This window comes from Rhodopirellula sp. SH410, assembly GCF_055811895.1.
Window position 1 is genome coordinate 6817570 of the sequence record NZ_CM147949.1, and the last position, 115343, is coordinate 6932912.

Below are 115343 nucleotides of genomic sequence, written 5' to 3' on the forward strand. Positions count from 1 at the left end.
TGCAGCTGGGGCTGAGCGACACCTGGACGAGTCTCCTGGTGGCGTTGATCAGCGTGGGGATCGCTGCCGGCGGCATGATCGCAGGTGCGTTGACACGCAAGATTTCCGATAACTTCGTGATCCAAATCGGGATGTGGGGCACGGTGGTGTTTTGCGCCCTGTTGGCGATCACGCTGCCCGGGGCCGATGACAAGCCCGGCCACGGACACTTGCTCGGTTTCGCTGGCAGTGTGCCCGTGTTGATGTTACTCGGAGCTTCGGCAGCGTTTTTCGCCATTCCCATCCAAGTATTCCTGCAGGATCGCCCGCCGCATGAGCTCAAAGGGCGGATGATTGCAGTGATGAACCAAGCGAACTTTTTTGCCATCGTGATTTCGGGCGCCGTGTACATGGTGCTCGACCGCATCATTTCCTCTGCGGATTGGCCGCGTAGCTTTTTGTTCGCGGCGATGGCACTTTTGTTTTTGCCCGTGGCGATTCTATACAAATTGGATTCGCCTGATCGCCCGAGCGAAGTCGTGAAAGCCTAAGTGTCAACACTTTGATGCACGCCGCTCAGCGATCGGTCGACTCCCGCATGGCCGCACCGAAAGCCGACCGCGAGGATGCTCTTTCGTTGAGCCACATCGGCCTACCTCTGCAGGGCCGCACGGATCCGATGGGGATCGGTGGACGGCAGTAAAACGCCGCACACAATCGCCCGTTGCGGGGCACGATTGCCCCATTCGCCCGTGGTATGGCGGCCCATCGTTGCAGATCGAATATCACTACTGAAATCCTTCACTCATCCGATTTGGTAAGCTAGAATGATTAAGTAAGCAATCACGATCGTGGTTGCAGTCGTGTGTCACGACGACTCGCACGAGCCCCGACTTACAAGTAGGAACAATGAAGTTAGTCATTTGCGTCGCTGCGGCGGCAATGCTGGTCACCTTGGTGAACGCGGATTCAACATCAGCCAACGAACCCGGATGGTCGCCCGTGGTGGTCGCGCGAGGTGAATATCGCGATCAGATCAAGTCCATGCCGATGGAGCAGCGTCCTTACCGGCCGTTGCATTTCTACGGAAACACGGTTCGACGGATGCACTACCACGGTACGCCCGCACCCTCGCTGCGCGACATCGTGGCCCCCGTCTTTGTCCAGCAATCACGTTTTGGCAGTCGGTAGGGATTCTCGGATGCGACCCCTGTCCCATCCGAGATGATTTTCCCACGTTGAGTTAGGAACGAGCGGAAAATTGCTGTCTGAAATTGTGGTCGAACGCTCCGCGGTCGACCATTCCGACCGCGGAGCGGCCGAACATTCCGACCGCGGAGCGTTCGGCCACTTGTTTCCGCTCGCTCCTTAGCGAGCGGAATTTCGGCTGAGGATCCAATCGGCCAGCCGAGGTGAGATGGCACCGATGCCCATCAGCAATCGGGTTTTGCCTGGCATCACGATCTCGATCTCGCGTTTCTCGATACATCGCAGCACGGCTGCTGCGACGGCATCGGGGCTGAGCAGTTTCAATTGGGCACCGCCACCTGGTGCGGCGGCCCCGGCGGGCAACTTCGAATTCTCATCGACTCCATATCGGTTGGCCGGGCGATTACTCGCGATGGGGCCGGGGCATACCAAGCCAACATGCACGCCATCGTCTTGGCATTCCAACCGTAGCTGGCGAGTCATCCCCGCCAAGGCGTGCTTGGCAGTCACGTAGCCGCCCAGGAACCGCGGCGCCACACGACTGGCGAGCGAGCCGATGTTGACGATCACCCCTTTCGCCTGACGCAAACTCGGCAGACATGCTTGGCTGCACAGCAGAGCCGTGATCACGTTGGCTTCGAAGAGTTCGCGTAGCACGTCGGGGTCGAGTGCATCGATCCGACCCCGATCGCTGCGTCCGACCACGTTGACGAGCACGTCGACCTGCGCAAATCGATTCAGGTGCGCCTCGACGGCGAGTGCCAGGTCCACCGGTGACGTTGCATCGGCCATCAATGTATGCAGCGACGTCGGATCGATCGCATCGCCGGCGAGCTCCTCTTGGGCGGCCGCGAGCCGGCCGGCATCGCGGCCAAGAATGGTAATGGCATAACCTCGCTGAAGCAGCATTCGCGAGATCGCCAACCCCAGACCTGACGAGCCACCGCTGACGATCGCGGATTTTAGGGTCGGTGAAGTGTCAGGTTGCATGCGTGTCGTCCTTTTGCCATCTGTTGCAATGGGGCATTCGAGCGGGGTGCGACGAAGCAGTTGGCTCTTCAGCAGAATCGGTGGGTAAAAACTAGCCGAGCCATCCGATCTGGCAAGGCGAACCGCTGGGTTTCAGCTAGCAACACTCGCTCGCGAAAGTCGCGTCATGCTTCAAAGTCGCAGCTTGTGCGTCGACAATGGCGTGGGGGGGGCCAGGGCGGACGCAGCAAGCGTTTCCCGTGTGGCGAATCGAAAAAAATGGGTATGAATGTGCATAACGTAAAAATGGTCACCCGACGCGGGGTCGAGGGAAGACATCGTATCCCTCGCATCGGCCGGGTGCGTCAATCAGCAGCCCACCGGCGGTCATCGATTACATTGTTTTTATCGGCCTACGACTTGTCGAGTTGCCAATACTAACCTGAGATGCTGGCGAGGGATCAGATAGACTGCCTCGCTGGCGCGTGGGGTTCGTAAATCAACAGGCCGCGTGCCCCCCATTCCGATACTCTCATCGAAAACTGGTCCCATGTCACGCCCACGCTTGAACGAAGCCCGTACGAAAATTGTTGCCACCGTCGGCCCCGCCTGTGACAGCGTCGCGCAGCTCGCCGCGTTGATCGAAGCGGGCGTGGACGTGTTCCGCATCAACAGTGCACACGGCAGTATCGAGCAGCACGCAGAAAAACTCGCCAATATCCGGGTGGCCTCGGAGCAAACGGGGTTTCCCGCGGGCGTCCTGCTCGATTTGGCGGGACCGAAAATTCGTCTGGGACAACTGCCCAGCGAGCCGCTGGCGTGCCCACTGGGCGCTCGATTTACTTTTGTGCGTGGCAGCGACTCGGAACGAGAGGGCGAATTGACGAGCACCTACCCGCGATTAATCGACGAGCTCGAGCCCGGCGATCGCGTGATGCTGGCCGACGGCATGGTGGCACTGCAGGTCGAGTCGGTCACGAAGTCACGAGCGGAGTGTGTGGTCGTCGCAGCGGGCGAAATCCGTAGTCGCCAGGGAGTCAATTTACCGGGCGTCAAATTGTCCGTCGCGGCGATGCTGCCGTCTGACATCGAAAACGCGATCTGGGCGGCCCACCACGACATCGATTTCATCAGCCTCTCGTTCGTTCGCACGGCCGAGGACGTCCGCAGCCTCAAGGATCTGCTCAACAGCTACGAGTGCCAGGCACTCGTGATCGCCAAGATCGAGAAGCCCGAGGCGCTCGACAATCTCGAGCGCATCGTCCAGGCAGCCGATGGCATCATGGTCGCCCGTGGGGACCTGGGCGTTGAGATCGACGTCGCGGAAACACCCGTCGCTCAGAAGCGAATCATCGCGACCTGCAAACGGTTGATGAAACCTGTCATCGTGGCCACGCAGATGCTGGAGTCAATGCATCACAGTCCACGACCAACACGCGCCGAAGCCTCTGATGTCGCCAATGCGGTGCTCGATGGCGCGGACGCCTGCATGCTCAGTGGCGAGACGGCGATCGGCAGCTTCCCGCGGGAAAGCGTCGCGACGATGGACCGGATCATGTACAAAACCGAGCAGTCCATCGTGATGCCCCCGCACGCGGAAGCCGGTGACGTGGATAAAATGCACCGCACCACGCACGCCATCACCCGGGCGGGAATCGAGGTCGCCGAGGCGATTGGCAGTAAACTGATCACCATCGCCACGCACAGCGGTGGCACGGCATGGGTCAAGAGCAACACACGTTCCCTCATCCCGACCGTGGCCGTCAGTGATCACCTCGCCTCGGTCCGCCGCATGAACCTATTTTGGGGGATCGAGCCGATCTTCTGTGAAAATATCGCTGACACGGCGCATCTGATCGAGCAAGTCACTCGGTGGGCATGCGAACAAACGCAAGACGGCCGAAGCGTGATCCGTCCCGGCGACACAATGGTCGTCGTCAGCGGCAACGACGTTGTCGCAGGCGCCGACAACGTGATCTCGGTACACACGCTTTCTTAGTCGCCCCGCGGCCGGTTGAACGGGTCAGCCGAAACGCCGAATCAGCCGGGTGGGCGATACCCCCCGGAGCGGGTCCGCACTCGGCGCAGCTCGGGCATTCCAATCGCGGGACGATTGACCGATACTCTTCCAGCCCGCCCTTTTTGTTTTTCGCTTTGGTTTTGAAAGATATGTTGGATTCGACGTCGACGATTCTTGAATTGTTGCGATCCGGTGACGCCACCGCTCGCGAAGTCACCGAACAGACACTCCGGGCGATCGGTGCGGTCCAGCCCACGATCAACGCCTACACACACGTGGCTTATGACGCGGCACTGAACGCCGCCGACGCCGTTGACCAGGATCGCAAAGCCGGCCGACCGCTGCCACCGTTGGCCGGATTGCCCGTCGCGATCAAGGATGTCTTGTGCACGTCGGACATGCCGACGACGTGCTCGTCGAACATGCTGCGAAATTTCACGCCGCCCTACGACGCCACCGTTGTCGCCAAGCTAAAACAAGCCGGCGCGATCGTGATCGGCAAAACCAACATGGACGAGTTTGCCATGGGTGCGTCGACTGAAACCAGTGCGATGGGGCTGACGCGGAACCCGTGGGACGAACTGCGGACGCCGGGCGGTAGCAGCGGTGGCGCCGCCGCTGCGGTCGCATCGGGAACGGTGCCCCTATCGATCGGTACCGACACGGGGGGTTCGATTCGGCAACCCGCCGCCTTTTGCGGGATCACGGGCTTGAAACCCACCTATGGTCGCTGCAGTCGACTCGGACTGGTGGCGTTCGCCAGCAGTCTCGATCAAGCCGGACCGATGGGCTGGTCCGTGGAGGACGTCGCGATCGGCCTGCAGGCGATGGCCGGCTATGACCCCGCCGACAGCACTTCGGTCGACCAGGAGGTGCCGGACTTCCAAGCCGCCATCGCCGGGCGCGACATGAAAGGTGTCCGCATCGGCGTCTTGCGAGACTCGATCGATCAAGAAGGCGTCGCGCCCGCAATCCGCAAGGCCGTGGCGGATGCGGAAAAAGTCTTCACGGATTTGGGCGCCGAAATCGTCGAAGTCTCACTGCAGCACAGTCCATATTGGGTGCCAACCTACTACGTGATCGCACCCTGCGAAGCGAGCAGCAACCTATCTCGATTCGATGGTGCCCACTATGGCTATCGCCATGAGGCGACCGGTGCCGACGAATGTGTTGACGAATCGCTGGTGAAAACGCAACCGCTCGAGGCAATGTATCGGGCCAGCCGCGCGGGCGGTTTCGGCAGTGAGGTTAAACGGCGGATCATGGTCGGCACGTACGCACTGAGCGAGGGTTACTATGACGCGTACTACAATCAAGCACTGAAGGTGCGGCGGTTGATTAGCGGCGATTACAACACAGCATTCGAAAGCGTCGACCTGCTCCTCGGGCCCGTGACGCCATCGCCCGCCTTCGGTTTGGGCGAAAACATCGACGATCCCATCGCGATGTACCTGTGTGACCTCTTCACCGTCGGCGCCAACCTCGCCGGCGTGCCAGCGATCTCATTGCCGGCGGGACTCGACGACGACGGCTTGCCAGTCGCCATCCAACTGCAAGCTCCCCTCATGCAGGAGGCGAAATTGCTCGCCGCTGGCGCCGGGTTCCAATCTGCGACGGAGTACCACCGGATGCGGCCCAACGGCTTTGTGGCGTTATGAAGGGATGGCTAAGCACCCGCGAACAAGTTCTTAGATAGACCCCGGAAATTAGCCGATTCCTGCCCGCAACCCTGAGCCAAATGCCGCAAGGCATCAGGCAACACGCGGCCGCCCCGCCCGCCGAGAGCGTGCGGCCACCATCAGCAGCTCGGCTCGTGAAAACAACCAGCCGTTAACGCCCAAACGGTGGGTCCTAGCGGCCCTCTCCAGCGAACAGTGCTGAGAACACTTCTACGCCAACCCTTCAAAGGCGGCCTGGATCAGTTCCGCTTGCTCGAGCTTGTGAGCGGCCATGCTGCCGGTACTGGGACTGGCCGATTCGGCACGTGTGGCTTTGGACAGTTTGAAGCGTGCCGCCAAGTCATCACCGAATTTAAATTTCATGTACGGCCACGCGCCCATATTCTCCGGCTCGTCCTGGATCCACTTGACCTCCGTGCCCGGGGGCAGGCCGTTGAGCGAATCAAGGAATTCCGATACCGAGAGCGGGTAGAGCTGCTCGACCCGCATGATAGCCACGTTCTCGATTTCTCGATCGGTGCGCGCCTGCAATAGGTCGTAGTAGATCTTGCCCGTACACAGCAGCAGACGCCGGGCGTCTTCCAGTGGGACCTTGCGATCGGGGAGGACTTTTTGGAAGCTCCCCGTTGCGACGATCTCCAATGGACTGGTCACCTCGGGGTGCCGCAGCAAGCTCTTAGGGGTCATCACGATCAGCGGCTTGCGCCACTTACGGATCACTTGCCGTCGCAGCAGATGGAAAAACTGCGCCGGCGTGGTCGGCTGGCAGACCTGGATATTGTCTTCGGCGGACATCGCCAGCCAGCGTTCGATGCGGGCGCTGCAGTGCTCGGGGCCTTGGCCTTCGAAACCGTGCGGCAGCAGCATGACCAATCCTGACAAGCGATCCCATTTGTCTTCGGCGCTGGCGATGAACTGGTCGACGATGACCTGAGCCACGTTCCAGAAGTCACCGAATTGAGCTTCCCAAATGCATAGCCCATTGGGGCAATCGAGCGAGTAGCCGTATTCGAAACCGAGCACCCCCGCTTCGCTGAGCGGGCTGTTGTAGAGTTCCAGCCGGGCCTGATCTTTGCCGACGTGTTCCAACGGCACGTAGAGTTCACCGTTACGAACGTCGTGCAGCACGGCGTGCCGATGGCTGAACGTTCCCCGTTGACAATCCTGGCCCGTCATGCGGATAGGATGCCCCTGGTCGAGCAGGGAGGCGAACGCCGCAATTTCAGCGGCGGCCCAATCCAAAGGCAGGTTGCCCGCGGCCATTTCACGCCGCTGCGAAAATGGTCGCTTCAGTTTCTTGTGCGAGGAAAACCCGTCGGGCAGCCGCGTCAATGAATCGAGCAACTCGCTCAGCTTCTCGACGTCGATTGTGGTATCGACGGGATCGTCGGGTTCGGGACCACCAAAAAACTCGGCCCAGTTCGCGGCCAGAGTCTGAGTATCGGGGGTGAAGGACTCGTTCTTACTGGCTTCGAATTCACGCTCGAGTTTCTCGGTTCGCTCTTGGCTGATCTCCTCGGCTTCGGCTTCGGTGATCTTACCGAGTTTCAACAATCTGTTGAGGTACTGTTGCCGGACACCTGGTCGACTATCGATCTCCGCGTACATGCGTGGCTGGGTGAAACGCGGTTCATCGCCTTCGTTATGTCCCCAACGGCGGTAGGCATAGAGATCGATCACGACATCGCGATGAAACTCTTTGCGGAAATCCATCGCCAGGGCAACGACTTGAGCGACCGCCTCGGGATCCTCCCCGTTGACGTGAAAAATCGGAATTTGCAGCATACGGGCGATGTCGGTCGCGTACGTGGTGCTGCGTCCGTCTTGAGGATCTGTCGTGAAACCAACTTGGTTATTGATGACCACGTGCAACGTCCCGCCGGTGCGGTAGCCCGGCAGTTCGCTGAGGTTGAGGGTTTCCTGCACGATGCCTTCCCCCGCGAACGCGGCATCGCCGTGGACCAAGATCGTCATCACTTCTTTGCGTGCCGCGTCGCCTCGATTGTCTTGCTTGCAACGGCTACGCCCTTGCGCGACGGTGTTAACGAACTCCAGGTGGCTGGGGTTAAAACACAGCGAAATGTGCAGCATATCGCCGGAAGCGGTCTTCCAATCGCTGCTGTAGCCGAGGTGGTAGCGCACGTCCCCACCCCCGCGACTGAGCTCGGGATTGGGATCGTCAAACGACCAGAAAATATTCATCGCTCGTTTTTTAAGGATGTTCGCCATCACATTGAGCCGTCCGCGGTGGGCCATGCCCAACACGACTTCCTGCACTTTGTGCTGGCCCGCCTTCTCCAACGCCAAATCGAGCAGCGGGATCAGACTCTCGGCGCCTTCGAGCGAAAAGGTTTTAGCACCGACGAATTTGCGGCGCACGAATTCTTCAAAAATACTCGCGTCTGCTAGCCGAGCATAAATTCGCCGCTGCCGTTCGTAGGACAGCTCGAGTCGATTCTCGGTCGTTTCCATTCGTCGCTGCAACCAATCGCGGATATTGCGATTGTCGATGTGCATGAACTGGGCGCCGATGGAGCGACAGTAGGTTTGCTGCAGCTTTTTCAGGATCACGTCGAGCGTGCTGCCGGTGACGTTCTCGAGGATGCTGCTATCGAAGGGACGCGCGAGGTCCTGATCACTCAATCCGTAGCTTTGCGGCGAGAGTTCAGGGCAGCGATTTTCGTACAAACCGAGCGGGTCGAGTTTGGCGACGAGGTGCCCGCGGACGCGATATTCCCGCACGAGCTGGTCGACGCGGTCTTGGATGCGGGCCAGCCAGAGGGCTTGGTCGACATTTTGGTTGCCGGTTGAACCGTGTGGCAACGCACCATTGACGTCGATTGCTTTCGAACCGGCAGCACTCTCGATGGCTGCGCCGCGACCTTGGGAGGCAGTGGTCTCCCCCATCGGACCGGAAGCCCGGGTCCGAGACGTTCCAGCAGCCTGGGGCGGTGCTGTTTCCTGCACCGGAGCACCTGCGCCCACGAGGAACTGTTCGAAATAATGACGCCAAGTTTCAGAGACGCTCGACGGATCACGTACGTACTGCACGTACAGATCGTCGATGTAGTCCAACGAATAACTATTCATGAGCGAGGGCGGCGACCCAGCCGAGCAGGCGCTGGTCGCAGAATTGGCTTCAAAAGGAGTGGGTTAGCAGTGCCAGGAACGCGGTTCATAAAGCGAATTGCAGCCGCTTTAGTTTATCTCGAACGGGCGGATGGATACTCTACGCAAGCAACGCCCATAAGGGTAGGCAAGACATGGTGAACTTTTTCGTGTTTCTCGCTACGTTGGGGTGCCCGCATTGTTCCTCTTAACTTCCCCACACAATAAATCTTGGATTCATGGCCGTTCTGATTCAGCTCCGCGACGCTTTCAAACGCTTCGGTGATCAAATTTTGCTCGATGGAGCGAATGCCAGCCTGGTTGATGACGTCAAAATTGGCTTCGTCGGCCGCAATGGTGCCGGCAAATCCACCCTGCTGCGGATTTTGCTCGGTGAGGAGGAAGTCGAGAAAGGCGAGGTGATTCATCACCCAAGTCTGCGGATCGGCTATCTACGACAGCATGATCCGTTTGAAGAAGGCGAATCGGCACTGGATTTCTTGATGCGTGACAGCGGGGCCCCTGATTGGCAGTGTGGCCAGGTGGCGGGCCAGTTCGAACTCAAGGGCGAGTACCTCGAAGGTCCTGTTAAGGCGCTCTCGGGGGGCTGGCAGACGCGGGTGAAGCTGGCCGCGTTGCTGCTGCACGATCCCAATTTGTTGATGCTTGACGAACCGACGAACTTTCTCGACTTGCGGACGCAGATTCTGCTCGAGCACTTCCTGCGTGATTTTGGCAAAGCGGCGTTGATCGTCAGCCACGACCGCGCGTTCCTAAAAGCGACCTGCAGCCAAACGCTGGAATTGGCGAAGGGACAATTGACGATGTTCCCTGGGAAAGTCCATGATTTCCTGGAATTCCGGGAAGAGCGCCGCGAGCACGATCGCCGTGTCAACGCGACCGTCATCGCGAAACAGAAACAGCTCAAGCAGTTTATCGATAAAAACCGCGCCAATGCGTCCACGGCCAGCCAAGCGCGCAGCAAGGCGAAGCAACTCGAGAAACTGCAGACCGTCGAACTGCAGGTCGACGAGCCGACCGTCAATATCCGGGCCCCACGCGTCCAACCCCGGCAAGGCACCGCCGTCCGATGCGACCATCTCGCGATCGGCTATCCCGGCCACCGTGTCGCTGACGATATCACGCTGGAAATCGAGCACGGCCAGCGAGCGGCGATTGTCGGTGACAACGGGCAAGGCAAAACGACGATGCTGCGGACGCTCGTGCGATCGCTCGAACCGCTCGATGGCACGATGAAATGGGGGCATGGGATCGAGATCGGCACCTATGCCCAGCACGTCTACACGACGCTCGACGAGCGACAAACGATCCTCGAACACCTCGAATACGCGTCCGACCCCGACACGACTCGGCAAGACGTGCTCGCGATGGCCGGAGCGTTATTGTTTCGCGACGAGGCGATTCAAAAGAAAATCAAGGTGCTCAGCGGGGGCGAGCGAGCCCGCGTGTGCATGGCCAGCCTCCTGCTCGGGACCGCCAATGTGCTCGTGCTCGACGAACCGGGTAACCACCTCGACGTCGAAACGGTCGAAGCCCTCGCCGAAGCCCTGCGACTGTATAAGGGCACGGTTATCTTCACGAGCCACGACCGCCACTTCATGGCCCGCGTGGCCACCAACGTGATCGAAGTCCGTGACGGCCGTGTGCGAAACTACTTCGGCAGCTACGACACGTACTGCGAGGCGGTCGAAAAAGAAGTCTCCGAAGGCGAGCGACAACGCAATGCGGTTGCCGGGAAGTCGAGCGCGCCCGCAGGCGGTGGGGCCAAGAGCGATGCCAAGGATGATCGCCAGCAACAGAAGAATCAGCGAAAAACGGGCAAGGAGCTGAAGAATCTCGAACGCAAAATCGCCAAACTTGACGGTGAGAAAAAAGAGCTCAGTGAACTGTTGCTCAAGGAGACCAAGCCGAATGAGGCGGTCCGACTGCACGACCAGATCAAAGCCGTTGAGGTCGAACTGAGCGAAGCGGAAGAAAAGTGGATGGAACTCAGCGATTTCTAATTTTTTTGCCTGCCCCGCGATCGAGTGCACCCTCGCTTGCGCATTAGGCATGTCTTTGTGTAGGATAGGGCGATGCTCCCCATGCTCCATCAAATTTCGATTACTTGTTTCACAACGAGCTACGCCATCGCGCTGCTAATTGAGCTGCTGCGGTTGGTGGGTCGGCGCCTGCCCGGGCGTGGCCTGGCGGGACTGGTGATGATGGCGATCGGAATTTTCACGAATATCCTCTATCTAACATTGCGCGCAACCGTAGAGAACCCAGGGGGTGCCGGCGCCCCCGGTGGCGCCTCGGCAATCGAGGCGGGGCGGTTGGCGACGTGGACGGATTTCTCGCTGATGGTCGCCCTGGGACTGGCGATCTGTTATTTCATCCTATACTTGCGGCGACCGGACACCGTCATCGGATTTTTCTTCCTGCCCGCCATTCTGGCGTTGATCGCATTAGCGATTTCGGTGCGGCATCTGCCTGCCTTTGATCGCGGGGAAGCGACCGCGTTCTGGCGAAATGTGCATGCGATCTCGATGATGCTCGGGACCGCTGCGGTGCTGTTTGGTTTCCTAGCCGGAGCAATGTACCTGGTCCAGTCCTGGCGACTCAAACGCAAGCGAGCCGGATCGGCATTGCGGCTACCAACCTTGGAAACCCTGCAGAATCTCAACCGCCGCTGCCTCGTGATCAGCACGATTGCCGTCGGTGTCGGTCTGGTTTCCGGGGTCGTCATGAATCTCAACCGGTGGGGCGAAATCCCGTGGACCAATCGTGGCATCATGCTGTCAGGGGTCCTTTTCGCATGGCTGGCCTCCGCCACGATGGTCGAATTTTTCTATGCCCCGGCGAGCCGGGGCCGCAAGGTCGCCTACCTGACGCTGGCGAGCTTCGGTTTCCTCGTATTGGCAATGTCGGGCTTGCTGACGACCTCCCACGGTGGCACCACGGCGAATGCGGAAAACGCGCCAGCCCACCCCGCAAACGCGCCGGACACCCCCGCAGGCGAACCGGACACCCCCGCAGGCGTGCCCGCCCACACCGACGGCGTGCCTGCCAAAGCGATCGCCCCCCTGGCCCCGCAGCGAGGTGACTCATGACGCTGCAGATGATCGGGTGCTCGCACCATGACGCCGCCGTGGAGATCCGCGAGCAACTATCGTTCTCCTCCGAGCACTCCGCGCAAGCTCTCGCGACATTTGGCGAGCGGTTCGATGGCGCCGAATTGGTTGTGCTGTCGACCTGCAATCGGGTCGAACTCTACGCCGCCGGTGGCGCATTTGGATCGGGGATGACCGCGCGAGAATCGGCTGGGGGATCCTTGTCGGACGAACAGGTGCAAAAAGCGCTGATCGAGTTCGTGGCAGAATGCTTGGAAAAGCCCCCCGAGTTCGTGGGCGAGCACATGATCGTTCGCCAAGGCAACGCGGCACTCGACCACCTGTTCTTGGTCGCCGCGAGCCTCGATAGCATGGTCGTGGGCGAAGCTCAGATCCTCTCGCAGGTCAAACAGGCCTACGATCTGTCGAACCTCGCTGGGGCGACCGGACCGCTGACGCACGCGGCCTTCCAAGCGGCCAACCGCGCCGCCAAACGGGTGCAAACCGAGACCACCATCCACCGCCGCCGCCTGAGCGTGCCGAGCGTTGCAGTCGGTGAGGTGGTCCCCGAAGTCTTCGAAACCTTGCGTGGCAAACGCGTCGTCGTATGCGGCGCCGGCGAGATGGCCGAGGAAACATTGCGATATCTCAAGAGCGGTGGCAGCGACAATCTGTGCATCGTCAACCGTGGACTGGAGCGTGCGTCCGCGCTGGCAGAGGTTTTCGGTGCCGAGGCTCGCCCCTTGAGTGAGCTGCCCGAACAAATTGTCGCCGCGGATCTGCTGATCGGAACCACCTCTGCGGAAGAGCCGCTCGTCGACGCAGCGACCTTTTCCCGGCTCAATGCCCAGCGGGGCGGGCGAGTCATGCTGGTACTCGATCTCGCCGTCCCACGCGACTTTGAGCCCGTCATTGGCGACGAACCCGGCGTCTATCTGTACCAGATCGATGATTTACAAGCCGCCTGCAATCGCAACCGCCGCGAACGTGAAAAACAGTGGCCCCACGCCAAGGCGATCCTGGACGAAGAAGCCAACCGCTTCTTCGAGTCGCTCCAACAACGGGCGACTGGGCCGGTGATCCAGCGTCTGCGGCAGCGGGCCGACCAAGTCAAATCGGCAGAACTGCAGCGGTTGTTCGATAAACTCAACGGCTGCACGGACCCATCGATGACGAAAGAGATCGAGAAATCGTTCGACCGCCTGACGAATAAACTGCTGCACCCGCCGATGGCATCGCTGCGTGATGACGCCGCCGCTGGCCACTCGCGGGGACTACTCGAAGCCCTGCGACACCTGTTCAATCTGGGCGACGATTTGTAGGGTTTTTGTAGGTCGCGGGGAGTTTTGAGGTATATTGTCTGCTGCATCGCGATGCTAGCGGGCGATTGACGCCCACAACCCGACGCGTTCGTTTCATTTGCGTGTTCAAAAGCAATCAACCTGGGGCGGCGCTCCAAACGATTCGCTGTCGTGCCTCCGGCACCCGCAGAACTCTTTCCCCTCACTCCCTCACTCCCACTCCCCAAAATGCTCCACCGCCATCTCCTGATCACTGCACTCGCACTCACCGCGACCATCTCGCTTTCGACTCGGCCCCGCGCCCAAGAAGCGGCGACCCCCGAAACGGCCCCCGCCGCCCCCCGGTCCCTGCAAGGTGGCGAAGTGACCGTATTGTTCGATGGCGAGTCACTCGATGGCTGGCGCGGCCGAAACGATCTTTGGGCTGCCGAAGATGGCATGATCGTCGGCAAAACGAGTGACGAAAAGCCGATCAAGCAGAACACGTTCTTGATCCTGGACGAGGAGGTCAAGGGCGATTTCGAACTCACACTGCAGTTCAAAATCGATGGCGGCAACTCAGGAATCCAATATCACAGCCGCGTGGTCGATGAAGACGAATTCGTGGTTTCAGGTTACCAAGCCGATATCGATGCAGCGAATCGCTTTGCCGGTATCCTGTACGAGGAAAAAGGCCGTGGAATCCTCGCTCTACGCGGCCAAAACGTGGTGATTGGGGAGGATGGCAAAAAGAAAGTCGAAACGTTCGCCGATGCAGTCGAATTGGGCAAAGGAATCCATCCGGGCCAGTGGAACGACTACCGCGTCGTGGTCCGGGGGCATCAGCTCGAGCACTTCATCAACGGGACCCAAACGATCCAGCTAACCGACAACCAGAGCGACAACTCACGCGATTCCGGCGTGATCGCCCTGCAACTGCATCAGGGCCCAGCGATGACGGTTCAATTCAAAAACATCACGCTGCGGCAGTGGAAGTAGCACACCGATGAGCAAATCCATTTGGCCGCAGGGGGACAAGACCGACGTGCTGATCCAATCAGCACGCGCGGGTGATCCCGATGCGGTCAATCAGTTGCTCGACCGGCACCGTGCAGCCATCCATCGGCTGGTCGAAATGCGACTGGACCGCAAAGTCCAGCAGCGAGTGGACGTCAGTGATGTCGTCCAGGATGTCTTGGTCGACGCCAGCGGGCGGCTCCCGCAGTACCTGAGCGATCCCGGCATGGCATTCCACCTGTGGCTGCGGCAGATTGCGTGGGACCGAATCATCGATACCTATCGCCGCCACCGCGTCAGCGCCAAACGCAGCATGGATCGCGAGCAGCCGATGCACCGCGGCGGCGTCAACGAATCGACCATCAATCTCGCGATCCAGCTCAGCGATCCAGGCCTCGGACCGGCCGCGGTCGCGACCCAACACGAGATTGCTCGCCGGGTCGAAGCGGCAATCGAGAAACTCGATGACGCCGACCGTGAAGTGATCTTAATGCGTCACTACGAACATCTATCGAACCTGGAGATTTCCGAAGTACTCGGCCTCCAGCCCCCCGCTGCTAGCATGCGCTACCTCCGCGCCCTTCGCCGTCTCCGCAGCGTGCTCGAACAAGACGACGATATGGAAATCGAATGATCTACGACTTGCAACAAACCGACGACCCGCGTGACATCGTCCACCGCAGCGTGCAAGCGCTGGCCGAAGGTGACGTCATTGGATTGCCGAGCGAGACCGTCTATGGCGTTGTCGCCAGCGCGCTGTGCCCTGCGGCAGTGGAGCATCTTGCCGAATTGGTGGTGGGGGCTTCTGCGGCAAGTTCGGAGCGGGCAACTCCAGCAATCCCGCCAGGACATATCGCTCTTTGTGCCCGCAGCAGCGACGCAGTCGGCGATTTCCTCGTCCCCCGTACCAAACTCGCCCGCCGCTTGAGTGAGCGCTGCTTCCCGGGGCCACTGACTCTGATTGCAAACTGTGACCGGCAGCAATCGGCTGTCGGGATGCTGCCCACCAGCGTGCAGGCGGTACTGCACCGCTTTGCTCGCCCCCAAGGCGAGCACGAGGGCGAGCCCACGGAAAAAACCTGCCCAGTGGCCTTCCGGGTCTCCAATCATCGCTTGCTCAGCCATATCCACCGGTACCTGACCGCACCCTTGGTGTGGGGAGAATTCTCGCTTACCGGTGGGTCAGCGATCACCACGGCGGCGCAGTTGGATGCCCATTTATCGCGGCACACGGGCTCTAATCCGGTACCTGTCCTGCTAGATGATGGTGTCAGTCGCTATGGTGGAGCGGGTACGATCGTTCAATTGTCAGGAAACTCCTGGCAAATCCTACGAGAAGGAGTGATTCAGCGAGCCGCCATGAACCAGTTTGTCAAACCTGTGATTGTCATTGTTTGTACGGGCAATACGTGCCGCAGTCCCATGGCAGAAGCCTTGCTGCGAGATATTTTGGACCGCCGATTCGGCCGGGAAGATGTCGCTCGCGTGCTTTCGGCGGGCGTTGCGGCCCAGCGCGGCCACGGCGCCAGCCCGCAATCGGTGGAAGTGATGGGGCGCCGCGGATTGGATTTGACCGGACACGCCAGCCAACCGCTTGATGATCCCGTGATGTCGATGGCTGATCTCGTACTGACCCTGACCCGGCAACACCGCGACGCAATCCTGGCGGCGTGGCCGAATCGGAAGGGACGGGTGTTCACGCTCCGCCGAGACGGTGGTGACGTCAGCGATCCCGTTGGCATGCATGTTGACGTTTACGAACAATGTGCTGATCAGATCCGCGAGGAACTGGAGAAATGGGTTGACGCATTGGATGACGATTTTTTTCCAATAGCGACTGACAACGAGCCTCATAAGGGCCATAATGGAAGCGATGCCACGGACGCCCGAGCAATCCCTGAGGAGTAATCTATTGAAAGTTGGTTTAGCAAGCGATCACCGCGGGGTGCATATCAAAGCGCGACTGGTGCAATGCCTGACGCATGAAGGGTATGACGTTTTCGATGCTGGCACCGATTCGTCGGATCCAGTGGACTACCCTGATTACGCGATTGAGATCGCTGGACGAATCGCCAAGGGCGAACTCGATCGCGGTATTTTGATCTGCGGGACAGGCATTGGCATGTCAATTGTCGCCAATAAGTTCCCCGGCGTGCGCGCCGCGCCCTGCTATGACGAGGTCATGGTGGAAATGTCGCGGCGTCACAACGACGTCAATGTGCTGTGCTTGCCCGGCGACTTGATTGGCGAACGTTCGGTGGACGACCTGGTACTGATGTGGCTGAGCACCGAATTTGAGTGCGGTCGCCACGGGACCCGCGTCGACAAAATTTGCGACTTAGAGGCAACCGTCCATTCGGACCGGAACCAAGACAGTCGTGCGGTCCCGGCAGCGACCGTCGCGACGCCCTCGTCGTCTACCTCCCGCGCCAGCTGAGCGTCTCGATTGGCAACCCCTCGCGTCGAATCGCATGCGTTCCCCCGTTCTTGGGACGATCTAATCGGTCAAGAACGAATCCGCTCCACGCTCGCTAATGCGATTGCCAAGCGTCGGCTCGGCGGCAGCCTGCTGTTCGTCGGTCCACCTGGCGTCGGCAAAACTGCCGCGGCGCTATTGCTCGCCCAGACCGTATTATGTCGCCGCAATTCATCGGCGGACATGCATCCCTGTGGTGAATGTGCCGACTGCGCGCAAATTCGTGCGGCGACGCACCCTGACTTAATTCAAGTGTCCAAGCCGCGGGACAAATCGCTGATCCCGCTCGAGCTGCTCATCGGCCCCGTCGATGCCCGCTTGCAGGAAGGGTTTTGCCATGACGTGCATTTGCGCCCCATGCAAGGCGAACGCAAAGTCGCCATTCTGCACGACGCTGATTTCCTCAACGAAGAAGGCGCTAACTGCCTGCTCAAAACACTCGAGGAACCCCCCGCCAACGCAGTCATCATCCTGATCGGCACCAGCGAACAACGACAGCTGCCGACGATCCGCTCTCGCTGCCAAACGATGCGGTTCACCAGCCCCACGGGAGCAGAGGGACGCGAGTTGCTGCGGCAACATCTCCAACGCCTTACCGAGGAAGGCCAATCGCCACCCTCACTGACAGACCCGGAACTCGACGAGGCAATCGAGTTGGCAGCGGGCGACCTGCAGGTTGCTGCGCGTCTGGCGAGCGGTCAGAGCAGTGAGATACGCGGGAAACTTCTTGCTCAACTCAGTGCTCCCGTTCCCGATCCGATGATCATCGCTCGGTGCATTAATACGCATCTCGATGAGATCAGCAAGAAAGAGGCTCCGCTACGCCGCGCCGGCCTCCGCGATCTATGCTCGATCGCGGTTCAGCACTACCGCAGCGAATTGCGCGAGGCGGCTCGACAAGGCCGATTCAACGACGCCGGTGCGCGGCGACTGGATCGAACCCTCCGCGTGTTTCGCGAGATCGACCGCAGTGCCAACCTCAACGCACTCGTTGACTGCTATGCCGCTGACCTCTCCCTTGCCATCACCGGCGACCGCGGCAGTATCGGCTGATCGGTCCTGTTAAACTGTCCCGACTACCCAGCTTGCGACAGATACAAAGGATGCACCGACAGCGGTGAGCATGATGCCGCTACAATCTTAATAAACGTTAAAATCGCGATTCTTCACGAGATCGGATCGATAGCAAGGTCGATCGTACCTATGCCCCCACGCGGAAGTCTTTCCATTCAACCGCGTGGCGGCTGCCCCGTGCGTCCACCGCTGATCATGCGGCCCGATGGACAGGCGATTCAACGACATTTGGCTCGATCACTTGCACGCCGGTGCTTGGTGCGAAGCGAACCTCAATCACGCCTTTTCGTGCGAGAGAAGGGAGGTTCGAGTCGCCGTATCAAAGGATTGATACGACGCGGCGACTATTCAACCGTTCACGGAGGACTTTTAAATCGTGATGACCTTATCCAAACTGCGTCAGCAACGCACGAAATTGGCGTTTATTCTGCTGGCATGTTGGGGAAGCACCAGTGCCCTGGGCGGGGATAACGGCGATCTGGATATCGCTCCGAGTCTATTCCAGCCGAGCTTCCATTCAGCGTTACTCGACGCCCCGTCATTCACTCCTGCGGACTTAAGCGAAACGGAGAAGTCGAGCAGCGCTGTCGCTGGGCTACTCGAATCCGATTCCGTTGCTCCCGCGAGCAAAACGGTTCCTGCCGAGGACTACGAGAAGCTGCTCGAACGAGTCGGAGACCTTGAATCTTCGTGGAAGAAGTACCAGGACGAGCAGAGCGATGAGTCGGCTGCCAAAAAGCAAAAACCATGGCTCAAAATCAACGGCCGCGTCCACCTAGACAGTTGGAACTTTCCCAGTAGCGATCCGGGGATCAACTATTTGGAGACAGGGGACCCAGCGATGGATCCTCAGGACCGCATCCTTTTCCGCCGGCTCCGCTTAACGTTCAGCGGCGAGATACCGCAGAACATGCTGTATCGGATTCAGATTGACTTTAACAATCCGAATGCCCCCGAACTGAAGGACGGGTACCTCGGCTGGAACCACCTGCCCCATAACCAGACTTTGCTCTTGGGGAACCAGAAGCGACCGATCGGTTTAGATCACCTCAACAGCAGTCGTCACAACTTGTTCATTGAACGACCGTTGGCGGTGGAAGCGTTTAATGAAGATGCTCGCCGCTTGGGTTTATGCATGTACGGCTTTACCGATGACGAAATGATCAACTGGCGATACGGCGCGTTTTTGCTGGAGAACATCAGCAATGACGGTCGGTACATCGGTGATTCCAAGCAAGCCGGAATGTATGGTCGCTTGGCCGCCAGCCCCTGGTACGACGAAATCAGTGGAGGTCGCGGTTACTGGCACTGCGCTGTTGCCGGTTCGGTCAATCATACCGATGGCAATGGCACACTCGATGACGACGATAACAGCAATGATGCGAGATTCCGAACGCGTCCGGAGGCCCGCAGCAGCTCGCGATGGTGGGACACGGGCCGAATCCTTGGTGCCAATGGCTATCAGCAATTGGCGTTCGAGTCGATGCTGAATATCGGAGCGTTTCAATTGACGGGGGAATACCTCAATACCTGGGTACAGCGTGAGCCCCTGGGTGGATTCAACGGCAGCGGGCTGCATTTCCAAGGCGGCTATCTATTCGCGAACTACTTCCTGACCGGTGAGTACGTTCCTTTAGATCGCGAGTCAGGCACGATCGATCGCGTCAAACCAATGGAGAACTTTTTCTTGGTCGACCGACTCACTGGGGGACGAGGGGCCGGATGGGGCGCTCTGTCGATGGGGCTTCGCGGCGATTACCTCGACCTGTCGGACTCGGACATTCGCGGTGGCCAAGGCTATACCGTGACGGCGGGGATGAACTGGTACTGGACCGCCTATTCCAAGGTGCAGATGAACTATATCGCCGGGTCGATTGATGATGCCGGCCAGGGCCGCGCCACCGGTCCGATGCCCGCTGGCGTCTCCGGAGATTTCGGGATCCTTGGATTCCGCTACATGGCCGATTTCTAATTCGCTCGATGGTTCATGCATGCTGAGGGCGACCAGCCACCGCTCGGAATCGATTGCGACCCAAACTCTTTTGCAACGGAAGGAAAACCATGATCATAAAAAGTGCTTTCCAAGTCGGCCTGATGGTCGCGGCAGCGATGTGTGCACTGACCACCCACTCCGCAGTCGCGGGGCATGGCAAACTGCTCGATCAAACGGGCTGCATTTGCTGTCCCGCCTGTGACCATGTTTGCAAGCTCGATGCCAAAAAAGTGGAGGAAGAGCGAGAGGGCTTTCAAGTAGAATCCAAAGCCATCTGCATTCCTCGCGTCGTTTTCCCGTGGCAGAAGGAACGCAAAGCGGCTTGTGCGTCGTGCGATGCCTGCGGTGGCCAAGGTTGTATCGCCTGCGTTCACAATGGTGCACGAATACGAAAGGTTTGCGTCCTGAAATCGGAAAAATACAAATGCCCGGCGTGCAAGTACTCTTGGTCGGCAGAAAAGAAGGAACACGGTGGCACGTGTGCGGGCGGACCGTCCTGCGATTGCCCCCGTCGTGGTGGTGACGGATCGGCCAGCGTCAATACTCAAGCGGTGCCGCAGCCGTCGCCACAGCCGTCGCCGCAGGCCACCACCGCGCGTGCCGCAGACGAGACGCTAGGGTTGATCGACTACTATCTACCGTCGGCGGGGCACTCACAGCGATAAAGATTTCCTGAAGGAACGGAGGCACGATGGAAAATGCGAAATCTGCGGTCCCAACTGACCGCGTCCCAGCGACAGGCCGGCACCGCTGGCTGCGGTGGGGCTTGTCGTCGCAGATTCTAGTGGGGCTGTTCAGTGGACTGCTGGCTGGTTTGTTCTTCGGTGAGATGTGCGCGCCGCTTTCGCTTTTGGGCGATGCATTTGTCGGCCTGCTGCAGATGACGGTGCTGCCCTATATCGCCGTGTCGCTGGTCGCCAGCCTGGGGCGACTATCGCTCGGCAACAGCAAACGTTTGGTCAAAATTGGTGGTATGGTGCTGCTGGTGTTGTGGGCCATTGCGTTGGGCACCGTCGCGATTCTGCCGAGCGTGTTTCCCGACTGGAGATCCGGCTCGTTTTTCAGCACGGCGATGGTTGAGGCACCCACCAACGTCGATCTGGTGTCGTACTTCATTCCCGCGAATATCTTCTCTGCCCTGGCAGCTAACCACGTCCCCGCAATCGTGCTCTTTAGCCTCTGCATGGGGCTGGCGTTGTCCAAGATCCCGCAACGAGAACAACTGCTTGATCAGTTAGACATCTGCTCGGCAGCATTGATCCGAATCAGCGGCCTCGTCACTCGCTTGGCACCCATTGGGATTTTTGCCATCGCTGCCAGCACGGCAGGCACCGTGTCACTCGCCGAGGTCAGCCGCTTGCAAGTCTACCTGGTGGCCTACTCGGCCGGGGCGGTTTTCTTGGCGTTCATCGTGCTGCCGCTGCTGGTCACTACCTTAACGACATTGTCCTACCGCGACGTCATGTCAGTGGTGAAGGAACCGATGCTGACGGCCTTTGCGACCGGCAAGCTAATCATTGTGTTGCCGACTCTCATCCACAACACCGAGCAGATGCTTCGCCGCCATCAGATCAACGATGGCGATGATCGCTCACCACCGACTAGCGCATTGTACGGCGTCGCCTATGCGTTCCCGCACGTCGGAAAACTGTTGAGCTTGCTGTTCGTTTTCTTCGCCGCGTGGTTTGTTGGAACGCCGGTCCAAACCAGCGCATACCCCAGTCTCCTGGGCAGTGGATTGTTCGCATACTTCGGGGGCCCCATCATCGCGATCCCCTACCTGTTGGATCAGATGCACCTACCGCATGACATGTTTCAACTCTTTCTCGTTTCGGGTGTCTACGGCGAGCGATTGGGCGACGCCGTTGGCGCGATGCATCTATGCGTGCTTACCCTGATTTCAATCTTTGGGTTGAATCGATCGCTCCGATTCAATCCCGTGCGACTGGCCAAGTTCGCGCTGACGACCGGGATCGTGGGGATTGTCATTTTGTTTCTCATCCGCGCGTCACTCGATCACTTTGTCGCTGCCGCCGCGGATCGCACGGAAATCATTGACAAAATTCATTTGCTCGAATTGCCGGTCGAGAACGTGGTGATCGAACATCCAGGCCCCAACCCCACGCCGCTGCTGGCCGGCGAAACGATACTGCATCGCATTCAGCGACGCGGCATTTTACGCGTCGGCTACAACGAGGACAAAGTGCCGTTTGCGTTCTTCAATGGGCGACAGCAACTCGTTGGCTACGACATCAACATGGCCCACGTGCTGGCTCGAGATCTTGGCGTCACGCTGGAGTTCGTTCACTTTGACCGCGCCACCCTGATCGACCAACTCAATGCCGATCACTTCGATGTCGTGATGTCTGGCCTGGCCGGAACCCTGAATCGTGTCCAGGCGATGCAGCATTCCTCCAGCTACATGGATGTGAACCTAGCATTCGCATCCCCCGATTTTCGCGTCCAGGAATTCCAATCGTTGAAATCCATTCGGATGCAACGCCGTTTGAGAATTGGAGTGGTTGATCCGAGCCGTGGATTTGCCGAACGACTGCGGACCTCGCTCCCCAATGCCACATTTGTCGAAGTCCAGCGATATCGTGATTTCTTCACATCAAAGCAGGACAATATCGATACGCTGCTCATCAGCGCCGAAAGCGGCTCCGCATTCACGTTGATGTATCCGCACTATGAAGTCGTGATCCCCGAAGGATTGAAGGTGCAGCTTCCCTTGGTCTATGGCATCGGCCATCGGGATGCCGAGTTTCGCGACCTATTGGATCACTGGATCTCGCTGCGCCAGCGGGATGGAACCGCAGAAGAATTCTATGATCACTGGATCCTGGGCAAAACAAACGCTCACCAACAGCCCCGCTGGTGCATCATCCGCGACGTGTTGCACTGGGTAGAATAAGCGACATCGAACGCCGCCAAATTTAAAAACAAGCATTTGACAATGTGTCGCAGCCTGCTATCATGCGCAGCAAGTGGTATAATGCAGCGGTTGTAGCGGCTGTGACAATGAGCCACTCCCACCCATTTCAACGGTTTATTCATAGCGTCTTGCTGTTTTAATCCGCCCTACCCTTAATTTGTGCATCGCGTACGTCAAGAGCTGCTTGCCAGCGGTGAACGGGCGTTCCAACAAATTCCTACCTCGCGTTTCGATCGAACCTTCACGGCAGCGGAAAGTTTCTCCGCGAGTCGGGCGAGGATCGTATAGGAACCTTACTCCCTGCTCTTTTTGAGGAGCCGACAACGATGTTGTGTCACGGAAATCCATTGACCCGGTCGGGTCTGTTCGGACGTCGCGGTTTTTTGATGGCCGGTGCGGCCGGTGGTTTGGGGCTGTCGCTGCCCGAGCTGTTGATGCGTCAGGCAGCCGCCGAGATGAAACAGTACGAGTTTATCAAAGCCCGTGCCAAGAGCGTCATTCACGTTTTCCTGCCGGGTGGTTTGGCTCAACAAGAGTCGTTCGATCCGAAGCCTTACAGTCCCCTCGAATATCGAGGTGAGCTCGGCACCATCAAGACGAACACGGGCGAGGTCGTCTGCAACTCGATGCCGAAACTGGCTCAACAAGCCGACAAATACTGCGTGATCCGCAGCATGACACACGGCGAAGCGGCTCACGAACGCGGCACGCACAACATGTTCACCGGCTACAAGCCCAGCCCGGCACTGAAGTATCCGAGCTTCGGAGCGGTCGTTAGCCACGAATATGGGCCGCGTGACAACATGCCGGCCTATATTTGTATCCCCAACGTCCCCAACGAATATGCGGGCACGGGCTATCTGCCGAGCAGCTACGGCGGATTCGCACTCGGTGCCGATCCGGCGCGGGATGATTTCCAGGTGCGTGACCTCAATCTGGCAGGCGGTGTCGATGCGGAACGTTTTGTTCGCCGCAAAGCCGCCTTGGAACAAATCAACCGGCGTTTTGTCTCGACGACCACTGCCGACAATGTCGGTGCCATGAATACGTTTTACGAGCGTGCCTATGATCTGCTCGATACGCCGGCAGCGAAGGAAGCCTTCGATCTGTCGAAGGAAGACGGCAAGATGCGTGATCGATACGGGCGCAATCAAGCCGGTGCGCGGATGTTGATGGCGCGGCGTTTGGTAGAGGCTGGCTCACGTTTGGTGACCTTGACCTACGGCAGCTGGGATTTGCACACCGATCTCACCGGCGGTACGAAGCGTCAGATGCCGGCGCTTGATCAGGGCCTCTCGGCGTTGCTCGAGGACCTCAGCGAACGGGGCATGCTCGACGAGACCCTAGTGATGGTCACCAGCGAGTTCGGCCGCACTCCGAAACTCAACAAAGACGCCGGTCGTGACCACTGGCCGAAGGTGTTCAGCGTGATGCTGGCCGGCGGTGGGATCAAGGGCGGGATGATCCACGGCGCCTCAGACGCCACAGCGACTGAGCCCGAAATCGATCCCGTTTCACCCGCTGATCTCGCTTCGACGATGTATCACCTGCTGGGTATCGTCTCGGACAAGGAATTGATGGCCCCCGGTGGCCGTCCTATTGAGATCGTCGATGGCGGCAAGCTGATCCAAAATATCATTAGCTAGCAGCCGTTTGGCCCGATTACCCGCCATCCCCTCCGAAAAGATTGTTAATGATGCAACGATATCCCCGCAGATTGACGCGACGGATCGTCGCGGTCGCTTTCACCGCGTTGCTGGCTGCTTCGGTTCCAGCCAGCGCTGCCTTTCCGGTCGTCCGGTATCACCAACCGCTCGGGGTGATGCGTGGTAGCGAGGCCACGGTGGTGCTCAAAGGTGAACGCCTGACCGATGCCCGCCAAGTCATCTTTGACCAACCCGGCATCGAAGTCATTGAGGTCAAACCGATTGACGATAAATCGGTTGAGCTGAAAGTCAAAACAAACGCGGATCTGGCGCCAGGGCAATACTCATATCGTTTGGTCACCGCCAGCGGTGCTTCCAATCTCCGGTTCCTCAGCGTCGGGGCCATGCCAACGGTTGAGGAGGTGGAACCCAATAATGACTTTACGGCGCCCCAAGACATCGAGATGAACCGGACGGTCGAAGGCAATGTCGACCGCGAAGATGTCGATTGCTTTCGTGTCTCACTGAAGGCCGGCGAGAAACTAACCGTTGAAATCGAAGGCATCCGGCAGCGATGGGATCTGCAGAACCGCGATATTCTCGATCCTTATATCGCGATTCTTGACGACAAGCGATTTGAGGTTGCCGTCAGCGACGATTCGATGCTGTTCCAACAAGATGGTGTGTGCTCATTCACGCCCGAAGAAGACGGGCAATACACGGTTCTCGTCCGAGATAGCTCGTTCCTCGGTCAGCGCAACGTATGTCGCTATCGCGTGCACATCGGTTCCTACCCGCGCCCCACGACGGTCATTCCCGCCGGTGGCGTTCAAGGGGATGTGCTGCATGCCAAACTGATTGATATCGATGGCAATATCACAGAGGCATCGCTGCAGTTGCCTACCGACCTGATCGATCCAGCGAATAGTTCGGCACCGCCGACCCAGCCCTATCCGGTGATCACCGAGGATGCAGCGGGCATCACGCCAACACCCAACTGGATTCGCGTTGGCGATCTGCCCATCGTGACCGAGGCCGAACCCAATAACGACCATCGCAAGGCACCACTATGTACCGTGCCTGCACTCCTGTGCGGTGTCATTGACCAGCCCGGTGACTTCGATTGTTTCGCGTTCGAATGCAAGAAGGGTGAGAAGTTTCGGGTTCGGCTCTTCGCCCGGGAAACCCTGCGATCACCGCTCGATGGCGTGATGAATGTGTTCGACGCAACCGGCAAGGCCGTCAAAAGCAGTGACGACAGCGGCGGCAAACCGGATGGATTCTTTGACTTCACTGCCGCGAGCGACTCACAACACACGATCCGCATCTATGATCACTTGCGTGGCGGTAGCCCGCTGCACAACTATCTAATCGAAGTCAGCCACCTCAAACCGAGTTTCCAACTCGACCTGAAAGAACTGCGTCGAGATGAAGCGATGGTGGTCCCGGTTCCGATCGGCGGCCATGGTGCGATGGTCATTCAAGCCAAACGCGATCAATATAATGACACGTTCGACGTGATGCTCGACGGTCTGCCTGCCGGTGTGACGGCGCAAACTTACCCCATGCCGGCCGGCCGTGTCGAAATTCCGGTCGTGCTCAGTGCGGCCCCCGACGCGGCGCTCGCCGGGGCCTTCTTCGACATCCGTGGCAAGGGAAAACTCGGCGAGGGGGAACTCACTTCCGATCTCGAACAGTACCACAAGATCGTGCTCGGGCAGAATCGCCGCGCCATGCTCGACTACCGGACTCCCAAAGCGGTGATGGCCGTTTGCGAGGCCATGCCATTTTCAGTTGAACTCGTCCAGCCCAAAACGCCTTTGCTGCGGCGTGGATCGAAGGATCTGATCGTGCGGATTAAACGCGATGAGGGATTTGACGGTACGGTCTCCTTGAAAACCCTCTACAACCCGCCCGGCGTTGGCGTCAACAACAGCCGGAAAATTGACAAAGGTCAAACCGAAACGAGCATTCCGATCACAGCCAATGGCAGCGCTGCGATGGGGGCGTGGCCGATGATCATGCAGGTCAGCTACGGCACGAGTCTCGGTACACAAACCGTCGCCACCGCACCCATCATGGTCGATGTCGAGGACGCCGTGTTCAACTACACCTTCCCACGCGCGGCCGCCGAGACCGGCCAAGAAACGAATTTGTCCATCACGATGGCCAAGATTCGCGATCTGGCGGGCGATATCGAAGTCCAATTGGTTGGGCTGCCCAATGGCGTGACGTGCAGTGCTCCCGTTCAGAAAGTGAACCTCGAGAGCACGACGGTAACGTTCCCGTTGACGATTGCCGCCGACGCCAAGACAGGGATGCACAAGACGCTCAATGTGCAAACACTGATCCACCGCGATGGCGAAACGATGATCCAGACCGACGGGACTGGGGAACTTCGTATTGATGCCCCCATTGTCAAGAAAGAACCCGTCGCTGCACCGGAAAAGAAGCCCGAGCCTGCTCCGCCGAAAACCGCTGCACCCGCCAAACCTCTCAGCCGGCTCGAACAGCTTCGCCTTGAAAAGGAATCCTCATGATCCAATTTCGTTCTGTCACCGCCGAGACTGCGCAGCCCCTTGCGTCGCCACCACGTGCGATCGCCACAGTGGAAGGAACACGTTCCTCCGCGGGATGGCTCGTGATGTACGTCGCGGCCATGGTGGCCTGCGTTTTGCTCTCACACACTGCTCAGGGTGCATCACCCGATGCGCCCGTTTCGCCGCCCGATCCGCTTAAAACAATCGATTTGAATGTTTATCCGGAAACCATTTCGCTTAACTCCGGCGAGGATTTCCAATCCGTCGTCGCTGTCCTGCGACGCGACGACGGGGTGACGCTCGATGTCACCGATCGCGTTCGATGGTCATTGGAGGATGAATCGCTCGCAAAAATTGATGGACATATCCTTCGTCCCCTCGCTGATGGGAAGACGATTCTGGCAGGGCACTATGAGGGGGCATTGGTTCAAGTCGAGGTCAACGTTTCCAATGCCGCCACCAATCCACCGGTTAGCTTTGCCAAAGACGTGATGCCCGTCCTGACTCGATCGGGATGCAATACGGGCTCCTGTCACGGGGCCGCTCGCGGTAAAGATGGCTTTCGGATGAGCTTGTTCGGATTCGATCCCCAGGGCGATTATCAACGTGTGACACGTGAGATCGGTGTCCGTCGGATCAACCTGGCCGTGCCTAGCGAGAGCCTGTTTCTCAAGAAAGCCACTGGCGCGGTGCCGCACACCGGCGGAAAACTGTTTGACGTCGACAGCGACTACTACGCCACACTGCTGCGATGGCTGCAGGCCGGCGCCCTCAACGACGCCGCTGACTCGCCGCCGCCCGCGGTCAGCTCCGTGGCAATCTACCCTCCCCAAGCGGTGCTCGAAGGCGATGCAGCCACGCAGCGGATGGTTGCTGTGGCGACCTATGCAGATGGCACCACTCGCGATCTCAGCCGATTGGCAGCGTTCTCGACCAACAATTCTCCGGTCGCCTCGATCGAGCAGGACGGTGTGGTCACCGCGGGAGCTCGCGGCGAAGCATTCGTGATGGCGCGGTTTGATACGCACACCGTGGGTAGCCAGGTCCTGACCTTGCCTGCCGATTTGAAATACACCCCGCCCGCACCCGAACCGGGGAACTATGTTGACGAACTCGTCGATCTGAAGTTGCAACAATTGCGACTCGTACCGAGCGGCCCGTGCAGTGACGCGGAGTTCATCCGCCGCCTGACGATTGACGTCACAGGGTTATTGCCCACCGAAGAGGAAGTGCTTCGCTTTACCGCCGACCCGGCGCCCGATAAACGCGAGGCACTCGTCGATCAATTGCTCGAACGAAAAGAGTTCAGCGAAATCTGGGCGCTCAAGTTTGCGCAGCTCTTGATGATCAAGAGCAGCAACGTCGTCAGCAAGAAGTCAGCTCTGCTATACGCGAGCTGGCTGACGGACCAGTTCGCTCGCAACGTGCCGATCAATGACATGGTGCACGATCTGCTCACCAGTACCGGGGGAACATTCGGCGAGCCGGCAACGAATTTCTATGAAATCGAACGCGACACGCTCAAAACATCCGAAAATGTCGCCCAGGTGTTCATGGGAATTCGCACCCAGTGCACCCAGTGCCATAACCATCCGTTCGATCGCTGGACGATGAATGACTACTACGGGCTCGCAGCCTTCTTCGCCCAGGTCGGCCGGAAACAGGCTGAGGACTATCGCGAGAAGATTGTCTTCAACCAATTCAGCGGCGAGACCAAGCACCCAGTGACCGGCAAAACGGTTGCGCCGAAGTTCCTCGGTGGGGCCGAGCCGGATACGAATGGCAAGGACCGTCGTGAGGTGCTCGCGGATTGGCTGGTATCACCCGAAAACGAGTTCTTCGCCCCCAGTATCGCGAATCGCGTATGGGCCCACTACATGGGCGTCGGCATCATCGATCAAGTCGATGACATTCGCGTCAGTAATCCCGCTACCAACCCCGAGTTGCTCGCCAAACTCGGTGAAAAACTGATCGAGTACGATTACGATTTCCGCAAATTGGTCCGTGACATCTGCGTCAGTCGGGCGTACAGTCGCAGCACCCTAGCGAACGAATCCAACGCTCACGATACGCGAAATTACGCCCACGCAGTGATTCGCCGGATCCCAGCAGAAAGTCTGCTCGATTGCCTGTGTCAGGTCACCGATTCACCGGAGAAATTCAGTGGATTGCCGCTGGGGAGTCGAGCTGTGCAGATCGCCGATGGGGCGGTCTCGAACTACTTCCTGTCGACCTTCGGCCGATCACCCCGTTTGACGGTGTGCGATTGTGAAGCCACAACGTCGCCATCGCTCTCACAAGCGCTTCATTTGCTCAATGGCCAGTCCGTGCACGACAAAATCGTGCGTAGCAAGGTCATCTCCAAATGGCTCGGCGAAGAAAAGCTTAGCCCTGATCAAGTCCTGGATCGCATTTACCTTCGTTCGCTCGCCCGGCTGCCGGACGATGCCGAGCGTGCCGCCACTGCCGAGATGCTCGCCGCCGAGGGTGCGAATACACCCCAGGTTTTGGAAGACGTTTTCTGGGCGGTACTGAATGGTCGCGAGTTTGTTTTCAATCACTAAATAGACATCATGAATTTATCTCGTTTACTAGCGGTCGGTTCGTTCGGCCTGACGTTGATGTCCGCGCCCCTTGCGCTGGCAGCTCCCGCCGACGACGTCGCCAAGAAGGTGACATATGACGACGATGTGAAGCCGATCTTTCGGCAGCACTGTTTGACGTGTCACAACCAAAGCGACAAACGTGGCGGTCTGGCGATTGATTCCTATACCTCGCTCCTCGAAGGCGGCGGCAGTGGGGAAGTGGTCTACGACGATGGCGATCCCGACGCGAGCCGTTTGTGGCAACTCGTCAATCACGACGACACGCCCGTCATGCCGCCCGAGCAACCGAAGATTTCAGCGGAGCAGCTCGCCACATTGAAAGCGTGGATCGAAGGCGGCATCCTCGAGAATTCCGGCAGTACCGCCAAGGCGAAAAAGAAGAATTCGCTCGCCTTTGTGGCTCCTTCGAGCGGGAAACCGGAAGGTCCACCGCCCATGCCAACAACCCTGCCGCAGAAGGTTCCTGTCGTGACCGAGCGGGCTGCGGCAGTGACAGCCATTGGCGCCAGCCCCTGGGCCCCACTGATCGCTGTTGCCGGCCAAAAACAAATCGCGTTGTATCATGCCGAAACGGCAGAACTGCTCGGGATCCTCCCGTTTGAGGAAGGCATGGCGCAGTCGTTGCGTTTTAGCCGCGATGGTAGGTTTCTAATCGCCGGTGGTGGTGAGCACAGCGTGCTCGGTATCGCTGCGGTTTACGAAATTGAAAGTGGCAACCGCGTCGCCGTCGTCGGCGATGAACTCGATGTCGTGTTTGATGCTGATTGCAATGACGACATGTCGCGAATCGCATTGGGCGGTCCCCAGAAAATGCTGCGGATCTTTGACGCGACCGATGGCACACTGCTGTTCGACTTAAAGAAACATACGGACTGGATTTATGCCGTCGCCTTCAGCCCTGATGGCGTGCTCGTCGCCTCGGCTGACCGGGCCGGCGGCTTAGTTGTCTGGGAGGCCGCGACCGGTCGACAGTTCCTCGATCTGGCCGACCATAAGGGCTCCGTGAACTCCATCTCATGGCGTGATGACTCCAACGTGCTCGCCAGCGCCAGCGACGATGGCACGGTGAAGCTTTGGGACATGATCCAAGGCAAAGCGATCAAGTCGATTAATGTGGGCGGCGGTCCTGTCACCGCTGTGCGTTTTGACCATAAGGGCCAACTCGTGACCGCGTCGAATGACCACAAGGTTCGTCTGTTCGATGCCGCAGGAACCAAAATCAAAGAGTTCCCCGCTATGTCCGAAGCGGTGCTAGAAGCCGCGATCACGCATGACTCCAGTCATGTCGTGTACGGAGACTGGACAGGCGCAGTGCAGCTGACCACAGTCGCCGACCCACCCGTCGCCACCCCGCTGGCGGCGAACCCGCCGCCCGCCGCCGAGCGACTCGCAGCGGTTGAGGCCACGCTGGCGTCAATTCAAACCAAGCTCGAACCGTTGGCCAAGGCGCAGCAAGTCGCCAAAACGCAATTTGAGGCTGCCCAACAGCAACTCAAGGACGCTCAGGCGGCACAAGCGGCCGCCGTTGCGGCGGTGCAGCAAAACCTAGAGAAAGAAGCTGCCCTGCGACTGCAGTCTCAGCAGTCCCGCGAAAAACTTCCCGCCATGATTTTGCAGTCTCGCGATCAGCATGACACGGTCATCGCGGCCCGCATCGGACTCGGTGACGCATTGGACGCAGCCAAAACGGAAGCCGTCGCGGCGGCAGAAACGAACCTGGCGACACTGATGACGGATATTGCCAACACCCGCCGTGTCGCGATTGACGCTGCGAACAAAGCGGATGCTGAGAAGGCGGCCGCACCCGGGTTGGTCGCCAAGGTCAAACCTGCCGAAGACATGGTCAAGCAGAAGCAAGACGCAGTCAACGCGGCCAAGACAGCCTGGGACCAAGCCCAGCAGGCACACGATGTCGTCGCCGCCGAGATGACCGAACAAGACCGCAAGAAACAGGCTCTCGCCGCAGCCGTGCAATAGTCGTGGATCGCTCCGCCGATCCAGCGTCCGATGACGGTGCGCTGATCGAGGAGTTTCGCGGCAAAGGCCGAGTCGCTCGGAGAACCGAGCGATGGAGGGAATGTGGCTGAAGTGGATCGGCGGAGCGATCCACGACATTAACGCAATGCGTCTCGCAGGACCTCGGCTGGGTGCAGCGCTCGGCGGTTGGTGGCGTCACGGATCTGATGGCGGCATGATGTGCCGGCCGCCGCGATGATCGTGGCTTCGCTGGCCTTCCGAACTGCGGGCAATAGGACGAGCTCACCGATCTTCATCGAGACGTCGTAATGCTCATGCTCGTAACCGAACGAGCCCGCCATGCCGCAGCATCCACTGGGAATGAGTGAGACCTGGAAGTTGGCGGGCAGTGCCAGCATCTGGAGCGTCGAACGCATCGAACTGAGAGCCTTCTGGTGACAATGACCGTGGACGAGCACGCTGCGGTCCTCGTCGCAAAAGGCATCGGAACGGATATGCCCGGCATCCACCTCGCGTGCAAACCATTCGTCCAGGAGCAGGCAGTTTCCGGCCAGCTTCAATGCGTCCGCCTTCTTGTCTTCGCCGACCAGTTCTGGGTATTCGTCACGGAACGAGAGGATTGCGGAGGGCTCGATGCCGATCAGTGGCACCTCCTCGCTCACCACACTACCGAGCAGCTCAACGTTCTTCCTAGCGATCTCGCGGGCTTGACGTAGCATCCCCTTGGACATGGAGCTGCGCCCGCTTTCGGTATGAGAGGGAATCTCGACCTGATACCCCAGACGCTCGAGCAGCTCAACGACCGCGATCCCAACCTCAGGCTCGGAGTAGTCCGTGAACTCGTCGGCGAACAGCAGCACCTTGCGACCGTTGGCTGGCAATCCAGCGAACCGCTCCGTTCGCTTGCGAAACCAGCGTGTAAAAGTTTGTCTCGCCGTTGTGGGAATCGATCGTTGAGGGTGGAAGCCAATCGCACGATTGAGCAGACCGCGGATCACCGGTGTTCGCACGCAAGCGTTAAATAGAAACGGGGCGATACTGACAATTCTCTGCGCGCGAGCGTAGCCGGCGATCATGCGGCTGCGCAGTGGTACGCCATTGGCATCGTAGTAATGCTGCAGAAACTCGGCTTTTAACTTGCCCACGTCCACTGTCGAGGGGCATTCAGACTTGCATCCCTTGCAGGACAGGCACAAATCCATCACGTCGTGAATCTCCTCGCTATCAAACGGATTGGATTTCGTCGACGAGGTGAGGATCTGGCGCAAGGTATTCGCGCGTGCTCGCGTGGTGTCCTGTTCATTGCGAGTCGCCATGTAGCTCGGGCACATCACGCCTCCGGCAAGTTGCGTTTTACGGCAGTCTCCGGATCCGTTGCACATTTCGGCAGCCCGCAGGATGCCTTGATTGGCAGAGAAATCAAAGATTGTGGCAATGTTCTCGCCCGACGTCTGGCCGGGCCGATACCGTAGCGACTCGTTCATCTGCGGCGTGTCGACAATCTTATTGGGATTGAAGACTCCGTCGGGGTCCCACACCTGTTTGAACTCACGCACGAGCTCATAGTTCGAGCGACCGATCATCTGCTGCAAAAATTCGCCGCGGAGTCGCCCGTCGCCATGCTCTCCCGACAGCGAACCGCGGTACTTCTTAACGATTGTCGCCACCGTCGAAGCCACTTCGCGGAATAGCCGTTTGCCATCTTCCGTCTTCAGATTGATGATTGGGCGTAGATGAATTTCACCCGAGCCCGCATGGGCGTAGTGCACGCACTTCAGACCGAATTTCGCATCCAGAACGTCACCGATTTCAGCGATATAGGCTGGCAGGTCTTGGACATCAACGGCGGTGTCTTCGATCACAGGCACGGTTTTTTCGTCGCCAGGAATATTGCCGAGCAAACCCAATCCAGCTTTCCGCAGGTCCCAAACCCGATCGCAATCGCTGCCGAGCAGGACCGGGAAATGATAGCCAAGTCCCGCCGCAGACATCTCCGCTGCAATTCGCTCGGCTGCCTGTCGCACTTCATCATCGCTGCCTCCGCGCACCTCCGTGACCAGTATCGCGGCGGGATCGCCCTCGATAAAAAACCGGTTCTGGCGATGCTCGGGACTTCGCTGCGTACAGCCGAGGATGACATCGTCGATCAGTTCGCAGGCGTTGATGTCAAACTTGACCGCGACCAGGGTGGCAGCGAGGGCCTCTTTCACGGTCGCGAAATGGGCACACAGCAAACCACTCCGCGGCGCTGGTAAGGGCAGAATCCGCAGCTTGATCTCAGTCGCGAAGAACAGCGTGCCCTCACTCCCGGCAATCAATTTACAAAAGTTGAATGGCTCGTTCGTGTCCATCAACACGTCCAGTGCGTAACCGGTATTGCGCCGATGGATGCTCGGTTTGGGGAACTCGCGAGTGATCTCCTCCCGGACCGCTGGTTCGCTGAGTCGATCGCGTGTGTGCTGATAGATTCGCGTTTCGAGTGAGTCCGCAGCCTCACACTTTTGCGAGACCTGATCGGTCGTCAACTCAGTAAACGTCGCCTCGCTACCGTCCGATAGAAAACCCCGGATCTCGAGCAAATGATCCCGGGTGCTGCCGAACTTGATGCTGTTACTGCCACACGAGTTATTGCCCACCATGCCACCGATCATCGCTCGATTCTGCGTCGAGGTTTCCGGCGCGAACCAATACCCCAGTGGTGCGAGATGCTGATTGAGTTCGTTACGAATCACGCCGGGCTGAACCCGCACCCAACCCTCGGTGGCATTGACCTCGATGATGCGAGTGAAGTGCCGCGAAACGTCGACAACGATACCGCTGCCAACCACCTGTCCGGCCAGCGACGTGCCCGCGGTGCGCGGAATCACCCCGATGTGATGCTCGCGAGCAAACCGGATTAAGGCACGGAGATCGTCTTCCGATTCTGGAATGGCCACTGCCACTGGCATTTCCTGATAGGCCGACGCGTCGGTGGCGTAGATCCGCCGCATCAGATCGCCCGTATGCAACTCACCGTCCATCGAGCGAGCGAGCTTTTCCCACACGGCGTCATTGATTTCTGCGGGAGAGTTGGTTTTCATGAACAGTGATGGCTTGGCGGGAAACGGATGGATCGTCGACGGCCCGCCATTGTAGCGCAGTCACGCAGTCACAACAGCACGCCTGCCATTTTCCTAGACCGTCCCCCCCCCATCGCTCACTCAAACACCCTCTTTCCCCCCCAACCCGCCCCGACGAGGGTGCACAACAGCACCCCGCGTCCAGCACGGCAGGCGGCCCCCGCCGCCGGACGACTATGCTTAAGGTGTCTGCCTGGTAGGAACGAGTGGGAAAGTACTGTCTGAAATTGTGCTCGAACGCTCTTAATTAAGGTGTCCGAATTAAGGTGTCCGGTACCGACTCGTCGATACACCAAGCATTGCCCCGGAGTGAAACGCCTTTCGGGTCGGCATGTACAGCAGTGAGCCGTTGGTCAGCCCAAAAAAGAACGTCTATTCGAAGGGAGATTGATCGCGAATTTTGATCGCAATCTCACAGAACAATTACAGCGGTGTTGCCCAGATGACCGTGTTGTCGTTGAGAGACAAGGAATAGACGGGAACGCGGATCATCGCGACGCCGTTGTCATTGACGCGGGAAAATTCAGACAGTTCCTCCCGCCATCCGAGGCCGGGTTTGCGTGGCGTTTCCACCATCATCTGTTCCTGTTCGATGCGAACGTCGCCAGTGGACTGCTCGATCGATTCACCTAGCTGAATAATCTCGTCCCTCAGCGGCGGAATGAAGAGCGGGCAGGGTGACCGCCCAAGAGAGTATCAGCAGTTGAGCGACATTCATAATGCGATCAGGCAAGCAGGAGTTCGAAAGCGATGATCAGACTTGGGTGACAGACAGTCGCAACCAGTTTAGCCGTGTGGGCTCCCCCGTGGCGGATCGGTTAGGATATCGACATCAAACTCAAAAGCGGCGAAACCGATGAACCACACTCCCATCATTTTTCTCGCGCTCGTCTGCGCATCATTACAAACGGCCGTCGATGCAGCGGACGACGCGGTTCACCCCCTCCGACGTGTTCGCATTGTGGAAGCACATCAGGCTGTGGCGGTGGACGAGTCGTCGTTTTATGCGATCTCGAACCACACGATCGCTCGGTATGACAAGCAATCTGCCGAGCGTCTTGTTCGCTGGGAAGCACCCGCCCAATCGGGGATCCAGCATCTCAACAGTGGCGTCGTGATTGATGGACGGCTGTATTGCGCCAACTCCAACTGGCCAACGAAACCGCTTAAAAACACCATCGAGATCTTTGATGCCGAAACGTTAAACCATCTGGAATCGAAACCGTTTTCCGAATCGGAGGGAGCCATCAATTGGATCGATCGACATCTGGGGTCGTGGTGGATCGGGTTCGCGTTCTACGGCGAGGCCGAGGTTCGCCGCACGAAACTGGTTCGATATGACGACCACTGGAAGGAGACTGGAGAGTGGACGTTCCCCGAGTCGGTGGTGCAGCGTTTTTTACCCAACAGCAACTCCGGAGGCGTGTTCGGGCCCGGCGGACAATTGCTCGTGACCGGACATGACCATGCGGAACTCTATGTCCTTGACGTCCCCACCGGCAGCGGCGAACTGACACATGTCGCCACCGTGCCAGCACCGATTTCTGGCCAGGGAATCGCGTGGGATCACGCCGATCCGGGAATACTGATGGGAATCGTCCGTGGCCGCCGCGAAGTCGTCTTCTTCCGGATGCCAACGACTCGGCTACCCTAACGGAATTGATTCCGTTTGGAGGCGGCATTCGGGCCAAGCCTCTTTGACGAATGTTCCACGTTCTGCACGGGTGGAAAACAAAAAATTAACGAGCCACCGCAAGGTGGCCTGTCTGGTTGACGGGCACGGAGTCCGCCATCTTCGCGGCGAGAAGCCACCGGAGCCGTCCGGCTACTACGCAGCCCGGTAGAGATGCTCGCGTGTGGGAGGCATTCCCGAGAGTCCCTTTTTGGCTCGCTTGGTCGCCACGACTTGGTAGAGTTTGATCGACCCGGCAGTGAAACCGGCAGAGGCTCCAGCGAGGTAGGCGACCCATAGGTTGTATTTCTCGCGGCCGACCAGCTCAATCGCGCGTTCGCGATTTGCCGATAGGTTTTGACACCAGAACCGTGTCGTGTGGGCATAGTGCTCACGCCACGATTCAATGTCATGGACTTCAAAGCCGTTCAGTTCGAGGCTCTCAGTCGTTTCCCCGACCGGTGTCAATTCCGAACCCGGGAAGATGTATTTCAGGATGAACTGACGTTCTGGGCGAATCCGCTGGGCAGCCTTTTTGCTCGTCTTGGCCCGACGTGCGATGGCGTGGTTGAGCATCACGCCGCGGTCGCGGAGCATCGAGTTGATTTTCCCAAAATAGCGTGGGTAGTTCGCCGCACCGATGTGCTCGGACATCCCGATGCTGCTGATCTTGTCATAGGTGCCTTGGTGATCGGCGTAGTCACAAATCTCGACCGTGACCTTGTCCTGCAACCCGAGCCGCTCGATCTTGGCCTTGGCAAAGTCGTGCTGTTCCTGGGAAAGCGTCACACCGTGGGCCGACACACCGAAGTGCTGGGCAGCGTGACAGATCAATCCGCCCCAACCGCAACCGATATCGAGCATCCGCTCGCCCGGCTCGAGGCGTAGTTTGCGGCAGATCATATTGAGTTTGTCATTCTGGGCTTGGTCGAGTGAGTTCGACCAATCGGTAAAGTAGCCGCAGGTGTACTGCATCTCTTCACCCAGGAACAATTTGTAAAAATCGTTGCCGACATCATAGTGAAACTGGATGTAGTCCGTATTGTTGCGAGCGGACTCTTTGCGACCGACCATGTCATCACGATATCCATGGTCGAGGTCATCCGTCTTGGTTTTGGCGAATAGGAATGGAATCGATTTCCGCGCCACCATCGCTTTGCTGATTTTCTTCAGTTCGGCGCGGTTGGAGCGTTCGGTACGGAGAGCTTTGGTGAACTCGATCAGGTCGCCGCCCTCGAATTCGATATGACCAGTCGCGTACAATCGCACCAAGGTTTCCAGGGTCGGACGGCGCATCATCGAGCCGATCACGCCCGGACCGGAGAGGGAGAGGATCAGTCGCCCGTCCGCGTTCGGACCCAAGGGCACCACGCTGCCATCCCACAGACGGACCGAGACATTCAGGTCCAGCGGTCCAGCGATCGTGCGTAGGACTTCTGTGATCGAGGCGAGCTGTGTTTTTGCGGAGAACGGTGTACCCATCAGTGTGACTCTTTGAGCGTGTGGACGGCGAAACAGCGGTAGAGCGATGCCGCTAAGATCGATTCATTAGCAAAAACTCACGAGGGAGTGTCAGGTCAAAATAGAGGTGAATCCCTCTCGGTTTGCCGATTCGAGTCTGCTATTTCTGCAACAATGCAGGTGGAACACACCGAGTCGGCTCTGAGATCGGTGCCGTTGAAGACCGTCGGGCACGGGGGCTAGGATTTGTGACCTATCTATCAAATCGTTTAAAAATCCGCTGAGGGGTCGAAAGAAATGATTGATTTCGCCACTGTTTTCGCGTGGTTCGTCATCGCGTTGCTGTTCTGTGTCTTCGTGTCCATCATCGTGGCGTTGGGATCGCTTCCCAAAAAGATTGCGTTGAAGCGAAACCATCCGCAGGTCGATGCCATTAACGCGGCAAGCTGGATCGGGTTGGCGTGCGGTGGCATAGGATGGCCGATTGCGTTTGTCTGGGCATTTTTGCGATCGGGCATGCGGGAAACCAAACGATCGGAGAATGATTCATGATTGCTGTCTTTACGATTTTCTACGTCCTCGGCATTTGGCTGTTTTACGTGAAGATGCGGATCAAGCCGACGCCGACGAACGTGGCCATTGCCAGTTCGACGGGTGTCTTGGCCGTCGGCTTGATCACCGTGCTATGGCAGTTTTCATCACCGGTCTCAAGCAGCTTGGTGGTGAACCGATACACCGTGCAGATTGTGCCGCAAGTCAAAGGTCCGATCGAAAAGATCTACGCAAAGCCGAACGTGCCACTGAAAAAGGGCAAAGACAAACTCTTTGAGATTCAAAAGACGCCCTATCAATTCGCCGTCAACCAGCTCAGCGCATCACTCGATGCGGCCAAGCAAACGGTCGAGCAGTTGACCGCTGGCGTCGCAGTCGCGGACGCTGCCGTCCATGTTGCCATCGCAAAAGGCGCCGCTGCCGAGGCGCAGTATCAATCCGCCAAAGAATCCGAGGGGGCTCTTGCGGGCACAGTTGGCGCGGTGCAACTGGAAAAGTACAAGCAGGAACTGATCGCCGCGGACGCGAGCATCGACCAGTCCCAGGCGTCGAAACTATCAGCCGTCGCCTCGCTCGCCGCCGCGAAAAGCACCGTGGAATCGATGAAGGCGAGTTTGGAGAATGCCGAGTTCAACCTGCAGCAGTGCACCGTTTACGCGCCGGCCGATGGTTTCGTTACCAATTGGCAGGTTCGCGAAGGATCCATGGCCGTTGCGTTGCCGTTTGCACCGATGGGAACCTTCATTGACACGTCCGATGCGGCCATCGTGGCCGCATTCGGGCAAAATATTGTCAAGAATGTGAAGCCAGGGGACCGCGCCGAAATCGTTCTCAAGTCGCATCCCGGTGAGGTGTTTGCCGCCACAGTGGTCGCCGTGATCCAGGCCAGCGGTGATGGGCAACTCACTACCTCAGGGCAATTGGTCACCACGTCTGCCATCCAATCGAGCGGTCAGTTCGCGGTGAAATTGAAGCTCGATGACGAGTCAGCGACAGCCTCGCTGGCCATGGGCACAACGGGGGTGGCAGCCATCTACACCGATTCCGGCCGCGCGTTCCACGTCATCAGCAACGTTACCGTCCGCATCAAGGCGTGGATGTATTACTTGCTGCCGTTCTAGGCCTCATACTGCCGTGATGTGCCGGGGATGGATATCAGTACTCGATGTATTCGTCCCGACGGGTACACAGTGGGTCAATGACTTGGCCGCACCAACGCACGAGCCGTTGCGTGGTGGGCCACTTCGATACGATTGCAATCACCGATAGCAAACACAGTATTTCGCCCACGAAATAATCACTTCGAACCAGTGCCGCGAAGCTGCCCGCAGCCGCAAAGCAGCCGATCGTGGCAAAAAACTGCAGGTCATGAACTTTGGCCAACCGGGCGCTGAGCCGACACGACCGATAGATCGCTTGGGCCGGGTTATCCCATTTCGAAATGAAACTCCGCAGCGACACGCCACGGTGGTGATAACGCAGACTGTTGCGCAGACGGCGGCGATGGGAGGCCCGATAGATCGGTACCGTCAACAGCCCAATGCACGCTCCCACTGCACCGCAAAAAAGGGATGCCGCGAGCAGGGGAAGGAACCAACCCGCCAGCAAACCATCGCGATCGGTTAACGCCAAACCGATCCTCAAAATCAACACCGTGATTGGCAGAGCCGCCAACGCAATGAGCCAAATTCGCAGGCGTCGGAGCTGGTCGGCGATGCACACATAGCGATTGCGCCAGCCAAGACGTCTCGGCAATCGACGCCGAACTTGGACGCTCAGTAGACGTCCTGTGCGTGGCATGAGCGAAACCGCGCATGGCATTCGAGCGGAGCGGTCAAGTTCCATGGGTGCATCCTGCAACGGCACGGATACACCGGCCGGCGGAATGGGATCAGACGATCGCGTCGAGTTGACGTTCCAGTGCACGGGACACCCGGGAAAACAGACTGAAGTGAACTATTTTAGCTTAGCTGGGTGATTTGGGGACGGATGCTGAACGACCTTGAATATCAGCAAATAGACGTCAACCGCCCCTCGAATCCGGCATCACCGGGATGATTGGTAACGAGATTTTGGCGAGTGGCGGCCCCCGATCCGTTCACGGGGTGACCAAACGTGTCACCGGCCTAGCGAAGAATGTCTGTCGTTGAAGGGCATCAGCCCATTCCCCGACTGCAAAGGACTTTCCGATGACTCAATTGACCCTGTTTTCCGACCTCACCGATTCCCATGCCGGCGATGCGAACAGAACTGAGTTGGACGCTTTGTCGAGACTCGCCACCCTGGTTCGCGATGGACGGGCTCAGATGAAGGCTCAATCACAACGTCGCAGTCGCCCGATTCAGTCCATCGGCGATCTGGCTCAAGCGGTGCTGCTGCGTCACGACCTCGTCGCCCGCCGCCGCGCCGCCGCGGCAAATTCGACAGTCGTCGCGGCCCAGTCCACCACCATCGCCCAGTCCGCTCTCACGCGCCTGCCCGTGATCGCAGGGGAGCTCGCCCCCGCACACGTCCAGGTCGCGGGTTAGGCGAAGCATGAGTAGCCGGGTCTCCTCGAGTCTCCTCGAGGCCCTCCGAGGCTCGGACGCGTCTTGTCCGGACGGCCCGGGTGCGTGTCTCAGTAAGCACGCCTACTCAATCGAAACGCCTTCGCGAAAGGTTCAGCGGAAAATGGTCGATGAGAGACTGGGAGCCGAGGAGATTACTTCGTTAATTCATCCACCGCATCGTTTTGGGGGGCGGACCCGAACGACTTCCGAGTTGGTGAATCTTGGGGGGAGGCCTTCTTGGAATGCGTTTTTACTCGCGTTTTCTCCTTCCCACGCCGATGCCCTCGCCACATCGTGCAGACCGCCCCCAAGACGAAACTGAGGCCTGATGTCGCCAACAGCAACAGCGTCAGCGGGTACCGGCCCTGGAAAAACAGAATGTTGAAGTCGACTCGATCCTGGTTCTGGAATGCCACCACGATCATGGCGAGCACCGCGAGCAGAAACAGAAAATAGCGAATTTTTTGTAGCATGACAGAATAGAATTGGATTCAAAAAAGATTTGCTAGCAAATGACTTTGCCAGCATAATGACAGGGACTCATCCGGCATACCGGACCCTTCACCCAAGGTAGCTGGGACGCACACGCCATGGCAGTATCAAAAACGCTTTCACGCCCCTCACGAGAATCGCTTGCCCAGCAAACGTTCGCGTTTTGGCAGGCCGCTGAGAATGCGCCCGCTGTCAGAGCAACCACCAAACCTGTTGCCAGAGTACCAAGCCGACGGCCTCGGGCCACACCCCCCCAGGAAGTCGCACGGCATTGCGATAGCGAGACCCCCAGCGTTTCCATGCTTTTCCCGACATCGAGAAGGGGTGAGCGAAACGGAAAGAGAGCAGGGGATTCCACCAGCGGCCTGCCTCCACGGCCCGGGGCGAGCCGCCCCTCCCAGGGAGAGGTCGAAGAAAACGGCACGACCTGTGAGGCCGTTCCATCGGCCTCCGCTGGCCCATTGCGGGCGGACTCGCTGCCGGTGGATCGCGGAGCCCTGATGGCTGCGTTGCGGGGCCGTGCCGCGGCGATTGCGACCAATCCCGCGATGGATTCCGCCGCCCGGTTCTCCACCGGTTCGCAGGCTTTGGATGCTGGCGTGCCCGGCGGCGGTTTGAAACGGGGCTGGCTCTGCGAATGGGTCGCCGGTCATGACGCCAGCGGTGCGTCGACGCTCGCGATGTTAGCGGCTGCCTCGGCGATGACGGACCGAAACAGCGAATCGGTCGCTGGCCGAGCCGGCGATACCGCACCGCACCGAGCGACGGCGCCGCACCAAGCGACGGCGCCGGACCGAGCGACGGCGCCGCACCGCGGTCCGATCATTGTCGTCGATCCGAGCGATACCTTTCATGCCGCCGCCGCGATAGCCTGTGGGATCTCGCCACAGCGGATTGTGGTGTGCCGTCCCAACAACCAGCGTGATAGCGTGTGGGCGATGGATCAAGCCCTGCGATGTTCGTCCGTCGCAGCAGTATGGTGCACACTGCCATGGAATCTTGCCGACCACGACGCACGGCGATTGCAATTGGCCGCCGAGGAGGGACGCACCCCGGGCCTGTTTGTATTGCCGGCATCGGCCCGCACTCGACCCTCCTTCGCAGCCGTCCGCTGGCACGTTGCCGCGGTCCCGATCGACACGTCACGGTTGTCCGCCGATCAGCGTGCGGCCGCTGGTTTGCCGTTGCGCCCGCCGGTGGACCTGCGGATCCTCTGTGTCAGCCTCGATCGAGCCCGAAATTTAGACCGTGCCAGCAGCCCGCAAAACACATCTGCGGCCAGCCTAGGTCAAACCAAGGCCCAGGGAAAAACGTTCCTGGCGGTCACCCCCGACGCCCGCCTGTACCCACTCACCCCGGCGGTCGTTGCGACACTGCAGCGGCGACCCGCCCCCCCAACCAACCACACTCCCGCGGAGAATCGACATGAAGCGGTTGCTGTGCCTTTGGCTGCCCGACTGGCCGATCCAGCGTCGACGCATTCCCGCGCCGTCGCCCACACCCAACCCACCCGGCGAAGTGGCGGAGCAAGCCGGGCCGGTTGACGCCCAGCCCGTCAACGCCGAGCTGCCCGTTATTCTTTGGCACACCGATCCACGGCGGGGTCGAATCGTCGCAGCACTCTGCCCGCTGGCCGCCCGCGCCGGCGTGCGATTAGGGATGCCGATTGCCCAAGCCACCGATCTGGCCACGATGTCCGGGGCCATGATCGAGCCCTACGATCGCGATGCGGATCGCCGGGCTCTGCAGTCGCTCGCGATGGAGTTGCAAACCGAGATCAGTCCTCAGACCGCCGTCGAAACGCTCCAGCGGTTCAAGTGGGCGGGCCGGTTTCGCCACGACCCCGAAGCCATTTTTTCTGAGATCCAAGGTGTCACGCATCTATTCAGTGAACCATCCGAGGCTGCGTTGACGCCGCCCCCCCGGTCCGCTGCCCCAGATCGAGCCGGCGAACTGGGGTTGCTCGCCGCAGCCGCCAAGATTCTCAATCGGCAAAATCTCCGCGGCCGCATCGCGATTGCCGACACGCTCGGTGCGGCTTGGGCGTTGGCCAATCATGCCGTCTCAGAACCCCGTAGATCGAGCTCGCCAGGACAACACGCTCACCAATTCTTCATTGCCCCGCCCGGCGGCGCGGAGGCGGCGTTGGCGACGCTGCCCTGCAGGGCACTGCGACTGCAAGGCGATATTGTCGCCACTCTCGATCGGCTCGGCATCGCGACAGTCGGCAACCTCATGCGACTACCTCGCGAGGGACTGGCCACTCGGCTCGGCCCGGCGCTGTGTCGCCGGATTGCCGAGGCTCTCGGCGAGGTCGATGAATCACTGATCGCAATGCCCCTCCAGTGCGAGCACACTGCCACGCTCGAACTCGAATACCCCACCGACGCGACCGACTTGCTCGCCGATCGCCTCTCGCGTTTGATCGGGCAAGCTACCGCGGAACTCCATTCGTTGCACCGGGGTGTCTTGCGATTGAAGTGTCAACTCGAACTGACTCAGCATCCACCAGTAATTTTCGAGACGGGGCTGTTCGCGCCGACGCTGGATCAATCGCATCTGACCGCATTGACACTCGGCGCATTGCAGTCCATTCGGTTGGGGTCGCTGGTCACGCGGATAACAGTGGGAGTGGCTCAGCACGCCGCCCTGTCGAGTCGCCAGCCATCGATCTTCGGTCCCGATTTTGCTGCGACGTCACGCGATGACTGGACCGGGCAAACCGAAGCGGCCCGCCTAATTGACGCTTTGACGGGCCGGCTCGGCGAAGACGCCGTCCGCGGCGTTCGCGTCAGTGACGATGCCTTGCCAGAGAGCACCATCGTCGATTTCCCCATGACGGCGCATCGCATGAACAATGCGGTCAAGCAGGTCAAGCGAGCGGCCCGCGGCCCGACGGCGCGTCAGAGGTCCGCTGCTGCGGCCGAACAAGTTGATGCTCCACCACAATCAACACGCCGACGCGGTTTTGCCCAGGGGCCGCAAACAACCGACCTTGGTCGACGCCCGATGGAATTGCTGTCCGAGCCACTGCCAATCACACCGATCGGCGACAGCGCATCAGGCCCCGGCGGCGAATTCCCCGACCGGTTTCGCATCCGTGGCCGCATCGAACGGGTGTGTGAGCATTGGGGCCCCGAGCGGATTGAAACCCGTTGGTGGAGCGGGCCGCTGATCCGCCGCGATTACTTCCGCATCGAACTCGAAAACGGTGCCCGGCTATGGATCTATTACCACCTTGGCCATGACATGCCCGCCGACTCGCCCCAGCAAACACGCTGGTTCCTGCATGGACGATTTGCCTAGCAGGGACCTCATCGATGCCACGGACACCCTTCGGCCTAGGATTCAGCGAAGAACAATCGTCACCATCTGCTCCGCAAGAGTGGCGTTGGCAAGCCCCATGCCGGCGTGCCCAATCGTTGAACTGCGACGCGACTACGGAGTGATGGTTAATCGCAATCCGTCGTACGCGAGGTGGATCCCCGCGGGTAACTGTGAGTCCACGACGGCATGATCGATGTCATGACAAAGATGCGTCAAGAAAGCGCGGCGGGGCCCAATTTCACGGATGACTTCGATGGCCTCTTCGACACAAAAATGGGTCGGGTGGGGACGGAAACGGAGCGCGTCAATCACGAGCGTGTCGACGCCCCGCAATCGATCCATCGAATCCGGTGGAATCGAGTTGGTATCCGTGCAATAGGCAAAATCACCCATCCGAAAACCAAGCACATTGAAATACGGTCCGTGCCGCATCGGAATCGGCAGAACTTCGACTCCGAGCACCTCAAACGGGTCGTGTGTGATGCGTGCGAAATCCAGCTGGGGCGTCGAACCAGGGTGGGTTGGTTTGCGGTCGCTGAAGGCATAGTCAAAGACGCGACGGATGCGTTCTTCGACGTGACGTTCGCAGTACAGCGGCATGGCGTGGCCGAGCCGAAACGGAAACAAACGCACGTCGTCCAATCCATACAAATGATCAACGTGCTCGTGGGTAAACAGCACCGCATGGACGAGCGGGATCTGCTCTCGCAACAGCTGGGTCCGCAGATCAGGCGGCGTGTCAATCAGTAAATTGCCCGTATTCAATCGCACCACGATCGCGCACCGCGTGCGCTGATTATGGGGGTCATCACTCGTGCAAACGTCACACTGACATCCAATCGTGGGCACTCCCACGCTCGTTCCCGTACCCAGGAAGATGACTTCTGCCGTCGTTGCGGGCTCCGCAGGGTCAGCCATCGCGTCAGGAATCGAATCGGTATTCATACCAACCAATCGTATCGATTGACAGGAGATTTTGCACGATGGGGCACCGCTACCACAGCAACAACACAAACCCGGCCAGAGCAGCGGACTGGCTGATCGCTCCCCGGCCGGTCACGGCGCAACCATCGCCCAACGGCAAGGGCTCGACGGGACAACTGTATTCGTGACAGGTTAGGCAATCGCCATAACCGGGGACGCACTCACAGGGTGGTTGGGCCGCTAAGCGAAACGGTAGTAGCGAGGTATTGCCCACAAACCAAATACTGGAATAGAGATTTTGTAGATAGCCACAGCGCTCGCAGTCGAGTTGTCCACATCGCTCCAAATTCAGTTCTTGGTAGTAAGTTGGATTGTGGTAGAACACGATATGAACCCGCTGTGCGGGCGGTGGCTCGCTTGGACCGCCGACGATCCAGTACGGCGTTTGGTTGAAGACTTCTGCCGCTTGATTGACGGGGGTGTCACCAGCGGTGCCCGGTGGTAAAGCGACCGTCAGCAGCGTGGCGGGCTTGTTCAGCTCGGCCATCCTCTTCGCCAATCGGGCGTCATCACTCGGTGGAGGTGTCTCTGGCCTGCGGTCATCACCCGCGTCGTCCAAACTGGCGGATTTGACAGCCTCCACGACGCGATCGCCCGTCGTGCTATCCCGATCCTCGTCGCCGCCTGGGTTTTGCTGGCCTGCGGTCGCGGTGCCGGGCGACTCATCGCCCTCGTCGACGAGCCTGAGTTTGAGATCGGAATCATCATCCCGGGTCTGGTCGTCCACGTCGATCAAGGCGAGTGAATCATCGTCGCTGAGAAACGTCACCATCCGAAGGCCAAACGTGGTGGGGCGTTCGGACGAGGCCAACAATCGCGACAGCGAATCCGGATCTGAGCGGCGTTCCAAGAACGGTGATTCCGCCCGAACTGCTGGCAGTGCCAGGAACATGAGGCCGGGAAGAAGGAATAGAAAACGTCGCATGGGGCAAACTCGATCGAGAAGTTTCGTCCCCACTTTTATCGTGTTTCAGCGCAGTGCCCCGCGAGTTTGATTGGTCCAGCCCACCGATGCAGATCCAGCCGAGTGATCGGTCTCAGCCGAACAATGCTGATGTTCGTCACATCTTGCCTTTCTGTTGCTCGGCCAATACTGCTTCAGGAGTAGCGGTACGCATCGCCAGCGCCCGACGCCCCACACTGGCAATGGCGATCAACATCGCGATCAACATCGCAGCGACCGAGATCTCGAAAACCCACGCCGGTGGCTGGCCATCGATAATTCGACCCATTGTCCAAACCCAATTCGTCATCTGCCAAGCGGAATACTCAAACGGGCGGTAGTCGTTGGCGTGCAACTCAATCGAATACGGCACCAGCGCCGCCAGCACCGCGACGGCAATCAATGCGGCCAAACCAATCTCAACGCGAGGATGATTTCGGATCCGGACAATGGCGACAACGGCGCGCACGCACAACAACAGCACCATCAGGTAACTGGAATAGGCCAAGATCAGCAGTTGCGGCATCGCCATCGCAGACGGCGACAACACACTACCGAGCGACTGCATCCGCTCGATCCCCGCCAACGCCGCCGACATCAACAGCAGAATTCCTAAGCAGGCGAACACTAAACCCGTCGCCGGGCCAGGCGTGAAGAACAGCAACAACAACCGGCTAAGAAAATTCCCAGGCAACTCACGCTGGATCCTCGGCGTTACGGTCGCCGACTCCGCAGTCATCAACGCACCACTGAACGTCCACAGACCGGCCAAGCACAGCAGCGAAGGGATAAAAACAGCGAAGACTTGCTCGCGATCCTCTTGAATCCATTCGATTGCAAACGCGTTGCACGCAAACACCAAGATCGTCAGCATGAGAATCGACCAGCGGATCCCACTGCTACGATTCTCGCTCTCGGGGGTCAACTGAGCGGCGGTTGCCGTCAACAGCAGATGACCGATCGAGATCGTCAGCAAGATCATCGTGATCAGCAGGAACACGGTCCAGCCAACGGTGAGTGGATTGCCGTCGATGATCAGGAAGACGACCCCTGTACCAATCACGTATTCGGCCATCATCAGCACCATCAGCACGACGAGCAAAGTCGTGATCCTGCCCGAACGTCCTCGCGCTAACGGTGCGAACGCCAACGCCACGATCGTCAGTGCGATCGCAGCGGTAATCAACACAGCCATCATCAGTGCGATGGTGGGCAAATCGACGCCGCGCAGCGTGTAGGCATATGCCACACAGGGAAACAAGGCGACGAGATAGAGCATCATCTGCAGCGATGCACTGGCCAGTTTCCCCAACACGATCTGCCACGGGCTCAACGCCGTGATCGAGAGCAGTTCCAGCGTCCCATCGTCAATCTCGGACTCGAGTGAGCGGTACGCCGCCAGCGGCACCACCAACAGCATGGGTATCGCCAACACGATATAATACCCAATGAGCAAACGCGGTGCCGATGGCGTCGTATAAATCATCGGCATCAGCGACAGGCTGCCCGCTACCGTCCAGGCCAAAGCAGCAACCAACAGAACCGAGAACGTCAACACGAACTGCCGACTCTTGAGTGCCTGACGCGTCTCTTTGATCAGAATGGGATTGACGGTGTCGCCCACCGTTTCCGCCCAGTCGTCGATTCGCTGCAGCCAACGTGCCGACGCTGCTTGCCCATCCGGTCGGCCGCCTGTCGCGACGGAGTCAGTAACAGCGGTGACCGTACTCATGGGCGATATAGAACGAGAGAGAGGCGGCGTGAAAAGGACCGATGTTATACCTCGAAATCGGCCCGAACGCAAAAAACCTCGCCGCACTCAGCAGAAAACCCAGGCTAGGCCGCGTCCGCAAGATCGCTGCCGTAGAGATTGCGATAGAAGCCATTGCTAGCGAACAATTGGTCGTGAGTGCCCACAGCGGCAACACGTCCGTGGTCGAGAACGGCGACGCGGTCAGCCATCGCCAGCGTGCTGGCGCGATGCGTCACCATGATCCCCGTTCGGCCTTGCAAGAAATTTTCCAGGGCACGGTGAATCAACATCTCGCTCTCGATGTCGATTTGGCTGGTGGCTTCGTCGAGTATCAAGATGTCCGGATTGCGTAAGAACGCGCGTGCCAGAGCGATCCGCTGCATCTGCCCACCCGAGAGCCGCACGCCACCACTTCCAAGCCTGGTTTCGTAACCATGCGGCGTCTTGCGAAGGATAAAGTCATCGGCAAAGGCGAGTTTTGCAGCGCGGACGACTGCGTGCCGGTCGGCACTCGGACTGCCATAGCGGATATTATTTTCGATGGTGTCGTCAAACAGCACCGTCCGTTGGGTTACCAACGCGATCCGACGCCGCAGGTCTCGCGTGGCCATTTGATCAATCGAACAATCGTCCAGACGCACGTGTCCCTGCAGCGGATCGTCGAACCGGCACAGCAGACTGATCAAGGTGCTTTTGCCACAACCATTGGGACCTACCAACGCGACCGTTTCTCCATGTTTAATGGTTAAATCGATGCCCTGGAGCACCTGAGGCCCGGCGGGGTATTGGAAATGCACGTTCTCAAAACGAAGTTCACGATGTGGGCGAGGCGGTTTGATCGCGACGGCCGGTTCGGTAACACGTACGGGAGCATCAATGATTTCGTAGATTCGAGACGAGGCCACGATCCCACGCTGCAAAGCACTCCACACGTCAGAGAGTTTTCTCGCAGGATCAGATGCGCCGATCAAGAACGCAAAGAACAATAACATTTTAGAGCTATCGAGCGGCCGCTCGGTCATCCGCATGCCAAGCAAATGAGTTTCCTGATTGATCGTCAGATAGCCGCCTGCAATGATTGCCATCCCGACCATGATCAGTCCCAACAACTCGCTCGTGCCGCGCGCCATCGAGTTGTAAAAGGCGACCTTCATCGAGCGCCGAAAGTAGCCATCGACATGGCAGCGAAAACGGGCGCGTTCATGTGATTGGGTATTGAACGATTTGACGACGCGGATTCCGTTGAAGGCATCGTTGAGCATCCCATAGAGCCCACTCATCTCCTCCATCACTCGGCGGCTGGCCCGACGGATGGCGCGGCTGAGTCGTTGCATGACAATCGCGACGAGTGGCGAAATCACCATCACCAACAGCAGCAAACGTGGACAGACGGCACAGGCGCCGAACAAACAAACGGCCATCTTGAGCGGTTCACGGATCACGCGACCGATCAAGGTACTCAGGCCGACGCCGACGTGGGAAACGTCGTTGGTTAAGCGGCTGGTCAGATTCGCAGAACCGTTCTCCCCGAAATGGTCCAAGTCCAACTGGAGCGATTTACGGAAAAACTTCTCGCGCACCTCCATCACCGTGCCCTCGGCGATGTACTGAACCAATATCAAATTGATGGTCAGGGCTACGAGTTTGATGACGGTGCAAGCGATCAAGAACCCGACCACCAGCAGCAGGGTATTGAACGGCCCGGGCGGTGCCCAGCGGTTGACCAACGGTTCCGCCCAATGCAGCCAAGACGACGAATACGCGACAGCCTGGCGTCGAAAACTCAGCGAGGATTTTTCGGCGAGTTCCTGATCCTGTTCGGCACCCGCGACGGCCGCCGCATCAATACGAGCGATTTTTTCATCGATTTCACGGAGTTCTTGGTCTGTCGCTTCGACTTGAGCGTGCACGTAGGACGCCAAGTCCTCCCCCGCAAAGACCACTTCGGTCATCGGGTAGAGTACCCCGATATTGCCCCCCCACATTGCTGCAATGATCAGCGAAGTCAGCAAAACCCCTATCAGCGAGAGGCGTCGGCGGCAGGCGAGTAGTAAAACTCGGCGGAAAGACTTCATGGCGCGCGTGAACGAATCAGTTGGGAGGTGCGTGGAGCGGACGTCATGGTTTGTTCATATCAAGTGACGGCCGGGTGACGCCAGCCTGATCGGTGTGGACTTATATCGGCGGGTGCATGACAGGGTTTGCGGCTGGGATTGGGGTCGGCTTGAATTTGGATATGAATTACACTTTGCGGCGTGCAGCCGGGAAGGCTGGGAGCTTTAGAGAACACTTTTCGAGGGAATCGCCATGGAATCGGCATCAGCCACACCCACCGCCCAACAAATCGCTGACCTCGTCATGCAGCGGCTCATCGATGGTGGCGGGATTCCCGATCTCGCCAACGCCAACTTGATGACGATCGAGCAACGGACCATCGAGGAAGTCGACCGGGTCACGCAAATCGTCATGAGCGAACTGCTCGCCAAGCAGTCTCGAGAGGCCGATCCGGTGACCGCCTGTCCCAAATGCGGTATGGAAATGACACCGAAAAAGGCTCAGCATCGCTCGCTGCAAAGTAGACGAGGCCAAGTGAAATTCAAAACCGACGTATCTCATTGCGAGGCTTGCCGCCTCGATTTTTTTCCCTCAGATGAGAACATTGCAGTGTGACATCGACATCGAGCAAACGCCCGCAGTCCTACAGAAAGTTACCATCGCCGCAGCGAGAGACCGTTCCTATGCGGTGGCCAGTCGCAACCTGCGAGACCTCGCTGAACTGACCATCTCTTCCAAGCAATGTCAGCGGATCGCCATTCGCATCGGCAACGAACGACTCGGCGAACAGCAACAAAGCATTGATCGCTACACCGCCGCGAGCATCCCCGAGCAACAGCACGGCCAAAGCCACGATGCACCAGCAAATGATTGGAGCGGACGTGCCGCAGTGATACAGGGTGACGGCGGTCGTGCTCAGATTCGCGATTCGCTTTGGGGGCAGGACAAACCGAGCGACAAAAAGCACCGTTGGTGGCGAGAGACTCAGGCCGGCGTGCTGCAAACGTATCAGTCCAGGCCATCGGACGTGGACCCTCACCCCGAGGTCCCAGAATGTTTGAAAGATCCGCTGTGGATTATTCCCAAAGTGAATGAAATCCATCGCAGCAGCGGTTCATCAAGTGATTCAGGCGAACCTGAGAGTGAGCCATCGCGTGACAGCCAGCCGTCATCAAAGCAATCAGCTTCGGCAGAACCAGCCAGCCAAAACAGCAAGTCGTCACGCAAGGATCACAAGCGTTGGAGCGGCGGTGATCCGTTGGTACAAACGATCGTTGCGACCCGACTGGGATATGATCATCTCGGGTTGGCGTTGGCGGCCGAGGCGTATCGGCGTGGTTTTAACAAAGCCAAAATCAAAGCCTTCATGGGCGACGGCTTGAAAGTGAACTGGTCGCTGTGGTCGAGTCACTTCTCGCACTACACGCCGATCGTCGACATCATGCACGCCTTGGCTTACGTCTACGGCGGTGCGATCGCATCCTGCGGGCGGATCGAAGATGGCTGGCAGTTGTATATCCAGTGGCTCGAGTGGACGTGGAGCGGTGATGTCGATCGAGTCATCACGGCGATGCAACAGCAAGCTGCCGGTCACGAAGATGTTCCCGAAGACCTGCGTCGGGCCATCACCTACCTGAGCAACAACGCGTCGCGGATGCAGTATGCTCGTTATCGGCGTGCGGGACTTCCAGTGACCACCTCGCCCGTGGAATCGGCTCAGAAGCAAATCAACGAGCGGATCAAAGGGACGGAAAAGTTTTGGCGAGACGATTCGCTTGAGCCACTACTGCAGCTCAAAGCGGACGACCTGAGCGAAACGCACGACCGAGACGCCTTCTGGCATCGTCGAGGCCAGCGAAACGACGGCTTCCGCCATCGCAAGACCAAAACCAAAGTTACCTAACAAACCCTGTCATGCACCCTATATCGGCTGCGGCTACCCGGGAATCCAGCAGATAACGCGATTCCCCCCTCCTGGCCGCGTCTGAGCACGCCTCATGCACCCCCAAACCCGCGTCTCCCTGCCGCAGATAGTTTTTTAAATAAAGACTGGCGGAGAAGCCCCGCAGAAGGCGCCCACGGCCAAGAATGCGATGCGTCGATCGGGAGCGTCGATGCCGAACCAGCGGCAAAACATGATGCACGGAGCCCAAATCTCATCACGAAACGTGAGTTCCGATGTGACCAGGTGCCCACCCACTGCGACTCTTCCTGGTCTTTGTCAGTCATAGAACGCTCCCGAAAACCGCTCGGGGGCAGTTTTCTGATTACAATGGTTGGCCTCGCCCAGACGCTCTGGATTTCATGCCAGACATAGCCCCGCCAAATTGCCCCGCCAAATTCCATGCGATTGACGCCACTCCACACATTGCGGCTATCGGGCTGCTTGGTTTTCGGCCTGGCGGTGATGGCCGCCGGTGGTTGCCAAGAGCAGAACCCCGCTCAAGAGAGTCTTGACCCGACACGGGAGCTGCCCGAGCTCACCGCCGAGTCGTTCGTCATCGACTTAAAGAGCTGGCCTACTGTGGTTCGCTGTCAGGGCAGCATGCTGCCCGATGAGCAGGCCGTCGTCGGAGCCAAGATTGGCGGCCGGGTGGACACGGTGCACGTCGAAATCGGTGACTTCGTCGAGCGTGGGGCGCCGCTGGCGACTCTCGATCAGCAGGAGGCTCGGCTTCGTGTGTTGCAAGCCGAAGCGCAACTCCAGCAAGCGAGATCGACGGTGGGACTCTCCGCGGGGGAATCCGCCGAGAATCTCAATCCCGAGGCTGCCGCCCCGGTGCGCGAGGCGAAAGCCGTTTGGGATGAGGGCATTGCTGTCTTTCAACGAGCCAAGATGCTCAGGGATCGCGATGCGCTGTCGGTCGCAGAATTCGACCAAGCGGCCGCGGCCGAGCAGGTTGCCCAAGCCCAGTATGCCTCGTCCCTGAATGCTGTTGCAGAATCACTGGCACTAATCAGTGTGCGGCAAGCCGAGTTATCGATTGCTCAACAGCAGTTAGCCGACGCGGTCGTCAAAGCTCCCTTCAGCGGGTACGTGCAACAACGCGGGATCGCACCGGGATCCTACGTCGCGACGGGCCAGCCGATTGCGGTTCTCGTTCGCACTTCGCCGCTGCGGTTTCATGGTGCCGTTCCAGAGCGTTTTGCTCAATCATTGCAACTCGGGCAAGAAGTGCGACTGACGATCCAGTCCGTCCCCACACCGGTGATTGCTGCGGTCACACGAATCAGTCCGATGCTGGATTCACGCTCGCGAACACTGATGTTCGAGGCAGATGTAGACAACGACGACCAGCAACTGCGGACGGGGCTGTTTGCCGAAGCGGAAATCGTGATTGATCCCGATGCACGGGCCATTGTGTTGCCCGAGTCCGCCATCGTCGAATTCGCGGGCACTCAGAAAGTTTGGAAGGTGGTCGATGGTGTCACCTCCGAACAACCCATCGCGACGTCCGACCGCCGCCCAGGATTCCGACAAGTGGCGGAGGGTTTGGAAATTGGCGACCGAATTTTGATCGATGGCGAGCAAGGGATGGTTGCGACCGTAACCGATCCAAACTCGAGTCCAGCGCTGGCCACGAGTTCGCATGAGCCAAGCGTCCCCCCAGCCAACGGGACAACGTCTCGCAACGACAACAAGACGAACGAACAGCCCGCTTCGGTTGAATCCTTGGATGATCCAGCGGAAGGCGTTTCGAGTGAGAGGGCATCTTCATGAGACGTCCCGCCCCTGCCATCCTAGGAGGATCCGATGTATTGGCTCGCTGAGGTCTCGGTCAAGCGACCGGTTTTTGCGTTGATGTTGATTACCGCGTTGGTCGTCGCTGGCATTGCGGCATTTCCGACACTCGGTGTCGACCGTTTTCCAAACATGGATATGCCGCAGATCTTCGTCAACACGGAGTATGTCGGGGCGGCTGCCGAAGAAGTCGAGTCAGAGATCAGCAGCGTCATTGAGGACGCGGTGGCGACGGTGGCAGGCATCGAGGAACTGCGATCGATCTCGAGTGACGGCCGTTCCTTTGTGATCATCACCATCGAGCTCGATCGCGACATTGATGCTGCCATTCAAGATGTCCGTGACGCCGTCGCGAGTGTCCGGCGGCAGTTGCCGACCGGCATCGATCCGCCGATCGTCGAGAAGCGGGATCTCGATTCCTCGCCGATCATGACATTGGCTGTTTCCGGCCAACGCTCCTCTCGCGAGCTATTCGTGCTGGCGGATCGATATGTCAAGAATGTGATCGAGTCATCCCATGGCGTCGGTGAAGTCGTCATTGCGGGGGCAGCGGACCGGGCGATTCAAGTCGATATTGACGCGGATCGTTTGGCGGCTCACCGCCTCTCGATTCTCGAAGTCCGTGAGGCCCTCGTCCGGCAGAATGCCGAAGTGCCCGGCGGGCGAGTGGACGAAGGCGGGCGTGAATTGACGATGCGGACGCTCGGACGCGTAGCGGATTCATCCACTTTCTCGGATCTCGTTGTCGACACCGTCGATGGAGTGCCCATTCGGCTGGGGGACCTTGGCACGGTAACCGACAGCACGAAAGAAGTCCGGACGCTGGCGAGTCTCAACGGCGAACCCGCGGTGGTGCTGGAAATCCAACGACAATCCGGCGAGAATACCGTCGCCGTGATCGATGGGATCAAGAAACGTCTGTCGCGTTGTGAAGACCTCCTCCCCGACGGTGTCCGCGTCTCCATCATTCAAGATCAGTCGCGATACATTGTCGAGGCACTCCACGAAATTGAGCGTCACCTCATTTCGGGAAGCATTTTGGCGTGTTTGACCGTGTTGCTGTTCATGCGGTCATGGCGTTCGACGATCATTGCCGCCGTCGCCATCCCCGCGTCGATCATCGCCAGCTTTGCGTTCATGAGATGGTTCGACTTCACGCTCAACAACGTCACGATGCTGGCGTTGGTACTGATGGTCGGTGTGGTGATCGATGACGCCATCGTGGTGCTCGAAAATGTATTTCATTGCATCGAAGAAAAGGGCATGGATCCCTTCGAAGCGTCCATTCAGGGAACTCGCGAGATTGCCATGGCAGTGCTCGCGACAACCATCTCCCTGGTGATCGTTTTTTTACCGGTCTCGTTTCTGTCGAGTGTGACGGGCCGGATGCTGTTTCAGTTCGGCGTCACCGCGACCGTGGCCATCTTGATTTCGATGCTGATCAGTTTCTCGCTGACACCGATGATGTGCAGCAAACTCTTGCGTCCGAGTAAAACGAGAAAATCGGGGGTCACGCCAGCCTCGCGGCGTGGCTTCTATTCGATGATCGAGCGGAGCTATCTTTGGATGCTCGCCAAGTCGCTACGATTTCGCTGGGTCGTGCTCGCGGTCGTCGTCGTGGTGATCGCTTCGAACGTCCCTTTGAGCCGGTTGGTGCAACGCGACTATGTCCCTTTGAACGTCGACGAATCGGAGTTCGAGGTGCGGGCCGAGGCTCGCCAAGGGGCCAGCGTGCTGGCCATGCGTCAAGCCATCGAACGAGTCGAGTCGGTGCTGAACAACATCGACGGGATTGAGACGGCCCTGGCCACCGTGGGAACACGCGGCGGTAGCGATGTCAATCGAGCCAGTTTTTTCATTCGATTACTCGATAGCAAAGAGCGAACGTTTTCGTTTGCGAGATTTTGGAATGGTGTGCTCGCCGGAGATCCGAGGGCCGCGTGGCGAGGCAATTTCACACAGCGTGAGAAGATGTCGGAAATCCGGGGTCTGCTGAAAACGATCCCGGGTTTACGACTTTCGGTGCGTAACTTGACGTCGCTGCGACAGGGGGCCCCCGTTGATATCGATTTCGCGATCACGGGTCCGGACGCCCATCGGCTGCTGACGTTCAGTAACGAACTTCGCGAGCGAGCGAAACAGATCCCCGGCCTGGTCGATGTTTACTCCACATTGCAGATCGACAATCCGGAGCTCCTGATTCACATCGATCGACCACGGGCTGCCGCAATGGGTATCGAAGTGCAGGAAATCGCAGATACGCTTCGGGTTGCTGTTGGTGGCGATGACCGGGTGTCGCGATACTTCGACCGTACCGCTGGCGATGCCTATGACGTTGAACTGCGTTTGGCCGGTTTGGATCGCAATGACATCCCCTCGATTTCTCAGCTGTTTGTCCGGTCCAATCCCAATTCCGCGATCCAATCGACCAGCGTGGTAGGGACGCCGGTGTCCATGACGGGATCGAACCGTGGCTTGGCATCGAGCGCGGAGGCTGCCACCTCAACGCACACTCGGCTGGACAATGTAGTCTCCTTTGAGGTCAGCACCTCAGCGTCGCGCATCGATCGGCTCAGTCGACAACGGATGGTTGCGGTGCGTGCCAACATTGCGGATGGATACGCGTTGGCGGGCCAGGTTGAAGCATTGCAAGCGGCGGCCCATGAGATTGGCGTTCCGCTGGGATTCAATATCGAAGTGCTCGGAGGCGGTCGTGAACTCGAACGCACGATAGCCGATTTTGGATGGACATTCCTGCTATCGTTCGTGTTCATGTACATCGTCTTAGCGGCTCAGTACGAGAACATGGTTTATCCCGTTATCATCCTGTTGTCGTTACCGATCGCCGTCCCCTTTGGCTTGATCAGTCTGTACTGGGGGGGCGAAACGCTGAATTTGTATTCCGCGCTCGGGATCCTGGTCCTGTTCGGAGTCGTCAAAAAAGCGGCCATTTTGCAGGTCGATCACACCAACGCCCTTCGCGGCCAGGGGCTGGCTCGGCACGACGCGATCATGCGTGCCAACCGCGATCGATTGCGGCCCATTTTGATGACCACGATCTCGTTCGTCGCCGGCCTGCTGCCGCTCCTGATTGCCACCGGCCCGGGTGCCGAAGAGCGTCGTTCGATCGCGGTGCTCGCCGCGGGTGGCCAGACGTTATCCTTGCTGCTGACCCTGCTGGCGATTCCTGTGCTGTATACGTTCGTCGACGACTTCAGCGGCATTTGTTCTCGCATGTGGCGTGGTACTGACACCCCATCGACGAGCTGACCCCACCGAGAATGCGACGCCGTGGTGAGCCGCGGCCGTCATGGTCCCGCGTGCTCTCATGGTCCCGTGCGGCCATCACCGTGCGGCGCGGCGGCAGGCGGCGTAGCGACGCCGAGCGGGCCGCTTAGGAACGAGCGGTAAAGGACTCTCTGAACGAGACGGTCGAACGCTCCGCTGGTTCCTGACGCGTCTGGACTCACTCGCTGATGCAGACCAGGTATTCCTGACGCTGGTCATTTTCCATCTTGGCGATGCGGGTGTAGATTTTGCTCCCCACGATGGTCGGCGTGGCAAAGACACTTTGCCCGAGTTTGTTTTGACCGGCGGACTGATATTTCTCAGGGGTGGCGCCGAAGATGAACGTTTCACCGTCTTCGTTGGTCGCATAAACGAGTTTTCCGACGAGCACGGGTGAGCTGCTGAAGGTACCCCCGAGCCGTTTCTTCCAGATTTCTTTTCCGGTCGCGGCATCGATACATCCGGCAATCCCGTCGTCGAAGGTGACATAGAGATAGCCCTCGCGAATCACCATCGAGGGCACGTAAATGCGTTTGTTGATTTCCCACGCCACCCGGCCACTGCCATCGGCAACGATCGCGGCGACGTGGCTCTTGGGATAGCCGCCGGAACTGTAGACATGCGTGCCGTCGGTCACGGTCGTCGTGACGCACTCAGTCGTCGCTCCCGGGATCTCCCACAATACGGTGCCGGTGAGCGGGTTCAGGCTGGTCACGAGATCGCAACCGGTGAGGATCAACTGATCGCGTCCATCGACGTGATGGACGATGGGGGAGGAGTAGTTCGGTTTGGTGGGACGCTCGTGTAACCAGACGATTTTGCCGCTTTCGCGATCCAGCCCCACGACGGCACCGCCGCCTTTGTTGTCGGCTGATACGATGACGAGTGGCCCATACAGTAAGGGCGAGGATCCGTAGCCTTGATGCATGGTGTAGTCGGTTATTTTTTGCTGCCAAAGAATGTGGCCAGCATGATCGAGCGCGGTCGTGTAGACCGCGTCATCGTTGAAAAAGTTGACGTACAACCGCTCGGAATCCGACGCAATCGTCGAGGAAGCAAAGCTCGCCTTGGAATTGGCTTTATCCGCATTTTTGTTATTGAAGCCGCCCTCATGGACGATTGCTTCCCATTTTTGTCGGCCGGTTTTCGCGTCATAACAAAGCACGCATTGAACTTGCCGTTCGTGATCGGCGGTCGGCAAGAAGACTTCATCCCCCCAAATAATCGGCGAGGCGTGACCGCGACCGGCAATGGGGGTCTGCCAAGCAATATTCTCTGTTTCGCTCCACTGCATCGGCGGCCGTTGATCGGCATCGGTACTGCCGTCCGATAGCGTGCCGCGCCATCCAGGCCAATCGCCCGCTGTGCTCGCTGGATTGCCGTGGCCAGCAACCGAGCCCGGCTCCGTGGCAGGTAAGGGTGCGACGAAATACCCTGACGCCCCCACTAGAATGAGGGACAGTCCCGGCGCTCGTAGAAAGTTTAAAAAACGCATGAGCCGGTAAGTCTCGCTGGTGATGGTGGGGAGCCAAAAAGAGACTGCTGATCGAGTCCCGATTCGCAAAACAACATGGGCGGGTGGGTCGTTGGGTACCTAGCGTACCAACGTAAATGGAAGTGTAACCATACCATCAGCGAACGTTGCGATGTCGAAGTGAGAGGCGAGAATCGCCAGTGGCTCCGAGCGACGAGCGTCCTTCGACTCAGTGCGCCATGGGCCTCAATTATTACTAAAGTGCAGTTTCAGGGCGCGCTCGCGACTGAGCGGATTCTTGGCGTACTCGGCATAGCACAGCGGGCACAGATCGAAGCTCGGGGGTAGAGAGACGTGCTCACTTTCAAACTCATCCTCATGATCGGAGCTCGAAAACGAGGAACCGAGGTGATCGAGATCATCCCCCCGGCAGAGTGCCTCGTGGAGTTCGTCGAGCGGCTCACTGTCATCAAGGGACGTGCTCATGCTCGCCGACTCGTGCGCGAGCGTCTCGTTCAGTTCGGCAAGAAAGTCAATCGATTCGTCGTCGCTGGCATCTTCAGATGCATCGGCAATCACCTCGACATCAATGCGGACGACATAGCGAGGACCTTCGCCGAGATCGATCGAACGTTGGCAACGATCGCAAGTGTAATGAATCATTGGAGCGGTGCTCACATTAATACTGAGATAAGAAATGAAGAAGAACAGTCGACCCTCATTTCTTCTATCGTAGTTCTCTCGCGAGGCACCCCGCAAGGGTTTTTCCAGTGCCACGGGGGGGAACGCCGGCGATTTTTATTCGCCGCTGAGCGTGCTGGCGGCCGCCGCGTCGGACGCCAGCACGCGAAATTTGCGACCAATGGTTGGTCTTCTTCCACTGCCGCGGTTAGACTGGGCGCTCCGAATCCCACCTTCCCTACAAATCCCTACAAACGAATTCGAAAACCGAATCGGAACTCACTCCCGCCGTCGTCGGCTCACGATTGATCGGTTTGGTTCTTGCCCCCACCTCTAACTCCAACTCACACGAATGACATCCATGATCCAACCAGTGCCTCGTAAGTGGCTATCGCGTTCGCTCGCGCTATTGGTTTGCCTATCTCCACTTCCGACCAGCCTCGTCAATGCCGCGGGACTTGGCGTGACACCGCCTGAACAATTCAAAGTACCTGCTGGGTTCGACGTCGAGTTGATCCACCAGGTCGACAGCGAGAACGAAGGGTCCTGGGTAAGTTTGACCGTTGACCCAAAAGGCCGATTGATCGCCTGTGATCAAAACGGAGGACTCTTTCGGATCGACGTGTCGGCTGATCCGGCAACCGTGGAAAAGCTGGACATCGAGTTTGCGGGTGCCCAAGGGTTGCTGTGCGCGTTCGGGTCGCTCTACGCCAATGTGAACTCCCGCCAGTTTCCGGCGGGCCTGTGGCGATTGACGGACACGAACGGAGACGATCAATACGACAAAAAAGAGCACATCGTGCCGCTCAATGGAGGCAGCGAACACGGACCGCACGGTTTGATCCTGACCCCCGATGGGAAACGCATCGTGATGGTCGCTGGTAACAACACCACGCTCCCCAAAGAGATCGCCGACAGTCGCGCGCCGAAAAACTGGGCTGAAGATCACCTGCTCGGCCGGATGCCCGACGCACGCGGCCACAATGCGGACCGCATGGCGCCGGGGGGGTTCATCATGTCCCTCGATCCCGATGGCAAAAACCGGGAACTGATCGCGACTGGTTTTCGCAATCCGTACGACATTGCACTTAATCAGGACGGAGAACTGTTCACCTACGACGCCGACATGGAATGGGACGTCGGCACACCCTGGTACCGCCCCACCCGCGTCAATCATGTGATCAGTGGCGCTGAGTTTGGCTGGCGAAACGGTACAGGAAAATGGCCTGCCTACTACCCGGATTCCTTTGGCGCGGCCGTAGACATTGGCCCCGGTTCGCCAACAGGCATTTGCTTTGGTTACAACTCCAATTTCCCAGAACGATATCGCGACGCTCTCTTCATCGCCGACTGGAGCTACGGAAATATCTACGCAGTCCATTTGACTGAAGACGGGGCGTCTTATGCGGGTGATTACGAAACCTTCGCCACAGCAGCTCCTCTGCCCGTGACCGACATGGTCATTCACAACGGCGCGATGTATCTGACGATCGGCGGCCGCGAAACTCAGAGTGGGTTGTACCGAATTTCCTATACTGGATCGCCCGCCGAAGAGGCCGATTCCGAAGCGGCAGTTCAAGACGAAGCGAAACTGCAAGCACAGTCGCTGCGGGTGCTCCGTGGCCAGATCGAGAGATTGCACGTCGATGACGCTGATTTACCAATCACCGCCGACGCAGCAACGGCGATGGCGCTGGAGTTTTTGTCGCACGAGGACCGAGCGATTCGTTTTGCATCGCGGATCGCACTGGAGCATCGCGACGTGCAACTGTGGAAAGCGAAGGTACTCGCATCCCCATCGGTGCGTGCTCGACTGCTGGGCGTGATCGCATTGGCCCGTCGCGGCGAGGCTGCAGACCAAACGGCTGCGATGGAGAGCTTGCTGGAACTGGATTTCAATTCGCTCAGCCCCAGTGATAAGATCGCATTCCTCCGCGCTGCTGGCTTGGTCGCAATGCGATTGGGTCCATTTAGCGATCAGCAACGCGCCGCGTTGACCGATGCGATCGGAGACACCTTCCCCTCCGAGATCGATTCGCTCGACCGCGAACTGGCGATCATGCTCGTTTACCTACAGGCACCGGGATCGACCGAGGCCGTGCTCGAAAAACTGCTCACTTCGCCCAGCCAAGAAAGTCAGATCCATTATGCGATGACACTGCGTGAGGCAAGCGAGGGCTGGAACAACGAGATGCGTACTCGCTATCTGGGATGGTTCAATGAAATGGCCACAGCGCGTGGCGGCATGTCCTTTGGCGGATTCGTCGACAACATCAAAAATGTATTTGTCGATCGTTTGACCGACGCCCAACGAGAAGAGCTCGCGGCGGTCATCACCCCGCCCAAGGCCACCGGCGAAGCGGGGCCTTCCGAAGCCCGGCCGTTTGTCAAAAACTGGACCGTCGAGGAGCTCGACGACACCGTCAGCGACACCTCTCGCCAGCCCAATTTCGAGCTTGGCAAGAACCTGTTCGGGGCCGCGCAGTGCTTCAAGTGTCACCGGATGGGATTGCAGGGCGGGATTCTCGGCCCCGATCTGACGAGTGCCGGCGGCAAGTACAACGTCCATGACATGCTTGTCTCGATCATCGAGCCGAGCAAGGTGATCAGTGACCAGTACGGTGCGACCCAGTTCCTCACCGAGGATGGCGAGGTGGTCACGGGACGTGTGATCAACATGCACGGCAAGAATCTTTCAGTGCTGACGAACATGCTCGACCCGTCAAGCTTGACGAATATCGATCGTGACAATATCGCTGAAACGAGTACGGCCAAAGTCAGCATGATGCCCAATGGGCTGCTCGACACGCTCAATGCCGACGAGATTGCCGATCTGGTCGCTTACCTGCGTTCGGGAGGCGATCCGAAGAGCCCGATCTACGCGAAACCATAGGTTTCGATTTGTTGACCCAATACTCCTGACGAGTTTTGCAAGGATGAAATCGACGTTCCTTTTCCTATTGAACTTGGTCAATCCAGTTCAATGGGCGTTGGCGCTTCGGCGGTCGCTCACGGCGGCGTCGGTATCCTTGTTGATTGTCGGGATTGGGTCACTGAACATCGTTTGGGGCTACCCCTGGATGGGCATGTTCGCTGCCTGCGCGTCGCTGTTTATCGTGGGCAAGATCGTCAACCACTTAGCGATGCCGGTCTTGGAGGCGACGGTCAGTGCGCCGCGTTGGATCGCGGCGGGAACGTCTCTGCCGATGCCAGTGCGTTTGATCAACCAAGGCCGCTGGCCGGGAATGAACCTCTGGGTCGAGACCGCCGGGACGTGTGATTGGTTGCCACCCGAGGGCGAGTTCGCAACCATCAAAGAAGTGCGTTTACCTCGTCGTGGCATCCACCCGCTACCGGCGATCTCGGTGGAATCCTATTTCCCGTTCTATCTGTTTCGCGCTACTGGGAAAGTAGACCCTCACACCAACATTGCCGTCACGCCCGCGGCACCGAGCGACGAAGATGATGAGTTGTGGCGTTCGCTCCAAAGCACGCTCAAGGGGATTGCCACACGGATCTCGCAGGGCGATCAGGTCCACTACATCGGTTCGCTCGAGTACCGCGAAGGCATCCCGGTTCGCCGGTGGGACTTTTCATCGTGGGCGCGATTGGGCAGACCCATTCTGCGCGAGTTCAGCACGCCAGCGGCGAGATCGGTACGGATTTGGATCGACAACGCGTGCCCCGATGTTCCTCGCCCTCGCGTTCGTGCCCGCCTGTGGCGGCGGTTGGTCACGTGGGGCCGCCCATCCGAATCGGTGCATCCGCCATTCGAACGGATCCTCGCCCTGGCCGCGGGATCCATCCAAACGCTCACACGAAAAGGGGCCGCGGTGACTCTGTCCCTGGCCAGTGACGAGTCAAAGATACCGCGGCGCTGCGAAGCAGGCGGTGACCCAGGTGAATTGTTGATCGCCCTGGCTGCCCTCGATCGCGTGGAACCGAGTTCGCAATCACCGCAACAGCTCGCCCGCTGGCAACAGGAGTTGCATGCGGGACGAGATGAAGCCCTGTTCGTTTTTTCCTGTCGGGCGCACGGCACCGTTGACATGGACGTCCCCGACCAAACACGCTGGGTTACCGACCGCCACGTGCAACAGGTTCCAACCGGGCAGGCCAGCGGTGCAAGCAGCGTTTATCCAGATGTGATTGACCAGGTGCCGACGTCATGAGTAGCGACCCATCACGATCCCCGCAGCCGCTACGAATCGATAATCGTTTCGTTTTGGGGGCGGTGATTGTTATGCTGGCGTGGTTCGTCGGGGCGACATTCCTCACCCAATCGGCCTGTTTGTCGTACGTCGCCGCGGCTTTACTGGCGGGGATTCTCGGCGAGAAATGGTCGCACTTCCAGGCAGGCAGGCCCGGATCGCTGCAGGGCGATCGAGGGCTGTGGAGTGCATTATGGCGTGCTGCGGCGCTCCTGCTCGTCATGATCGGCGCACTTGTGCTGATCTTTCTGTGGCGCATTGCAGACCAGATGACCGAAACGTCGAGCATGCTGATACTGGCGGTCGACACGATCGCACACTATGGCATCGCGCTGACATGCATCCTGTGGGCGGTGTGGCCTCGCCAGGGGCATGTCACCATGATGGTGATTGCCTTGGTCACGGTTTTAATGGCCGTCGCTGGCGGGGGCGTCAGCAATTCACGGACGGCCCAGACCGCCGTGGGACTGATCACGGTCATCGGGTTTGTGCTCGCCGCCCAAGTGATCGTTTCTCGTCACCGTTTCCGATCGGCGCCCCGTGGTGAGGGACGAGCGACGTTCCGGCCCGAAACGTGGCCCTATCTGTTGCTCACGATGTCTCTCTTTCTGATTGCCGCGTCCACGCTGGTGCAGGTGACCGACACGGTATTGCCGAATGTCCAAGCCGAGGTTTTCGCGCAGCTCAAAGGCCGATTTGAGAATACCGATGCCCCCATTTCATGGGCCGGGGGTGGATACGTCTCAGGCGGTCGCTTGGGAAGTGTGCAACAACGGATGCTTTCGGATCCCACGGGCGTCGCCCTGCGTGGCTATTGCGACAACACTCCGGGGTATCTGCGTGGCAATGTTTATGACTCGTACACCGATCGACGATGGCGAACCCAACGTCGCTGGATCGAGTGGGACCAACAGGGTGACGTCATCGACATGGTTCGTTCACGGCCGGTGCGGGCATCGAGCACCGCGAGTGTTCCGCTACAGAAACCTAGCAACCAGTTGCGACATCGCTTTCCGTTAAGTTTCAATCGTGCCGAGTCGGGCGACCGCATCTTCGCCGGGACGGTCGAAATCCATGGGCATGCCGAAAAAGGCCCCCAGACGTTCTTGCCCGCCGCGGCGATGTGGGTCGAAGGGCACGGCGACATGATGGGAATCACGCCTGATGGACTGATCAGTCAAGGTCTCGACACGAGCCAGCCCTGGGTGGCCGGCGTGGCGATGTCGACCGAACACGAAGTCTTAACCAAACATGCCCGCCAGTTACTCAGCTCGGTGGAACCCGCAATCGAGAAATTGATTACTGAAATCACCGACGAAATCTGCCGCGATGCAACCTCCCCGGAACAGAAAGCACAGCGGATCGCAGCCTATTTCCAAAACAACTTTTACTACTCGTTATCGCCTCCGCTGCCGCCGCGCGGGGTGGATCCCATCGCTTACTTTTTGAACACAAAACATGCGGCGCACTGTGAACTATTTGCATCGGCATCCACTTTGATGCTGCGGACGCAAGGCATACCGGCCCGATACGTCACCGGCTACGTCATGGACGAATTTGACAATTCGCAAAAGGTTTATCTGGCGCGGAACCGGGATGCTCATGCTTGGGTAGAGTACTACGACGACTCTCAGGGACGCTGGGTATCGCTTGAGTCCACACCCGGCCGCCAATATCGGACACTCAACGTCGCACAATCGGAACCCACCGCGGACGTGACAGGCGATCCGACGGAAGGGAAACCGATGGCGGCACTCAGTTGGCTGCGAGAGCAGTGGGGTAAGTTCTTGTCACTCCGTGTCACCGACGCCGTCGCTACTGTTTTTCGTGTGCTACAGCTACCGCTGCTGCTGGGACTGGTACTCTGGCTGTGGTGGCGAAAACGGGGGCTTCGGGGGGATGCCCACGCCGCAGCTCTGGCGTCCGCCCGCAAGAAAATGGATCGGCGACTACGACGGTGGGGATGGACGCGCCGCGCCAGCGAAACGCTGCACCAGTTTGCGGATCGACTCGAGTCCGTTTCGGACGAAAATGGATCGGAGAAGGCACTCCAGCAACAAGCTGAGTTCGCTCACGCCGCCCAGTGGTATCGCCAACACGCCATCGCGTTGTACCGCCAGCCCCCGCCCGCGGTGAAAACCTAAGCTCTCCGCAGCCACCGCCGCCAATCCGCTGCGCCTGCGGATTCCTGGTAAACCTTTCCGGTTAGTGGGCCGGTGTAAACTCGGGGCGTGGCGAAGTCTGGCAATTCAACACGTTGGGTGACAAACGACTCAACCCAATGCCCCGGCGATTCCGAAACCCTTACGCAGTGACCCCTTCGAATTTGACCCATGCAGGTGCAGCGGTGCCAAAGTTTCCTACGATTCCACGGTTGTCGATTGTTGTCCCCTTTCGCGGGGATAGCGAATCATTTGAGAGTACGCTCGCCAGCGTGCTGCAGCATCTACCCGATGCGTGCGAGGTAATCGTTCCGCATGCGGGCGATTACGACGATCCTTTTGAATTAGCCGATGAAATTCGGTTCATCGAGACCTCGGCCAGCCTTACCAAACAGATAGGTGAAGCCGCGGACATTGCTCGAGGACGGTTCGTCCATGTCATCTCGGATGGCTATCGAGCCACTCCAGATTGGACAGAAACGGCATTTGATGCCTTTGAACAATCCGATACCGGCGTGGTTGTCCCCGTCGTCCGGAGTTCAGATAGCGACGAAATTGTGCATGCGGGCTGGATGCGTTCCCGTGGGACGGCCTGTGACCTGATCGGTGCTGGTGTCGATACGCTCACCGGCAAACAACTCCGCAGTGTCGAAGGCAGTTTCCTGTCGGCCAGTTTTTGGCGGCGCGATCTCCTCCGCAGTCTGATGGGAACGTTCCGAGGCGATAACGTTGTCGAGGCGTCGATGGCCTACAGTCTGTTGGCACGGCAAGCAGGCTGGAGATGCGTGGCTGCTGCCGAGTGTACCCTGCGAGTCGCTGAAAGCACTGCCATCGGTGACGACTACCAACTCCAGATTGCCCGCAACCATCGCCGTTTGCAAGCGATCGCCGATCACTTCGGCAACGGTGGCTGGGGCAAGAGTTTCGGACGCTTGATCGCCACTTGTTTTTCAAGCGGTATCGGCTCGGCAGTCGCCCGAGCGAGCGCACCACTGGCGGCACGGTCCGTCGCGGCGACTCTGCACACCAAAGGCGTGCTCCGCAGCGACGAACAGGCAGAGCCGATTCGCATCCCGGTTACGTCGCATGAACCACTGCGACGGGCCGCTTAAGACCCCGCAGAAAATCGCAGCTCGGGACCATTGTCCCGAGCGAGCAAACCGATCTCTGGCGAGCAAACCGGCATCATCGGACGGGACAAGGGTCCCGTCCTACGGGCGCTAGCGATAGCCTTGCCAAGCCCAGACGAGGGTATCGGCGAGCGTTTGCTTGAACACCTTCTGATCGCAGTGCCGGGTGCCACGGCTGAACACGAAGCGATAGTCATAGCCTTTCGCCGCCAGCACCGCTGCGGTGCGGCGGTTAGCCATGACCCAGTTGTGGTAGGTCTCCGCAGGATCTTGGTTGCGCAGATCGTTCTCAGCGACATGCGTGAAAATACGCAGCGGTTTCTTCTCGCTGTTTTCAATCAGTTTCTTTCCCGAGTGATATTCCCAGGCGCCAAGTGGATAGTCTGCTTCCTCGGCGGCGTCTTCGTCCTGCTGGTCGACGAAAGTTCCCGAATAGGTGATTAGCCGCCGAAAGAGATCAGGACGAAACCACCCCATCGTCAGTGCCGCGGCGCCACCACTGCTGCACCCCATCACCGCCCGGCCATCGGGATCCTCGGTGAGCGCAATGTTTGGGTATGCGGCGAGAATTTCGGTGTTGCTGACGACCGCTGGCAGGACTTCGTCGTTGATGAATCTCGCCAAGCGATCGGACATCGTGTCATATTCGAGCCCACGCTCGCTGCCGTAGCTGTCATCGCCACCGTTCTGAACCGCGATCGCAATGAATGCGGGCAGCCGACGATTGGGATCCTTGGAAATGGTTAAATTGTCGAGTGCATTGCGCACCAGATCGAGTCGAGCGGGACCGTCGTGAATGACCAGCAACGGGGCCTTCGTACCGTCTTGGTATGCTGCGGGAACGTACACGAAAATTTTGCGTGCCACGCGGACCGTCTTCTTGGGATCGAGCGTTGTATCGTCGCCCCGGAAGATTTTGCTGTCGGCCAAGGGCATCTCGAATTCGAAGGATTTGCCTTTCGGGTTTCCCTGGTCGGTCAGATCTGGATCGGTCGTGTAATCGGGGCCAATCTCAAAGTTACCGTCGCCGATAAGATGTTTCAGCGTTGGTTTCCCAGACGTTTTCGCAGCAGCATCCTGGCTGTTTGCGGGAACCGCAGGGTAACCAACGAGAAGCGCACTGAGTGATAAGGTAAGGACGCCAAGCGAGCGACGATGGAAGGGGGAGGGAAACGAGGGAGAGTGCATCATTTTTTCGGGTTAGGTGGAAACGGGATCGATTCAAAGGAATCGATATTCTAACCCCTGGTGTCCCACGCGGGTTGTCCCCCCACGTCGATCCCTCTATCAACTGATTTCTGCTGTTCGATCCGCCAACTCCTTTCGTCGCACGCCGAATCAATGAACATTTCTACGCTCGTTGCCAACTACCACTGTCGAGCTCACCGCGTGGCGATTCTGCGACTGCTCTCCGAATACGCCGCTGATCCTGCAATCGGTGGCACCGGATTGTCGTTCGAAGTGCGGCAACGGGTCGTCGATGAACTCGCCGCGCGCGAACACGCCGTCTCAATCTTGGCCTTCAACGATCACTCCGATGGCAGCTCGACCGCTGTCGGATTGATCAATGGATTCGAATCGTTTTCGACCTTTGCCGCGATGCCGGTACTCAATCTTCACGACGTGATGGTCACGAATCATTATCGAGGCCAAGGCGTCGGCAAGCGATTACTCGATGCCGCCACGCAGTGGGCCCGCCAACGTGGTTGCTGCAAAGTGACCCTGGAGGTCTATCGCGGTAACGAGGCCGCCGCGGGACTGTATCGAAACCACGGCTTCTGTGATCCAGCGAGCAACCGTGACCTCGGCGAAACGATCTTTCTCAACAAGATCCTGTAGCTGCCAAGAACGATGGGACGCGTGGCAGATGAGTTGCTTCGAGATGGCGTTTGAGACGGGCCCCCGAGTCGTGCAGAGGCTCGGCGACTCAGAGCGGATAGCCATGAACGAATCATCCATGGCCCGTCACGAAGCATCGCGGTCCCGCCGGCCGCGTCCTAGCGATCAAGCTGCGTGGAAGACAAGGACTCTGACCGTGCGGACGAGTCGGTTTGTTGCAGTCCGAGCCTTTCGCCATCGTAGAATCCACACATCCGGACCGTTGCTGGATCGGGCCGCATCAACGGCATGGGAAGACTCTGAAAGTGAGTCGGTTCGGTATCCGGTTTTGCCACACCGCGACAACCCACACAGACGAGGGCAACGGCCAACAGCATGCGACGCTTGCTGCGGAACTCTGAGTTACTGGTTGTGGCCGAGTCCGTCATACCCTGTGCACCTGTGGCGCTGTGCTGATTATCGATATACCCTGAACTCTTTTCGGCACGAGGCCATCGCCCGCGATATCGCGATGGATCGATTCCGTTGACAAGCTCGTCACGGCCCAGCGAATTATCCGCATTGCTGTCACATTTTCTCGGTTCCGCGGCCGAACGATTCGCCCCAACTTCCCCAGCGAGCATTGCGATCGGATGGCGATCGGCTGGCGATCGGCCGGCGATCGGATGGCGATCGGCTGCCATCGAGCCGATGGTCCCCTGGTTTGGTTTCAGACGCCTGCGAATCCAGGCGTCACCCCACAGCGACTCGAGCGAGGTGACGGTATTTGCGGCCGGCGGATTCGGGGGCGAAGGTTTGTTTCAACTCCGTGCGGTGTTTGCGGAACCACGATGCAACGACGGAAACGGTATAGGGGTAATCTGACAGGGTGCGTGTGTGGCGGGCTGTCAGTCGAGTTGCCCACTCGTTCAGCTGCGGTTTGAGTGTTTGATACGCCGCTGAATCCTTAGGGGCAGCAGCGACATCGACGACTTCACCCCGCCGGATCAGGTACCAAATGGCTCGCCCGTCGTAGCCGGTGGCGGCATAGATGAACGAATACTGTTCACGTGCCTCGGCCAAGCGTCCCAGCTTCTTCTGGGCATAATTGAGAGACAGGAGCGTATCGCGAGCCCGCGCGGCGAGTTCGTATTGGCGATTGGCGGCAGCTGTTTCCATGATTTCCTGGGTCGCCGCGAGCGGCTCGTCGTTGAAACCATCGAGAAAACTCTCGGCTTCGTTGACGCGGCGGAGATATTCCTGACGAGTGCAAGCGGCGGCACAGGGGCCCAAGCAGGTACCGATCTCCAGCCGCAGGCAGCCCGCACGCGGATGCACCTCAAAGAGCGACATCTGATCCGCATACACGAACGGGGTTAGATTACTGCAATCGCGTAAGCGGAATGTCTTGTTGAGTGCATCGACGACACGGGCCATCCGCCCCGCACCGTAGAACGGGCCCTCCACGGCGACCAAGTCTTTCGTGGGCGGTGAGCTGGCAATGAAAAAGGTCTCGGCCGGTTTGCGTCCCAGGCAGAGATAGACGGGCCGCTGGCGTTGGGGGACCCCCTGGACATTGAATCGCGGAACAAACCGGCGGATCAATTCCAACTCACGGAGTTGTGCCGCGAAATCACAGGGCTGGGTCTCCCACTGGATTGCGCGGGCGTGTCCGATAATTCGGCCCGCTTTCTCACCCGCTGCCGATTGGCCGAAGTAGCTCAGCAATCGGTTCCGAAGCGAGCTACTCTTGCCGACATAGATCAACTCGCCCGTACGATCAAACATCCCGTAAACCCCCGGGACCGGCGGGCAAAACGCTTGCACCCGATCGCGAAGTTCGGAGCGTGAATCGCCGCCAATCATGTCGCTCGGGCGGCTGGGGATCGCGGCAGCGGAGCCGTCGGAGACGTCCGCGGTGGCATAGGGGTCGAGGGGATTGCGGCCGAACCCGCATCCACCGACGGGCGATTCTTCACTGAGCCGATCGAAAGTGGGCCGATCGAAAGTGGGCCGATCGAAAGTGGGCCGATCGAAAGTGGGCCGATCGAAAGTGGGTCGCCGTCGGGATATCCTTTTCCGTGCCATCGGCGTGATTGCCAAATCCGTGGAAGCCGTGCCATGCCGGGGCCAAAATAGCCTCGTCACCGGGTGATTATGCCGTGTCGGTGCGAAAATGCCAAGTTGAATTTGGGCGGGGGCTTCTCGCGGACGCGGTTTTTGCGTCTAATTAGCTTTCGAATCCCTCGCACTTTCCCCTCGATGAGTGTTTTCAGACGATATGACCACCGAGCCGACCGAAGAAGCCGAAACGGAAGAAGTCGCCCCCGAAGTCACGCTTCAGTACAGCAAGGACGACGTCGACGAGCACGGTTTCACCTCTGTGTGGAACGTTGCATCGGCAACCTGTGAGGGTGATCAAGCACGCACGCGAGAGATGGCAGGTCGCATGCTCGGGTTCTTATGCAAAAAAGAATACGAGCACGTCGTCGTCAGCTCAACCGACGCGCAGTACCTCGATGAGTGGTTCGAACGCGAGAAAGCGATCCTGTATAACTGGAAAGCCGACGCCGAGACAACCGATGCCATCACGCAGCACGCACAGGTACCCGCCGCGTCGATGATCAGTTTCCTCAAGCGTGAGAAGTTCAAGCCAACCGCCAATTACAGCCCCCGACGAGCCGACCGTGTGGCCTGGTTCCAGGAAAAATGGGGTTTGGGTTGAGCGTGAGTGCCGAATAATTGTCTTTAATTATTCCTAGTCTACTGAACCACACGCGTGCCTTCTCTACGTTGGCGACTTTGCCGGCACCGCCCAATGGCCTGTGCCCGGCGGGCTCAGACGACACGGCCGCGATCACCGACGAAACACTGCAGTGGCTATCGACGTCGCCACGGGATGGTTTGCCCATCACGCAACCAATCCGCGACCACCTACTCCGCAGTAAACATGTGCTCACCCTCGACGGTGACGGCACCGTCGAACCTGCCCAGTCCCAATCATGGGGATGGCAGGCCAACGTCATTTGGGTCACTTCGGATCTCCGCGTACTCGATCCGGCCGGTCGGTTACTGCTCGATTCCCAGGGCAGCGAACCTGACCCGCTCGCCGTGATCCCGTTTCCCCGGGACGCGCGTCAGCGGCAGAGCGAAGCCACCATGTCTCTTCGCAACCGCTTGGTTGACCCCGTCGAAGGGATCCTGCCCGTTCGCGGTGAAGATGAGATAACGGTGATCTCACCAACGGAGGTGGCTCGCCGATCTCTCGCCCTGTTTCTCGTGGCAACCCGTGCCGAATCAATCCTCAGTGGCCAAACGCTCGATATGCAGCGAATGCGAGCGAGGTGCCCACTGGGCTACGCAGCGATGTCGCCGCAGGAACTCGCGTTTTTCGACGAGGGGCCTCCTCAGCACGCCGGCGCGGTTGATGTGCAAGCCAAATTAGCGGACGCCGCGTCGATGATCTGGCGATATGAAGCCCTGGCAACCCTCCAATGGGCGCTGGGAATGCAGTTCGATCTACCGTGGCCTGATGAACGCGCTGACCTCACCGCCGTCACGCGATTAATGATCGATCTCCCTGATAGCGAGATCGTCGAGCAAGCCCGTTTGCGCAGCACAGCCGAACTGCTCGATGCCGCCGAACGACACTACCAAGCACTGCATGCGATCGCGATGGCACAACAATCCGGTCAAGACACGACAGGAATCTTTGATCCTGGCATCGTTTGCGAGCGATTGGCAGTACTCGCATGGATCTGCCGCTTGGCGCCAATGGGATCGGACTGGGATGCGACGTCGCAGTGGGTGGACAATGGGTGCGCATGAGCTGAGACGCTATCGACTAGCGAGCATGCCATGCGTTGGAACCCCCGCCCAAATCTGGACCGAATCGCTCGCTCGGGACAATGGCCCCCAGCGACCCGCACCCACCCATACGACCTGACGATACCGTGCCCCATCTCGATCAACGGCTCCGTGCGGTAGCCCGACAAATTCGCTGGCACACGCATGCTGACATTGGTTCTGACCATGGCCATTTGCTCAAGGCGCTCTTGAAGGCGGGCCGAATTGAGCACGGCATCGCCATTGAGAATAAATCTCAACCGTGGGAGAACTCGAGCCGCACACTCGCTGAGCTATCTGCAGATGTTCGCCTCGCTGACGGGTTGGCAGGGCTGTCAGTGCGAGAAGCAGACGGATTGAGCGTGTGCGGGATGGGCGGCGCGGCGATCGTGCAAATTTTAGAATCACACCCCGAACGCGTCCCCGACACGCTTATTGTGCAGCCCAACTGCAAGCCAGAGCTGGTACGGCGCTGGGCAATGCAGCGGCACTATGACCTCATCGATGAGACCCTCGCACTCGGATCTGCAAAGCGACTACGCCCCGCTCTGCTCAGCACACGCCGACGGTTTATCGTGCTGCGTTTCCAGCGTTCGGACGCTGAACCGAACTTGCCGACACCGTACCAAGACAGCGCGTATGCGGGGCTCGACCAAGAGGCTGCGATACTCTTTGGACCGCGTTTAATACGATGCTGGCACAGCGAATTGGTCGCATCGTTGAACGAAGAACGAGCATACCTAAACACCCTGACTCGACTTGGCCCTGAGCCTGCTCAGCGATTGGCAGCGATTGAGCGACTGCTCTCCGCCGGCCCACCAACAGTGTGATGAGGCCTTGTCGCGTCGAATCATTTTCCAGGCTGCCGATTTCATCGCCCCTGGAAACACACGGGTGAGCGGCGTGCCGTCGGTCACCGGATAACAACATCATCCCCGTCGCTTACCGCGTCGCGGATGACTCAATCGACGCCCCGCAACGGGCCTCTCGCTACGCTGCCGCTTTAGTGGCAACGGGATGGGTCTTAGACACTTCTCGTTTTGAGTTGCTCGGCCGGATCACTTCGGTCTTCAACGCAATGGCCTCCTTGGCACAGATCGCTGCGATCAGCACGGCGGCAATGGCAGCAACCATTTTCAACATGGGCAAGGCGACCAGCACAACGGCAGCGGCCCCACACAGTAAGGCGGCCCCCATTTGCGCGTACTTCAAAGTGGCCTGGCTCGTTGTTTTCTGGCTGCGTGGGGCCGTATTTCGAGCAGGCGAAATGGTTGGCTTCCGCGCGGCCGATGGCCCCTTATCTTCTTTCACTGGTTCCGCAGGAGTCTCTGGCGAATCGCCATGCAAGACAGGCTTCATGGACACTTCGCCGACCTTGGTGACAGACTGCGCCGCGATGCTGAGCTGCTCGGGCTCCTCTTGATCTTCCTGCTCGGATTGAGCCCCGCGTGGGACGGCATCGGTGATGCGGCCCTGAACCCGCTGCAGTAACCGGTTCATGTAGGCTTCGATGGAATCGTCTTCCGCAACAGGGGCATCGCTCGCGACAACATCCTTCGCGACAGAATCCGTTGTGACGATGGATAACGATGGTGGGCCGATGGGTTCCTGGTCCGGCCCGGCGATCTGTGGATCAGGGCCATGGAACTCGCGATCCATCGCAGGCACTGCCTCGCTGAGATCTTTGTTCGTGCATTCATCCACAGGATAAAAATCAACAGCCTGGGTCTCCGCCGCATCGTCACAGTCGACCGAGCAGGCCGGCTCGACACATACGGCCGGAGTCGCAACTTCGGCCGGAGTCGCAACTTCGGCCGCAGTCGCAACTGCGTCTGGAGCCACTGCCTCGGTCGGAGTCACCGCCTCGGTCGGAGTCACCGCTGCGGGCGTTTCATCTGGCTCGAGTTCTTTGGTGGAATAGGTCGGCCAAACGTCGGCTGCATCGAATGGTTCGTTGACCACACTCGGCTCCGAGGCGGCGAGGGTCATTGAGCGACAGCTCTCGACGTCGATCGCGGCAGCGGCGTCGACTCCGTGATCGAGCAGACTGAGTCGTGGAGATCCTGCAGGCGTGAGATCGGGCACAAAGGTCCCCATCACTTCGCGAGTTTTTTGCTCGAGGCGCTCAATCAGCTCGAGGGTATCGTCATGGTCACGATTCGATCGATCGAACAACTCCCGCGTATCCTGGGCGTCTTGTATCGCATCGTCTCGCTGACGTCGCAGGTCTTCCTGAAGAGCGATCGCGTGATCTCGTTCAGCCTGCATCGCCTTCAGATCCGCGGTTGCGATCGCGAGTTCTTCTTCGGCGGCCAATCGAGCCGCTTCGGCTTCGTCACGCGCCCGCACCGCTCGTTCGCACTTCTCCCGTGCATCTGCGAGATGCGCCCGGGCCTCTTGATAACGACGATCGGCATGCGACTTCTGCTCCGCCCATGCAGCTTGCTCGGACACCAGCTCATCACGCTGCTGGGCAATCGCTTCATGACTGAGGGTCTGCTCATCTCGCTGAGCGGCAATTTCGTTTTGCTGCGCTGCGATTTCGTCTCGCTGAGCGGCAATTTCGTCGCGAAGCGCTGCCGCCTCGTCGCGTTCTTGACGTGCGAGTTTAACATCCAACCGAGCGTTATCGAGCTCGCGGCGCGCCGATTCACAATCCATCTTAGCGATGTCGCAGGCCTGTTGAGCGGCCTGGCGTTGCTCAATGGCCGCTTCCCGCTCAGCCCGAGCTTCGTCGCGTTCGGCTGTTGCCCCAATCAATTGATCCGAGAGTCGTGTATTGTCTTCACGAAGCTGAGAGAGGTGCGTTTGAGCGCTATCCAGATCGAGCGAAAGCTCGTCGATATTCTTCCGCAACGCGTCGACCTCATGTGTCCAAGATTGTCGATCGGTTTCGTGGCGATCATCTTGGTCGCGGAGCGTATCCTCCAAGCCCGAGATCATATGACGGGCTTCCCAGCAATCTTGATCGAGCGTGTCAGCATCAGCCCGGGTGCGTGCAATGTCCCGCTGCAACTCTCCAATCTCCATTCGCAATTGCTCTTGGACCAATTCGAGTTCCTGACAGCAGGCGGCAATCTGATCGCGTTCGATCGCAATATCATCTCGCTGCATCGCGATGTCATCTCGTTCGATAGCGATGTCGTCTCGCTCGATGGCAATGTCATCTCGCTCTGCGACAAGCTCATTCCGCTGGATAACCAGATCATCCCGTTGGGCAGCAATCTCGTCCCGCTGGGTCGCGATATTGTCGCGTTGAGCCGATACGTACTCGCATTGGGCGAGTGCTTCATCGCGGGCGAGCTCAAGTTCGTCGGTGCGTTGTCGATGCTCGAGGGTTCGCTGCGCTTCGAGCTGCTGCAGAGAGGCTTGGTGCTGGGACAGCCGCACCAGCTGTTCGCTCAGTGACGTGAACTTCTCTCGCATCTGCGCGACCGCGGACGTTGCCGCTTCGGCTTGCTGACGCGACACGACGAGCTGACTTTCGCTGTCGGCTAGTTTCTGTTGGGTGAGCGCCCCGGCGTTTTTCAATTCCTCCTGCTCACCAATCAGCTTGTCGATCTGTTGGCGATGCAATCGATCCCGACCTTCGAGCCGCTCCTGCTGCAGACGCAGCTGCTCGCGTCCGGTCGCTAGTTCTTCCTGTTGCAGTTGCAGCTCGTCGCGATGGCGCAACAGCTCCTGGTAGTGATGCAGGAACTCATCATGCACCTCGGCAGCGGCAGACTCCTGAGTCTGCAGAGCTTCCTCACGGTTGTGCAGCGCCTCCATCTTTTGCGTGAGGGAGGCATCCTGCTCCTGCAGTTCGCGTTCACGTGCCTGACACCATTCTTCACGACGCTGCGTGTCCTGTTTGAGCGCCCGCCACTGCTTGGCCTCTTCATGAAACGATCTGGACCAATCGTCTTTCTGAGCCTCGCCGTGCTCCTCTTCGCCAACGACGCCTTGCGAAATCGTGTGGCTGATCGAATCGGCCAGGTCGAGCGATGTCTCGAGAAGCTCGAACTCGTACGCCCCCAGACGCAAACGATCCCCCGTGCTCAGCAAACCTTCCGCAACACGCTTGTTATTGATCTGCAAAGGGACTGAGTACGCTCGCACAAGTATCCGCTCTTCGTCACGGATCAGGACGGCGTGCAAGGGGCGCAGCGATGCATCCTCGAGCGGTATCGAGCAGCCCGTTCCGCTGCCGAGAGTGTACCGAGCGCCAGGCAAGCGGAGCCGCCGGGTCGGTTGCCCTCGGCGGCGAACGCGAAACTCAATGTCCGAATTCTGCCGCCACGTCGAAGGGGTCGTCGCCCATGAGTCGAGTGTGGTCGATGTGATTGAGCTGGTTTGCGAATCTTCGTTGGCCACCACGGATGTCCTTCTCACGGGGGTAAGTTTCCAAGTGGACTGCAAAGTTCCACTGCGAGGCTGCTCCATAGGCCGAAACCGTTTCAGACAGCAACTTATTTCACTTTGAATCGGTTATGACGATCGTACGCATGAGCGAAACTGTGAACTTTACAAAAACTGCCGATGGCATCAACTTCTACCCACAGGCCGCAACTCGATCCCGCTGCCCCTCTAAAAGATCCATTTCAAGAGCGCAGTCACAGCCATCGCCAACAACAGGAACAGGCCGCCGAAGACAGCGAACACGATCACTGCGATGCATAGCAGGATCGGCCACGGGTGAGCACGGTGCTTGCCCTGTTCGTAGTGTTCTCGCATCAAACGGGCGTTGCGGAGATTCGCTCGAAAAACGAGGTCGAACAGGTTTCCAGCCACGGGGACGGCACCGACGATCGCGTCCAAGATGACATTGCCGAGCATCAACAAAATCAACCGTATACTCGCGCCGTTCTTGGCCATCGTCGCGATCAGCATCCCCGAGAACCCCAAGCTGACCGCGTCGCCTGCACCCGGGACCAACCCCAGCAAAAAATCGAGGCCGAATCGAATTCGGGTGCCAGGGATACGGTATTGGGCGTCAAGCAGATTGCTCGCACCGTCCACCCACCGCATCGCGTCGGCGTCTTTGTCAGTGAGAGGGGACGACGGCGGGGAGGTCGGTGAGGGTTTCACAAAAGGAGCCGAAGGCAAGAGATGACGGATTGAGTGAGCCATCGAGCGGAGTCCACCACCTGGTGACGGTAGCCGCCTTGGATTCGACGCGTTTGAGGGTCTCGCTATCGCTAGGCCGCCCGCACGACGGACATGTGGTGCATGTTGTCGAGCACTGCACACACATGCTCAACGCCGATCGCCCGCATCGCTCGATTGGAGGCTTGCCGCCGATGGCGACGACTGCCGGCTTCGTACTGCAACTGCAGTGCCGCTTGCTCGTACGGACCACTGTCGCCGGGGCGCGTGGCACCATAGAGCCCGATCGTCGGCGTGCCGACAGCGACCGACATATGCAGCGGCCCAGTGTCACCGCTGATGAACAAGTCGGCAGTCTGAATAAGTGCGGCGAGCGTTTTCAGGCTTGTGTTGGGAGCGAGCGTCGCGGTCCCCTCCGACATGGCGACGATCTCCTCTGCCATCAATCTTTCCTCGAACGACCCCCACACGACCAAACTGTGATAGCCATAGCGGTCGGCCAGGTATCGCGCCGTGGACGCAAATCGATCGGCTTCCCACAATTTCGACGGCCACGTCCCACCCGGGTTCAAGATCGCTACCCGCGGCGTACCAATCGTATTGCGGAACCCTTCCGCCCACTTTCGATCCCCGTCATCGAGCGGCAGGTCCCAACGCACCTGCGGATGATGGATCCCCAGCGAGGTGAGTAACTCGAGGGAACGGTCCGTGATGTGATGAAAAACCGGCGTAATTTTTTCGTTGTTGAAGAATCGGCTCAGCTCACCACCGTGCTTGCCGGAGAACCCGATCCGCCTAGGCGCCCCCGACAACTTTCCCGCCAGCGCAGACTTGGTGTTTCCCTGACAATCAATCGCGATCTCAAATCGATGCTCTCGGAGCGTCGCACACGCCTCGCTCAGTCCCCGCGGGGAAGTGAACCAGCCCCGCTGAAGTTCGATGACTGCATCGAGCGCCCGATGGCCGCGAACCATCGGTGCGGCCTTGGACTCGACGACCCAGGCAATGTAGGCATCGGGGAAGTAGTCACGCAGACAACATGCGACCGGCAGCGTCAGGATCGCGTCGCCGATCGCACTCATGCGAGAAATCAAAAATCGCGGCGCCACCAAATCGGAGAGTGGATTAGGCATGGGGTTGTCGTACCAGTCGCGGGGGATCGTTCAACGCTGCCACACGCAACTCTGCCAGGCAAGCACGGGATTCCCGCTTACCCTAGCAACCCACGCAAATCGATCACCAGATCAATTGGTAGCCGAGGCTCGACTCAGCGTCCCGGAACGAGACTGCTATTTAGCCGGCACGCGAAAGCGATGGTTCCCTTTTTTAGCGGCGCGCTGCGAGGCCATTGTGTCCTGCTCGATGCCGGGATCGCCTTGAGATTCCAGCCAGCGGTCCAGCTCATCACTGAGCGTTTGCTGGATCTCGGCAGTAGAATCCGAGTCGATTAGATCCTGCATCTCATAAGGGTCCGAAGCGGTGTGATACAGCGTCTCGGCAGGGCGGCGCTGGTACCGCTCAACCAGTTCATAAACACGCGGCTTGGTGGTCGCATCCCAGACCCACGTGCGCCAATAGTTGCGGGCGACGTGCGTGCTGGGCTCGGACGCCATCACATGTTTTTCGATATACATCTTCTCTGGACTCAGGTTCCGGATGTAGCGATACGTTCCGTTGCTGATCGATCGGATGGGGTAGGGCGGTCCCTCGGGGACGTTGTTGTGAACACCATAGACGTAATCGCGATGGTGCTCGCTCTCGCGGCGCAACACCGGCAAGAAACTGGTCCCATCCAAGGCGGTAGGATCCACTTCGCCACCGGCCACGTCGATGAGAGTTGGCAGCACGTCTGCGTACTGAACCAATGCGTCGGTGCGTTGTCCGGCCGGGATCACGCCCGGCCATCTCGCGATCAGCGCCGTATGAAGCCCCGTGCTCCAGTTCGTCCATTTGTTGCCAGGAAACTGCGATCCCTGCTCGGAGGAAAACAGCACCAGCGTGTCATCGTCGTGCCCGGTCGCTTTCAACATCGCTAGCAACTCGCCGACCTGACCATCCATGTAGGTGATCTCCGCGAGATAACGTGAAAAACCTTCCCGCGTTAACTTCGTATCGGCAATGTTCGGTGGCAGCTCAATGTCAGCGGGCGGATAAGCCGACGCATCCCCCATCACCCAGGGAACGTGCGGATCGACCAGGGCCACGACGAGGCAGAACGGCTCGTCTTTGTTTCGCGTCACGAAGGTCTGCACCTCGCTGATGTCATGTGCCCGCGTCGGATCGCGAACGCAGCTGGCATCATAGCCACCGACAGATTCAAACGGGAACGCTTGATCAGGTTTGACGTGAACCTTGCCCGCAATCCCAACGCGATAGCCGACCTCGCCCAAGTAATCCGGCATCGTCTGGATGTCGTCAAAGCTCGCCGAGTGGTTCCACGCACAGCCGTTTCCCATCGGGTACAGACCGGAATACAGTTCGGCGCGACAGGGCTGGCACATCGCCTCGGCCACGTACGCCTGATTGAACACCAAACCCTCGGTGGCGAGTTGGTCGATGTTGGGGGTGAGGGCGTTGCGTCCACCGTAAACGGGCAGATCGTTGTAGGTGCAGTCATCAGCGAGAATGACCAAAACATTAGCCGGCGGCGCGGCATAGGCCACCCCGGTGATCAAGATTAAAAAGCTGAAGGCGGCGAACAATCGAGGCATGAGGAGGGCACCTATTAAAAAGTGTGACATCGGATTCACGAGCCATTCTAGCCGATGTGAGGCAACTTCCACACCATAAAACACCTTTGGAACGGCATTCGCGTCCTCAGGGTGATTGACGTCATTTGACGAGCCGGAATGCCAGGCTGGCAGGCTGGCAGGCCGCCAGCGGCATTTGCGTTCTGTCTGTCCGACGGTGTCGAGCACTCATGCAAGGTTCAATCATGTTAATTCGCCTCTTTGCCCTATTCATTTGCGTCCCGTTCATCGAGCTCATATTGCTGCTGCGGATGGCGGACGCGACCAGTTGGCTGACCACGCTGACGATTGTGATCGTGACGGGCGTGATCGGCTCGCTTCTGGCCCGCCGTGAAGGCTTGGCCGCGCTGATACGATTCCGGGAGGCCCTCGCCTCCGGACGGATGCCGGGGCGTGAAATCCAAGATGGCATGATGATCGCATTCGCCGCGGCGCTCCTGCTCACCCCGGGACTGCTAACCGATTCCCTTGGATTTTTCATGCTGACACCATTCGGCCGCCGGACCGTGGGCAGTTTTCTGCGGCGACGCTACGCCGGCAGATTTCAGATCCACACGTCAGGTTTTCAGCCGCAACCACCGCCGCAGGTGGATCCCGATTTGGACAGCGCTGATTGGTCGCCCACCAACTCAAGGGGAGATCGATTCACCATCGACTCACCGAGTTTCGGGCCGAAGCAACGCCAACCGCACTAAACACCTGCGGATCCGTTCGTAGATAGAACTCAGAAATGAGGGATCATCCGGCGGAAGCGTGCGGACTCCCCGCCGTGAATGGTCGCCGAGTCAGGCAGCTCGGCGGAACTGCGGGCACTGCCCACGGTATTGATCTGTCAGATCCGCAAGAATCGCCGCCAACATGCTGGAGATCAAACGATTGGACTTGCCCCAATCGTACCACTGTCCCGAAATGATCGTATTGAGAGTGATTTCGCAGTGTGATGGGCAACTTTCAACCAAAATAATCAGCCGGCCTCGATTGGTAATCAAGCCGGATGGAATCTCGGTGCTCAGCGAACATTTATCAGGTGCTTGATGCACTTCATCAATCACCAAGGAATGGGATGCGATCGTGCAAAGCGTCGCTAACATCAACCGCCCCGGCGCTGCGTCATAGCTGCACTGGGCCTGGCGGTCGGTCTTGATTCCCAATTTATCGTAGAGTGGCAGAATCGCTTTGGTGAACTTGGCCAGCGAAAAACCGATGGGCGATACCGCATCGAAAACTTCTAAGATGTCCTCGCCAGTCACGCTTGGCCCCGCCGCACGCGAGGCCGCAGCGATTCGCTGCCGCACATGGGCGTGGTTCAGAATCGTCTCGTAATGAATCGAATCCGTCCACCCAACCTCACAGTCGAGATCCGTCAGTTCGATGATGTCACTCGCCGCCATTGGTGAGCTCACGCCGGACCTGTCGCCCGATGGCACTGGCGTTGGAACTGGCTGGCTTGAAACGGGAGACTGGCTCTGCCCGCAGGAAGCGCAGAACTTCCCCACGCCAGCGGCGCCGCAATGAATGCAATACATTGGGATCCGTTCCCATTCGCAGAATAGAAGATTAACCTGAGAGTACCGCGCGAAAATACAGCGTGCGGAGGTGACGCGGCAAGATCAGAGTTTACGATTGTCGCATCATGCATCACCGTTCCGTCACAGGCGATCCATTCCGCCGCGGCCCTTAGGAGAACTTGATTTGGTCGTTGAGCGTGCAGATATCGTACACGTAACCGATCCCAAACAACCCGCCGGTCAACAGGTACACCAATCCGGTTACGAATTTCCCCATGTAAAACCGATGGGCGCCGAAAATCCCGAGGAAAACCAACAATACCCAGGCGAGGCTGTAGTCGGTTTCCCGTTGCGGATAGCGAGCGCTAGCCTCCTCGGACATGGCGGGGATCAGGAACACGTCCACGATCCAGCCGACCAGTAGCAGACCGCCGGTGAAGAACCACAGCGCCCCGGTCAGCGGTTTGCCATAGTAGAAGCGATGGGCACCGGTAAAACCAATGATCCAGAACACATATCCCAGCAGGACCGGGTGAGTGGGTTGGAAAAACACCGCACCCTGCTCACCGGCGGGATGAAAATCGCCGTGCGTCGCAGGATGGGGGCCGTCTGATGTGCGTTCGTAGGTAGACATGGAGGTTCTGCAAGCGAGTGGTCGAGACCGGAGGGGACAAGCGTCCTAACCAGATAGGCCAAGATTGAAGCCAACCAGGGCGGAATTTCTGGCACCCGATTGGTGGACGCTCACCTGAACACGCAGATCACATGCCAATTGTCGCTCGCCTCTCCACGCGACGCTACGACGCCATTTTGGCTTCGTAGGCCGTGATTTTGTCTTCGTACTGCAGCGTTTGAGCGATATCGTCGAGACCATGCAGTAGCTTCTCACGGCGGCTCGCGTCGACCTCGAAGGATCGCTCGAAGCCCTGACCATCCGAAACCGTTTGGTTCTCCAAATTCACGGTGAGCTGATAGGGATTGCCCTTAGCCGCCCGCTGGAACAGCTCTTCGACATCGGCTTCGCTGAGCACGATCGGCAGCAGACCGTTCTTGAACGCGTTGTTGTAGAAGATATCCGCAAACGAGGGTGCGATGATCGCGCGAAATCCATAATCGTCCAGCGCCCAAACAGCATGCTCACGGCTGCTGCCACTTCCAAAGTTCTGGCGTGAGACCAAGACCGAGGCGCCTTTGACATTGACGCGATTGAGCTCGAAATCCGGATTCTCAGTCGTCCCATCATCGAGAAAACGCCAATCGAAAAAGAGGAACTGGCCGAACCCAGTCCGCTCAATGCGTTTCAGAAATTGTTTTGGGATGATCGCGTCGGTATCGACGTTGGCACGGTCCAGCGTCGCGACAACGCCTTGATGAATGGTGAAATGTTGCATCAAAAAGAGTTCAGGTAGAAAAAGGGTTCAGATAGAACAAGGATTTAGAAAAGCGGCGAGTTCAGGAGGCCAGCGGTGGCTTCATGGTTGCTCTGAACCCTGAACCCTTCGCTCTCCTGAGCCCTCGTTTTAGTTTTTGTAATCCCAGTCGCGGATATCCACGAAGTGGCCTTTGATGGCGGCAGCGGCGGCCATCGCGGGGCTGACCAAATGCGTCCGTCCGCCCTTACCTTGCCGGCCTTCAAAGTTGCGGTTGCTCGTGCTGGCACAACGTTCCCCCGGTGCGAGCTTGTCAGGGTTCATCGCCAGACACATGCTGCATCCGGCCTCACGCCAATCCAGACCGGCGTCGATAAAGATTTGATCGAGGCCTTCCTGCTCGGCTTGAGACTTGACCCGCCCGCTGCCTGGGACGATCATCGCACTGACATCACTACTGCAGCGATGCCCTTTGACAACGGCGGCGGCGGCACGCAAATCTTCGATGCGGGCGTTGGTACAGGAGCCGATGAAGACCCGATTGATATTAATATCAGTGATCGGCGTGCCTGCTTTGAGATCCATGTATTGCAGCGACAATGCCGTTGTTTTCTGATCGCCTGCGTCGGACGAGTCGGCCGGATCGGGAACGCGACCGTCCACACTGACGACTTGACCGGGGTTGGTACCCCAGGTGACCTGCGGCCGAATATCGCTGCCTTGGTAGACGTTGCTGCGATCGTAGCTCGCGCCCGCATCGGTCGGCAGCTTTTTCCACCGCTCGACGGCTGCATCGAAATCCTTCGGGGCTTCGGGACGGCCACGGAGGTAATCGAATGTCGTTTGGTCCGGCGCGATCATGCCCGCCCGAGCACCAGCCTCGATCGACATATTGCAGACCGTCATGCGTTCTTCCATCGACATCGCACGGACACAGTCGCCGGTGAATTCGATCACGTACCCCGTGCCGCCCGCAGTGCCGATCTGGCCGATCAGATACAGAATCATGTCTTTGGCCGTGACGCCACGAGGCAGTTCGCCATCAACGCGGAGTTCAAACGTCTTAGGCTTGAACTGCAGCAGCGTTTGCGTGGCCAAGACGTGCTCGACCTCACTGGTACCAATGCCGAAGGCGAGGGCACCGAATGCACCGTGGGTGGCTGTGTGCGAGTCACCACACACAATGGTCATCCCGGGCTGGGTGTAACCGTTCTCAGGGCCGATCACATGCACGATGCCTTGGCGGACATCGTCGATATCGAACAACTGCACACCGAATTCTTTGCAGTTCTGTCGCAGCGTCTCGATCTGTTTGCGGGCGATCGGATCGGCGATCGGCAGACTGCGGTCGGAGGTCGGCACGTTGTGATCGGGTGTCGCGATCGTTCGCTCGGGTCGACGAACACTGCGCCCATTGATTCGCAGCCCTTCAAACGCCTGCGGGCTGGTTACCTCGTGCACGAGGTGCAGGTCGATGTAGGCAATCGACGCTTCGCCTGCAGGTGCATAGACGACGTGTTCGTCCCAGATTTTATCCAGCAACGTACGGTTGCCGGTCGAGACGGGGGAAGAAGCCGGTACAGGGGCGGCGGCAGCGGATGAGTCAGGCATCTAGCAGCGGATCGTAAACCAGGGTCAGGACGATGAGCGAAAAACATTTCTCGCGAGCTATCGCTCCCACTGTCGGCACTTAGCCCCCAAATGTCAAGTTCCCCCGAATGAAAGCCTGCCTTCACGACATGCCATCCTCCGGATTCTGAACCCACTGATTTTGCTGAATATTGAACCCTCTTTTCCGTCTGGACCCGCTCTATACCGGTTCCTCGATGTATTCGCGGAGGTGCTCACGCTGGCTCGGGACAATCCGAGTGATACTCACTTTGGTTCGACGCAACTCTTCCACTTCACTGAGCAATTGCGATATCAAATCCGCCAATTCGGTGGCGGCATGCTCACCAATATTAACCGTCAGCGCTTTTCGAGAATTAAAACTAAGGCCTCGATTGTCCATAATGCTAGTTTCCGTCGCTAAAAGAAGAGGAAGAGTGTCGGTTTGGAGAAAAATGATAGTCCGTCCCGCTCCCCCCCACAGCGTAAATCCTACTCGACCGTCACACTTTTGGCCAAGTTGCGTGGTTTATCCACGTCGCAACCCCGTAGCACTGCGATGTGGTACGAGAGCAACTGCAGTGGTATGACAGATACAATCGGCTGTAAGAACTCTGGAACTTCGGGAATCATGATCACGTCGTCAGCGATTTTACGAATTTCCGTATCGTCAGAACTGGCGATTGCGATTACGGGTCCTCCCCTCGCCTTTACCTCCTCCATATTGGCTAGAACTTTGTCGTAAGTGGTGCCTCGCGGCATAATAAATACACTGGGAGTCTTAGTGTCTACCAATGCAATCGGCCCGTGCTTCATTTCAGCCGCGGGGTAGCCCTCAGCATGGACATAGCTGATTTCCTTGAGTTTCAAGGCGCCTTCGAGCGCCGTGGGGAAGTTGTAGCGGCGGCCGAGGTAGAGCACATTGGTCGCGGACTGGTATTTCTCAGCGACTTTGCGCACCTCACGGTCGCACGTCAGGGCCTGCTCAATGGTGGCTGGCAAACGGCGCAGATCCTCGATGATCTGCTGGCCAGTCTCGAAACTCATGTGCCGCATCCGCCCGAAGTACAGCGCCAGCATCACCAGCACGCAGCACTGGCTCGTGAACGCCTTCGTACTCGCCACGCCGATCTCGGGGCCTGCATGTAAGTACACTCCGCCATCGGACGCTTGCGCGATCGAACTGCCCACGACGTTGCAAATCGCCAAGGTGCGGTGCCCCTTGCGCTTCGTTTCATTAAGGGCTGCGAGCGTGTCCGCGGTCTCGCCGCTCTGCGTGATCCCGAAGACGAGCGTGTTGTTCTCGATCGGCGGGTTGCGGTACCGCAGCTCACTGGCGTACTCCACGCAAACTGGAATTCGCGAGAGTTCCTCGATCAGGTATTCGCCCACGAGGGCCGAGTGCCAGCTCGTCCCACAGCCGGTCAGAATAATTCGCTCGACGCTGCGAAGCTGCTGAGGAGTTAGGTTCAAACCGCCGAAGACGGCCGTAGCGTCTTGGTCGTTCAGCCGCCCCCGCATGGCGTTTCGCAACGCATCGGGCTGCTCATAGATCTCCTTGAGCATGTAGTGATCGTAGCCATTCATGCTCACATCGCCGGACTCGGCTTCGAGCGGCTGGATATTCACGCGCACCTTGCCGCTGTCGCGATGCAGGACCGAAAATCCGTCCGCAGTGAGCACCGCGAGCTGGTGGTCGGCGAGATACACGATGCGGTCGGCGCGGCCGGCGATCGGCGACGCGTCGCTGGCGAGAAAATACTCACCGCGCCCCACACCGATGACCAGCGGGCTGCCGAACCGGGCGGCGATCATGAACCCGGGCTTATTGCGAAAAACGATCCCCAAACCATAGGTGCCACGGAGCTGAGCGATCGCCCATTGCACCGCCGTGACGTACCGGGCATGCGGTTGGCCGTCGACCGGCGGGGTGTTGGCGAGGCCTTCGGCGATCAGATGGGCGATGACTTCCGAATCGGTAGCCGAATGGAATTGATACCCCTTTTCGATCAGCCCCTCCTTGAGGACTTGGTAATTTTCGATCACCCCGTTATGAACCAACACAACCTCACCATCGCCACCGATGTGCGGATGGGCGTTGGCCTCGGTCGCAGGCCCGTGGGTGGCCCAACGCGTGTGGCCGAGACCGAGTGTCCCGGCGGGCGGTTCGCCTAAGCGGTCGGCCAGCGACTGAATGCGCCCAACCGACCGGGTGACGTGAATCTTGTCCTCGCAGACAATCGCTACCCCCGAACTGTCGTAACCCCGATACTCAAGTCGGCGGAGCCCCTCGACGAGAAAATCGGCCGCGTCATCACCACCAACATACCCAACAATTCCACACATCGTACTGATTCAGCTTTCATGCCGGCGGCGGCAATTGCGTGGTTGCCACCCAAATCGCGTGGTTGCCACCCAGAGTCAAGAAAAGAAAACGCGAAATACTTAGACCTTGAGAATATCGCGTGCGCACGGTTTCGCAACTCGAACGCTTCGCGTCAAGTGCTAACGATCGGGTCCACGCCCGGAGCTGATGAGGTTAGGCCTGGACCTAAATTTGGCGGGCGAAGGTTGGGTTCCACTGCACGCGGTGTGTGATCGGGCGGACCGTGGACGCCGCTGGGGTGCGGGTCTGCCAGCCAGTCTGAAGAGCATCGAGTTCCGGGATTTCGACTGGATCACTGTCTTGCGGGTCGGGCAACGTCTGAGGGGCATCACTGTCCTCAAACATCTCCTTCAATTGTTGGTCGGCACTGCCTTGGGAGGTGCCTTGATCGCCCCCCGTCTCGCTCTGCGGCGCGTCGATTTCGACACGCCCCATTCGGGATAGCGGTTGATCGTCATCATTTTGAGCGGGGCCCTCTAGCACCGACTCGCCATCGTCGGGGCTGACCCGGTTTCGCTGCACCGAATCGCTCGGTTGCGTCACCGTCGCCGAGGAACTCGGGTACTCGATGGTCGATTCGATGACCGGCGAGAAGGACGAGTAACCGCTGCTGATCGCAGAGCTGAAGGGGTCCACATAGGACAGCGGCAATCGCTCGACGACTTGGCGTGGCACCATTCTCTGCACTGTATACGGCTCGTACTTGGGAACCGTGACAGGCCGCAGAACCGTTCGCCGCACCTCTTCCTGCTCGTAGTACCGGACCGTCACCGGCTCGCTCTTGGTTTCATAGACCATGCGAGTGCTCTGCACAGGGACCTTGCGGACACGTTGCTCAGCAACCCAGCGTTGGTGCTGGACAGGAACTTTTCGCGTCGTTGTCTCGGTTACCGGCCGGCGAATGGTGTAGGGGATCTTGCGGACCGTGGTCTCGGGGACCATGCGAGTCTTCTGCACGGGGATGTTCTGGGTGACCACTTCGGACTGCATCCGTTGCACTTGAACGGGCACATTCTGGGTGACCACTTCCGACTGCATCCGGGTGACCTGCACCGGACGCTGGACCTGGTGCGATTCGGGAACGTAGGACGTCTGAGAGATATCCTGGGTGATGTAGTTGGGGCGGTAGACCATCTGGGTCTGTGCGACGGGTGGCGTGACGGTCTGAGCCATCACGGGTGCGCCTTGGACGCGTGCAAAAATCCCCAGTGGGCCAGGAACCGCATAGGCACGTGGGTTCCACGCCATTGTGTTTTGTACCGAACCGGGAGTTACAGTCGTCTGCGGCACATAGCCACCCGCATCAACGGTTTGCTGCTGCACGGTGGTCACGGGCCGGTAGGAAGTGACCGTTTCATTCTGATACTGAGTTTCGACGACGGGCCGCTGCACGGTGTACTGGCGTTGGTACATCTGCGTTTCAGTCACCGGCCGCTGCACGGTGTATTGCTGCTGATACATCTGCGTTTCGGTGACCGGTCGATAGGTCGTCACCTTCTCTTCTCGCTCTGCGGTCTCGTCAACATAACGGGTCTGCGTGACCGTTTCGTCGCGGTAGGACGTTTCGGTGACCGGCCGATAGATGGTGTAGCGTTCTTCGCGGTAACTCGTTTCAGTCACCGGGCGCGCGACCTTGTAGGAGCGTTCCTCGGTCCGCGTCTTGAGCACCGGCCGGAAACTGGTGACCTCTTCTTCGACCATTTTGGTCTCGTAGGTCACCCGCAATCGCTCCACCGTCTCGGGCTGCATCACCGTTTCACATTCGAGACGGTAGGCAGGCTGGAAACAACAGGCATCTTGCGCATTTACCGCTGAAATACCCGTCGTCAATAACGACGCGAGTATCGCCGCACTGCTGGAACGATTGAAAATGGAGCCGAGAAATTGGTTTCGCATGATGTTCATGACCGTCAGTTTCGTTGTGTTGCTTGATGAAGCCATCGTGGACAATAGCAATTGGACTGGCAGGTCAATCTTTTCCCCGAGTGATGGCAACATGCCATCGGTTCGATTATTCGATCAACACCCCGTCCAGGGAAATCCATTGGTGCTGCAGCAGGCTGCAAAAGTCGCTGCTGAAATGGATGCCGTCTCAAAGGAATGTCCCTGCTATACAAGCCTAGGCAAGACTTGAGGGAATTGTGGAAAAAACCCTGAAAAAAGAGGACTTTTACACGCCCCCTAGCGGGACAGTTTCACCAGTTTACCGAACCCGTTTCCCAGTCGCCACAAACGTTGCATTTTTGCATCATTCTGAAAATCGATGATTTGGACTGGAAGCCTACCACGGGAATCCGTTAAGCCTGGGGCGACGAAGCGGGCCCGTATGGATTGTGGCGCTACCGCTGATTCGTTTCCACGCACATCTGTTCACCTGTCTCTTCCTGCTGATTCGTTCGGCATCTCGGGGCAGGGGACATTCACCGGCAGGGAGAGACCGCCGTGCAAACGCTCAAAACATCCGCCATCGTCGTACTCATGATGACAGTGCTCTATGGCGCCTATGTATCGATGACGACACCGCCCGATGCATTGCCCCCGGGCCTGCAGTCGTTACTCGTGGAGTCCGAGGACGGCGAGTTCAGCGATGGACTGCCCGCCGATTTCGCCGACTTTGGCATCGAGACGGGGACCGCAGAGAACGCCGGGGAAATGTCCATGGCAACGGATATGCTGAGCTCTCCTGGGCCTGAAAAGGACTCGGCAATGAGTTTTGGCGAGACGGACCCCTCATTTGGCAGTGAACCGACGGCGCTCGGTGAACCCCCTTCGTTCCAGTTCAGTGATGTCGACGCCGAACTGCCGCCTGCGGCCAGTCGCCTACCGGCGGTTCCCGAAGGCACAAGTGTTGCAATTTCGCCTGAACCAGGGCGTGAATACCCTTCAACCGGTTCGGATTTCAGCCTGCCCGACCCAGCCGAAACCGCGGAACTGGAATCGCCGCTAACCGCTAGCGAACCGGCTTCGACGGATACCCCCACGGATGCGGAATCAGACGTTGCCGCCGCGGGCCTCGCCAACGCCGTCGCCACAGCAGATCGCCAGTATCAAGAGGACCGACGCCGCGAAGCGCTAGCCACGCTGAGCCTCTTTTACGAAACCCCCAATCTGACGGCCGAGCAGCGTGAGCAACTGCTCAGCCGCCTCGACCCGCTCGCTCGCGACGTGATTTATTCATCCGAGCACCTGCTCGAAGAACCGCACCGCGTCGGCGCCAATGAAACACTCATGGACGTCGCGAAGAAGTACGATGTCCCCTGGCAGTTGCTCGCCAACATCAACGGAATTAGCGATCCGATTACGGTGCTGCCGGGGACCGACCTCAAGGTGGTCCGCGGCCCGTTCCGCGCCGACATTGACCTGACCAATCACGAGATGACCTTGTTCCTCGGTGATCTCTATGCGGGTCGTTTTCCAGTCGGAATCGGCAACGACCCTGCCCCCCGTGCAGGCAGCTACACGATCCAGGAAAAGAAGTCAGCCAAGACCTATTACGACATGTCAGGCACGCCAGTGCCCCCGGGAAATCCGCGTAATCCGTACGGATCGATGTGGATCGACTTGGGACAAGGTATCAGCGTCCACGGCAGCCCCGTGGCAGAAAACGCGACCGACCAAGGCTGCATCAGCATCGCGGGCAATTATTCGCGGGACGTGTTTGGGATCCTTTCCGAAGGCTCATCGGTAACGATCCGCTGATTGCCCTCGAAGCCGACACGCACCAGCGGCCAGCCGGCCGTGGCCGGTGCTGCAGGGCACGTGGCTCACCAATTCCATGCCACTGAGTCGCTGATCGGTTAGAATTGCGTGGAAGTGTTGCTCGCGACTTCCCCACGCTTCCTCCCCAAGTCGACCCCATGATCACCTGCGCCTTGTCCGCCCTGCAGCCAGCACCGTGGGCTATTCCGCCGTGGCTCCGCGGCTTGGCCGCCCTGAGCATCATCACGCTACTGCCGCCTGCGAATAATCGCGTCCAGGGCGACGAAACCGGGGCGCCATCGAGGCCGCAGAGTTCGCCCGCGGAGACGGCCCCCAACCTCGCCCAAGAGGTACCGATATGGGTGGCGGAGCTGGATGCATCAACCTCGCAAATCCGGCGTGAGGCGGAGCAGCGCCTGCTCGCTGCGGGCCCCGAGGCGAGCGAGTACATCCCCGTGACCCTGGACGACCTCTCGCTCGATGCCCGCGAGCGGATGGAGCGAATCAAAGCCCAGTGGCGACAGATGAAGACTCGCGTCGAGACGGAAACGACGGCCGTCAAAATGCAAGACGCACGCACGCTCGGTGCCGCCCTCGACGCGATCAGCCTTGCCAGCGGCGTGGAATTCGATCTCGAATCAGCGGGCCCAGGCATCGATCGAGGGCAGGCGATTCGCCCGCCCGGGACCCCGCTGGGCTTCTGGCAGGCGCTCGATCTCGTGCTCGACCAAGCGGACCTCGATATCAATTTCTACGCGGGCGACAGGACTCGGTTGGCGATCGTGCCCCGCCGCCTGGGACGCACCTCGCGCGCCGATTCGGCAGCCTACGCGGGCATCTATCGCCTCGAGCCCACGATCGTGACGGCGCGACGCGTACTGGGCGATGCCACACAGAGCAGCCTGAATCTGACGATGTCCATCTCCTGGCAGCCCAACCGCACCCCCATCGGCTTGAGCATTCCGATCGCTGAACTCCGCGGCAAACTCGACAACGGGGACGACCTCCGCCCCCAGGCCTCTGGTGACCGCATTGATATCGCCACCTCGGGCGAGATCGCCGAGAGCCAGTTCTATCTGCCGATGCAATTGCCTCACCGGCGACTCGAACTCCAAGCCGACGCTGCCGCTGACAACCAATCCGACGCACAGGAAATCACTCGCGTCTCAGGCCAAGTCACCGCACTGATCCCGGGCACACGAAAGCAATTCGAACTGGCCATCGGGGACGTCGCCCCGTCGCAAACCCATGACGCGATGACCGTCAGCATCGAGGCCGTTCGAGATGCCTCGCCCCTAAGCGAAATTCGCGTGGGCGTGGAACTCTTTGGAGCCGGCCGGGCCCTGGAGAGCCATCGGCAGTGGATCTTTGAGAACGAGGTCTACGTGCTCATGCCCGACGGAACTCGCAAGGAACATCTCGGTTATGAGGTCTATCGACAAACCGAATCGGGCGTCGGGATCGGCTACCTCTTCGACCTCGGTGGCGTGGGAGCACCTCCGGCTGGCGCCAAGCTGATCTATGACTCGCCCACATCGGTCCGCCGAAGCGAAGTGCCCTTTGTGATCAACGGGATTCCGCTGCCCTAGGAAGCTGTCGATGGAGCCGGAGTTCGCCCGGCAATCGTGAACCGAATGTCCCGAGGCACCCGGTAACGCGGGCCACCCGGCCGCTCATGCGACCCGGCTCACGCGACCAACTCGCCCGCTAGCCAAACAATGCCACGATGCCGAGAACCAGGATCAGCAACACTGCGATCATGACGAGTTTCCAGACCGGAATCGCCGCTCGCGGCTCGCGCTGCTGTCGAGATCGAATCTGCTGCTCGAGCATCTCACGCCCCTTGCCCGTGACACTCTCGGCGGCCACATCGTGGGGCTGTGGTGCAAGCTCACCCTTGATCTGCGCCGCCTCGAGGTGCGGCTCGCAATTAGCGGGCAGCTGGCTCAGCCCATACTTTTCGCCGATCGTCAGCATCACGCCTTGAACGGCGCGGGCGTTGAAGGGACGGTCCTCAGGCCGCTTAGCAAGACACTGGTCGATAATATCGTCCAGTTCAGGCGGCACATCGGGCACGAGCGTGGAAACTCGCGGCGGGGTCATTCGCAAATGCTGCTCGAACAACTGCGCGAAATTCTCCCCGAGGAAGACTTTCTGGCCGCTCAACATTTCGAACATACAACATCCGAGCGCATACAAATCAGCCTTGCCCGAAATCGTCGTGTCGCCGGTGATCTGCTCGGGTGCCATGTAAGCGTGGGTACCGACAGTGAGCCCCTGGTGAGTCAGGTCAGCAGAGTGCTCGTCCCGCGCGATGCCGAAATCACCCAGCTTCACCTGCGCGTCGCGCGTCAGGAACAGGTTCCCTGGCTTGAGATCGCGGTGAATGACACCGTGGTTGTGGGCACACTGGAGTGCCGAACTGACTTGCCGTGCGACATCCACGACAACAGGCCACGAGAGTCGACCCGACTCGACGATCAGGTCTTTGATCGTCCCCCCGTCCACCCTCTGCATCACGTAGAAGAACTTCCCGTCCTCGCTACCACCCCCAAAATACCCAATGACATTGGGATGCTCGAGTCGCTCGAGAATCATCATTTCACGCTGAAAGCGAGCTTGGATCAAGTCATCACTGCTGACGCCGGGGTGCAGTATCTTGATCGCCAGGTCTTGCCCGGCGAGTTCTTCCAAGGATGGTGTCAGCTCGACATCGGCACGCACTCGTCCGTCGTAAATGGTGCCGACAGTGCCGACCCCGAGCACGGTGCCTAATTCAAAATCAGATAGATACAGGCGTGGCATCAGTGGGCCAACGCATGGCTAGACGCCTGCGATCTCTTCGATTCGCACGCGAGTGTTTGGCTGGCGGTGGCCAGTGCGTTTTTTGCTGTGTTTACGGCGACGGAATTTCTGGACGTAGATCTTCTTGTCCATGGACTTGCCGAGGACCGAGGCTGTGATGCTGACACCCTCGAGCGTCGGGGTGCCTAACTTCAGGCCTTCGTCGCCGCCGACGGCCAAAACGGTGCCGAATTGCAGGTTTTCGCCTTCAGCGGTATCGCGGAAATCGACGTCGATTTCCATTCCAGGCTCAACGCGGTATTGGCGTCCACCGTCAACAAAGATGGCATACATAATATAAAATATGGTTCAGGGGTGAGTGATGGGGCGCGAATGCTCGCACAGCGGAGGGCAGATCATAACGAGACCGCCCTCGAAAAACTAGACCTAACGAGACTGAACAGTTATAAAAAAACCGGGGCGCCTTGGCGGGAAGGCGCCCCGGTTTCGCTGTCGACCATGACTTGATGCGTTTGCGAAAAAAATCAAAAAATCCAGCGTCAATCCGGACGCTCGCTCCGACACCCCCTCCGTGGGGCACCTTGTTCGACAGTTGCTCACTACCCTTGCCGAACGAATTCGACGTGGCATCCGTGCATCCGGCTAACGCGTCCATCCATGGTCGCCGCCGAGGTAGTCAACATGTTTTCAATCCAGTGCAAAACCAGATGAGAACACTGCCGAGCGATCGAGTGATTTATTGAGCTTCGTTCGCGAACGTTCTCTCCGTAGTACCTGCAGCGACAAAGTCCCTGCAGTGCTTCGAGTCCTTCATTGCGTAGCGTTATGCGACGAGGTGGAAGTTTTCCGGTTCGGTCTGCTCATCGAAGCGATGGCCGTGCTCACGAACCGCATCGACAAACTCCTCGAAAATTCGGATGTCCAATGCCGAGGCAGCGTCGGATTCGGGATGGAACTGAGTGCCGATTGCGAACCAATCGATCATTTCACTTTCAATGGCCTCGATCACGCCATCGGGACAGCGGGCTGTCACGCGGAATCCTGGTGCAACCTCGTCGATCGACATGTGATGGCGACTGGTGACCCGAATTTCACCGTCACCGTAGACACGGCCGATCAGGGAATCACTGACCACGTCGAGCGTGTGTCGGTGATTAGTGTCTTGCAGGTCGAGGTGCGGCACCGCTGTCGGGAGGTCTTCTTTGATGTGCAGGAACAAATTGCCGCCCTGTTGGACATTGAGCAACTGGTGACCCACTCCGATGCCGAAAACGGGCATGCGACGCTCGGCAATCTCAGCCATCAGCATGCGGTCGCTGAACTCACGCCCTGGATGGAGCGGGCGAACGCTCGGATGCAACATAAAACCGTCATTTCGAGGATCCAAATCGGCTCCGCCGATGAACATGAACCCGTCCACTGCGTCGAGCACGCGGTGAGCGGACTCCTCGTCCACCTGCGGTGGAACGATCACAGGTACTCCCCCTGCCTTGATAATGTTTTGGTAGTAGCCCTCGCCGATATAGGCAAATGCGGGCGTCGTCCGAGCGGCAGCTCGGAAATCAGCATTGATCCCGATCAGGGGTTTGCGTGGCATCTGAAGGTCCTCTTCGATTCGGCAAATATTTGGGAAAAGCCCGTTGCGATTAACCTTGCCGAGTCCCTACAACAGATCGCCACGCCAAGGTGGACACTGCCGATGAAGGGACCCTTTCAGATTGAGTTAAGCCGAATCGTGACACACGCAAGATTTTACTTCCGGGGACGGCCGTCGTGGCCCGCATGCCCATCGTCAAATCTGCCACCTGAGTCTAACCACAAAACGTTAGCGATTCTCACGAACCTCTTCCCCCTGATATCCATCAATTGAGAGCGAGAGAGGAAAACCATCGAACGTTAACATGACTCGTCTTGAGTCACGGTGATTCGATTCGAACCAACCTTTCACATAGGGGGGGATTGGGCGGCGCGGCAAAATGACGCGTCCGACGTGCAGGGAAATTAGAAACCTGGGCATGCAGATGCTAGCGAATTCGACATCTTGCGAAATTGCAGCGAAAAAACACTACAGGTAGTGCTAGCAAATGCGTTTTTTGCTAGCAAAGCAAAAAAATGCGGCGGCTTCACCGGTGCTGGCGCCCGGTCAGCAGGCCGCAATGCAGGCGGTGGAACAGCCGTCGAATTGCAAGCTTGCTACGTTCGCCAGAGCGTGGGGATCCTCGTTTTGGCGAATGCAGCGACTCGCTCGATTCCTTCGCGTTCGCTCAGCTATTCGCTTCTGTAGACGGCTTTGGATGGATTGACCACTCGTTTTCCGGTAACGTTGTCATGACGTACGCATGTCAGCTGTCCACCGGGACGTTCCTGAGTCCATATGAAATCACCGTTCACCAACCGTTCAACATCGCGTCGTGGGACGTCGCGTCGTGGGCAGGATCGGATCTCGATGACACCGATGATCGACATCGTGTTTCTCTTGATCATTTTCTTTCTCGTCTCCAGCCACCTGTCGCGGCAAGAAAACCGGCATCCCGTCACCCTTGCCCAGGCCGATGGTGGTGACTTCGACGATGCCGACGCCGCTCCGCTAACCCTCACGCTCGACTCCTCCGGAAAGTTCTTCTTCGCCAGCGAGCAACTACCGGTAGCGGATCTCCATGATCGCCTCGTCGCCTATCGGCAGCTTCACACCCGGTCGGACCAACCGCCGAGTGTGCGAGTACGGCTGCGCATCGATCGGTCGACACCGTTCGGCGACGTCGAACCGATCCTCAAAGAACTGGCCGAACAGGGCGTGGCGGACGTAGCGATCGTCGTCAGCCCACGAGATTCGACGTCCTCGCAAGCGAGCGCGCCATGAAAGCACCTCACCGACGAAGCGCCGCTGACGATGCCCCCGGCATGACATCGATGATCGACGTGGTCTTTCTATTGCTCGTGTTCTTTGTTTGGACAAGCAGCTTCGACAAACCTGAACGAGACATCGCCAGCCAAATTGCGATGCCCGAAAAGGCGACCAAAGCGGTCCAACCGGAGGGCAATTCCGCAGCACCTCAATCCACGCAAAACGATTCAGAACCACGTCGCGAAGAAGTCGTTGTGCGAATCACCATGGGCCCGCGCGGACCGCGCTACCAACTCGGTGCCGTCGAGGTTGCCACACTCAGCGAACTCCTTCCCAAACTCTCAAGAATTGCCTCCCTGCCGACCAGCACCCTCTTGATCGTGGACCCCGATGACAACGTCAATTTCGCGGACTGTATCGAAGTCTATGACCGCGCGATCGGATTCGGATTCCACCGGGTACTATTCGCCGTCGATTGAACCGCCTGGCTGGTTCGTAGCCTGGGACCATTGTCCCGAGCGACCAAATCGCCCCAACACGAGCCCCTGCCCGGGACAACAAAGATGGGGCCCTGACTTCCCCTCCTGCAGGACGAGAGGAAATCGATGCTCGCCCATCACGTCGCTCCAAACTAGTATATTGAGGTCGAAACCCCCACCGCGGCGTGTCAATGAAAGACTGAAAAATCTTGCACGCCGCTTCCCTTGATACCCTATCCCCACCGAACTCAATGGCTCGTCTCTGCTTCCTCGTTTTTTTGCTGCTTTGTTGGATCGCTGGAGCAGAGACGCTGTTCTCCGATCCGCCGCGTCGCGAAATCGTTTCGAGCGACAATGACGAACTGATTCAAAAAATCCACACGCTCATTGTCGAAACGACGGGCGACGCACCGAAGGTTCCGCTGACGAACTATCGCGAAACGATCCCGGCGACGGGTGCTGAATTCGACATGGTCGCGATCCCCGCGGGCCGCTTCCTGTTCGGGGCTGACGACGCGGACGCGGATGCCGACGAGACGGAGAAACCGTCGGTGGAGGTCAGCATTTCTCCATTCTGGATGGGGCGATGTGAAGTCACATGGGACGAATATGAACCGTTCATGGTCACCCAAGTCGATCGGGAAAAGCACGGCGGTCGCATCGACTTCGATGCGGACGTGCATGCGGTGGTCGATGGCATTAGCCAACCGACGCCCCCGTATACGGAAATGAGTTTCGGGATGGGCCAGTCGGGTTTTCCCGCGATTAGCATGACGCAGCACGCCGCCAACAAATACTGCCAATGGCTGTCCGCCCAGACCGGCCATTTCTATCGTTTACCGACCGAAGCGGAATGGGAATACGCATGCCGCGCCGGCACCACGACGCCCTACTCGTGCGGCGACGAACCGCTGGAAGACTACGCTTGGTACTACGACAACAGCGATGATAAATATCAAAAAGTCGGTACTCGAAAACCAAACCCGTGGGGGCTGCATGACATGCATGGAAACGTTGCTGAATGGGTTGCCGACGCATTCCAGCCGAACCATCAAGCGACCGCCGCGGGCGCACAGAATCCGTTGATCCTTCCCCAAACGCTGTATCCACGTTGCGTGCGAGGCGGCAGCTGGGACGATGACCCGGAAGACTTGCGCAGCACCGCACGCCGTGGAAGTGATTCGAGTTGGAAGGATCAAGATCCTCAATTGCCACGTAGTATGTGGTACCACACCGATGCCCAGTGGCTGGGCTTTCGAGTCGTTCGGCCCCTGACAGTGCCGGATGCCGATACAATGGATGCATTCTGGAATTCAGCGACCGGGTTTAGCGATTGAATTCCGATGCCATCCATTTCAATTTCCATTTCAATTATTTTTAGTCCCATCAGGAATATTCGATGACCAACCCTTTACCCCGAAGACAATTCGTAACGACCACCGCGGCCAGCGCCATGGTCGGCTCGCTTCTTCAATTGACGAGTCATTCGATGGTCCATGGTGAGGAACCGGGTGAGAACGAAATCCGACTCGCGTTGATCGGTTGTGGCGGGCGGGGGACCGGGGCCGCGAACGACGCATTGCACGTCGACAACGCGAAAACGAAGCTGGTCGCGATGGCGGACGTTCAACCGACTCGATTGCAGTCGAGTCTCGATGCACTGACGAACGAGTATGCCGACCGCCCTGAAAAAGTGGACGTTCCCGAAGACCATCGATTCATCGGCTTCGACGGATACAAGAGCGCGATGGACGTCCTACGCCCTGGCGACATCGTGATCCTGACCACGCCGCTGGCGTTTCGAGCGCCGCACTACGCGTATGCGATCGAACGCGGTTTGCACGTGTTCATGGAAAAACCGCTCACCGCCGACGGCCCCACTTCCATCAAGATGGGCGAACTGGCCAAACAAGCCGACGCGAAGAACCTGAAGTGCGGAGTTGGTTTGATGGTCCGGCATTGCCGCGCCCGCCAAGAACTGCACCAACGGATCCAAGATGGTGAAATCGGCGATATCCTCACGATGCGGGCTTATCGGATGCACGGCCCCGTCGCCTCAGCGCACTCCACGGCGAAACCCGATGGCATGTCCGAGGTCCTGTGGCAGATCGAACGATTCCACAGTTTCCTGTGGGCCAGCGGCGGGTTGTTCAGCGACTTCTATATCCACCAAATCGATGAAACATCATGGATGAAAAATGCGTGGCCGGTGAAGGCTCAAGCGATCGGCGGGCGGCATTATCGCGGCGACTATGTCGACCAAAACTTTGATCACTACAGTGTCGAGTATACGTATGATGACGGAGCCAAACTGTTCTTCGGTGGACGCACCATGATGGGCTGCAAGAACGACATGTCCAGCTACGCGCACGGCACAAAGGGATCGGCCATCATCAGCAAATCGGGCCACACGCCTGGGAACGTGGCGATATTTGATGACCAGTTGTTCAAACGCCGAACCGAACGTTGGAAATTCGGAAAACCCGAACCCAACCCATACCGCATGGAGTGGGTCGATTTGGTGGACGCGATCATCAATGATCGTCCCTACAATGAGGTCCATCGCGGCATCGAAGCGAGCCTCGTGACCAACATGGGGCGGATGGCAGCGCACACAGGCCAAGAGATCACGATCGAGCAGATGCGGAATTGCGCGCACGAGTTCGCCCCCAACGTAGCCTCCATGACAGCGGACGGGCCCGCCCCCGTCATGCCCGGTGCAGATGGAAAATACCCGGTACCGCAACCAGGGATCGTGCGTGACACGGAGTACGCCGTCTAGAAAACTCTGATTGAAAGACGATTCAACCGGGCCGGTTCGCCAGAAGCGTAAACCACACGGTGCACCCGAGAAAACCAGACCCTCGCAAGAGGGTCAGCTCGCAAGAGGGTCAGCTCGCTGGCGTGATTAGGTTTTGCTTTTGCATCCGGTCGAGCAACCGGCGGCCGGTGGTACTCATTGGCAGGTGTTTCAATTCATCAGCAGAATGGAACGACCACGGCGCCGGCAACTTCCCGCCGCGGCGAGTCGCGCGATGGGCATGCAGGGTGATGCGATACTTGGTGACGGCATGCTTCATGCTCGTCACCTGGTCGCCGATGGTCAATTGTCCACCGACTTGGGCGGCCAGCCACTGCATGAACTCATCGAGCGTCTGGGCTTCGGGCGGACCGGCTTTGGGGAAATCCCACATGCCGGCGAACCTGGCTCCCGCTGGGATTTGACGCACGAGCCAGCGACCTGCCGCGTCGCCAATCAACGCGGCATATTCGGTTCGCGGTTCGTAGACCGTCTTCGTTGCCTTCACGGGAATCTCGGTTTGCCAACCCCGCGTGTTGGCGACACAACATTTTGCCAGCGGACAGATCAGGCATTTGGGCTCGCGGGGCGTGCAGATCAAAGCACCGAGCTCCATCGCTGCTTGATTGATCGCAGCGGGCCCCCGGTCTCGGTCGGCGGTAGTTTTTTGAGGCAGCAGACCTGCGGCGAATCTCCACAAGACATCCTGCGACGGCCTTTCATCGATGGGCTCGCGCAACCCGATCAGGCGGCTGAATACCCGCAGCGTGTTGCCTTCGAGAATCGGCACAGGTTGATTGGATGAAATCGAAAGAATCGCACCGGCCGTATAGCGTCCAATCCCCGGCAGTTTGATCGCATCGTCGTAGCGAAGTGGAAACTCACCGTCGTGCTCAGCGACAATTTGCTTGGCGGCCGCGTGCATGCTGCGGGCGCGGCGGTAGTAGCCCAGCCCTTCCCACATCCGCATCAGCTCGTTCTCGTCGGCCGCCGCGAGAGTCGCTGCGTCTGGGTACCGTCGGAGGAAGCGTTCGAAATACGGCAGGACCGTCGCGATCTGGGTTTGCTGGCACATGATTTCGCTGACCCACACCCGGTAGGGTGTCGGCAGCCTTCGCCACGGCAAATCCCGGGCGGCTGTGGCGAACCACTCGATCAGTTGCCTGCGCATCCGTGAACGCTGGCGGGTGTCGGGGATCAGTTCAGCGTACGGCAGCGAATCGCAATCGTGTTTGGGTGCAGTGGAAGATCCTCTCACGGCAGATTGAGTTTCCCGAGGTCTGCGGTGGTCTCTCTCGGAACGCCACCACGATGGTAGCGGATTGTGATCGTATCACCGGGCAGGTGGGCGTCGATCGCTTTCTGCAAGTCTTTGAATTTCTTAACCGTCGTGCCATCGATTTCGACAACCACATCGCCCGGTAACAGCCCCGCTCTCTCGGCAGCTTGGCCGGCGACCACTTCTGAGATCAAACAGTCGCTGAAAGTACTGTCACACTTCACGCCCAAGAAGCCACCCTGTTTGAAAATAATCTCCAGGCCGGGGACGGACTGCTGTAAGGTCGCGACTCGGTCCGCAGGGGCCGATGTGCCGTTGAGTGTGAGGGAGACGCGGATCGGCAGCGTTGCGAGCTGATCGATCAACTCGCCATTCATCGGCACGTACCGCAGTTCGAGGCGGCGTAGCTCCTTAATATCGCCCAGCACGGCGAGTTCGGCGGCGTCGATCTCACCGTCTAATAGAACGAGAGTTTTCAGATCGGGCATCTGCACGACCCCCTCTAACACGTCCTTGCGAATGGCCGCGCCTCTGACGCGGACATAGTCGATGCCGTCGATCCATTGCAGCAACGCCAGTGCCGCGGCATCTCCCTCGAACTCATCGTTGACTTCAACGATCCGCCTTTGTTGACTGATCGCACCGATTGTCGACTCGGCAATGCCAATGAACACGCCCGCGTCACCGAGGATTTCGACCGCTTGAGCCCGGCGGACATCTCGGACCTCGCTCGTCGCGACCTTGGCTCGCGTCCCGCGACTGCCCCCGAGCCTGGAAATCCGCAGCAGTTCCTCCCAGGCGCTCTTGCCGGATCGCTCGCCGACGTCGTCAGCGGACACGCTCATTGCCAGCACGGGGGCTCGCGAGGCGATTTCTTGCAGAATGCCGAGCACCCGCTCGGTGATTTCCAGCTCACCTGAATCGAGTTCGGCCACGAGTGGGGCGACCGCCCGTTCCCCGACCCGCGTTAAATTCGCTGTGGCGCGTCTGCGGAGCAGATAGGAATTGCTCGACAGTTCCTTGACCCAACCCTCGATTTCGGCAGGTGAGGCCGCCGCCTCGCCGTCCGCAACCGGCGGGGGCTCGTCACCGTGGGCGGCGGCCATGGGCACCGCATCGCCGCCCAACAGGCACAAGACGGCGAAGCCTGCCAGAGTGAGCGAGATTCGATGCACGAAGTCAGAAGGTGATAACACGAGATTTCGCAGGGGAGGAGGCTGGAGTGCAAACGCTGGTGACGTGGTAGCGGAATCTAGGATCGCTGGGCGTCTGCTCGGGTATCAGCGACCTCGCCACCACACTATTCTAACGCATACTCCTCTCTGGCCAACATCACCTCTAATGCGTCGCTAGGTCCATGATACCGATCTCTCGCCACACCGCCGCCGTTCTCCTATTGGTCACGACGATTGCTGGAGCAAGTGTTCTATCAATTTCGTCGAGTTGGGCGCAAGACGCCACGCTCAGCTCGCCGACGCCGGATTTGATTGCCGATGCACCAGCTTCGGCTGCCGAAAGCGTTCGCGATGAACCTGGAGCGGCGTCCGCGATGGCGGTCAACGATCTCTCCCCCGCGAGTCTCAAACGCGAGGTCGATGCCGCGGCCCTGGCGGGACATAATGCCTGGATGTTGGTGTCGTGTGCCCTCGTCCTATTCATGACGGCCCCTGGCCTGGCGATGTTTTACGGTGGCCTGGTGCGTCGTAAAAATGTGCTCAGCGTGATGATGCAGTGCATTTTCCTGATGGGGTTGATGACCGTGATCTGGGCGCTCTACGGCTACTCATTAGCCTTCGGGGGCAGCGGTGGCTGGATCGGCAATCTTGATTATCTGTTCATGAATGATGTTCAACGGAGTTGGGACGAGGCGGCCGGCGTCGCCCTGACCCCCATGGAAGGCCGCATTCCACGGATGACACACATGCTGTTCCAAGGCATGTTTTTCATCATCACGCCCGCATTGATCTGCGGTGCATTCGCCGAGCGGATGAAATTCAGCGCGATGGTGATTTTTTCGATCCTGTGGGGCACCTTCATCTATTGCCCCCTGTGTCACTGGGTCTGGGACAGCGGCCCATTGGCCTATGGAGCGGGAAGTATCGCCGGAGGTGCCTTGGATTTCGCAGGCGGCACGGTCGTTCACATCAGTAGCGGCATCTCGGCGCTCGTCGCGGCGTTACTGATCGGGCCCCGAATGGGATACCCCAGCGAACCGCTGCAACCCCACAATTTGTCCTACACGGTGCTCGGGGCAGCAATGTTGTGGGTGGGCTGGTTCGGATTCAATGCCGGCAGTGGGCTGTTGTCGGACGAAATGTCCAGTAGCGCATTCATGGTGACCCATTTCTCCGCGGCCGCTGGAGCGGTCGCTTGGGCGGTTGCAGAATGGGTATGGCTCGGCAAACCCACCGTCCTCGGCGCCAGCAGCGGTGCGGTCGCGGGTTTGGTCTGCATCACGCCCGCCGCCGGGTTCGTCCAGGCGATGCCGGCCCTGTTGATGGGTGCCGCCGCGGGATTGATGTGCTTCTATTCATGCTCCCGACTCAAACATATGTTCGGCTACGATGACGCCCTCGACGCGTTCGGCGTGCATGGCGTCGGCGGCACGCTCGGCGCCGTCCTGACGGGCGTCTTCGCCTCCCGCGCCGCAGTCGACGTTAGCGGTGGTGTTCCGATCGGGTTGATCGAATCGGGCGGCAATGTGAGCCTGTTGATTGGGCAGATCGTTGCCGTTCTGATTACCTACCTATTCGCCGGCATCGGCAGCCTCATCTTGCTCAAACTGATCGACGTTGCCGTCGGACTACGTGTCCCAGCCGAGAGCGAGCAACGTGGACTCGACATCACCGATCACGGTGAAGAAGGCTATCAATTTGCCTGATCCGGCCCGAGTACGCACATGGCAGCCCATTAGCCTGAGTTGTTCTCATGCCAATGGAGATCGTCGAGATCGTTCCGTACACTCGGCAGGTTGAAGTCAGGCATGGTCAGTGGCGGGTCGTGTTCGATGACAAAGCTGTCGATGCGGTCGGTCTCGTGGGCCAGCTGAAAATCGATGTCCTCTGTCAGAGGCGTCATGCGGTCAAAGATCGGTTGATTGAGTATATAGCTATAGGTCGAGGGCGTCTCGTTGGGCGGACAACGCACGAGATGCTCGTTAACGACACCAGCCGGGTATTTTGCGGCGCTGAGGTTTTCGTTGTGGTAGGAAAGATGGCAGACATCCCAGGGGAGGCCATCGGGAAAATCGATCGCGGCCAGATATCGAAAGAATTGAGGGTGGATGGTCGCGTCGTCCTCGAAAATAATGACCGGAAGCTCGGATGCATCCCACTTCATTAAATCGAGATGAGAAAGGCCGCACGCGGCAGATCCCCACATATGTCGTAGATCCGTTCTCCATCGGCCTTGCAACACTTCAGGCAGCCCCTGTTCCTGGAACCGATCTCGTTCGGGCGTGTGAGCTTGCACGACGTCAACATTGCGAAACCCAGCGAGGGCAAGATGGGTTTCGATGCGCCGCAGGCGTTCGCGAGCCCGATCGTCGAGCGTGCTGATCACGACCGTGCGGGTATCTCGATCAATGTTCTTCACGGAACAACCTTTCAATCGTGATTAGGAACGAGCGGAAAATTACTGTCTGAAATTGTGGTCGAACGCTCCGCGGTCGACCATTCCGACCGCGGAGCGTTCGACCACTTATTTCCCCCTCGTTCCTTAGTGAACAATTGCCAATTTGGCCAACGACCGTGCGTTGCCATGGGCGGCATAGATCGGGGTTCCGCTGCGGCAGGTGATCCGACCATGGGGCATCACTTGGACTTCGCCCACGGGACGGTCATGAACGCAGTAGTTCCAACCTTCGGCAACCTCAATCCAGCGCTGTGGATTACTGTGGCAGTATAGATTGAAGGCGGTCTGATCCCCCCAGTCTGTCGTGCCGCGAAGTTCGACCGAGTCACGCAGCCGAGCGGCTTCCTTGAAATAACGGTGCATGGCCCCGGCGGTGCCTGCACTGAACCCGCTATTGAGGAATGGTCGCGTTGAAAACAACTCAAAGGCGCGATGACGCATGATTGGGTTTTCGATCGAATGCGTCCAACCAACGATCGCTGCGTTGCCCGGATAACCCCGCGGTTCACGCACCGCAAAAACCTGACCGGGATGCTCCTGCGTCATCTCCCACAGGGGATCCAAACGAGCTTGGATCACCACGTCGCTGGCGTCCCAGTACGCGACGGGCAGGTTTGGGTGCAGGGTCTCGGTGATCTCCGCAAAATCGGCCAAGCGTCTCACCGGAGGCATTTGACCATTGCTCGTACGGTCGATCACACGCACCCCGCGACATGCCGACAACAGTCGCCGTTCACTCGGATACAGGCCATAACCAACGGCAATGACCTCTTGCTCGTTTCCCGACGCCCTCAACATGCGGAGGAATACGTCACGAAAGCGTTGAACATCGCGTCGGTTGAACGCGACGAGAATCTTGGCGTCCGCTGCCTGAGAGGTGCGCCCCGCAGGCGGCGAAACGGGTGTGCGCGACTGGCATGCCAGGGCGGTTTCAGGTTTTGCCATGTGCCGTGCCCTGGCGTCGGGCAAGTATTCGATGCGTGAACCCGCCCGGCGGATGTCTTCGCAACAACATAGACACTCACACTTATTGGCTTCCCAGCGAAACGGGGTCCGCTGAAGTGTCGAGCGACGAAACAAAGTAGCGCCCATCGAGATGTGCGGTGAAGAGCCGTGGCGTGAGCAATCACCTAAATAATCGGCCCCCAATGCGGCATACTCGGGACGCGTTGCGAGCCCGTGATGCAGCCGAGCGATGCAGTCGGGTGCCAGCGCAACGTCATCATCGAGGAACATCAACCAGTCTCCCGATGCTCGCGCGACGCCCTCGTTTCTCGCCCGTACAATCGTCGCAACGCGATGGGCATCATCGCTCATGGGCGTGCCGACCACACGATGATACCGAAGTTGCACGCCGCGCTGCCGATGGAGCGCACCGCTGACCGATTCCGGCAGCTCGCTCTCATCCCGTGTCAGGACAACGACATCAATCGTGGGCAGGTTTTGATTCAAAGCATTGGCTCCCGCTATTTGCTAACTCAGATGCAACCCGCCGAAACACCCTTGGAACACATGTTGTAGTGATCGACGCTGCGGTCTTCAGGCAATGGTGGGTAATACTGGGCGCTCTCGGCGGCGGTTAAACCCGCTTCCATTTCCAGGATTGATTGAGCGTATTCGCGAACGTAAATAATCCCGGTCACCGCTGCCTTGTCTAGCAAATCGTAAACCTTCTCAGCCAACACCTCCCCTTCAAACCAAGTCCCCTTTTCCAAGTCAACTTGTTTGGCATCGTCGGGGACAAAGAGTGACGTGACATCTTCCGCAAAGAAAGTGCGTTTGATCAACACTTTCGGCGACATCCGCTGGGTTGCGGTGATGAAGACGGGCCCATTGCGATTCTCACTGCGGCTGAATGAAATCGCTGCGACGTCAGGAAACCGCGGTGGGATCGATACGGTTCCCGACAAGTACATTGCTCTCAGTTGTTCTTCAGATTTACTCACGTTGTTGTCCTTTGTAATAGGTTACCATTGCATTGCCTTCTCGCCCGGGCACCACGGTAACCCCCCAATGTTTAGTATGCAATATTTTTCCGTGCGACTGGCATCAAAAAACGTTTAACAGTCATCTCCCTTCTTCGGAAACTGACGTATGCGGCCTCAAAATTCTCTCTTGCTGACCATTGCATGGCTGGGTGCATTCCCCACTGGCATCGCGTTCGGCCAAGGTGTCCAGCTGACACCCCGGGACAGTTATCGACAGATCCCGACGCACGGCGTGCGAGCAGCTCAGACCGATTCCTCAAGCACAATCCAGCCACTGCCCCGATCCGCGGTGGAAGACCGCGTCACCGTGGCTCCCGGCCTCGAACACGATACCTCCGCCCCGCCGCCCATGCTGCGCAGCCTGGCCCCCAGGATCGATCCTCGATGGGGTGCCGACGCGAACATCAACTTGCCATCTCGTTTCGACTTAATCGACTACCTTCCGACCCCAGGCAAACAAACCCAAAACGACTGCGTTGCTTGGACGATCGCACACGCGGCATATTCATGCCAAATTGCCCAGGAGCGTCGCAAAAAGCCTACCGAGGCCAACGATCAATTCAGTCCACGCTTCATTTTCGACCAACTGAGTGAGAACGGCAACGGTCTCCGCATGCTGCAGGCGATCGATTTCGTGAAGCAGCACGGCTGCGCGACCCGGGCGACAATGCCATTGTCACAAACACAAGTCAGTCAGGATGCCCGAATCGAGGCCAAAACCTTTGTCACGCAACGCAACGAGCGCGCCGCCAATTTGCGCGAGATCAAAACCTACATCTATGAAGGCTATCCCGTCGTGTTGATCGTGCGGATGGGAGGTGATTTCCGATCCGACACGGAGCTGGAAGCACCCTATCGATGGCACAGTGAAAGTGCTCCCAAGGCTGACTACCACGCGATCACGGCGGTCGGTTTTGACGATGCGCTGCAATCGCTTCTGATCATGAATTCCTGGGGGACGCAGTGGAAAGACAGCGGATTTTGCTGGGCATCGTATGACAACTTTGACCGCATCGATTCCCAGGGCTGGTGCGCCGAAACGCATGTCGTCGGCGTCAAACGCTTTGCGCCACTGAATGTGTCCCTGCCCGCCAGCGGGCGGGGAGGTTCGGTGCTGAGGCCATCGAATCGGTTCCGACGACGGACCTTCCAACTGGCGACGGATCGTCGTGTCTACGAATCCAACCAAGTGATCTCGCCGGACCAATGGGTATTCGACGACATTGCCTGCAATAGACAAAACAGTCTGTTTGCACTCGGTCGCAATCAAATGGTCTATCGAATGAATGATGAGCCCGGGGGCCGGCCGAGTTGGACGCATCTGGACGATGGGCCGATGAAAAACAAGCAGGTCGCGATGATGGCCGGCGACCGTTCATCGGACTTGTGGGTGCTCACCACAGATCAGGAACTGTTTCAATACAACGGAAGCGGTGATTGGGTCCTCGCGACGTTGCCTTCATCCCGAACCGAGCCTATCGATCTGCGATCTGTCAACGGGGAAATTCACGTAACCACCGCGAAGGGCAGGGTCTTCGTTCACGAGCGGTCTGGAAACTGGCAGCTCGCACATTGAATATCAATCTCAAACGGCCGGGCGCCACCGGTCCGGCTCACTAGGGATTGACGGACACCGGCATCGTGCGAGCGATCCGGAGCCCCATATACGGGTGATGTGCATCCATGCGAGCTTCCTCACGCTTAGAGCTTCGCATGGTCGTCGGCACATAGAACACTGCGCTACCCCGGAGGATGCTGTAGTCGGATCGAGAGCGTTTGATCTTCACGCGATCGTCCACCACCACGGGTGACATCGCCTCCCACGATGGTGATGTTTCACAACATTCCATGACATTGCCGAGCGTATCAAAGAGCCCAAAATCATTTGGCAAGAGTTGTTTGACCGGATGAAAACGAACCTGGGAACGGACAGTGGAACTCTCGGTTGTCCATGCATAATTTGGCAGGAGTTCGTCAGCGTTTCCGAAATAGCGGGGGGTGGTCGTCAACGCGCGAGCGCAGTATTCCCACTCCGCCTCGGTGGGCAAGCGATATCCGGTCCGCTGCAAAAAATCATCGGGTAACGTGACACTATCGGTGGCATTGAATTCGGCCTGCATATCGCTGATCGGCGGATAGCACATCTGATCTTCGGTGATGCCTTCCTGCTCGCTCAACCACCGGCAATAGTTCATCGCATCAAACCAGTTGACCGAGGTAATGGGGCAATCGCTGCTGAGCGTGTACTCCGCTGCAAACAATGCCGCCCGATTATATTTCTGGAACTGTTCAACAGTCACCTCTGCGGCACCGATCGCGAAACTGCGTGGAATTCGCATCTTCATCGAAACCTCCATGTGGTGCTCCCGAAAGGCCTCATGTCCTGGAGACCCCATGGGAAACTCGATGGGGCCGGAAATGGCAACCATCGTTTGCCCCTGACCATTTCGATACCAGGTGGGAACCTTGATGGAATCCGGGAGGGGTGGTGATGGGGCCGTCTCGATCTCCGCATCAATGTCAGACCACTTCCATTGGCGGGCCAGGTAGCTGCAGATGGAGTGGATCGCCGCCGATGGATCGCTAGTGCCCCAGCGGTGAATTAGTTCACGCAAGGATGCCGATTTATCGATCGGCAACTGCGAAGGTCGGTACTGAGCGAGCGCAGCGATCAGTGCGAATTTCCTCGATTCATCCTTTTCGATCATCAATCGATTCAGAAGAACCATGGGATCGGCCCCCAGGGACGCCAAACGATCGATCAAGAAAGAACGCAAGCGAGGATCGGCACGAGCTTCCAACAGCGGCCACAGGCCGGCCGTTGAACCGAGCCTGAGCAGCGCGACCACGGCGTTGGCCTGCCGGCTTGCCAAGGTGTCTTTCACTTCATCGGATACAAACGGGCGATGCCAAACTGACGCGGCAACAAGCTTGTTCGTGTTCTCGTCGAAAACGACCGACACGCTGACAGGCCGAAAGCCCTCACCGGCAAGCGTCAGACATTGCTGCAAATGGTCGTTGCGTTCCAGTCGCGTCAATGCCTTCGATTGCATGACACCGCCATTCCACCATACCGCCGCATAGCTGATGTCGTATTCATCGAACTCCCCAAAAGGATTCATACGCACATCGGCCTGTTGCCAACCATCCAACACCTGTGACTCATACTTGAACTGTGAGTCGTTCCACGCGTCTTTGGGTGGTGGATGGAAAATCGTTCGCCACCGGATCGAACTGTAGCGATCCACGCCATGGGAATCGCGAATCTTCAAATTGGATTTGGGGATAAACCCGCCCTCGCTGAGCGGTCCCCATCCTTTGCTCTGATGTTCATCTTCGCTCAAACCGACGTAGATACGTGAGTCAACCACCGCCTCAGACGCTTCGGTCCACAGGATCCCATATTCGATCTCGTCGTGGCCGACCTCGGACCCAGGAATGGCCGTGACGTCCATCGGATAGAAGCCGCTCTGACGCATCTGCGTTTGTGTTTTGGCTATCTCGTCGGGGCTCCGTTGGCGGGTGAACTTCCATTGCAGATGATCTCGCATCCAGATCGCCGCGACCCAGTTTTGGTCGTCGAATTCGTATGCGCGCACACACTCGGGGCGGTAACCAAACTGACTGAGTCGACCTGTAAATCCGATGAACTCATCGAGGGGAAGATGCTGACAGAGCACGAACGCGGAGGTCGCGATCCCCTCAAACGCTTCAATTTCAGCACGTGTTTTGTCATCGATTTCCACGCGGGTCATGAGCTCGGCACCATCGACCTCGGGCCACTGCGGCGAGGCCACATTTGCCAGTTCACCCCGTAACGCCGTCATCACGTATTCGGAATCGGCTGTCGCAACCGGCAGCAATATCTCGAACTGATCCGGCATGGCGATGCTCAATAGCTCCGTCAACTCAGGATCGTTGGGCTGGAGGCATTTCGACAACACGATCGCGGCGTTGAGCCGAACGACGTTGGGCTCAGGAGCTGCAAAGAATGCTTGCACCGGTTTGGAGATATGTTGGGCCACGTTTGCGAACCCCGTTGCCATCTCGACGACCAGCGGCGTCCCCTGGTGCACGATCGTTCGCGAGAGCCGCTCGGCGTGCGCTCGCCATTGTGTATTGGCAGGGTCGAGCTGGGCCAGTGCGAAGGCGGCTTTGAGCCATTGAGACTCATCCATGGTTTCCGACTGCACGATCCGCCATAGCGATCCAATGGCCTCACTTTTTCGCAACATCAGCCGGGCGCAGATCAGATTGATCTGTTCAACCTCTGAGGTCAGCAGCGAGTCGATCAAGGGCTGTATTTGGTCGGGATCATTGTCGATCAGAGCCAACCGCGCCGCCAGGACCTCGTAGGCTGCCCGATTGGGATCCCCAATCACCGCCTGCAAGATCGGAGCGGCTTGTTTTCGTTTTGGATGTAGCCTCGTGATGGACTCCAACACATGATCGGTATCGGAGGCCAACAGTCTTTGCACCCCCAGTTCCGTTTCGTGGGCGGCTAAGTTTACGCGAATGCGGTTACTCGACCACATCGCGCCCCAACCGACCAACAGCGTGATCACCGCCACCATCGCCCACCGCGAGCCGTGATAGCGGGTCGCCGCTGCCATCAACTGTTGCTCATTGGGACTGCGTTGGGAGGCGTCTGTCCATGCCAAGATCCGCAAGTATTCCAGGCTGCTTGGCAAAAAACGGGTCTCGCGTTTGCGACGCCAATACTGGGCCAGTTCCTGAAGCCGCAGCACCGCTCGTCCCCGGGGTGTTTGGCGATCGTTTCGAGTCAACCACTCGCGCAGCGGCGGAACCAAAAAGTCATGCGTCAGCTGGTAATACCGCATTCCTGGGCCTGCGTCTTCGCTCGCGGCATCGTCGAAGATCGCTGCGGTAGGCGTGATCAGCCGCAGTTCGCCATCGAGGGCCTCAACCAGCTCCTCGAAATCACGCTGGTTGAGTCCCGAGACTTCGCGCAGACGCGACGAGTTTTTCATTTGCCCCTTGATGTTCGTGCCGACCTCCGGCAATAACTCGGCCAACACCGCCCGCGCGGGCGATTCCATGGCGCGGTGCGGTGGCGACGCGATGGAATCATGGAACGTGGCGTCTAAGAAGTTGATGTCGACTCCCTCCGTGCCAACGATGCTCGCGAGCGATTTACGATTCCACTCACGCCCCTTCAACATCTGAGCGAGCACGACCAAATGAATCGAAATCACTTTGCCATCCTCGGCAACGGAGTCGACCAGAGCGTGAACGAACTCTCGCTGCTCGGGATCCAACGCAGTCGGATGGTCGGGCAAACATCCATAGGCCCGACCAAACTCTGAAAGCACATACCGTGCATGCCGCAGTTCAAATCGCTCCACCGCAGTGCTGTTGACGTCTTGAATGAGGCGAATATCCAACTCGTGAAAAAACCGCGTCGCCGCCATCCAGAAATCATCGCGAATCAAAACCAAGCATTGCAGATTCACGCCATCGCACTGCCGAATCGCATTGATAAGCTCGGCGTCGTCCATCATGGGATGAGCATGGAGCCATTGTTCAAACTGATCCAGAACAACAACGACCTTTTTGTTGCCCGCGACGGCGCCCTTGCGAATCGATGCCATCGTTTCGATAAGTGTTCTCGGTCTCTCGATCGGTTCCAAAATGAGCGAGAGGGCGTTGAGTAGTCGCGATTCGGTATGCTTCGCGTTTGCCTCCACGTACGTGAGGTGAACCGAGTCGTCCAGCAAGGGTACCAATCCAGCCCGGACCAAAGAGGATTTCCCCGAGCCCGAGGGACCGTAAATCAGGCCGACACGAAATGAGTTCTCCGGTGTGCGAGACTCCACCCGAAGTTTCAATCGCCGAATAATCTCAGGAACGCCGTGGGCATCTCGGATACCAGGAACCAACTTAAGAAAGAAATTCTGGTCGTGTTCGTCGAACGCGCGCAGACCCTTGGGAATCACTCGCGGTTCGGCGCCGGGCCCATCGATGGCAGTTGCGTTGGGTGACACCAACCTATTCGCCCCGGACAAATCGACACTGAAATCTACGGTACTGTGACAATCGGCGAACCGGCGAAGATCCTCGGCGAAGTCACCACAAGTGGCATAACGGTCCGACAATCGCTGTGCGAGTGCCTTCATGCAGATGCGCTCGAGTTCCGCATTGATGGTCGGATCTAACTGCCTCAGGGGCTGCGGTTCGGCGCGAACGATGCTCAGCAGGAGTTGTTCACTCGAAGTCCCGGTGAAGGGTCGTTTCCCCAGCAGCATCTCATAGAGCACGATCCCCAATGCAAAAACATCCGCCCGACCGTCGACGAGATGCCCTTCGCCACGGGCTTGCTCGGGACTCATGTAGGAGTATGTCCCCACCAGCATTTTACGTTCGGTTTGCCGCTCGAGATCATCGCCATGGATCGCCAAACCAAAATCGGTCAGCCACGGACGGTTATTATTCTCAATCAGGATGTTACTGGGTTTCACATCGCGATGGACGAGCCCTTTCTCGTGGGCATGTTGCAGCGCGCCGGCGATGTCGACGATCCAACCGAGGCTCTGCTCGATCTCCGGTTGACGCTGCTGCAACCGCTCCCGAAGATCGATGCCTTCGATGAATCGCGAAACAACAAAAAACGGAAACTCGTCGGTCGATCCCACGTCATAGACAGGAACGATATTGGAATGGTCGAGCATCGCGGCCATCCTCGCTTCCGCGTTCCATTGCGGCGGAGCGGCACCATTTTTGGGAAACCGGCGGGGAACCTTGATCGCGACGTCCCGCGCCAACAAATCGTCGACCGCGCGAAACACTGTCCCGAAACTTCCCTTGCCGATCACGCCCAAAATCCGGTACCGACCGATGGCCTTGGGCTGCGCAAACTCTTTGACAACTTCGTCAGCAGCACAAGTAAAATCGCCTTGCTTCGTACTTTCATCAATTTCCGACACGGAGCGTTTTCCTCGCGAGATTCAACTGGGAGACTACCGCCCAGTGTAGTTGATCTCCGCGGCAAACGGGTCATCGACCATCCCGGCGACCGGTGGGCGGCCTGACCCTGGCGAGGCAGCGTTCACGGCCGACGCGTCGCGGTCACGCCAAAGGCACACTGCATGATGGCCATGACCACAGGGACCGAGACGCTGTTGCCTAGCATTTTCCAGCGGCGACGGGTGGAGATGCGTTCCGGGAACGTGTACCGGCTCGAAAACCCCAACAGCCTCGCAACCTCGGTCGGTGAAAAACGACGCACGCGATCGCCCTGCCGAAGGTAGGAGCCCGATCGAATGATCGACTTGCCGTAACCGCTACCGAAACACGCAGCGCGTCCGAATTCGTCCTGGGGATCGATCAAGTCCATCGCTTCGCCGTATGCGTCGACGATCGACGGATCAATCACCAGTTCAGGGGCCAATCCTGAACCCGGTTCTACAATGCTGGCGATGGAAAATCTCCACCCCGGCTCCCGTGGCGGAATCACCGGCGGCGAGACTTCAGCGGCCCCGAGCCGTGCGATCAGATAGTGCCTTCGACGGAGATTCGGGATTCCAAATTGGGTCGGGCAAAGGTTGCCACTCCAGGTCGCATAGCCACGCTCCCGCAGCACCGACGCGAAGTCCGCTGCGTCCTGCGACGCAGCAAATTCGGGCACGTTTTCTAGCAACAGCATCCGGGGCAGCAATTCGTGATGCGACAGAAACCGGGTGATCGCACGAATCGCGTCGCAACGATGGTCTTGATGCGGGAGGCCGCGACCCCGGCGACAATAGGGCTGGCAGGGAGGCGACAGCCACCATGTTTGCTGTGGGTGCCTTGCGACGACCTCCGATAGGTTCATCGACTCAATACTACGGCAGTCGACACGACCTCCGAAGTTGTGTTCATGGACGGCAGCGCAGTCGCGATCGATGTCGATGGCCTGTTCAACACGCAGCAGGGGATCGGGTACATGAACCGCGTTGAATTGGCGGATCGCCTCGGAGACACCTCCGAGCCCGCAAAAGAATTCGACGAACGCATTCATGGGCAAAGGGCAGACCCGGTAGGTCAGATCCTCACTCCGCCAACGTACGCAGCACGAGATTGCTACGGTGGATCACGTTCTCGTAGGGGCGGTGCCCGAGCACTGATTCGATTTCCGCATTCGATTTGCCAGCAATCAGCGAAATCTCGTGACTGCGATAGTTAACCAAACCACGGGCGATCTCTTGTTCGTTCGGGTCGAGGACTCT

At 58.7% G+C, this 115343-nt stretch carries 84 protein-coding genes (2 of these 84 only partly in view); 46 read left to right on the top strand and 38 right to left on the bottom strand.

Features of this window, described 5'->3' with window-relative positions:
- Both SH410x_RS24865 and SH410x_RS24870 read left to right on the top strand, forming a co-directional pair.
- Nucleotides 1-530, top strand: partial view of an MFS transporter gene (locus SH410x_RS24865; RefSeq protein ID WP_473671762.1) — the 3' portion only. The gene continues 970 nt to the left of window position 1, outside the view; only the last 530 of its 1500 coding nucleotides appear in the window; its start codon lies off the left edge, out of view; its stop codon occupies nt 528-530.
- A 358-nt stretch (nt 531-888) separates the two neighbouring features.
- Nucleotides 889-1170, top strand: a complete 282-nt coding sequence (locus tag SH410x_RS24870) for a hypothetical protein (protein ID WP_473671764.1) — start codon at nt 889-891, stop codon at nt 1168-1170.
- Nucleotides 1171-1347: 177 nt separating this feature from the next.
- Here SH410x_RS24870 and SH410x_RS24875 read toward each other — a convergent pair whose 3' ends face one another.
- Nucleotides 1348-2178 carry an SDR family NAD(P)-dependent oxidoreductase gene (locus SH410x_RS24875; RefSeq protein ID WP_473671766.1) on the bottom strand — a complete coding sequence of 277 codons (831 nt, stop codon included), beginning with the start codon at nt 2176-2178 and terminating at the stop codon, nt 1348-1350.
- 529 nt (nt 2179-2707) lie between these two features.
- Between SH410x_RS24875 and pyk the strand changes: the two genes are divergently transcribed.
- Both pyk and gatA read left to right on the top strand, forming a co-directional pair.
- A complete protein-coding gene (pyk, locus tag SH410x_RS24880) occupies nt 2708-4156 on the top strand; it encodes a pyruvate kinase (protein ID WP_473671768.1) in 1449 nt (482 codons plus the stop codon).
- A 170-nt stretch (nt 4157-4326) separates the two neighbouring features.
- On the top strand, nt 4327-5835 hold the full coding sequence (gatA, locus tag SH410x_RS24885) for an Asp-tRNA(Asn)/Glu-tRNA(Gln) amidotransferase subunit GatA (protein ID WP_473677393.1): 1509 nt from the start codon (nt 4327-4329) through the stop codon (nt 5833-5835).
- 231 nt (nt 5836-6066) lie between these two features.
- On the opposite strand, the gene SH410x_RS24890 is transcribed toward gatA, so the two are convergent.
- The gene (locus tag SH410x_RS24890) at nt 6067-8946 is read right to left on the bottom strand and encodes a 2-oxoglutarate dehydrogenase E1 component (RefSeq protein WP_473671770.1); all 2880 of its coding nucleotides are present in this window, start codon (nt 8944-8946) and stop codon (nt 6067-6069) included.
- A 257-nt stretch (nt 8947-9203) separates the two neighbouring features.
- Between SH410x_RS24890 and SH410x_RS24895 the strand changes: the two genes are divergently transcribed.
- The 15 genes from SH410x_RS24895 to SH410x_RS24965 all read left to right on the top strand — a co-directional run bounded on the left by SH410x_RS24895 (nt 9204) and on the right by SH410x_RS24965 (nt 31621).
- The gene (locus SH410x_RS24895; protein WP_473671772.1) at nt 9204-10988 is read left to right on the top strand and encodes an ABC-F family ATP-binding cassette domain-containing protein; all 1785 of its coding nucleotides are present in this window, start codon (nt 9204-9206) and stop codon (nt 10986-10988) included.
- 72 nt (nt 10989-11060) lie between these two features.
- Nucleotides 11061-12077 carry a cytochrome c biogenesis protein CcsA gene (gene ccsA / locus SH410x_RS24900; protein ID WP_473671774.1) on the top strand — a complete coding sequence of 339 codons (1017 nt, stop codon included), beginning with the start codon at nt 11061-11063 and terminating at the stop codon, nt 12075-12077.
- Nucleotides 12074-13399 carry a glutamyl-tRNA reductase gene (gene hemA / locus SH410x_RS24905; protein ID WP_473671776.1) on the top strand — a complete coding sequence of 442 codons (1326 nt, stop codon included), beginning with the start codon at nt 12074-12076 and terminating at the stop codon, nt 13397-13399. The genes ccsA and hemA overlap by 4 nt, the downstream gene beginning before the upstream one ends.
- Nucleotides 13400-13606: 207 nt before the next feature.
- Nucleotides 13607-14356 carry a 3-keto-disaccharide hydrolase gene (locus SH410x_RS24910; RefSeq protein WP_473671778.1) on the top strand — a complete coding sequence of 250 codons (750 nt, stop codon included), beginning with the start codon at nt 13607-13609 and terminating at the stop codon, nt 14354-14356.
- Nucleotides 14357-14363: 7 nt separating this feature from the next.
- Nucleotides 14364-15008, top strand: a complete 645-nt coding sequence (locus SH410x_RS24915) for a sigma-70 family RNA polymerase sigma factor (RefSeq protein WP_473671780.1) — start codon at nt 14364-14366, stop codon at nt 15006-15008.
- A complete protein-coding gene (locus tag SH410x_RS24920) occupies nt 15005-16282 on the top strand; it encodes an arsenate reductase/protein-tyrosine-phosphatase family protein (RefSeq protein ID WP_473671782.1) in 1278 nt (425 codons plus the stop codon). Before SH410x_RS24915 ends, SH410x_RS24920 begins: the two co-directional genes overlap by 4 nt.
- A 37-nt stretch (nt 16283-16319) precedes the next feature.
- Entirely contained in the window at nt 16320-16811 is a 492-nt protein-coding gene (gene rpiB / locus SH410x_RS24925) for a ribose 5-phosphate isomerase B (protein ID WP_473677394.1), read from the top strand.
- A gap of 9 nt (nt 16812-16820) precedes the next feature.
- Complete coding sequence (locus SH410x_RS24930; RefSeq protein ID WP_473671784.1) at nt 16821-17903, top strand: DNA polymerase III subunit; 1083 nt, start codon at nt 16821-16823, stop codon at nt 17901-17903.
- A 400-nt stretch (nt 17904-18303) separates the two neighbouring features.
- Nucleotides 18304-19896 (top strand): OprO/OprP family phosphate-selective porin, encoded by a 1593-nt coding sequence (locus SH410x_RS24935; RefSeq protein ID WP_473677395.1) that lies wholly within the window; start codon nt 18304-18306, stop codon nt 19894-19896.
- A gap of 89 nt (nt 19897-19985) precedes the next feature.
- Nucleotides 19986-20582: a hypothetical protein gene (locus tag SH410x_RS24940; protein ID WP_473671786.1), complete on the top strand. Its 597-nt coding sequence runs from the start codon at nt 19986-19988 to the stop codon at nt 20580-20582.
- A 26-nt stretch (nt 20583-20608) separates the two neighbouring features.
- Nucleotides 20609-22831, top strand: coding sequence for a cation:dicarboxylate symporter family transporter (locus SH410x_RS24945; RefSeq protein ID WP_473671788.1), 2223 nt, complete (start codon nt 20609-20611; stop codon nt 22829-22831).
- 347 nt (nt 22832-23178) lie between these two features.
- Nucleotides 23179-24498 carry a DUF1501 domain-containing protein gene (locus SH410x_RS24950; RefSeq protein ID WP_473671790.1) on the top strand — a complete coding sequence of 440 codons (1320 nt, stop codon included), beginning with the start codon at nt 23179-23181 and terminating at the stop codon, nt 24496-24498.
- A 50-nt stretch (nt 24499-24548) separates the two neighbouring features.
- Nucleotides 24549-27038 carry a PPC domain-containing protein gene (locus SH410x_RS24955; RefSeq protein WP_473671792.1) on the top strand — a complete coding sequence of 830 codons (2490 nt, stop codon included), beginning with the start codon at nt 24549-24551 and terminating at the stop codon, nt 27036-27038.
- Nucleotides 27039-27142: 104 nt separating this feature from the next.
- Nucleotides 27143-29602 carry a DUF1549 domain-containing protein gene (locus SH410x_RS24960; protein WP_473677396.1) on the top strand — a complete coding sequence of 820 codons (2460 nt, stop codon included), beginning with the start codon at nt 27143-27145 and terminating at the stop codon, nt 29600-29602.
- A 9-nt stretch (nt 29603-29611) separates the two neighbouring features.
- A complete protein-coding gene (locus tag SH410x_RS24965) occupies nt 29612-31621 on the top strand; it encodes a c-type cytochrome domain-containing protein (protein ID WP_473671794.1) in 2010 nt (669 codons plus the stop codon).
- Between the two features lie 137 nt (nt 31622-31758).
- On the opposite strand, the gene SH410x_RS24970 is transcribed toward SH410x_RS24965, so the two are convergent.
- Nucleotides 31759-34701 (bottom strand): FAD-binding and (Fe-S)-binding domain-containing protein, encoded by a 2943-nt coding sequence (locus SH410x_RS24970; protein WP_473671796.1) that lies wholly within the window; start codon nt 34699-34701, stop codon nt 31759-31761.
- A gap of 462 nt (nt 34702-35163) precedes the next feature.
- Nucleotides 35164-35316: a hypothetical protein gene (locus SH410x_RS24975; RefSeq protein ID WP_473671798.1), complete on the bottom strand. Its 153-nt coding sequence runs from the start codon at nt 35314-35316 to the stop codon at nt 35164-35166.
- A gap of 280 nt (nt 35317-35596) precedes the next feature.
- Here SH410x_RS24975 and SH410x_RS24980 point away from each other — a divergent pair, with 280 nt between their 5' ends.
- Nucleotides 35597-36394: a hypothetical protein gene (locus SH410x_RS24980; RefSeq protein WP_473671800.1), complete on the top strand. Its 798-nt coding sequence runs from the start codon at nt 35597-35599 to the stop codon at nt 36392-36394.
- 174 nt (nt 36395-36568) lie between these two features.
- Here SH410x_RS24980 and SH410x_RS24985 read toward each other — a convergent pair whose 3' ends face one another.
- Entirely contained in the window at nt 36569-37894 is a 1326-nt protein-coding gene (locus SH410x_RS24985) for a class I SAM-dependent methyltransferase (protein ID WP_473671802.1), read from the bottom strand.
- A 276-nt stretch (nt 37895-38170) separates the two neighbouring features.
- Here SH410x_RS24985 and SH410x_RS24990 point away from each other — a divergent pair, with 276 nt between their 5' ends.
- Complete coding sequence (locus SH410x_RS24990; RefSeq protein ID WP_473671804.1) at nt 38171-38425, top strand: DUF3302 domain-containing protein; 255 nt, start codon at nt 38171-38173, stop codon at nt 38423-38425.
- Complete coding sequence (locus tag SH410x_RS24995) at nt 38422-39546, top strand: HlyD family secretion protein (protein WP_473671806.1); 1125 nt, start codon at nt 38422-38424, stop codon at nt 39544-39546. The genes SH410x_RS24990 and SH410x_RS24995 overlap by 4 nt, the downstream gene beginning before the upstream one ends.
- Nucleotides 39547-39580: 34 nt before the next feature.
- Here SH410x_RS24995 and SH410x_RS25000 read toward each other — a convergent pair whose 3' ends face one another.
- Nucleotides 39581-40225 (bottom strand): hypothetical protein, encoded by a 645-nt coding sequence (locus SH410x_RS25000; RefSeq protein ID WP_473671808.1) that lies wholly within the window; start codon nt 40223-40225, stop codon nt 39581-39583.
- A gap of 389 nt (nt 40226-40614) precedes the next feature.
- Here SH410x_RS25000 and SH410x_RS25005 point away from each other — a divergent pair, with 389 nt between their 5' ends.
- Nucleotides 40615-40953 carry a hypothetical protein gene (locus tag SH410x_RS25005; RefSeq protein ID WP_473671810.1) on the top strand — a complete coding sequence of 113 codons (339 nt, stop codon included), beginning with the start codon at nt 40615-40617 and terminating at the stop codon, nt 40951-40953.
- Between the two features lie 173 nt (nt 40954-41126).
- Here SH410x_RS25005 and SH410x_RS25010 read toward each other — a convergent pair whose 3' ends face one another.
- Nucleotides 41127-41447, bottom strand: a complete 321-nt coding sequence (locus SH410x_RS25010) for a lipopolysaccharide assembly protein LapA domain-containing protein (RefSeq protein ID WP_473671812.1) — start codon at nt 41445-41447, stop codon at nt 41127-41129.
- A gap of 117 nt (nt 41448-41564) precedes the next feature.
- Between SH410x_RS25010 and SH410x_RS25015 the strand changes: the two genes are divergently transcribed.
- A complete protein-coding gene (locus SH410x_RS25015; protein ID WP_473671814.1) occupies nt 41565-43010 on the top strand; it encodes an ImuA family protein in 1446 nt (481 codons plus the stop codon).
- Nucleotides 42892-44772: a DNA polymerase Y family protein gene (locus SH410x_RS25020; RefSeq protein WP_473671816.1), complete on the top strand. Its 1881-nt coding sequence runs from the start codon at nt 42892-42894 to the stop codon at nt 44770-44772. The genes SH410x_RS25015 and SH410x_RS25020 overlap by 119 nt, the downstream gene beginning before the upstream one ends.
- A gap of 132 nt (nt 44773-44904) precedes the next feature.
- Here SH410x_RS25020 and SH410x_RS25025 read toward each other — a convergent pair whose 3' ends face one another.
- The 4 genes from SH410x_RS25025 to SH410x_RS25040 form a co-directional block, all read right to left on the bottom strand.
- Nucleotides 44905-45738 (bottom strand): MBL fold metallo-hydrolase, encoded by an 834-nt coding sequence (locus SH410x_RS25025; protein ID WP_473671818.1) that lies wholly within the window; start codon nt 45736-45738, stop codon nt 44905-44907.
- 49 nt (nt 45739-45787) lie between these two features.
- A complete protein-coding gene (locus tag SH410x_RS25030; RefSeq protein WP_473671821.1) occupies nt 45788-46702 on the bottom strand; it encodes a hypothetical protein in 915 nt (304 codons plus the stop codon).
- A 136-nt stretch (nt 46703-46838) separates the two neighbouring features.
- Nucleotides 46839-48452: an ABC transporter permease gene (locus tag SH410x_RS25035; protein ID WP_473671823.1), complete on the bottom strand. Its 1614-nt coding sequence runs from the start codon at nt 48450-48452 to the stop codon at nt 46839-46841.
- Nucleotides 48453-48556: 104 nt separating this feature from the next.
- Nucleotides 48557-50548 (bottom strand): ABC transporter ATP-binding protein, encoded by a 1992-nt coding sequence (locus SH410x_RS25040; protein ID WP_473671825.1) that lies wholly within the window; start codon nt 50546-50548, stop codon nt 48557-48559.
- Between the two features lie 232 nt (nt 50549-50780).
- On the opposite strand from SH410x_RS25040, the gene SH410x_RS25045 reads away from it, so the two are divergent.
- The 4 genes from SH410x_RS25045 (at nt 50781) to SH410x_RS25060 (ending at nt 57540) form a co-directional block, all read left to right on the top strand.
- Nucleotides 50781-51143 (top strand): hypothetical protein, encoded by a 363-nt coding sequence (locus tag SH410x_RS25045; RefSeq protein ID WP_473670265.1) that lies wholly within the window; start codon nt 50781-50783, stop codon nt 51141-51143.
- Nucleotides 51124-52431: a hypothetical protein gene (locus SH410x_RS25050; RefSeq protein WP_473670264.1), complete on the top strand. Its 1308-nt coding sequence runs from the start codon at nt 51124-51126 to the stop codon at nt 52429-52431. Before SH410x_RS25045 ends, SH410x_RS25050 begins: the two co-directional genes overlap by 20 nt.
- Nucleotides 52432-52872: 441 nt before the next feature.
- Nucleotides 52873-54249, top strand: a complete 1377-nt coding sequence (locus SH410x_RS25055; protein WP_473671827.1) for an efflux RND transporter periplasmic adaptor subunit — start codon at nt 52873-52875, stop codon at nt 54247-54249.
- 33 nt (nt 54250-54282) lie between these two features.
- The gene (locus SH410x_RS25060) at nt 54283-57540 is read left to right on the top strand and encodes an efflux RND transporter permease subunit (RefSeq protein ID WP_473671829.1); all 3258 of its coding nucleotides are present in this window, start codon (nt 54283-54285) and stop codon (nt 57538-57540) included.
- A gap of 196 nt (nt 57541-57736) precedes the next feature.
- Here SH410x_RS25060 and SH410x_RS25065 read toward each other — a convergent pair whose 3' ends face one another.
- Together SH410x_RS25065 and SH410x_RS25070 are read right to left on the bottom strand one after the other, a co-directional pair.
- Nucleotides 57737-59053 carry an outer membrane protein assembly factor BamB family protein gene (locus SH410x_RS25065; protein ID WP_473671831.1) on the bottom strand — a complete coding sequence of 439 codons (1317 nt, stop codon included), beginning with the start codon at nt 59051-59053 and terminating at the stop codon, nt 57737-57739.
- 225 nt (nt 59054-59278) lie between these two features.
- Nucleotides 59279-59695 (bottom strand): hypothetical protein, encoded by a 417-nt coding sequence (locus SH410x_RS25070; protein WP_473671833.1) that lies wholly within the window; start codon nt 59693-59695, stop codon nt 59279-59281.
- Between the two features lie 370 nt (nt 59696-60065).
- Between SH410x_RS25070 and SH410x_RS25075 the strand changes: the two genes are divergently transcribed.
- The 4 genes from SH410x_RS25075 to SH410x_RS25090 all read left to right on the top strand — a co-directional run bounded on the left by SH410x_RS25075 (nt 60066) and on the right by SH410x_RS25090 (nt 67198).
- Nucleotides 60066-62606, top strand: a complete 2541-nt coding sequence (locus tag SH410x_RS25075) for an L-sorbosone dehydrogenase (RefSeq protein ID WP_473671835.1) — start codon at nt 60066-60068, stop codon at nt 62604-62606.
- Nucleotides 62607-62649: 43 nt separating this feature from the next.
- Nucleotides 62650-63885: a DUF58 domain-containing protein gene (locus SH410x_RS25080; RefSeq protein ID WP_473671837.1), complete on the top strand. Its 1236-nt coding sequence runs from the start codon at nt 62650-62652 to the stop codon at nt 63883-63885.
- Nucleotides 63882-66068: a transglutaminase-like domain-containing protein gene (locus SH410x_RS25085; RefSeq protein WP_473671839.1), complete on the top strand. Its 2187-nt coding sequence runs from the start codon at nt 63882-63884 to the stop codon at nt 66066-66068. Before SH410x_RS25080 ends, SH410x_RS25085 begins: the two co-directional genes overlap by 4 nt.
- Before the next feature lie 203 nt (nt 66069-66271).
- Nucleotides 66272-67198, top strand: a complete 927-nt coding sequence (locus tag SH410x_RS25090; RefSeq protein WP_473671841.1) for a glycosyltransferase family 2 protein — start codon at nt 66272-66274, stop codon at nt 67196-67198.
- A 108-nt stretch (nt 67199-67306) separates the two neighbouring features.
- Here the strand turns inward: SH410x_RS25090 and SH410x_RS25095 are convergent, their stop codons facing one another.
- Nucleotides 67307-68407: an alpha/beta hydrolase gene (locus SH410x_RS25095; RefSeq protein ID WP_473671843.1), complete on the bottom strand. Its 1101-nt coding sequence runs from the start codon at nt 68405-68407 to the stop codon at nt 67307-67309.
- Between the two features lie 150 nt (nt 68408-68557).
- Here SH410x_RS25095 and SH410x_RS25100 point away from each other — a divergent pair, with 150 nt between their 5' ends.
- A complete protein-coding gene (locus tag SH410x_RS25100) occupies nt 68558-69055 on the top strand; it encodes a GNAT family N-acetyltransferase (RefSeq protein ID WP_473671845.1) in 498 nt (165 codons plus the stop codon).
- A gap of 158 nt (nt 69056-69213) precedes the next feature.
- Here the strand turns inward: SH410x_RS25100 and SH410x_RS25105 are convergent, their stop codons facing one another.
- Together SH410x_RS25105 and SH410x_RS25110 are read right to left on the bottom strand one after the other, a co-directional pair.
- On the bottom strand, nt 69214-69738 hold the full coding sequence (locus tag SH410x_RS25105) for a hypothetical protein (RefSeq protein ID WP_473671846.1): 525 nt from the start codon (nt 69736-69738) through the stop codon (nt 69214-69216).
- 49 nt (nt 69739-69787) lie between these two features.
- Nucleotides 69788-71122 (bottom strand): GIY-YIG nuclease family protein, encoded by a 1335-nt coding sequence (locus tag SH410x_RS25110; protein ID WP_473671848.1) that lies wholly within the window; start codon nt 71120-71122, stop codon nt 69788-69790.
- Nucleotides 71123-71315: 193 nt separating this feature from the next.
- On the opposite strand from SH410x_RS25110, the gene SH410x_RS25115 reads away from it, so the two are divergent.
- From SH410x_RS25115 to SH410x_RS25125, 3 genes are all read left to right on the top strand, one after another.
- Nucleotides 71316-71759 carry a hypothetical protein gene (locus SH410x_RS25115; protein WP_473671850.1) on the top strand — a complete coding sequence of 148 codons (444 nt, stop codon included), beginning with the start codon at nt 71316-71318 and terminating at the stop codon, nt 71757-71759.
- 17 nt (nt 71760-71776) lie between these two features.
- Nucleotides 71777-72862: a DUF4272 domain-containing protein gene (locus tag SH410x_RS25120; protein WP_473671852.1), complete on the top strand. Its 1086-nt coding sequence runs from the start codon at nt 71777-71779 to the stop codon at nt 72860-72862.
- Between the two features lie 125 nt (nt 72863-72987).
- The gene (locus SH410x_RS25125; RefSeq protein WP_473671854.1) at nt 72988-73710 is read left to right on the top strand and encodes a class I SAM-dependent methyltransferase; all 723 of its coding nucleotides are present in this window, start codon (nt 72988-72990) and stop codon (nt 73708-73710) included.
- Nucleotides 73711-73870: 160 nt separating this feature from the next.
- Here the strand turns inward: SH410x_RS25125 and SH410x_RS25130 are convergent, their stop codons facing one another.
- From SH410x_RS25130 to SH410x_RS25145, 4 genes are all read right to left on the bottom strand, one after another.
- Nucleotides 73871-77254: an FHA domain-containing protein gene (locus tag SH410x_RS25130; RefSeq protein ID WP_473671856.1), complete on the bottom strand. Its 3384-nt coding sequence runs from the start codon at nt 77252-77254 to the stop codon at nt 73871-73873.
- Between the two features lie 195 nt (nt 77255-77449).
- Complete coding sequence (locus tag SH410x_RS25135; protein ID WP_473671858.1) at nt 77450-77992, bottom strand: DUF4112 domain-containing protein; 543 nt, start codon at nt 77990-77992, stop codon at nt 77450-77452.
- 68 nt (nt 77993-78060) lie between these two features.
- A complete protein-coding gene (locus tag SH410x_RS25140; protein WP_473671859.1) occupies nt 78061-79101 on the bottom strand; it encodes a glycosyltransferase family 9 protein in 1041 nt (346 codons plus the stop codon).
- 156 nt (nt 79102-79257) lie between these two features.
- Nucleotides 79258-80679 (bottom strand): sulfatase family protein, encoded by a 1422-nt coding sequence (locus SH410x_RS25145; RefSeq protein WP_473671861.1) that lies wholly within the window; start codon nt 80677-80679, stop codon nt 79258-79260.
- A gap of 224 nt (nt 80680-80903) precedes the next feature.
- On the opposite strand from SH410x_RS25145, the gene SH410x_RS25150 reads away from it, so the two are divergent.
- Nucleotides 80904-81413: an FxsA family protein gene (locus SH410x_RS25150; RefSeq protein WP_473671862.1), complete on the top strand. Its 510-nt coding sequence runs from the start codon at nt 80904-80906 to the stop codon at nt 81411-81413.
- A gap of 90 nt (nt 81414-81503) precedes the next feature.
- Here the strand turns inward: SH410x_RS25150 and SH410x_RS25155 are convergent, their stop codons facing one another.
- The 7 genes from SH410x_RS25155 to SH410x_RS25185 form a co-directional block, all read right to left on the bottom strand.
- On the bottom strand, nt 81504-82121 hold the full coding sequence (locus tag SH410x_RS25155; RefSeq protein ID WP_473671864.1) for a hypothetical protein: 618 nt from the start codon (nt 82119-82121) through the stop codon (nt 81504-81506).
- Nucleotides 82122-82395: 274 nt separating this feature from the next.
- Nucleotides 82396-82860 (bottom strand): NINE protein, encoded by a 465-nt coding sequence (locus tag SH410x_RS25160; RefSeq protein WP_473671866.1) that lies wholly within the window; start codon nt 82858-82860, stop codon nt 82396-82398.
- 163 nt (nt 82861-83023) lie between these two features.
- Nucleotides 83024-83617, bottom strand: a complete 594-nt coding sequence (gene leuD / locus SH410x_RS25165) for a 3-isopropylmalate dehydratase small subunit (RefSeq protein WP_473671868.1) — start codon at nt 83615-83617, stop codon at nt 83024-83026.
- Nucleotides 83618-83746: 129 nt separating this feature from the next.
- Nucleotides 83747-85207 carry a 3-isopropylmalate dehydratase large subunit gene (gene leuC, locus SH410x_RS25170; RefSeq protein ID WP_473671870.1) on the bottom strand — a complete coding sequence of 487 codons (1461 nt, stop codon included), beginning with the start codon at nt 85205-85207 and terminating at the stop codon, nt 83747-83749.
- A gap of 199 nt (nt 85208-85406) precedes the next feature.
- Nucleotides 85407-85607 carry a hypothetical protein gene (locus SH410x_RS25175; protein WP_473671871.1) on the bottom strand — a complete coding sequence of 67 codons (201 nt, stop codon included), beginning with the start codon at nt 85605-85607 and terminating at the stop codon, nt 85407-85409.
- 89 nt (nt 85608-85696) lie between these two features.
- Nucleotides 85697-87550, bottom strand: a complete 1854-nt coding sequence (gene glmS, locus SH410x_RS25180; protein WP_473671873.1) for a glutamine--fructose-6-phosphate transaminase (isomerizing) — start codon at nt 87548-87550, stop codon at nt 85697-85699.
- 205 nt (nt 87551-87755) lie between these two features.
- Nucleotides 87756-89588, bottom strand: a complete 1833-nt coding sequence (locus SH410x_RS25185) for a hypothetical protein (RefSeq protein ID WP_473671875.1) — start codon at nt 89586-89588, stop codon at nt 87756-87758.
- A 483-nt stretch (nt 89589-90071) separates the two neighbouring features.
- Between SH410x_RS25185 and SH410x_RS25190 the strand changes: the two genes are divergently transcribed.
- Both SH410x_RS25190 and SH410x_RS25195 read left to right on the top strand, forming a co-directional pair.
- The gene (locus SH410x_RS25190) at nt 90072-91289 is read left to right on the top strand and encodes a L,D-transpeptidase family protein (RefSeq protein WP_473677397.1); all 1218 of its coding nucleotides are present in this window, start codon (nt 90072-90074) and stop codon (nt 91287-91289) included.
- 158 nt (nt 91290-91447) lie between these two features.
- On the top strand, nt 91448-92878 hold the full coding sequence (locus SH410x_RS25195; protein ID WP_473671877.1) for a hypothetical protein: 1431 nt from the start codon (nt 91448-91450) through the stop codon (nt 92876-92878).
- Nucleotides 92879-92996: 118 nt separating this feature from the next.
- Here SH410x_RS25195 and SH410x_RS25200 read toward each other — a convergent pair whose 3' ends face one another.
- The 3 genes from SH410x_RS25200 to SH410x_RS25210 all read right to left on the bottom strand — a co-directional run bounded on the left by SH410x_RS25200 (nt 92997) and on the right by SH410x_RS25210 (nt 95691).
- Nucleotides 92997-94094, bottom strand: a complete 1098-nt coding sequence (locus SH410x_RS25200) for a serine/threonine protein kinase (protein ID WP_473671879.1) — start codon at nt 94092-94094, stop codon at nt 92997-92999.
- Between the two features lie 18 nt (nt 94095-94112).
- Nucleotides 94113-94427 carry a 50S ribosomal protein L21 gene (rplU, locus tag SH410x_RS25205; protein WP_146406158.1) on the bottom strand — a complete coding sequence of 105 codons (315 nt, stop codon included), beginning with the start codon at nt 94425-94427 and terminating at the stop codon, nt 94113-94115.
- Nucleotides 94428-94917: 490 nt separating this feature from the next.
- Nucleotides 94918-95691 carry a gamma-glutamyl-gamma-aminobutyrate hydrolase family protein gene (locus tag SH410x_RS25210; RefSeq protein WP_473671881.1) on the bottom strand — a complete coding sequence of 258 codons (774 nt, stop codon included), beginning with the start codon at nt 95689-95691 and terminating at the stop codon, nt 94918-94920.
- Between the two features lie 777 nt (nt 95692-96468).
- On the opposite strand from SH410x_RS25210, the gene SH410x_RS25215 reads away from it, so the two are divergent.
- From SH410x_RS25215 to SH410x_RS25230, 4 genes are all read left to right on the top strand, one after another.
- Nucleotides 96469-96954, top strand: coding sequence for an ExbD/TolR family protein (locus SH410x_RS25215; RefSeq protein WP_473671883.1), 486 nt, complete (start codon nt 96469-96471; stop codon nt 96952-96954).
- Complete coding sequence (locus SH410x_RS25220) at nt 96951-97418, top strand: biopolymer transporter ExbD (RefSeq protein ID WP_473671885.1); 468 nt, start codon at nt 96951-96953, stop codon at nt 97416-97418. The genes SH410x_RS25215 and SH410x_RS25220 overlap by 4 nt, the downstream gene beginning before the upstream one ends.
- A gap of 251 nt (nt 97419-97669) precedes the next feature.
- Nucleotides 97670-98755: a formylglycine-generating enzyme family protein gene (locus SH410x_RS25225; RefSeq protein ID WP_473671887.1), complete on the top strand. Its 1086-nt coding sequence runs from the start codon at nt 97670-97672 to the stop codon at nt 98753-98755.
- A gap of 62 nt (nt 98756-98817) precedes the next feature.
- A complete protein-coding gene (locus SH410x_RS25230; RefSeq protein WP_473671889.1) occupies nt 98818-100200 on the top strand; it encodes a Gfo/Idh/MocA family protein in 1383 nt (460 codons plus the stop codon).
- 109 nt (nt 100201-100309) lie between these two features.
- Here SH410x_RS25230 and SH410x_RS25235 read toward each other — a convergent pair whose 3' ends face one another.
- On the bottom strand, nt 100310-101476 hold the full coding sequence (locus SH410x_RS25235; protein WP_473671890.1) for an A/G-specific adenine glycosylase: 1167 nt from the start codon (nt 101474-101476) through the stop codon (nt 100310-100312).
- The gene (locus tag SH410x_RS25240; protein ID WP_473671892.1) at nt 101473-102693 is read right to left on the bottom strand and encodes a PDZ domain-containing protein; all 1221 of its coding nucleotides are present in this window, start codon (nt 102691-102693) and stop codon (nt 101473-101475) included. The genes SH410x_RS25235 and SH410x_RS25240 overlap by 4 nt, the downstream gene beginning before the upstream one ends.
- Nucleotides 102694-102854: 161 nt before the next feature.
- On the opposite strand from SH410x_RS25240, the gene SH410x_RS25245 reads away from it, so the two are divergent.
- Complete coding sequence (locus SH410x_RS25245) at nt 102855-104378, top strand: ammonium transporter (RefSeq protein ID WP_473671894.1); 1524 nt, start codon at nt 102855-102857, stop codon at nt 104376-104378.
- 29 nt (nt 104379-104407) lie between these two features.
- Here the strand turns inward: SH410x_RS25245 and SH410x_RS25250 are convergent, their stop codons facing one another.
- From SH410x_RS25250 to SH410x_RS25260, 3 genes are all read right to left on the bottom strand, one after another.
- Nucleotides 104408-105091 carry a glycosyltransferase family 25 protein gene (locus tag SH410x_RS25250; protein ID WP_473671896.1) on the bottom strand — a complete coding sequence of 228 codons (684 nt, stop codon included), beginning with the start codon at nt 105089-105091 and terminating at the stop codon, nt 104408-104410.
- A gap of 123 nt (nt 105092-105214) precedes the next feature.
- The gene (locus SH410x_RS25255) at nt 105215-106582 is read right to left on the bottom strand and encodes a glycosyltransferase (RefSeq protein ID WP_473671898.1); all 1368 of its coding nucleotides are present in this window, start codon (nt 106580-106582) and stop codon (nt 105215-105217) included.
- 26 nt (nt 106583-106608) lie between these two features.
- Complete coding sequence (locus SH410x_RS25260) at nt 106609-107076, bottom strand: hypothetical protein (protein WP_473671900.1); 468 nt, start codon at nt 107074-107076, stop codon at nt 106609-106611.
- Nucleotides 107077-107224: 148 nt separating this feature from the next.
- Here SH410x_RS25260 and SH410x_RS25265 point away from each other — a divergent pair, with 148 nt between their 5' ends.
- Nucleotides 107225-108694 carry a C1 family peptidase gene (locus tag SH410x_RS25265; RefSeq protein WP_473671902.1) on the top strand — a complete coding sequence of 490 codons (1470 nt, stop codon included), beginning with the start codon at nt 107225-107227 and terminating at the stop codon, nt 108692-108694.
- A gap of 40 nt (nt 108695-108734) precedes the next feature.
- Here SH410x_RS25265 and SH410x_RS25270 read toward each other — a convergent pair whose 3' ends face one another.
- From SH410x_RS25270 to proB, 3 genes are all read right to left on the bottom strand, one after another.
- Nucleotides 108735-114062 (bottom strand): bifunctional serine/threonine-protein kinase/formylglycine-generating enzyme family protein, encoded by a 5328-nt coding sequence (locus SH410x_RS25270; protein WP_473671904.1) that lies wholly within the window; start codon nt 114060-114062, stop codon nt 108735-108737.
- A gap of 122 nt (nt 114063-114184) precedes the next feature.
- Nucleotides 114185-115135, bottom strand: a complete 951-nt coding sequence (locus SH410x_RS25275; protein WP_473671906.1) for a DNA cytosine methyltransferase — start codon at nt 115133-115135, stop codon at nt 114185-114187.
- Nucleotides 115136-115166: 31 nt separating this feature from the next.
- Nucleotides 115167-115343, bottom strand: the end of a protein-coding gene (gene proB, locus SH410x_RS25280; protein WP_473671908.1) for a glutamate 5-kinase. Its footprint extends 1035 nt past the window's final position; 177 of the gene's 1212 nt are visible here — the last part of the coding sequence; its start codon lies beyond the right edge, outside the window; the stop codon is at nt 115167-115169.

Excerpts from the sequence above, each read along its gene's own strand:
- SH410x_RS25200 (WP_473671879.1), bottom strand. The coding sequence starts at position 94,094 with ATGCCACGCCTGTATCTATCTGATTTTGAATTAGGCACCGTGCTCGGG.
- SH410x_RS25150 (WP_473671862.1), top strand. The coding sequence starts at position 80,904 with ATGTTAATTCGCCTCTTTGCCCTATTCATTTGCGTCCCGTTCATCGAG.
- SH410x_RS24870 (WP_473671764.1), top strand. The coding sequence starts at position 889 with ATGAAGTTAGTCATTTGCGTCGCTGCGGCGGCAATGCTGGTCACCTTG.
- glmS (WP_473671873.1), bottom strand. The coding sequence starts at position 87,550 with ATGTGTGGAATTGTTGGGTATGTTGGTGGTGATGACGCGGCCGATTTT.
- SH410x_RS25015 (WP_473671814.1), top strand. The coding sequence starts at position 41,565 with ATGGCAGTATCAAAAACGCTTTCACGCCCCTCACGAGAATCGCTTGCC.
- SH410x_RS24875 (WP_473671766.1), bottom strand. The coding sequence starts at position 2,178 with ATGCAACCTGACACTTCACCGACCCTAAAATCCGCGATCGTCAGCGGT.
- SH410x_RS25230 (WP_473671889.1), top strand. The coding sequence starts at position 98,818 with ATGACCAACCCTTTACCCCGAAGACAATTCGTAACGACCACCGCGGCC.
- SH410x_RS25000 (WP_473671808.1), bottom strand. The coding sequence starts at position 40,225 with ATGCCACGCACAGGACGTCTACTGAGCGTCCAAGTTCGGCGTCGATTG.
- SH410x_RS24890 (WP_473671770.1), bottom strand. The coding sequence starts at position 8,946 with ATGAATAGTTATTCGTTGGACTACATCGACGATCTGTACGTGCAGTAC.
- SH410x_RS25220 (WP_473671885.1), top strand. The coding sequence starts at position 96,951 with ATGAAAGCACCTCACCGACGAAGCGCCGCTGACGATGCCCCCGGCATG.
- SH410x_RS25135 (WP_473671858.1), bottom strand. The coding sequence starts at position 77,992 with ATGGCTCACTCAATCCGTCATCTCTTGCCTTCGGCTCCTTTTGTGAAA.
- SH410x_RS24950 (WP_473671790.1), top strand. The coding sequence starts at position 23,179 with ATGTTGTGTCACGGAAATCCATTGACCCGGTCGGGTCTGTTCGGACGT.
- SH410x_RS25225 (WP_473671887.1), top strand. The coding sequence starts at position 97,670 with ATGGCTCGTCTCTGCTTCCTCGTTTTTTTGCTGCTTTGTTGGATCGCT.
- SH410x_RS24915 (WP_473671780.1), top strand. The coding sequence starts at position 14,364 with ATGAGCAAATCCATTTGGCCGCAGGGGGACAAGACCGACGTGCTGATC.
- gatA (WP_473677393.1), top strand. The coding sequence starts at position 4,327 with ATGTTGGATTCGACGTCGACGATTCTTGAATTGTTGCGATCCGGTGAC.
- SH410x_RS25100 (WP_473671845.1), top strand. The coding sequence starts at position 68,558 with ATGAACATTTCTACGCTCGTTGCCAACTACCACTGTCGAGCTCACCGC.
- SH410x_RS24920 (WP_473671782.1), top strand. The coding sequence starts at position 15,005 with ATGATCTACGACTTGCAACAAACCGACGACCCGCGTGACATCGTCCAC.
- SH410x_RS24910 (WP_473671778.1), top strand. The coding sequence starts at position 13,607 with ATGCTCCACCGCCATCTCCTGATCACTGCACTCGCACTCACCGCGACC.
- rplU (WP_146406158.1), bottom strand. The coding sequence starts at position 94,427 with ATGTATGCCATCTTTGTTGACGGTGGACGCCAATACCGCGTTGAGCCT.
- SH410x_RS24985 (WP_473671802.1), bottom strand. The coding sequence starts at position 37,894 with ATGGGTACACCGTTCTCCGCAAAAACACAGCTCGCCTCGATCACAGAA.
- pyk (WP_473671768.1), top strand. The coding sequence starts at position 2,708 with ATGTCACGCCCACGCTTGAACGAAGCCCGTACGAAAATTGTTGCCACC.
- SH410x_RS25065 (WP_473671831.1), bottom strand. The coding sequence starts at position 59,053 with ATGCGTTTTTTAAACTTTCTACGAGCGCCGGGACTGTCCCTCATTCTA.
- SH410x_RS24995 (WP_473671806.1), top strand. The coding sequence starts at position 38,422 with ATGATTGCTGTCTTTACGATTTTCTACGTCCTCGGCATTTGGCTGTTT.
- SH410x_RS24945 (WP_473671788.1), top strand. The coding sequence starts at position 20,609 with ATGGAAAATGCGAAATCTGCGGTCCCAACTGACCGCGTCCCAGCGACA.
- SH410x_RS25110 (WP_473671848.1), bottom strand. The coding sequence starts at position 71,122 with ATGGCACGGAAAAGGATATCCCGACGGCGACCCACTTTCGATCGGCCC.
- ccsA (WP_473671774.1), top strand. The coding sequence starts at position 11,061 with ATGCTCCCCATGCTCCATCAAATTTCGATTACTTGTTTCACAACGAGC.
- leuC (WP_473671870.1), bottom strand. The coding sequence starts at position 85,207 with ATGCCTGACTCATCCGCTGCCGCCGCCCCTGTACCGGCTTCTTCCCCC.
- SH410x_RS24990 (WP_473671804.1), top strand. The coding sequence starts at position 38,171 with ATGATTGATTTCGCCACTGTTTTCGCGTGGTTCGTCATCGCGTTGCTG.
- SH410x_RS25145 (WP_473671861.1), bottom strand. The coding sequence starts at position 80,679 with ATGCCTCGATTGTTCGCCGCCTTCAGCTTTTTAATCTTGATCACCGGG.
- SH410x_RS25160 (WP_473671866.1), bottom strand. The coding sequence starts at position 82,860 with ATGTCTACCTACGAACGCACATCAGACGGCCCCCATCCTGCGACGCAC.
- SH410x_RS25055 (WP_473671827.1), top strand. The coding sequence starts at position 52,873 with ATGCGATTGACGCCACTCCACACATTGCGGCTATCGGGCTGCTTGGTT.
- SH410x_RS25115 (WP_473671850.1), top strand. The coding sequence starts at position 71,316 with ATGACCACCGAGCCGACCGAAGAAGCCGAAACGGAAGAAGTCGCCCCC.
- SH410x_RS24975 (WP_473671798.1), bottom strand. The coding sequence starts at position 35,316 with ATGGTGGAAACGCCACGCAAACCCGGCCTCGGATGGCGGGAGGAACTG.
- SH410x_RS25040 (WP_473671825.1), bottom strand. The coding sequence starts at position 50,548 with ATGAAGTCTTTCCGCCGAGTTTTACTACTCGCCTGCCGCCGACGCCTC.
- SH410x_RS25140 (WP_473671859.1), bottom strand. The coding sequence starts at position 79,101 with ATGCCTAATCCACTCTCCGATTTGGTGGCGCCGCGATTTTTGATTTCT.
- SH410x_RS25085 (WP_473671839.1), top strand. The coding sequence starts at position 63,882 with ATGAGTAGCGACCCATCACGATCCCCGCAGCCGCTACGAATCGATAAT.
- SH410x_RS24970 (WP_473671796.1), bottom strand. The coding sequence starts at position 34,701 with ATGAAAACCAACTCTCCCGCAGAAATCAATGACGCCGTGTGGGAAAAG.
- SH410x_RS25035 (WP_473671823.1), bottom strand. The coding sequence starts at position 48,452 with ATGAGTACGGTCACCGCTGTTACTGACTCCGTCGCGACAGGCGGCCGA.
- SH410x_RS25185 (WP_473671875.1), bottom strand. The coding sequence starts at position 89,588 with ATGTTGCCATCACTCGGGGAAAAGATTGACCTGCCAGTCCAATTGCTA.
- SH410x_RS24935 (WP_473677395.1), top strand. The coding sequence starts at position 18,304 with ATGACCTTATCCAAACTGCGTCAGCAACGCACGAAATTGGCGTTTATT.
- SH410x_RS25030 (WP_473671821.1), bottom strand. The coding sequence starts at position 46,702 with ATGCGACGTTTTCTATTCCTTCTTCCCGGCCTCATGTTCCTGGCACTG.
- SH410x_RS24980 (WP_473671800.1), top strand. The coding sequence starts at position 35,597 with ATGAACCACACTCCCATCATTTTTCTCGCGCTCGTCTGCGCATCATTA.
- SH410x_RS25175 (WP_473671871.1), bottom strand. The coding sequence starts at position 85,607 with ATGGACAATCGAGGCCTTAGTTTTAATTCTCGAAAAGCGCTGACGGTT.
- SH410x_RS25025 (WP_473671818.1), bottom strand. The coding sequence starts at position 45,738 with ATGAATACCGATTCGATTCCTGACGCGATGGCTGACCCTGCGGAGCCC.
- SH410x_RS25060 (WP_473671829.1), top strand. The coding sequence starts at position 54,283 with ATGTATTGGCTCGCTGAGGTCTCGGTCAAGCGACCGGTTTTTGCGTTG.
- SH410x_RS25070 (WP_473671833.1), bottom strand. The coding sequence starts at position 59,695 with ATGATTCATTACACTTGCGATCGTTGCCAACGTTCGATCGATCTCGGC.
- SH410x_RS25105 (WP_473671846.1), bottom strand. The coding sequence starts at position 69,738 with ATGGCAGCCGATCGCCATCCGATCGCCGGCCGATCGCCAGCCGATCGC.
- SH410x_RS25075 (WP_473671835.1), top strand. The coding sequence starts at position 60,066 with ATGACATCCATGATCCAACCAGTGCCTCGTAAGTGGCTATCGCGTTCG.
- SH410x_RS25045 (WP_473670265.1), top strand. The coding sequence starts at position 50,781 with ATGGAATCGGCATCAGCCACACCCACCGCCCAACAAATCGCTGACCTC.
- SH410x_RS25275 (WP_473671906.1), bottom strand. The coding sequence starts at position 115,135 with ATGAATGCGTTCGTCGAATTCTTTTGCGGGCTCGGAGGTGTCTCCGAG.
- SH410x_RS25080 (WP_473671837.1), top strand. The coding sequence starts at position 62,650 with ATGAAATCGACGTTCCTTTTCCTATTGAACTTGGTCAATCCAGTTCAA.
- hemA (WP_473671776.1), top strand. The coding sequence starts at position 12,074 with ATGACGCTGCAGATGATCGGGTGCTCGCACCATGACGCCGCCGTGGAG.
- SH410x_RS25050 (WP_473670264.1), top strand. The coding sequence starts at position 51,124 with ATGAGAACATTGCAGTGTGACATCGACATCGAGCAAACGCCCGCAGTC.
- SH410x_RS24965 (WP_473671794.1), top strand. The coding sequence starts at position 29,612 with ATGAATTTATCTCGTTTACTAGCGGTCGGTTCGTTCGGCCTGACGTTG.
- SH410x_RS25190 (WP_473677397.1), top strand. The coding sequence starts at position 90,072 with ATGACAGTGCTCTATGGCGCCTATGTATCGATGACGACACCGCCCGAT.
- SH410x_RS25095 (WP_473671843.1), bottom strand. The coding sequence starts at position 68,407 with ATGATGCACTCTCCCTCGTTTCCCTCCCCCTTCCATCGTCGCTCGCTT.
- SH410x_RS24895 (WP_473671772.1), top strand. The coding sequence starts at position 9,204 with ATGGCCGTTCTGATTCAGCTCCGCGACGCTTTCAAACGCTTCGGTGAT.
- SH410x_RS25020 (WP_473671816.1), top strand. The coding sequence starts at position 42,892 with ATGAAGCGGTTGCTGTGCCTTTGGCTGCCCGACTGGCCGATCCAGCGT.
- leuD (WP_473671868.1), bottom strand. The coding sequence starts at position 83,617 with ATGCAACATTTCACCATTCATCAAGGCGTTGTCGCGACGCTGGACCGT.
- SH410x_RS24940 (WP_473671786.1), top strand. The coding sequence starts at position 19,986 with ATGATCATAAAAAGTGCTTTCCAAGTCGGCCTGATGGTCGCGGCAGCG.
- SH410x_RS25195 (WP_473671877.1), top strand. The coding sequence starts at position 91,448 with ATGATCACCTGCGCCTTGTCCGCCCTGCAGCCAGCACCGTGGGCTATT.
- SH410x_RS25005 (WP_473671810.1), top strand. The coding sequence starts at position 40,615 with ATGACTCAATTGACCCTGTTTTCCGACCTCACCGATTCCCATGCCGGC.
- SH410x_RS24960 (WP_473677396.1), top strand. The coding sequence starts at position 27,143 with ATGTACGTCGCGGCCATGGTGGCCTGCGTTTTGCTCTCACACACTGCT.
- SH410x_RS25010 (WP_473671812.1), bottom strand. The coding sequence starts at position 41,447 with ATGCTACAAAAAATTCGCTATTTTCTGTTTCTGCTCGCGGTGCTCGCC.
- SH410x_RS25210 (WP_473671881.1), bottom strand. The coding sequence starts at position 95,691 with ATGCCACGCAAACCCCTGATCGGGATCAATGCTGATTTCCGAGCTGCC.
- SH410x_RS25215 (WP_473671883.1), top strand. The coding sequence starts at position 96,469 with ATGAAATCACCGTTCACCAACCGTTCAACATCGCGTCGTGGGACGTCG.
- SH410x_RS25245 (WP_473671894.1), top strand. The coding sequence starts at position 102,855 with ATGATACCGATCTCTCGCCACACCGCCGCCGTTCTCCTATTGGTCACG.
- SH410x_RS25265 (WP_473671902.1), top strand. The coding sequence starts at position 107,225 with ATGCGGCCTCAAAATTCTCTCTTGCTGACCATTGCATGGCTGGGTGCA.
- SH410x_RS24955 (WP_473671792.1), top strand. The coding sequence starts at position 24,549 with ATGCAACGATATCCCCGCAGATTGACGCGACGGATCGTCGCGGTCGCT.